General features: G+C 51.3%; 113 protein-coding genes, 2 tRNA genes and 1 pseudogene (2 of these 116 only partly in view). 68 read left to right on the top strand and 48 right to left on the bottom strand.

Annotated features, from left to right (window positions below):
- The 8 genes from IPG80_RS22255 to IPG80_RS22220 all read left to right on the top strand — a co-directional run.
- Positions 1–1,364 carry the 3' portion of a bifunctional sulfate adenylyltransferase/adenylylsulfate kinase gene (locus IPG80_RS22255; protein WP_345112121.1) on the top strand. It extends 364 nt beyond the left edge of the window, so the window shows 1,364 of its 1,728 coding nt (coding positions 365–1,728); its start codon lies beyond the left edge, outside the window; its stop codon occupies positions 1,362–1,364.
- Between the two features lie 50 nt (positions 1,365–1,414).
- Complete coding sequence (locus IPG80_RS22250) at positions 1,415–2,962, top strand: phospholipid carrier-dependent glycosyltransferase (protein ID WP_345112118.1); 1,548 nt, start codon at positions 1,415–1,417, stop codon at positions 2,960–2,962.
- A 37-nt stretch (positions 2,963–2,999) separates the two neighbouring features.
- Positions 3,000–3,827 (top strand): SDR family oxidoreductase, encoded by an 828-nt coding sequence (locus tag IPG80_RS22245; RefSeq protein ID WP_345112115.1) that lies wholly within the window; start codon positions 3,000–3,002, stop codon positions 3,825–3,827.
- Between the two features lie 70 nt (positions 3,828–3,897).
- Entirely contained in the window at positions 3,898–5,118 is a 1,221-nt protein-coding gene (locus IPG80_RS22240) for an acylneuraminate cytidylyltransferase (protein WP_345112112.1), read from the top strand.
- 60 nt (positions 5,119–5,178) lie between these two features.
- Positions 5,179–6,060 carry an N-acetylneuraminate synthase family protein gene (locus IPG80_RS22235; RefSeq protein WP_345112109.1) on the top strand — a complete coding sequence of 294 codons (882 nt, stop codon included), beginning with the start codon at positions 5,179–5,181 and terminating at the stop codon, positions 6,058–6,060.
- Between the two features lie 47 nt (positions 6,061–6,107).
- Positions 6,108–6,962, top strand: a complete 855-nt coding sequence (locus tag IPG80_RS22230; RefSeq protein WP_345112106.1) for a hypothetical protein — start codon at positions 6,108–6,110, stop codon at positions 6,960–6,962.
- A 144-nt stretch (positions 6,963–7,106) separates the two neighbouring features.
- Complete coding sequence (locus IPG80_RS22225; protein ID WP_345112103.1) at positions 7,107–8,720, top strand: hypothetical protein; 1,614 nt, start codon at positions 7,107–7,109, stop codon at positions 8,718–8,720.
- An 8-nt stretch (positions 8,721–8,728) separates the two neighbouring features.
- Positions 8,729–9,970: an amidohydrolase family protein gene (locus IPG80_RS22220; RefSeq protein ID WP_345112099.1), complete on the top strand. Its 1,242-nt coding sequence runs from the start codon at positions 8,729–8,731 to the stop codon at positions 9,968–9,970.
- Positions 9,971–10,012: 42 nt separating this feature from the next.
- On the opposite strand, the gene IPG80_RS22215 is transcribed toward IPG80_RS22220, so the two are convergent.
- Both IPG80_RS22215 and IPG80_RS22210 read right to left on the bottom strand, forming a co-directional pair.
- Positions 10,013–10,459 carry a YhcH/YjgK/YiaL family protein gene (locus tag IPG80_RS22215; protein WP_345112096.1) on the bottom strand — a complete coding sequence of 149 codons (447 nt, stop codon included), beginning with the start codon at positions 10,457–10,459 and terminating at the stop codon, positions 10,013–10,015.
- Positions 10,460–11,053, bottom strand: coding sequence for a lysophospholipid acyltransferase family protein (locus IPG80_RS22210; RefSeq protein ID WP_345112095.1), 594 nt, complete (start codon positions 11,051–11,053; stop codon positions 10,460–10,462).
- A 75-nt stretch (positions 11,054–11,128) separates the two neighbouring features.
- On the opposite strand from IPG80_RS22210, the gene IPG80_RS22205 reads away from it, so the two are divergent.
- The 16 genes from IPG80_RS22205 (at position 11,129) to IPG80_RS22130 (ending at position 28,088) form a co-directional block, all read left to right on the top strand.
- Positions 11,129–11,974: a sulfotransferase domain-containing protein gene (locus tag IPG80_RS22205; RefSeq protein WP_345112092.1), complete on the top strand. Its 846-nt coding sequence runs from the start codon at positions 11,129–11,131 to the stop codon at positions 11,972–11,974.
- Positions 11,975–12,014: 40 nt separating this feature from the next.
- Positions 12,015–12,476: a four helix bundle protein gene (locus IPG80_RS22200; RefSeq protein ID WP_345112089.1), complete on the top strand. Its 462-nt coding sequence runs from the start codon at positions 12,015–12,017 to the stop codon at positions 12,474–12,476.
- 23 nt (positions 12,477–12,499) lie between these two features.
- Complete coding sequence (locus IPG80_RS22195) at positions 12,500–13,438, top strand: glycosyltransferase family A protein (protein ID WP_345112086.1); 939 nt, start codon at positions 12,500–12,502, stop codon at positions 13,436–13,438.
- A gap of 264 nt (positions 13,439–13,702) precedes the next feature.
- Positions 13,703–15,373, top strand: a complete 1,671-nt coding sequence (locus tag IPG80_RS22190; RefSeq protein ID WP_345112083.1) for a hypothetical protein — start codon at positions 13,703–13,705, stop codon at positions 15,371–15,373.
- A 30-nt stretch (positions 15,374–15,403) separates the two neighbouring features.
- On the top strand, positions 15,404–16,231 hold the full coding sequence (locus IPG80_RS22185) for a GNAT family N-acetyltransferase (protein WP_345112080.1): 828 nt from the start codon (positions 15,404–15,406) through the stop codon (positions 16,229–16,231).
- Positions 16,232–16,313: 82 nt separating this feature from the next.
- Positions 16,314–16,976 carry an acylneuraminate cytidylyltransferase family protein gene (locus IPG80_RS22180; protein WP_345112078.1) on the top strand — a complete coding sequence of 221 codons (663 nt, stop codon included), beginning with the start codon at positions 16,314–16,316 and terminating at the stop codon, positions 16,974–16,976.
- A 43-nt stretch (positions 16,977–17,019) separates the two neighbouring features.
- Positions 17,020–19,068, top strand: a complete 2,049-nt coding sequence (locus tag IPG80_RS22175) for a hypothetical protein (protein WP_345112076.1) — start codon at positions 17,020–17,022, stop codon at positions 19,066–19,068.
- 18 nt (positions 19,069–19,086) lie between these two features.
- Positions 19,087–20,616, top strand: coding sequence for a hypothetical protein (locus tag IPG80_RS22170; protein ID WP_345112074.1), 1,530 nt, complete (start codon positions 19,087–19,089; stop codon positions 20,614–20,616).
- Positions 20,617–20,619: 3 nt separating this feature from the next.
- The gene (locus IPG80_RS22165; RefSeq protein WP_345112072.1) at positions 20,620–21,570 is read left to right on the top strand and encodes a phosphoglycerate dehydrogenase; all 951 of its coding nucleotides are present in this window, start codon (positions 20,620–20,622) and stop codon (positions 21,568–21,570) included.
- On the top strand, positions 21,567–23,132 hold the full coding sequence (locus IPG80_RS22160; RefSeq protein WP_345112069.1) for a glycosyltransferase family 39 protein: 1,566 nt from the start codon (positions 21,567–21,569) through the stop codon (positions 23,130–23,132). The genes IPG80_RS22165 and IPG80_RS22160 overlap by 4 nt, the downstream gene beginning before the upstream one ends.
- A gap of 161 nt (positions 23,133–23,293) precedes the next feature.
- A complete protein-coding gene (locus IPG80_RS22155) occupies positions 23,294–24,049 on the top strand; it encodes an SDR family oxidoreductase (RefSeq protein WP_345112065.1) in 756 nt (251 codons plus the stop codon).
- Positions 24,050–24,057: 8 nt separating this feature from the next.
- Positions 24,058–24,411 carry a hypothetical protein gene (locus IPG80_RS22150; RefSeq protein WP_345112062.1) on the top strand — a complete coding sequence of 118 codons (354 nt, stop codon included), beginning with the start codon at positions 24,058–24,060 and terminating at the stop codon, positions 24,409–24,411.
- A gap of 8 nt (positions 24,412–24,419) precedes the next feature.
- Positions 24,420–24,803, top strand: coding sequence for a hypothetical protein (locus IPG80_RS22145; RefSeq protein ID WP_345112059.1), 384 nt, complete (start codon positions 24,420–24,422; stop codon positions 24,801–24,803).
- Positions 24,800–25,612, top strand: coding sequence for a 6-hydroxymethylpterin diphosphokinase MptE-like protein (locus IPG80_RS22140; protein WP_345112056.1), 813 nt, complete (start codon positions 24,800–24,802; stop codon positions 25,610–25,612). The genes IPG80_RS22145 and IPG80_RS22140 overlap by 4 nt, the downstream gene beginning before the upstream one ends.
- A 9-nt stretch (positions 25,613–25,621) precedes the next feature.
- Complete coding sequence (locus IPG80_RS22135; RefSeq protein WP_345112053.1) at positions 25,622–27,142, top strand: glycosyltransferase family 39 protein; 1,521 nt, start codon at positions 25,622–25,624, stop codon at positions 27,140–27,142.
- A gap of 16 nt (positions 27,143–27,158) precedes the next feature.
- Positions 27,159–28,088 carry a glycosyltransferase family 2 protein gene (locus IPG80_RS22130; RefSeq protein ID WP_345112050.1) on the top strand — a complete coding sequence of 310 codons (930 nt, stop codon included), beginning with the start codon at positions 27,159–27,161 and terminating at the stop codon, positions 28,086–28,088.
- Here the strand turns inward: IPG80_RS22130 and IPG80_RS22125 are convergent.
- Positions 28,077–28,370, bottom strand: coding sequence for a hypothetical protein (locus IPG80_RS22125; RefSeq protein WP_345112047.1), 294 nt, complete (start codon positions 28,368–28,370; stop codon positions 28,077–28,079). The two genes, IPG80_RS22130 and IPG80_RS22125, sit on opposite strands and share 12 nt — an antisense overlap.
- 164 nt (positions 28,371–28,534) lie before the next feature.
- Here IPG80_RS22125 and IPG80_RS22120 point away from each other — a divergent pair, with 164 nt between their 5' ends.
- The 9 genes from IPG80_RS22120 (at position 28,535) to IPG80_RS22080 (ending at position 38,729) form a co-directional block, all read left to right on the top strand.
- Entirely contained in the window at positions 28,535–30,064 is a 1,530-nt protein-coding gene (locus IPG80_RS22120; RefSeq protein WP_345112045.1) for a glycosyltransferase family 39 protein, read from the top strand.
- A 12-nt stretch (positions 30,065–30,076) separates the two neighbouring features.
- Complete coding sequence (locus IPG80_RS22115; RefSeq protein WP_345112043.1) at positions 30,077–31,558, top strand: DUF6056 family protein; 1,482 nt, start codon at positions 30,077–30,079, stop codon at positions 31,556–31,558.
- Positions 31,551–32,474 (top strand): sulfotransferase, encoded by a 924-nt coding sequence (locus IPG80_RS22110; protein ID WP_345112041.1) that lies wholly within the window; start codon positions 31,551–31,553, stop codon positions 32,472–32,474. Before IPG80_RS22115 ends, IPG80_RS22110 begins: the two co-directional genes overlap by 8 nt.
- 24 nt (positions 32,475–32,498) lie before the next feature.
- Positions 32,499–33,275, top strand: a complete 777-nt coding sequence (locus tag IPG80_RS22105; RefSeq protein ID WP_345112038.1) for a glycosyltransferase family 2 protein — start codon at positions 32,499–32,501, stop codon at positions 33,273–33,275.
- A gap of 59 nt (positions 33,276–33,334) precedes the next feature.
- A complete protein-coding gene (locus IPG80_RS22100) occupies positions 33,335–33,928 on the top strand; it encodes a hypothetical protein (protein ID WP_345112035.1) in 594 nt (197 codons plus the stop codon).
- Positions 33,925–35,373 carry an O-antigen ligase family protein gene (locus IPG80_RS22095; protein WP_345112032.1) on the top strand — a complete coding sequence of 483 codons (1,449 nt, stop codon included), beginning with the start codon at positions 33,925–33,927 and terminating at the stop codon, positions 35,371–35,373. The genes IPG80_RS22100 and IPG80_RS22095 overlap by 4 nt, the downstream gene beginning before the upstream one ends.
- Positions 35,370–36,098, top strand: a complete 729-nt coding sequence (locus IPG80_RS22090) for a sulfotransferase domain-containing protein (RefSeq protein ID WP_345112028.1) — start codon at positions 35,370–35,372, stop codon at positions 36,096–36,098. The genes IPG80_RS22095 and IPG80_RS22090 overlap by 4 nt, the downstream gene beginning before the upstream one ends.
- Positions 36,099–36,186: 88 nt before the next feature.
- Positions 36,187–37,950 (top strand): histidine kinase, encoded by a 1,764-nt coding sequence (locus tag IPG80_RS22085; protein WP_345112023.1) that lies wholly within the window; start codon positions 36,187–36,189, stop codon positions 37,948–37,950.
- Positions 37,951–37,952: 2 nt separating this feature from the next.
- Positions 37,953–38,729, top strand: a complete 777-nt coding sequence (locus IPG80_RS22080; protein WP_345112020.1) for an alpha/beta hydrolase — start codon at positions 37,953–37,955, stop codon at positions 38,727–38,729.
- A gap of 79 nt (positions 38,730–38,808) precedes the next feature.
- Here IPG80_RS22080 and rdgB read toward each other — a convergent pair whose 3' ends face one another.
- The 14 genes from rdgB to trmD form a co-directional block, all read right to left on the bottom strand.
- Complete coding sequence (gene rdgB, locus IPG80_RS22075) at positions 38,809–39,408, bottom strand: RdgB/HAM1 family non-canonical purine NTP pyrophosphatase (protein WP_345112017.1); 600 nt, start codon at positions 39,406–39,408, stop codon at positions 38,809–38,811.
- 57 nt (positions 39,409–39,465) lie between these two features.
- A complete protein-coding gene (gene queG, locus IPG80_RS22070; RefSeq protein ID WP_345112014.1) occupies positions 39,466–40,500 on the bottom strand; it encodes a tRNA epoxyqueuosine(34) reductase QueG in 1,035 nt (344 codons plus the stop codon).
- Between the two features lies 1 nt (position 40,501).
- Positions 40,502–41,134 carry an NBR1-Ig-like domain-containing protein gene (locus tag IPG80_RS22065; protein ID WP_345112012.1) on the bottom strand — a complete coding sequence of 211 codons (633 nt, stop codon included), beginning with the start codon at positions 41,132–41,134 and terminating at the stop codon, positions 40,502–40,504.
- A 23-nt stretch (positions 41,135–41,157) separates the two neighbouring features.
- The gene (locus tag IPG80_RS22060; protein ID WP_345112009.1) at positions 41,158–41,901 is read right to left on the bottom strand and encodes an NBR1-Ig-like domain-containing protein; all 744 of its coding nucleotides are present in this window, start codon (positions 41,899–41,901) and stop codon (positions 41,158–41,160) included.
- 167 nt (positions 41,902–42,068) lie between these two features.
- Positions 42,069–43,319, bottom strand: coding sequence for an NBR1-Ig-like domain-containing protein (locus IPG80_RS22055; protein WP_345112006.1), 1,251 nt, complete (start codon positions 43,317–43,319; stop codon positions 42,069–42,071).
- A gap of 97 nt (positions 43,320–43,416) precedes the next feature.
- Positions 43,417–44,382, bottom strand: coding sequence for an NBR1-Ig-like domain-containing protein (locus tag IPG80_RS22050; protein ID WP_345112002.1), 966 nt, complete (start codon positions 44,380–44,382; stop codon positions 43,417–43,419).
- An 88-nt stretch (positions 44,383–44,470) separates the two neighbouring features.
- A complete protein-coding gene (locus IPG80_RS22045; protein WP_345111999.1) occupies positions 44,471–45,619 on the bottom strand; it encodes an NBR1-Ig-like domain-containing protein in 1,149 nt (382 codons plus the stop codon).
- A gap of 131 nt (positions 45,620–45,750) precedes the next feature.
- Positions 45,751–47,013: an ABC transporter permease gene (locus tag IPG80_RS22040; protein ID WP_345111996.1), complete on the bottom strand. Its 1,263-nt coding sequence runs from the start codon at positions 47,011–47,013 to the stop codon at positions 45,751–45,753.
- Positions 47,014–47,024: 11 nt separating this feature from the next.
- Positions 47,025–48,212, bottom strand: a complete 1,188-nt coding sequence (locus IPG80_RS22035) for an ABC transporter permease (RefSeq protein ID WP_345111993.1) — start codon at positions 48,210–48,212, stop codon at positions 47,025–47,027.
- 11 nt (positions 48,213–48,223) lie between these two features.
- Positions 48,224–49,756 carry an ABC transporter ATP-binding protein gene (locus IPG80_RS22030; RefSeq protein ID WP_345111990.1) on the bottom strand — a complete coding sequence of 511 codons (1,533 nt, stop codon included), beginning with the start codon at positions 49,754–49,756 and terminating at the stop codon, positions 48,224–48,226.
- A 175-nt stretch (positions 49,757–49,931) separates the two neighbouring features.
- Positions 49,932–51,077 carry a BMP family ABC transporter substrate-binding protein gene (locus tag IPG80_RS22025; protein ID WP_345111987.1) on the bottom strand — a complete coding sequence of 382 codons (1,146 nt, stop codon included), beginning with the start codon at positions 51,075–51,077 and terminating at the stop codon, positions 49,932–49,934.
- Positions 51,078–51,188: 111 nt separating this feature from the next.
- Positions 51,189–52,202 (bottom strand): BMP family ABC transporter substrate-binding protein, encoded by a 1,014-nt coding sequence (locus tag IPG80_RS22020; RefSeq protein WP_345111985.1) that lies wholly within the window; start codon positions 52,200–52,202, stop codon positions 51,189–51,191.
- A gap of 11 nt (positions 52,203–52,213) precedes the next feature.
- On the bottom strand, positions 52,214–53,494 hold the full coding sequence (locus IPG80_RS22015) for an MFS transporter (protein ID WP_345111983.1): 1,281 nt from the start codon (positions 53,492–53,494) through the stop codon (positions 52,214–52,216).
- 40 nt (positions 53,495–53,534) lie between these two features.
- Entirely contained in the window at positions 53,535–54,296 is a 762-nt protein-coding gene (gene trmD / locus IPG80_RS22010) for a tRNA (guanosine(37)-N1)-methyltransferase TrmD (protein ID WP_345111980.1), read from the bottom strand.
- A 178-nt stretch (positions 54,297–54,474) separates the two neighbouring features.
- Here trmD and IPG80_RS22005 point away from each other — a divergent pair, with 178 nt between their 5' ends.
- From IPG80_RS22005 to IPG80_RS21980, 6 genes are all read left to right on the top strand, one after another.
- Positions 54,475–55,734, top strand: coding sequence for a tetratricopeptide repeat protein (locus IPG80_RS22005; RefSeq protein WP_345111977.1), 1,260 nt, complete (start codon positions 54,475–54,477; stop codon positions 55,732–55,734).
- On the top strand, positions 55,731–57,164 hold the full coding sequence (locus tag IPG80_RS22000; RefSeq protein ID WP_345111973.1) for a tetratricopeptide repeat protein: 1,434 nt from the start codon (positions 55,731–55,733) through the stop codon (positions 57,162–57,164). Before IPG80_RS22005 ends, IPG80_RS22000 begins: the two co-directional genes overlap by 4 nt.
- A gap of 281 nt (positions 57,165–57,445) precedes the next feature.
- Complete coding sequence (groES, locus tag IPG80_RS21995) at positions 57,446–57,733, top strand: co-chaperone GroES (protein ID WP_345112261.1); 288 nt, start codon at positions 57,446–57,448, stop codon at positions 57,731–57,733.
- A gap of 31 nt (positions 57,734–57,764) precedes the next feature.
- Positions 57,765–59,423, top strand: coding sequence for a chaperonin GroEL (gene groL / locus IPG80_RS21990; RefSeq protein WP_345111970.1), 1,659 nt, complete (start codon positions 57,765–57,767; stop codon positions 59,421–59,423).
- A gap of 88 nt (positions 59,424–59,511) precedes the next feature.
- The gene (locus IPG80_RS21985; RefSeq protein ID WP_345111966.1) at positions 59,512–60,390 is read left to right on the top strand and encodes a peptidylprolyl isomerase; all 879 of its coding nucleotides are present in this window, start codon (positions 59,512–59,514) and stop codon (positions 60,388–60,390) included.
- A 109-nt stretch (positions 60,391–60,499) separates the two neighbouring features.
- Positions 60,500–61,234, top strand: coding sequence for a hypothetical protein (locus tag IPG80_RS21980; protein ID WP_345111963.1), 735 nt, complete (start codon positions 60,500–60,502; stop codon positions 61,232–61,234).
- A 177-nt stretch (positions 61,235–61,411) separates the two neighbouring features.
- Here IPG80_RS21980 and IPG80_RS21975 read toward each other — a convergent pair whose 3' ends face one another.
- Positions 61,412–62,332: a branched-chain amino acid transaminase gene (locus IPG80_RS21975; RefSeq protein WP_345111960.1), complete on the bottom strand. Its 921-nt coding sequence runs from the start codon at positions 62,330–62,332 to the stop codon at positions 61,412–61,414.
- 173 nt (positions 62,333–62,505) lie between these two features.
- Between IPG80_RS21975 and IPG80_RS21970 the strand changes: the two genes are divergently transcribed.
- From IPG80_RS21970 to IPG80_RS21955, 4 genes are all read left to right on the top strand, one after another.
- Positions 62,506–63,423 (top strand): quinate 5-dehydrogenase, encoded by a 918-nt coding sequence (locus IPG80_RS21970; RefSeq protein WP_345111957.1) that lies wholly within the window; start codon positions 62,506–62,508, stop codon positions 63,421–63,423.
- 136 nt (positions 63,424–63,559) lie between these two features.
- A complete protein-coding gene (locus IPG80_RS21965; RefSeq protein ID WP_345111954.1) occupies positions 63,560–64,105 on the top strand; it encodes a DUF2087 domain-containing protein in 546 nt (181 codons plus the stop codon).
- Positions 64,095–64,472: a GIY-YIG nuclease family protein gene (locus IPG80_RS21960; protein WP_345111951.1), complete on the top strand. Its 378-nt coding sequence runs from the start codon at positions 64,095–64,097 to the stop codon at positions 64,470–64,472. Before IPG80_RS21965 ends, IPG80_RS21960 begins: the two co-directional genes overlap by 11 nt.
- Before the next feature lies 1 nt (position 64,473).
- Positions 64,474–65,034 carry a metalloregulator ArsR/SmtB family transcription factor gene (locus IPG80_RS21955; RefSeq protein ID WP_345111948.1) on the top strand — a complete coding sequence of 187 codons (561 nt, stop codon included), beginning with the start codon at positions 64,474–64,476 and terminating at the stop codon, positions 65,032–65,034.
- A 14-nt stretch (positions 65,035–65,048) separates the two neighbouring features.
- Here IPG80_RS21955 and IPG80_RS21950 read toward each other — a convergent pair whose 3' ends face one another.
- The 8 genes from IPG80_RS21950 to trxA form a co-directional block, all read right to left on the bottom strand.
- Positions 65,049–66,275, bottom strand: a complete 1,227-nt coding sequence (locus IPG80_RS21950) for a DUF711 family protein (RefSeq protein ID WP_345111945.1) — start codon at positions 66,273–66,275, stop codon at positions 65,049–65,051.
- Positions 66,276–66,286: 11 nt separating this feature from the next.
- Positions 66,287–67,063 (bottom strand): RNA methyltransferase, encoded by a 777-nt coding sequence (locus IPG80_RS21945; RefSeq protein WP_345111942.1) that lies wholly within the window; start codon positions 67,061–67,063, stop codon positions 66,287–66,289.
- Positions 67,064–67,076: 13 nt separating this feature from the next.
- Complete coding sequence (locus IPG80_RS21940; protein WP_345111939.1) at positions 67,077–67,643, bottom strand: macro domain-containing protein; 567 nt, start codon at positions 67,641–67,643, stop codon at positions 67,077–67,079.
- Positions 67,644–67,705: 62 nt separating this feature from the next.
- A complete protein-coding gene (gene rplT, locus IPG80_RS21935) occupies positions 67,706–68,047 on the bottom strand; it encodes a 50S ribosomal protein L20 (protein ID WP_345111936.1) in 342 nt (113 codons plus the stop codon).
- 97 nt (positions 68,048–68,144) lie between these two features.
- Entirely contained in the window at positions 68,145–68,375 is a 231-nt protein-coding gene (locus tag IPG80_RS21930; RefSeq protein WP_345111933.1) for a bL35 family ribosomal protein, read from the bottom strand.
- Positions 68,376–68,457: 82 nt separating this feature from the next.
- The gene (gene infC / locus IPG80_RS21925) at positions 68,458–69,033 is read right to left on the bottom strand and encodes a translation initiation factor IF-3 (RefSeq protein ID WP_345112259.1); all 576 of its coding nucleotides are present in this window, start codon (positions 69,031–69,033) and stop codon (positions 68,458–68,460) included.
- Positions 69,034–69,140: 107 nt separating this feature from the next.
- Positions 69,141–71,570, bottom strand: a complete 2,430-nt coding sequence (locus IPG80_RS21920) for an alpha/beta fold hydrolase (RefSeq protein ID WP_345111930.1) — start codon at positions 71,568–71,570, stop codon at positions 69,141–69,143.
- Positions 71,571–71,631: 61 nt separating this feature from the next.
- Positions 71,632–71,997 (bottom strand): thioredoxin, encoded by a 366-nt coding sequence (trxA, locus tag IPG80_RS21915; protein ID WP_345112256.1) that lies wholly within the window; start codon positions 71,995–71,997, stop codon positions 71,632–71,634.
- 55 nt (positions 71,998–72,052) lie between these two features.
- Between trxA and IPG80_RS21910 the strand changes: the two genes are divergently transcribed.
- Positions 72,053–72,124, top strand: a tRNA-Lys gene (locus IPG80_RS21910).
- A 446-nt stretch (positions 72,125–72,570) separates the two neighbouring features.
- Here IPG80_RS21910 and IPG80_RS21905 read toward each other — a convergent pair.
- Both IPG80_RS21905 and IPG80_RS21900 read right to left on the bottom strand, forming a co-directional pair.
- Positions 72,571–73,134 (bottom strand): AAC(3) family N-acetyltransferase, encoded by a 564-nt coding sequence (locus tag IPG80_RS21905; protein WP_345111926.1) that lies wholly within the window; start codon positions 73,132–73,134, stop codon positions 72,571–72,573.
- 75 nt (positions 73,135–73,209) lie between these two features.
- Positions 73,210–73,983, bottom strand: a complete 774-nt coding sequence (locus tag IPG80_RS21900) for an enoyl-CoA hydratase-related protein (protein WP_345111923.1) — start codon at positions 73,981–73,983, stop codon at positions 73,210–73,212.
- 127 nt (positions 73,984–74,110) lie between these two features.
- Here IPG80_RS21900 and IPG80_RS21895 point away from each other — a divergent pair, with 127 nt between their 5' ends.
- The 8 genes from IPG80_RS21895 (at position 74,111) to IPG80_RS21860 (ending at position 81,194) form a co-directional block, all read left to right on the top strand.
- The gene (locus IPG80_RS21895; RefSeq protein WP_345111920.1) at positions 74,111–74,854 is read left to right on the top strand and encodes a DUF1295 domain-containing protein; all 744 of its coding nucleotides are present in this window, start codon (positions 74,111–74,113) and stop codon (positions 74,852–74,854) included.
- Positions 74,855–74,875: 21 nt separating this feature from the next.
- A complete protein-coding gene (locus IPG80_RS21890; protein ID WP_345111917.1) occupies positions 74,876–75,274 on the top strand; it encodes a hypothetical protein in 399 nt (132 codons plus the stop codon).
- Between the two features lie 48 nt (positions 75,275–75,322).
- Complete coding sequence (locus IPG80_RS21885) at positions 75,323–75,925, top strand: DUF998 domain-containing protein (protein WP_345111914.1); 603 nt, start codon at positions 75,323–75,325, stop codon at positions 75,923–75,925.
- Positions 75,926–76,017: 92 nt separating this feature from the next.
- Positions 76,018–76,578, top strand: coding sequence for a hypothetical protein (locus IPG80_RS21880; protein WP_345111912.1), 561 nt, complete (start codon positions 76,018–76,020; stop codon positions 76,576–76,578).
- Between the two features lie 265 nt (positions 76,579–76,843).
- Positions 76,844–78,040, top strand: a complete 1,197-nt coding sequence (locus tag IPG80_RS21875; RefSeq protein WP_345111910.1) for an aminomethyltransferase family protein — start codon at positions 76,844–76,846, stop codon at positions 78,038–78,040.
- Between the two features lie 78 nt (positions 78,041–78,118).
- Entirely contained in the window at positions 78,119–79,720 is a 1,602-nt protein-coding gene (locus IPG80_RS21870; protein WP_345111907.1) for an NAD(P)/FAD-dependent oxidoreductase, read from the top strand.
- On the top strand, positions 79,717–80,964 hold the full coding sequence (locus tag IPG80_RS21865) for an NAD(P)/FAD-dependent oxidoreductase (RefSeq protein ID WP_345111903.1): 1,248 nt from the start codon (positions 79,717–79,719) through the stop codon (positions 80,962–80,964). Before IPG80_RS21870 ends, IPG80_RS21865 begins: the two co-directional genes overlap by 4 nt.
- A gap of 8 nt (positions 80,965–80,972) precedes the next feature.
- Entirely contained in the window at positions 80,973–81,194 is a 222-nt protein-coding gene (locus IPG80_RS21860) for a hypothetical protein (RefSeq protein WP_345111900.1), read from the top strand.
- Between the two features lie 36 nt (positions 81,195–81,230).
- Here IPG80_RS21860 and IPG80_RS21855 read toward each other — a convergent pair whose 3' ends face one another.
- Both IPG80_RS21855 and IPG80_RS21850 read right to left on the bottom strand, forming a co-directional pair.
- A complete protein-coding gene (locus tag IPG80_RS21855; RefSeq protein WP_345111898.1) occupies positions 81,231–81,431 on the bottom strand; it encodes a hypothetical protein in 201 nt (66 codons plus the stop codon).
- Entirely contained in the window at positions 81,404–81,592 is a 189-nt protein-coding gene (locus tag IPG80_RS21850; protein WP_345111895.1) for a hypothetical protein, read from the bottom strand. The genes IPG80_RS21855 and IPG80_RS21850 overlap by 28 nt, the downstream gene beginning before the upstream one ends.
- Positions 81,593–81,654: 62 nt before the next feature.
- Here IPG80_RS21850 and IPG80_RS21845 point away from each other — a divergent pair, with 62 nt between their 5' ends.
- Positions 81,655–82,203, top strand: a complete 549-nt coding sequence (locus IPG80_RS21845; RefSeq protein WP_345111892.1) for a DUF6174 domain-containing protein — start codon at positions 81,655–81,657, stop codon at positions 82,201–82,203.
- Between the two features lie 27 nt (positions 82,204–82,230).
- Here IPG80_RS21845 and IPG80_RS21840 read toward each other — a convergent pair whose 3' ends face one another.
- Positions 82,231–82,830 (bottom strand): class I SAM-dependent methyltransferase, encoded by a 600-nt coding sequence (locus tag IPG80_RS21840; protein ID WP_345111890.1) that lies wholly within the window; start codon positions 82,828–82,830, stop codon positions 82,231–82,233.
- Between the two features lie 310 nt (positions 82,831–83,140).
- Here IPG80_RS21840 and IPG80_RS21835 point away from each other — a divergent pair.
- Positions 83,141–83,212: transfer RNA gene (locus tag IPG80_RS21835), tRNA-Arg, on the top strand.
- A 184-nt stretch (positions 83,213–83,396) separates the two neighbouring features.
- On the opposite strand, the gene IPG80_RS21830 is transcribed toward IPG80_RS21835, so the two are convergent.
- From IPG80_RS21830 to IPG80_RS21805, 6 genes are read right to left on the bottom strand one after another with little or no spacing between them, the layout of a single operon-like run.
- Positions 83,397–83,678 (bottom strand): hypothetical protein, encoded by a 282-nt coding sequence (locus IPG80_RS21830; protein WP_345111887.1) that lies wholly within the window; start codon positions 83,676–83,678, stop codon positions 83,397–83,399.
- Positions 83,679–83,702: 24 nt separating this feature from the next.
- On the bottom strand, positions 83,703–85,133 hold the full coding sequence (gene recN, locus IPG80_RS21825; protein ID WP_345111883.1) for a DNA repair protein RecN: 1,431 nt from the start codon (positions 85,131–85,133) through the stop codon (positions 83,703–83,705).
- A gap of 3 nt (positions 85,134–85,136) precedes the next feature.
- Entirely contained in the window at positions 85,137–85,658 is a 522-nt protein-coding gene (locus IPG80_RS21820; protein ID WP_345111880.1) for a hypothetical protein, read from the bottom strand.
- Entirely contained in the window at positions 85,655–86,518 is an 864-nt protein-coding gene (locus IPG80_RS21815; protein WP_345111877.1) for an NAD(+)/NADH kinase, read from the bottom strand. The genes IPG80_RS21820 and IPG80_RS21815 overlap by 4 nt, the downstream gene beginning before the upstream one ends.
- 38 nt (positions 86,519–86,556) lie before the next feature.
- Entirely contained in the window at positions 86,557–87,069 is a 513-nt protein-coding gene (gene cas4 / locus IPG80_RS21810) for a CRISPR-associated protein Cas4 (RefSeq protein WP_345111874.1), read from the bottom strand.
- The gene (locus IPG80_RS21805; RefSeq protein WP_345111871.1) at positions 87,066–87,302 is read right to left on the bottom strand and encodes a hypothetical protein; all 237 of its coding nucleotides are present in this window, start codon (positions 87,300–87,302) and stop codon (positions 87,066–87,068) included. Before IPG80_RS21805 ends, cas4 begins: the two co-directional genes overlap by 4 nt.
- 99 nt (positions 87,303–87,401) lie before the next feature.
- Between IPG80_RS21805 and IPG80_RS21800 the strand changes: the two genes are divergently transcribed.
- Entirely contained in the window at positions 87,402–87,953 is a 552-nt protein-coding gene (locus IPG80_RS21800; protein WP_345111868.1) for a phosphoribosyltransferase family protein, read from the top strand.
- A gap of 28 nt (positions 87,954–87,981) precedes the next feature.
- Here the strand turns inward: IPG80_RS21800 and IPG80_RS21795 are convergent, their stop codons facing one another.
- Both IPG80_RS21795 and IPG80_RS21790 read right to left on the bottom strand, forming a co-directional pair.
- The gene (locus IPG80_RS21795; protein ID WP_345111865.1) at positions 87,982–88,224 is read right to left on the bottom strand and encodes a GIY-YIG nuclease family protein; all 243 of its coding nucleotides are present in this window, start codon (positions 88,222–88,224) and stop codon (positions 87,982–87,984) included.
- 10 nt (positions 88,225–88,234) lie between these two features.
- Positions 88,235–89,221 carry a prephenate dehydrogenase gene (locus IPG80_RS21790; RefSeq protein WP_345111862.1) on the bottom strand — a complete coding sequence of 329 codons (987 nt, stop codon included), beginning with the start codon at positions 89,219–89,221 and terminating at the stop codon, positions 88,235–88,237.
- Positions 89,222–89,467: 246 nt separating this feature from the next.
- On the opposite strand from IPG80_RS21790, the gene IPG80_RS21785 reads away from it, so the two are divergent.
- From IPG80_RS21785 to IPG80_RS21765, 5 genes are read left to right on the top strand one after another with little or no spacing between them, the layout of a single operon-like run.
- Positions 89,468–89,989 (top strand): methylated-DNA--[protein]-cysteine S-methyltransferase, encoded by a 522-nt coding sequence (locus tag IPG80_RS21785; protein WP_345111859.1) that lies wholly within the window; start codon positions 89,468–89,470, stop codon positions 89,987–89,989.
- 12 nt (positions 89,990–90,001) lie between these two features.
- The gene (locus IPG80_RS21780; protein WP_345111856.1) at positions 90,002–90,523 is read left to right on the top strand and encodes a chromate transporter; all 522 of its coding nucleotides are present in this window, start codon (positions 90,002–90,004) and stop codon (positions 90,521–90,523) included.
- Positions 90,520–91,056, top strand: a complete 537-nt coding sequence (locus IPG80_RS21775; RefSeq protein ID WP_345111853.1) for a chromate transporter — start codon at positions 90,520–90,522, stop codon at positions 91,054–91,056. Before IPG80_RS21780 ends, IPG80_RS21775 begins: the two co-directional genes overlap by 4 nt.
- A complete protein-coding gene (locus IPG80_RS21770) occupies positions 91,056–91,919 on the top strand; it encodes a universal stress protein (protein WP_345111851.1) in 864 nt (287 codons plus the stop codon). The genes IPG80_RS21775 and IPG80_RS21770 overlap by 1 nt, the downstream gene beginning before the upstream one ends.
- A 43-nt stretch (positions 91,920–91,962) precedes the next feature.
- Entirely contained in the window at positions 91,963–92,514 is a 552-nt protein-coding gene (locus IPG80_RS21765; RefSeq protein WP_345111848.1) for an HD domain-containing protein, read from the top strand.
- Between the two features lie 75 nt (positions 92,515–92,589).
- Here the strand turns inward: IPG80_RS21765 and IPG80_RS21760 are convergent, their stop codons facing one another.
- Together IPG80_RS21760 and IPG80_RS21755 are read right to left on the bottom strand one after the other, a co-directional pair.
- Positions 92,590–94,389: a hypothetical protein gene (locus IPG80_RS21760; protein ID WP_345111846.1), complete on the bottom strand. Its 1,800-nt coding sequence runs from the start codon at positions 94,387–94,389 to the stop codon at positions 92,590–92,592.
- 24 nt (positions 94,390–94,413) lie between these two features.
- On the bottom strand, positions 94,414–95,364 hold the full coding sequence (locus IPG80_RS21755; RefSeq protein ID WP_345111843.1) for a right-handed parallel beta-helix repeat-containing protein: 951 nt from the start codon (positions 95,362–95,364) through the stop codon (positions 94,414–94,416).
- Between the two features lie 302 nt (positions 95,365–95,666).
- Between IPG80_RS21755 and IPG80_RS21750 the strand changes: the two genes are divergently transcribed.
- Positions 95,667–96,479 carry an exonuclease domain-containing protein gene (locus IPG80_RS21750; protein ID WP_345111840.1) on the top strand — a complete coding sequence of 271 codons (813 nt, stop codon included), beginning with the start codon at positions 95,667–95,669 and terminating at the stop codon, positions 96,477–96,479.
- Between the two features lie 34 nt (positions 96,480–96,513).
- Here the strand turns inward: IPG80_RS21750 and IPG80_RS21745 are convergent.
- The 7 genes and pseudogenes from IPG80_RS21745 to IPG80_RS21715 form a co-directional block, all read right to left on the bottom strand.
- A pseudogene (locus tag IPG80_RS21745) lies at positions 96,514–97,074 on the bottom strand (DsbA family oxidoreductase); the annotation flags it as partial.
- A 125-nt stretch (positions 97,075–97,199) separates the two neighbouring features.
- On the bottom strand, positions 97,200–98,795 hold the full coding sequence (locus IPG80_RS21740) for a DUF4173 domain-containing protein (RefSeq protein WP_345111838.1): 1,596 nt from the start codon (positions 98,793–98,795) through the stop codon (positions 97,200–97,202).
- Between the two features lie 430 nt (positions 98,796–99,225).
- Positions 99,226–99,570 (bottom strand): rhodanese-like domain-containing protein, encoded by a 345-nt coding sequence (locus tag IPG80_RS21735; RefSeq protein ID WP_345111835.1) that lies wholly within the window; start codon positions 99,568–99,570, stop codon positions 99,226–99,228.
- Between the two features lie 48 nt (positions 99,571–99,618).
- On the bottom strand, positions 99,619–101,751 hold the full coding sequence (gene glgP / locus IPG80_RS21730; protein WP_345111833.1) for an alpha-glucan family phosphorylase: 2,133 nt from the start codon (positions 101,749–101,751) through the stop codon (positions 99,619–99,621).
- 145 nt (positions 101,752–101,896) lie between these two features.
- A complete protein-coding gene (locus tag IPG80_RS21725) occupies positions 101,897–102,244 on the bottom strand; it encodes a hypothetical protein (protein ID WP_345111829.1) in 348 nt (115 codons plus the stop codon).
- A 21-nt stretch (positions 102,245–102,265) separates the two neighbouring features.
- Positions 102,266–103,192: a hypothetical protein gene (locus IPG80_RS21720; RefSeq protein WP_345111826.1), complete on the bottom strand. Its 927-nt coding sequence runs from the start codon at positions 103,190–103,192 to the stop codon at positions 102,266–102,268.
- A 73-nt stretch (positions 103,193–103,265) separates the two neighbouring features.
- The gene (locus IPG80_RS21715; RefSeq protein WP_345111823.1) at positions 103,266–104,042 is read right to left on the bottom strand and encodes a carbonic anhydrase family protein; all 777 of its coding nucleotides are present in this window, start codon (positions 104,040–104,042) and stop codon (positions 103,266–103,268) included.
- Positions 104,043–104,310: 268 nt separating this feature from the next.
- Here IPG80_RS21715 and IPG80_RS21710 point away from each other — a divergent pair, with 268 nt between their 5' ends.
- The 7 genes from IPG80_RS21710 to IPG80_RS21680 form a co-directional block, all read left to right on the top strand.
- The gene (locus IPG80_RS21710; RefSeq protein ID WP_345111821.1) at positions 104,311–106,260 is read left to right on the top strand and encodes an ABC transporter ATP-binding protein; all 1,950 of its coding nucleotides are present in this window, start codon (positions 104,311–104,313) and stop codon (positions 106,258–106,260) included.
- Between the two features lie 88 nt (positions 106,261–106,348).
- Positions 106,349–109,051 (top strand): phosphoenolpyruvate carboxylase, encoded by a 2,703-nt coding sequence (ppc, locus tag IPG80_RS21705; protein ID WP_345111818.1) that lies wholly within the window; start codon positions 106,349–106,351, stop codon positions 109,049–109,051.
- 230 nt (positions 109,052–109,281) lie between these two features.
- Complete coding sequence (locus IPG80_RS21700) at positions 109,282–111,768, top strand: ATP-dependent Clp protease ATP-binding subunit (RefSeq protein WP_345111815.1); 2,487 nt, start codon at positions 109,282–109,284, stop codon at positions 111,766–111,768.
- A 60-nt stretch (positions 111,769–111,828) separates the two neighbouring features.
- Complete coding sequence (locus IPG80_RS21695; protein WP_345111812.1) at positions 111,829–112,884, top strand: hypothetical protein; 1,056 nt, start codon at positions 111,829–111,831, stop codon at positions 112,882–112,884.
- Positions 112,885–113,019: 135 nt separating this feature from the next.
- Complete coding sequence (gene msrB / locus IPG80_RS21690; RefSeq protein ID WP_345111810.1) at positions 113,020–113,484, top strand: peptide-methionine (R)-S-oxide reductase MsrB; 465 nt, start codon at positions 113,020–113,022, stop codon at positions 113,482–113,484.
- Positions 113,485–113,499: 15 nt separating this feature from the next.
- On the top strand, positions 113,500–114,051 hold the full coding sequence (gene msrA / locus IPG80_RS21685) for a peptide-methionine (S)-S-oxide reductase MsrA (RefSeq protein WP_345112253.1): 552 nt from the start codon (positions 113,500–113,502) through the stop codon (positions 114,049–114,051).
- An 80-nt stretch (positions 114,052–114,131) separates the two neighbouring features.
- Positions 114,132–114,792 carry the 5' portion of a tRNA-dihydrouridine synthase family protein gene (locus IPG80_RS21680; protein ID WP_345111804.1) on the top strand. The gene runs 311 nt beyond the window's last position, so only the first 661 of its 972 coding nucleotides appear in the window; its start codon is at positions 114,132–114,134; the stop codon falls past the right edge of the window.

Raw genomic sequence — 114,792 nt, 5'->3', positions numbered from 1 at the left:
ACTGGGATGCGAACACCGAAGCTGCGCTGGCATACGGCTCGACCGATACCAAGCACCCGATGGTCTCTGAAATGGGACGCTGGGGCAAGGTTTGCATCAGTGGTCCGATGAAGGTAGTGAACCTTCCCAAGTATTATGATTTTGTGAACCTGCGCCATACCCCCGCTCAGGTGCGCGAAATGCTCGAAGCGATGGGGCACGACAATGTCGTCGCTTTCCAGACCCGCAATCCTTTGCACCGCATTCATGAAGAACTGACCAAGCGTGCCGCCGCTCAGGTGAATGGCTCGCTCATTGTTCACCCTGTGGTGGGTATGACCAAGCCCGGCGATGTGGATCACTACACCCGCGTCCGCACATACAAGGCATTGGTCGATAATCACTACGATCAGAAAAGCACCATGCTGAGCCTGCTTCCACTTGCCATGCGTATGGCTGGACCCAAGGAAGCTATCCTGCATGCCATCATCCGCCGCAACCATGGCGCGAATCATTTCATTGTCGGGCGCGATCACGCAGGTCCTGGCAATGACTCAAGCGGCAAGCCGTTCTACGGTCCGTATGACGCGCAGGAATTAATGACCCAGTACGAAGCCGAACTGGGCGTCAAAATGGTTCCGTTCGAAATGCTGGTCTACCTCCCCGACGAAGACCGCTACGTGGAAGAGAAGGATGTTCCCAAGGGCGCGAAAGTTGCCAACATCTCCGGCACACAAGTCCGCGATGATTATCTCGCCAAGGGCAAGTTGCTCCCCGAATGGTTCACCCGCCCCGAGACCGCAGAAATTCTGCGCGAGATGTACCCTCCGCGCCACGAGCAGGGCTTTGGCATTTGGTTCACTGGCTTGAGCGGTTCCGGCAAATCTGCCACCACCTCTGTGTTGACCACCTTGTTGCTCGAACGCGGACGTGAAACTGCCATCCTCGACGGTGATGTGGTCCGTACCCACCTTTCCAAGGGTCTTGGTTTCAGCAAGGAAGATCGCGACACCAACATCATCCGCATCGGCTTCGTCGCTGGCGAGATCGTACATGCCGGCGGCATTGTCATCTGCGCCGCCATCAGCCCGTACCGCGCCACCCGTGAAGAAGCCCGCAAGATGGTCGGTGAGAACTTCATCGAAGTCTTCATGGACACACCTGTTGAAGTCTGCGAACAGCGCGATGTGAAGGGTCTGTATGCCAAGGCTCGTCAAGCCATGGTCGACGGCAAGCCGATGGGCTTCACTGGTGTCGATGATCCGTATGAGCCGCCTGTCAAGCCAGAGATCACGCTCAAGGGCTATGAATCCACCCCTGAAGACAATGCTCGTATCATTGTCAAGTATCTGGAAGAACAGGGTTTCCTGCTTCCGGTGAAGTAATCTGATGCAAGTGACAGTCACCTTAAAGGTGACTGTCACTTGTTCTTTGTATGACCAAACCCCCTTACGTTTCATTCTTAATCCTCAGCCTGCTTTCCCTTTCAGGAACCTTTCTCATCCTCTATGCGACTCCGCAAGGGCTGGGGCTCCTGGATGATTCCATTGGCTATATTGCCGGGGCGAGAAGCATCCTTGCTGGACAAGGCTACCGTGAAGCGTGGCTGGCATCGAACCAGCCGGTTACACATTTCCCACCCGGTTTTTCTGCCATTCTCGCATTTGTCGGCTTAAGTGGGCTCGACCCTTTACGCGGCACGCGTTTTGTCAATGCGTTGGCGTTTGGCGTAAATATTTTTTTACTGGGGCTTGTTGGCTGGCGTATGACCAGTTCAAGAGTCGCCGGTCTTGTATTGGCTGCTCTATTTTTGGTAAATGGGGAACTTTTTCGCATTCACACCACGGCAATGAGCGAACCGCTGTATATCTTCTTTACACTGGCGGCGTTCCTGGCTTTCTCTCATTACTTTGCTCGTGAAGAATCTGCAATTAAATTTTTATTATTCGCGGGTGTATTAACGTCATTTGCTTATCTGACACGTTATGCAGGTCTTGCTCTCCTTGCAACTTTTCTTGTTTCACTCTTTATCCTTCAAGATACTTGGAAGAAACGCCTCTCCAGCGCGGGCATCTTCCTGGCAGGGTTTATTCCCTTTGCCCTTGCCTGGGCAATTCGTAATCGCTTGTTGACCGATAACGCCACCAATCGCAAACTGGTCTATCACCCGATCACCTCCGAAAATATTCAACTTGGAATTTCCAATTTCGCCTCCTTTATTTTGCCCATTGAAGAATGGCGAAAGACTCTGATCAAAATCCCGAACATGTTTGCTGTTATTCTTTTTGGTCTCCTTTTGGTTTTGTTGGTTTGGATTGTATTCAAAGGACTGAAGAAGTTCACGGATCCCTCGCTACAAGCTCCTGAAGTGCTTTCTTTTATCAGTACGTTATATATCTTCGGCTATCTTGCATCGATCCTTTCTTCGATGACGCTGTTTGATGCCAGTACCAAATTCCAGCTTCGTATCGTTGCGCCGGTTTACGTCAGCCTGCTTATTATGCTGGTCTATTCTGGTTATTGGCTTTGGCGAAAACAAAAAATGAGTGTAGTTCTCCTGACTCTGGCTGTCTTCGTTTTCTCCCTTTCCGGCTTCACCAATACCCTCACCCAACTTCGCAAAGGCGGACAGGGATATGCATCCTTCCAGTGGTTCGACTCGGAAGCGATGAAATTTCTTGCAGAACTGCCTGAAGGTACGCGTATCTATTCCAATGAGACTGCGCCGGTTTATCTTTATACGAAGCACCCCGGTTACGTATTGCCTGACCTTGTAGACCCCGTCACTGGTCTGCCGCGCGGGCGATTTGATGAAGGGGTCGCCGAGCTTCAAGCCGATGTGCTTTCCGGTGAAGCTGTGCTGGCGTTGTTCGATGTGGATTCGCAAGATGTGGAAGTACAATCGGTCTATGTCATTCTTGCTGATGGGTTATATCTCGCCGTTAACAAACAAGGCGATAAAATCTATACCGCTTTTCCATAACGCGAAATAAACTTCGCGCTACTCAAAAGGAACCTATATGACCATTTTCGATAAATTCAATTTGAAAGATCGCGTTGCAGTCGTCACCGGCGGCGGCGGACAGTTGGGTTATGAATTCTGCAAGACCCTTGCAGAAGCAGGCGCAGCCGTCGTTGCCGCAGACCTCAACATGGATTTTGCTGGCAAGACCGCGACTCGACTCACCGAAGCCGGATATACCGCGATGGCGTTTCCTCTCGACGTGACCCGCCTCGAATCGACCCGGGAGCTGGTCGCTGAAACCGTGAAGCAATACGGCCGCCTCGATATTCTTGTCAACTCCGCCGCGCTTGACCCCAAGTTTGACCCCACCGCCGCAGAAAAAGGAATCGCCCCCGGCGCCTTCGAAGATTATCCACTTGCTGATTGGCAAGCGGCTCTCAACGTCAACTTGACCGGCATGTTCCTCACCACCCAAGCTAGTGTCAAGCAGATGGTTGCTCAGGGCAAAAAAGGCAGCATTATCAATATCTGTTCAACCTATGGTTTGAATGGACCCGACCAACGCATTTACATCAAAGATGGCAAGCGTGTGGCCTATAAACCCGCCTATTACACCACCACCAAAGCGGGTGTGATGGGTTTTACCAAGTACCTTGCCGCCTACTATGCCGAGACGGAAATTCGAGTCAATGCCCTTACCCCGGGTGGTGTGTATAACAACCACGAAGAGTATTTCGTCAAGAATTATTCCGCCAAGACCATCCTCGGTCGCATGGCGAAAAAGGATGAAATGAACGGGGCTTTGCTTTTCCTGGCATCTGAAGCCTCTTCGTATATGACCGGCAACAACGTCATCGTGGACGGCGGTTGGACGGCCTGGTAAAGAACAATAATCCAGTCTTCGATATTCGGTTGACGAATGTCGAAGATCGAGTTGCGAATATCGAGAATTTATGACCAATATCCTCGCCATCATTCCCGCGCGCGGCGGCTCAAAAGGAATTCCGCGCAAGAATATCCGCAACTTTGCGGGATATCCCCTCATTGCGTGGAGCATCGCCGCAGCGAAGCGTTCCAGCCTGGTGACGCGTATCATCGTCTCAACCGACGACGAAGAGATCGCTGAAGTTGCGCGTGCCTGGGGTGCGGAGACACCATTCCTTCGTCCCGAGGAATTGGCACAGGACAAGACCACCGATCTGCCTGTCTTTGAACATGCGCTTAAGTGGCTGGAAGAGATCGAAGGGTACCACCCCAAAATCGTAGTGCAATTGCGCCCAACTTCGCCCATTCGCCCGCGGACGATGGTGGATGATGCGATCAACATCCTGTTGGATCATCCCGATGCGGATTGTGTGCGCGGTGTGGTGCCAGCAGCCCAGAACCCTTTTAAGATGTGGCGCTTCAACGGCGAGGAACGACCGCTGGGGCAGTTACTCGAAGTCCCCGGCATTGCAGAGCCTTACAATGCACCGCGTCAGATCCTGCCCCCGGTTTATTGGCAGACGGGGCATATCGATGCCATTCGTACGGCTACGATCGTCGAAAAGAAATCGCTGACGGGCAATGTCATCTATCCTTTGATGATTGACCCGAAATATACAGTGGATATTGATACACTTCAGGACTGGGCAAAGTACGAAGCTGTCATTTACAGCGGATTGGATGTTGTCTCGCCGGGAAAACAACGCCGTCCCATGCCTGAAGCGGTCAAGATGATCATCTGTGATTTTGATGGTGTTGTGACCGATAACCTTGTCCTTACCGACGAGAATGGAAAAGAGACCGTCGCTGCCTCGCGCAGTGACAGTATGCATATCAAAACCCTGCGCGAAAATGGGGTGGAAGTGATGATCCTCTCTTCGGAACCGAACCCGGTGGTGAAGGCGCGTGCGAAAAAGATGGGGGTGGAGGCAATTCATGGGGTGGGCTTGCAGGACAAAGGTCGTGTGATGCGCGAAGTCCTCGAGCAGAAAAAAGTTCGGGCGGAAGATGTCATCTATATTGGTAATGACCTGAATGACCTGCCTTGCTTTGAAGTGGCAGGTTGGTCTGTGGCTGTGGCAGATGCATATCCTGAAGTGATCCGCGCGGCTGATCATGTGTTGACGAAGGGCGGTGGGCGGGGGGCTATCCGTGAAATGTGTGAGATGGTATTGGCACGATTAAAGTAGAATTAAGCATTGCGACCCCATATTATGTGGCGCAGACTGCGTAAAAAATTAGGAGATCAAATGACTCGTGAAATAAAATTTGGAAACCGAATGATGGGTGATGGGCACCCCGCATATATTATTGCTGAGATCGGGCTCAACCATAACGGCGATCTTGATATCGCCAAGAAGATCATTGACGCTGCCGTGCATGCCGGGGCGGATGCAGTGAAATTCCAGAAGCGCACACCCGAAGTTTGTACCCCGCCTGAACAGCAGAAACAAATGCGTGAGACGCCCTGGGGCTACATTACCTATTTGGATTATCGTTATAAAGTGGAATTCAACGAAGAGCAATATCGCGAGATCGACCGCTATTGCAAAGAAAAAGGCATCGATTGGATGGTCTCCGTATGGGATGAACCCTCGGTGGATTTTATGGAGAAATTTGAAACTCCGGCTTATAAAGTTCCATCAGCATCATTAACAGACCATAACCTTCTCAAGTATGTGCGCCAAACCGGCAAACCGGTCATCATTTCCACGGGCATGTCCACCATGGAGCAAATCCATAAGGGTGTGAATGCTGTTGGTGAAGATAACCTTGTCATCATGCACTGCACCAGCACCTATCCTTGTGAGCCGGAAGAATTAAATCTCAGAATGATCGAAACCTTGCGCAAGGAATTTCCTAATAACCCGATCGGGTATTCTGGGCATGAAACCGGGCTTGTGCCTTCTGCGGTGGCAGTGGCGCTGGGCGCCTGCTCAGTGGAGCGCCACATCACTCTGGACCGCGCCATGTGGGGCAGTGACCATGCCGCCTCTGTGGAACCCGGTGGTTTTGAAAAGCTGGTCAAATACATTCGTGTGACCGAAGCCGGGCTCGGCGATGGCGTGAAGCGTGTGTATGAATCTGAAAAAGCTCCAATGAAGAAACTTCGCCGTGTAGGGAACGAATAAAGAATTTTGTAGGGGCGAGGGTACCTCGCCCCTACGCTTATTGAATTATGGGAATTAAACAAACACTCCGCCGCGCACTCCGTCCATATGGAAAGACCGCCCAAGCCATCTGGCGCTGGAAGCGGTTTTCTTTTAACGATGCTCCACCCATCTTTGCGAACTCAAAACCGAAGAGCGGTTCACATTTGCTGTTGCAGGTGATGAACGGCTTCACCCAGATCATGCCGTACAAATATGTGGATGCAGACCCGATCCGTACGATAAAAAAAGACGGCGGACGACGGACCGCAGACGATATTTTTACAGATTTAAGATCTGTGCCGAATGGAGTCATTAGCTGGGGTTATGTGGATGCCACGCCAGAAAACGCCTCTTTCCTGACCTCGGACGGGCGCATCAACTTTTTCATTTATCGTGACCCAAGAGATATGCTCGTCTCACAAGTCTTCTTTGCGACCGATATGCACGGAGAGCACGGCATGCACGATTACTACAACTCCCTGCCCGATTTTGAGGCGAGACTCAATGTTGCCGTTACCGGCATTGATCGTGACGGGCTGAAGATGGTCAGCGTCAAACAGCGCTACGAAGGCGTCTTCCAATGGTTGAAACAAAAGAATACGATGTGCATCCGCTTTGAAGATCTTATCAATAACCGCGATGCGACTCTTATGTCCATGCTGGATGAGGTGGAGAGTACAGGTTACAAGATCCCAACTCCGCGTGAAAAGGCATTGTCGACCTTGGTGGATGCCATTCAGCCGAAAAAGAGTCACACATTCCGCTCTGGCAAAACCGGCGGCTGGACACAGCATTTCAGCGAAGAAAACAAGAAATTATTCAAAGATGTGGCAGGAGATTTACTGGTGCAGTTGGGTTACGAGAAAGACAATAACTGGTAATTCAAAAAGACCGGAATATTCTGGTCAAAAAAAAAAAAAAAAAAAAAAAAAAAAAAAAAAAAAAAAAAAAAAAAAAAAAAAAAAAAAAAAAAAAAAAAAAAAAAATTTTTTTGTTCTTTTGCTCTCTGTTACAATTTACAAATCATGAAGGAATTCTTCACCCAACGCATTAAGCGCGGACTTGTCCGCAGACTTACTCTACTTAAAGTTGCTTCGGTTGCACGCGAGGTGGCTCGCAAAGAACCGAAAACTAACGGCGCACCCGTCGTCTTTTTTAAAGCCTCCACTGGCATTGATGACCTTTCCTGGAACAGCGGCTTTCATTTGTTGACTACATGGGCATTGCGCTTGCAAGGCATCCCTGTGGCGTATTTTGCTTGCAACTCAGGCTTGAGTAAATGTGTGCTGGGAACAAATCGCGATAATCCACAAAAGGAAATGCCTTGCAAATCCTGTGTTATGCAAAGCAAGGCGTTGTATGCGGGGGTGCAAGCAGGCAAGCAAGCCGGTACACAAGTAAATTGGTTTGACTTTCAAAGAGATTCTGAGATCGAGAATGCCATTCGAGATCTGGATATCAGTCACTTATCACGTTTCACTCATCAAGACCTTCCTCTTGGTGCGCTCTGCCTGCCCGGTCTGCGTTGGGTATTACGCATCCATCACTTGAACGATGACGAGAACACGCGCTATCTTTTGCGGGAATATATTTTGTCTGCCTGGAATGTGGCGCAGAAGTTCTCGGCTTTCCTCGATCAGACTCAGCCTCGGGCTGTAGTGGTTTTCAATGGGCAGTTCTTCCCCGAAGCGACAGCGCGGTATATCGCCCAAAAACGCGGACTGCGCGTCATCACCCATGAGGTGGGTTTGCAGCCTGCTACGGCGTACTTCACTGACGGCGAAGCAACGGCGTATCCTATTCATATCCCTGCTGATTTTGAATTGAGCGAGGCGCAAAATGCCAAACTCGATGCCTATCTTGCCAAACGCTTCCAAGGTGACTTTACGATGGCAGGCGTTAAATTTTGGGCGGAGATGAAAGGCTTGGACGAAGTCTTCTTGAAAAAGGCGGCTGGCTTTAAGCAGATCGTGCCTGTCTTTACCAACGTCATCTTTGATACCAGTCAACCGCACGCCAACACCGTATTTGAAGATATGTTCGACTGGCTTGATATGGCCCTGGAGATCGCCCGCGAGAACCGTGATACGTTGTTTGTCATCCGCGCACACCCCGACGAGACTCGGGTGAGAAAATCCAGCCGCGAAACGGTTGAGGGATGGGCAGCCAGCCGCGAGCTAGAGAAAGAGGCGAATATCGTCTTCGTGAGTCCGCGTGAGGCGTTGAGTTCCTATGAGTTGATTCAGAGATCCAAATTTGTGATGATCTACAATTCCACGATAGGTTTGGAAGCATCCATTATGGGGGCGGCCGTGTTATGTGCGGGCAAGGCGAGATTTACGCAGTACCCCACGGTTTTCTTTCCGCAAACGGTGGATGATGTTAGACGCAAGATGAAAGAGTTTTTGACGGCAGAACGTATTGACGTCCCCGCGGAGTTTAAACGCAATGCCCGTCAATTCTTGTATTTCCAATTATATAAAACATCGTTACCCTTTGGTGAGTTTTTAGAGCCTTCGGTGCGCGTGACGCAGACGAAGTTGAAATCGTTTGATTTGGACGAACTGGTGAAATCCGATTCTGTGAAAGTGATCCTGGAGGGGGTATTGAATGACGGGGATTTCTTGTTGAAAGAATAGAGGAAAACATGACCTATCAATTGATCCGCAATGGTACGTTGATCGACGGAACGGGCGCTACTCCGATGACGGATGCCGCCGTGCTTGTGAAGGATAACCGCATTCAGGCAGTGGGCAAGGCGAGCAGTATTCGCCTGCCAGATGCGCAGACGACGGAGATCGATGCCAAAGGCGGATTTATTTTGCCGGGGATGATCGATACACATGTGCATGTCATGTTGGAAGGTGTCAACATCGTGCGCGATATGATGACGCCCTTCTCGATGCGTTTCTATAATTCAGTGAAGTATTTGAAGAACACTATCGATGCTGGTATTACTAGTGTACGCGATGCGGGTGGCGCGGATGCTGGCACCAAGCAGGCGGTGGAGAGCGGCGTGATCCTCGGTCCGCGTTTGCAGATCAGCATTAGTGTGTTAACCACTACAGGCGGGCATGGCGATGGCTGGATGCTTTCTGGCATGGAATATGACCTGTTCATGGCTTACCCTGGTTTTCCCGAATGCCGCGTGGATGGCGTGGATGATTGCCGCCGCAAGGTGCGCGAAGTGCTGCGTGCCGGGGCAGATGTCATCAAGATCTGTTCGACTGGTGGTGTACTCAGCCCAACCGATCACCCGGAGTTCACACAATTCTCTCCTGAAGAGTTGGAAGTGATCGTGCGCGAAGCATCGTATCGGCGCGGCGTGAAGGTTATGTCGCATGCGCAGGGCGCAGAGGGCGTTAAGAATGCGATCCGTGCCGGGGTGCATTCCATTGAGCATGGAATTTTCCTGGATGATGAAGCCATTGACTTAATGCTCAAGCATGGCACCTATCTTGTGCCGACCTTGCTAGCTCCGCTGGCAGTCCTTGAAGCAGGTGAGAAGGGTGGTATGCCCGAGTATGGCATTCGTAAATCTCGTGAAGTGATCGAGATCCACAGCGATAGTATCGGACGCGCTCACAAGGCGGGTGTGCGCATTGCCATGGGCACCGATGCGGGTGTTATGCCGCATGGAACCAATCTGCGCGAACTGGGGCTAATGAACAAGATCGGTATGAACCCTATGGAAACCATCGTTTCTACAACGAAGACGGCGGCTGAATGTTTGGGCTGGAGTGATCAGGTTGGGACAATCGAGGCGGGTAAACTTGCCGATATTATTCTGCTGAAAACCGACCCATTGAAAGATATCCGTTCCTTGGAAAATGTGGATAATATTCCGCTGGTGATGAAAGACGGCAAGATTGTGAAAGATAAGCGCTAAGTATTTGACGCAAAAAAAGAGGAGCTCATAAGCTCCTCTTTTTTATTCCACTGCTATTTTTATAACGATCTTGCGGGCTGGCTTCGACTCGCCCAGCGCCATACTCGGCATGTGCGCATCTTCGGGGAAGAGCAGTACAAAATACCCGCTTCTCAATGCGATCTGCCCGCCTTCACCAAACAAAGGCAGGAAATCTTTTTCGGACAGGTATTCCCCTTGCTCCAGGTCATGGATATTGGCGTAGCCCATGCCTTCCGCACCTTGCACCACGTATTGCAGGTCAATGTAACGGCGATGTGCTTCCCACTTGCCTTCTGATTTTGGTTTGGTGGTGTATTCCTGAACCAACACATACATGCTGTTGTCAATTTCGTGCCTGCCAACAGGGAGTGTGTGGATATCGATCTGAGCGATATAGTCGAATGCCTGCTTGAATTTTGGGTGAAGCGGATAATAGAGAGCCGCATTTTCGATTCGGTCGATGATCATTTAGCTTTCCAAAGTAATGTATTTCTTGCGTGGGTTAACCCCAACCATGCCCTTGAACATCTCTTGAATGGACTTCATGTCCGCTTCCATGTCCTCGGTCAGGTGGAAGATATCTCCCACCCGCATGGCTTTGTTTTTGCCGTCCACTTTTGCAGTGACGATGGGCAGCTCTGCCCCTTTGGCGATGTGATAAAAGCCGCGCTTCCATTCTTTTACCCCGTGGCGGGTGCCTTCGGGGGCAATGGTCAGAATGAACTTGTCGCTTCGTTTGGAGGCGTCCACCATTTGTTCCACCAAGCCTGAAGATTTGGAACGATCTACAGGAATGCCGCCGCACCAGTAGAAGAACCATCCGAACGGGCTGCGGAACAACTCGGCTTTGCCCATATAGCGCACATCCGCTTTCAGGCGAAAGATCACTCCCAGAAACAGGAGAAAATCCCAATTTGAAGTATGAGGCGCGCCGATGATCAGATATTTAGGCAAGTTCGGCAACTTCCCTTCTACGCGCCAACCGGAAAGGCGCATCAAGGAATTGCTGATCAAACGCAGGATGGGGCTGATGATGGGGGTGTTGAAAATGGTTAGTTTCACTGGATTTTCCTCAACACATAAAACCCCAAAAAACCGTTTGAGTCGCGCATGGTGAAATTGTGGTTAAATATCTGCATGCTGAAATCGTTCCTTCGTTCTACAGTCTATCATACCGAAAAAGGGTTACAGCGCCTGCGTTTTGCCTCACAGTCGGTGAATATGCCTGTTTTGCTCGGTATTTCCTTCCCGAAAAGCGGCACACACCTGCTTGATCAGATTTTGCTTGGTTTCGCAAACGTTGCGCCGTATGCCAAACGTGTGCATTCGTTTTATGCCGAGTATGAGGGCGAAAGTGGAAAAAAACGTGAACCCGAAAAAGCTCTCGTATGGCTTGACTCGCTCCATCCACGTGATATTGCATCTGCGCATCTCTTCGCCCGACCTGAAGCCATTGCCCGCGTATGTACAGAAAAATTCGCGCCTTACTTCATCTTCCGCGACCCGCGTGACGTGGTCGTCTCGCATGTCTTCTATGTCACCGACATGGAAGCGCGTCATGTCCATCACGACTATTACCAATCCCTGCCCGATTTTGATTCTCGCCTTAAGGTCAGCATCCTTGGCAGACCTGATGCGAATGTCGAATTCTCAAATATCGCAGACCGTTTTGAACCCTACCTCGGCTGGCTCGATAAAAAAGAAGTGTTGACCATTCACTTCGAAGACCTGATCCACCACCGCGAGTCGACTCTCACCTCCATCATGGATCACCTCCTCAGCCGTGTCACGCTTCAAGCTCCCCGACAATTGATTCTCGACTCCCTCGAAACCTCCATTAACCCGAAAAAGTCCCCGACCTTCCGCTCCGGCAAGACCGGCGAATGGAAAAAACATTTCACCGAGGAACATAAAAAGATATTCAAAGAAGTAGCGGGTGATCTGTTAGTGAAGTTGGGGTATGAGAAAGATGGTAATTGGTAAGTATGGGAATCGGACTTCGGGAATCGGGTAGGAGGTTGTGATGAGTGTAAAGAGCCTTGAAACGCTTGAAGTATGGAAAAAAGCAAAAGAATTTTGCCTACGTAACTATCGTGAAGTTTTACCATTGCTCCCATCTGAAGAAAAATGGAATCTTAGTCAACAAATACGTCGATCTTCAAGCAGCATTCCTGCGAACATTGCAGAAGGCTATGGACGATTCTATTATCAGGAGATTATTCGGTTTTGTTATATTGCCCGTGGCTCACTGGAGGAGACCTTAAGTCATTTAGTCTTGTGTGCTGAGTTGAAATATCTTCCAAAACCCTTATTTGACTCATTGGAACAGGATGGGGAGAAGCTAACCCAGTTGATCAATGGATACATTGGCTACCTAAAACGCAGTAAACAAGGTCAAAATGAACCGGGTGCTAGCCATATAGCTCGTGAAGGGGAATCTCCATACATTACCGATCTTTCCGAAGACCACATTGGTATTGAATGACGATTCCCAATTCCCGAATCCCGATGCCCTGCTCTTTGGTCATCCGCGCTTATAACGAAGCCCAGCATCTTGGGCGTCTGCTTGAGGGCATCAAGCAACAAACCATAAAAGATGTAGAAATTATATTAGTTGATTCAGGCTCTACCGACTCAACCGTTTCCATCGCGGAAAATTACGGTGCGAAGATCGTCCACATTCCCTCAGCGGAGTTTACCTTTGGGCGTTCGCTCAACTTCGGGGTTAAGTCTGCGAGCCGCGAATTGATCGTCATCGCCAGTGCACATGTCTATCCCGTCTATCCTGATTGGCTGGAAACTTTACTTCGTCCATTTCAAGATGAGCAGGTTGCTCTGACTTACGGCAAGCAATGTGGGTACGAGGGTTCAAAATATTCCGAGCATCAGATCTTTCATCAATGGTATCCAGAGATAAGCAACCCCGACCAGGTCACTGCATTTTGTAACAATGCCAACTCCGCCATCCGCAAAAGCCTGTGGGACGTGCATCCCTACGACGAAACATTGACCGGGCTCGAAGACCTGGAATGGGGCAAATGGGTAAAGGGGCAGGGATATAAGATCACTTATGTCGCTGAAGCGGAGATCGTCCACATCCATAATGAAACACCTCATGGTGTTTACAATCGTTATCGTCGTGAAGCGATGGCGTTGCGAAGAATTTATCCTGAAACCAATTTCAACCTGTATGACTTTTTCCGTTTAACTTTCACCAATATTTTTAGTGACCTGTGGCATGCCGCCCGCGAAGGAGTATTGTTGAAAAGTTTTTCGTCCATCTTTTGGTTTCGTTTTGCTCAATTTCGCGGAACTTATATGGGGCATCGTGAGACGAGTTTGGTGACACCACAGCTAAGAGAAACCTTTTATTATGCGCGGGAAAGAAAGAAGATGGATGAAAGAAAACGGGATGTGGAACCGATCCAGTATGATGAGAAAAAATAAGGTGATTGTTTTCGATTCGGTATAATACCTAGGTCATGCCGCATTTTTCCAGAAAATCCAGCCGTTCGATCTTAACTTCACTTGGTTTCCTCGTTGTTGTTGGGGTCGCTCTGCTGATTTTATTTTTCCGACAGCCTTCCGAGGCTGGAAGCCAATTCTTATTTGGCTTATCTGCGGCTCGTTTGTTGAGCGGGGGCATATTCATCCTTTTGATCGCCGGTACCGCCTTTGCATTTTTCTATTTCCTATACCAATTCTGCCCCCATGTTGGAACGGGTACATGGATTTATCTCTTCTCCAAACAGGTTGTTTATTGTGCTGACCATCCTGTACGGATTTGTCCTGTTGACTGGCGCTGCCTGGTTGTTGACCTTGCTTCCAGTTGTAAAAGGAGCAGAGTGGATTCTGGGCGCACTTTCGCGCGTAAGCCATTTGGTCGCTTGGCTCTTTCTGGCGGGCATTCTACTGGGATCTTCACTCGCTTCTCTGTACAATGAATCTTACGGGCTTGATGATATTTTTACACCCTTCAAGCGCTCTCTTTGGTTTTGGATATTTCTTTGCATATATATGCTTTTGGTAACGTATTACCGTGTTGCGGCGTATGCGTCTTTTCTTAATGGGTTTGCAACCCCATTACTTGGGCTCGGATTGTTTTTCCTGATCTGGAGCTGGGTTGGCAGCACAGAAATGCAGATTCCAAACAAGGCGTCGGTGGAACGTTTCTTCCTCCTCGCCGGTATATTTTTGACGGTCTTCGTCCTGTACTGGCACCTTGCTGACTGGGTGGATTGGATCCATAAAAATCGCTTCGAATACTGGGACTCACTCGCTCATCAATTTGTGAATGGAAAGTTGTACCTGTTGGATGCATCCGCCGCGAATGTCACGATCCACGACCTGACCCTGCACAATGGGAAGTGGTACGTTCCCGTTCCGCCCCTGCCTGCCATTCTTCTTATGCCGATCATGTTGTTTGCCAACCCTGAGAAGATCTTCATGGGAGATGTATCCATGCTGATGGGCGCTTTGAATGCTGTCCTGGTCTATTTGATCCTGGAGCAGCTTATTATCCGGCGTTGGGTGGCATTCTCGCGGACTTCCCATTTTGTGCTTGTGGCTCTCTTTGCATTTGGCACGAATCATCTGTGGGTGAGCATTATGGGAGAGATCTGGTTTGTCAGTCAGGTTGTAACGGTGACCTTCCTTGCGCTGGCAGTTTGGGCTGCCCTCCGCGACGCATCCCCGTGGGTCATTGGAGCGTTTTTAGGAATAGCAATGCTGGCACGCCCAAACAGTTTGATGACCTGGCCGTTCGTCTTTGCCATTGCCATGCATATCCAAAAAGAGAATGGGACAGTGATCGACCTCAAGCATTTGCTGAAATGGTCTGTGCAATCTGCGGTTCCGGTTGGCTTGGCGATCATTGGGCTTTTGTCTTACAACTATCTGCGCTTTGAAGACTTTATGGATTTTGGGTATGTGACCATCAATGGTGCTCCTGGTATTGTGAATAATGCCCAACGTTATGGTATTTTTTCTTCGGTATATATTTTGCATAACCTGAATGTGATGTTCCTGTATCTGCCGCAAGTGCAACTGGGCAGCCCGTGGATCTTCGTCCCCTCGTTGGAAGGCATGAGCATTTTCCTTTCCACACCGGTGCTGGTTTATTTGTTACGCCGTTATGAGAACCGTTGGTGGATTTGGGGTGCATGGGCATCGATCTTCTTCGGCTTTGCATTACTGGTCATGTATCACAATACGGGCGCAGCTCAATTCGGTTATCGCTATATCTTGGATGTAATTCTTCCTATCATGGCTTTGATGTCCCTGACTCTTCAAAAAAGGCAGCCCTGGCATTACTATCTATTGTTGCTTTTGAGCATCCTCATCAATTTGTATGGGGCAGCCTGGTTCGTAAATGTTGGGTAAATTCAAGTCGAGTTTCGATATAATCAATTCATGTCTTCCCTTTCTCTAAAACCCGCCCACGAATACTCCACTTCCTTCCTTGCGGACCTGATGACCCGCAGTTTCGAAGCTTATTTTGTCCCCATCAATATTACCGACACAGTACTGCTGACCATGCTGCGCCGCGACGGTATAGACCTGACTGCCAGCCGGGTGTTGATGAAGGATGGTGAGCCAGTCGGTTTGGCGATGATCGCCCGCCGTGGTTGGACGAGCCGCCTCGCTGCGATGGGGATCACGGTCAATGCCCGTGGCAGCGGTGTGGGCACCTGGGCAATGGCGCAGCTTGTCGCAGAAGCCCGGGAACGTGGGGACAAGGAAATGCTGCTTGAGGTCATCGAGCAGAACACTGCCGGAGTCAAGTTGTACGAAAAGTCCGGTTTTAAGAAGATGCGCAGATTAGTGGGGTACAAACTCAATAATCCACAGGTGGATACCGCTGAAGAGATCGAAGAAATAGACATCCGTGAACTGGCACGCACCGTCACCTATCATGGTATGCAAGACCTCCCCTGGCAGCTTTCTGGCACGACCATTATGCAGCATACGCCGCCATCACGTGCTTTCCGCCTCAATGACGCTTACTGTCTCATCAGTAACCCCGATGTAATGGATGTGGCGATCCAATCGGTGCTGGTCAAGGCTCGGTCGCGTGGAGCAGGCTTGAGCGGCGTCCTGTTGCGCACCCTGTTCGCAAAATTTCCCGGCAAAGTCTGGCATGTCTCAGCCATTTATCCCGAAGAGATGGGTTTCATTTTTGAACATGTCGGCATGCAGCGCGAGTCGCTTTCGCAATGGCAGATGTCGCGAGCGTTGTAAAGCATTTTCAGTACATAGCCACTGAGGACACGAAAAAATCTCTGTTTGCTCGGTGGCCTCTGCGGTGAGATAAAATAAGCGCATGAAAATTGCCGCCCTTGTCCCCATGCGACATCATAGCCAGCGTGTGCCTGGCAAGAACTACCGCCCTCTTGCGGGCAAGCCTCTTTTTCAACATATTTTGGAAACCTTGCAAGCTGTGCCGGAGATCGATACCGTCATGGTGGATACCGACTCCGAGCCGGTGATGGATGGAGTGCGCCGCCTCTTCCCTGCTGTGAAGTTGATCCAACGCCCTGAGCATCTCCGTGCTGACGACATTCCCATGAACGATATTCTTCTGCATGATACCGCGCAGGTACAGGCAGATTTTTATTTGCAAACCCATAGCACCAATCCATTACTCAAAGCCGAAACCATCTCGCAAGGAATCAAGACCTTTCTTGGTGCCTACCCTAAATATGATTCCCTATTCTCTGTGACGCGTTTACAAACCCGCCTCTACTGGCAGGATGGGCACGCCATCAATCACAACCCGTTGGAATTGCTCCAAACGCAAGACCTCCCGCCAGTGTATGAAGAGAATTCCTGTGTTTATCTTTTTACCCGTGAAAACCTTGAACGCAAAAAACACCGCATTGGTGACAGCCCATTGATGTTCGAGATCGATGCGGATGAAGCCTGGGATATTGACGAAGAGCTGGATTTTGAGATCGCCGATTTCTTAATGAGGAAGAGAAGTTAAGCCGTCATTGCCTGTGCCGCCCTTGCACTGACGAGAAATTCTTATGCAAACCCTAAAAGATAAACTCACCCCCTTCTGGTTTGGTTCCCTGCTGATCGTGATCATCGCGGGGATCGCCTATCTGCCGCTCGTGAACCATCTCGGCTATCTCAACGACGACTGGTATCTAATGTACGATATGCAGGTCAAAGGACCCGGTTTTTTTAATGCGATCTTTGGCATAGACCGCCCCGGGCGGGCGTTGGCGATGATCCCGTTGTTCTCGTTGTTCGGGTTCAATCCACTTTGGTACCACCTGAGTGCCTTCCTTTTCCGCGCTTTTGGCGGCGTATTCGTTTTTTGGACAATGCGTATGCTATGGGGTGAGCGGCGTAATTTCTTTGCGTTGATCACCGGGCTCTTATTCACGGTATATCCCGGGTTCCTTTCGATGCCCAACGCCATTGATTATCAGTCGCATATCCTGGGCTTGTTCCTCGCTACTCTTTCTGTGGCATTGACCGTTAAAGCAGTGTTGACTGTCAGCCGTACTCAAAAGACGTTGCTGATCGCGGGGTCCATTCTTGCTGGCTGGGGCTACTTGAGTCAGATGGAATATTTCATCGGTATCGAGGCGCTCCGCTTTGGTGTGATCATGCTGCTGATGTGGCGCGCGTCAGGTGAGACCTTCAAAGAAAAAGCGCAGAAGATCGCTCGCACGAGTTTGCCATTTTTGCTCATCGCGGCGGGGTTCCTCGTCTGGCGTTTGTTCTTCTTTGAATCTGAGCGCAAGGCGACAGATGTGGGGGTGCAGGTTTCGCAGTTTTTCGCTTCGCCTGTTACTGGGTTATGGTGGCTGAATTATCTGATCCAGGATTTTTTTACGGTTACGCTTGCTGCATGGACTCTGCCCGTATATCAGTTGGCATTCACCATGCGATTAAAGGATATGGCGACGGCAATTGGCTGGTCGGCATTGGCTGTGGTGGTGCTGCTTTATGCTCTCCGCTGGGTGGAGGGTAAGGCGGCAGATGGTATTCCCGCCGGGGAAACTGAATCCAGTTCTGATACAGGTATGATGCGTGAGACTTTATTTATCAGCTTCCTTAGCATGGCTGGCGGGTTGATCCCTGTGATCCTCGTCAACCGTCATGTCACCCTGCCGGATTATTCGCGCTATACCTTGATCGCATCTATTGGTGCAGTGATGCTGCTGGCGCTGCTGGTCGAAGGTCTTGCACGGCGCAGTACCCAGACCACTGTGGTGGGGTTGCTGGTGGCAGTTGCGATCCTGACGCATTACGGTAATACCATTCGATCGGTATATGAAACCGAGGCAACGCGTAATTTTTGGTGGCAGGTGGCGTGGCGTGCGCCGCAGATAGAAGAAGGGGTGACGTTGATCGCTTTGTATCCGGGTAGCCCATTGAGTGAAGACTACTTCATTTGGAGCCCGGCGAACTTCATCTATTACCCTGAAAAGCAAAGTAACGATCCAGTGGTAGTGAAACTGCCTGCCGCCGTGTTGGATGGGAATACAGTCACGCAGATCACGACCAACGGCGGTGTGGAAACCCCGCTTCGGCGCGGCAACTATTTGGAACGAGACTTTGGCAATGTATTGGTGATGGTGCAGTCAAGTAGTGATAGTTGTGTGCGCTTCATCGATGGGAGATCGCCTGAGTTGAATTCGTACGATGATGGTCGTATCGTGATGGTTGCGCCGTATTCCAGATTGGATTCCGTCACAACCGATGGCGAAGCGCCTGTTGTGACGGAAGAGGTGTTTGGCACGGAGCCTGAACGTGGTTGGTGCTATTACTACCAGCAGGCAGACCTTGCCCGTCAACGTGGCGACTGGGAGTCCATCCCTGTTTTGTTGAACGAAGCTTTAGATAAAGGCTACTACCCAAACGATGGTTTGGAATGGATGCCGTTCATGCAAGCCTATGCCGTGCAAGGTGACGTGGAAGAGATCAAATCCATGCTGAAATTGGTGGCAGCGGATAAATACTTGCGGTTGCAGGTCTGTAATTCAATGAAGAGTTTGATGACGAGTGAAACTCTTGATGGGGATGTGACAGCATTGATCGAAAAGAATATTTGCAAATAAAGTATTAGAGGTATAGAGATGAAAGCTTTCTTTTCGCGATTGTTTAACGCGCCTTGGTATTCGATCGTTTTTGGTGCATACCCAATTTTGGCTTTGCTTTCTGTGAACAAAGGTCAGGTGGAGCCATCGGCTGTATTTCGACCTCTTTTGATTTCGTTATTGCTCAGCCTGGTTGTCTTTCTGGCAGCGCGGCTTGTGTTTCGTAAAACTCACAAAGCGGCTTTCTTTTCTGTTCTATTCCTTATTCTTTTCTTTACCTATGGGCATGTATATATGTATTTTGAAAAGAAATTCCCTGAAAACACGGCAGTTCACTGGTTGTGGTTGATATGGGTTGTTCTTTTGGTTCTTTCTATAGTGTGGGTTACACGCCCCAAGTTGACTTTTAAAGCAGCTGCTTCTTCCTTGAACGGCATGATCTTGGTTTTATTGGTCATGTCTGTAGCTCAATTGGATTTCAATACGGCTTCAGGAGATCCGCACCGCTTGGGAGCAAAAAATGCGCCAATACAAGAGGATCTGATCCTGCCGGAAAACCCGCCCGATGTATATTTTTTCCTGCTGGATTCATATACGCGTTCAGATCTGCTGGAGTCTGCATACGGATACGATAATAGTGACTTTGAAAATGCCTTGAAGGAACGCGGTTTTTATATTGCCAGTCAGAGCCAGTCGAACTATGTACGCACAGAGATTTCACTGGGGTCTTCACTAAATATGCAATACCTGCAAGGGTTAGACCCGGCATTTACACCGGAGTCGATCGGTCGTAAAGTGTTGTGGGATGCGCTAAAACACAATGCTGTACGTTACAACTTTGACACCCTCGGGTACGAGACGATCAACTTTGCATCCGGTTTTGCCTGGCTGGAGATCACCGACTCGGATAAATTTATAAGCCCACCGCCGATCTCTTCGGGAATGACCGAGTTTGAAGGCTTGTTCTTGCGCACAACCTGGGCGCGATATGCCGAAAAATGGGGCTGGATCGACTCAGATGTCATCATGGCGGCAGGGTATCGTGACCGTTTCAATACTGTTTTTGACAGCATGGACTCTATTTCAAAAATGCCCGAACCGAAATTTGTTTATGCTCATGTGATTTCGCCGCACCCACCCTTTGTGTTCGACCCTGAAGGGAACCCGACCAACCCGGCAGAATTTTGGAATGAGAAGCGTCAATATACCGGTAAGATGTATCAAAAAGGCTATTTGAATCAGTTGCCTTATCTCAACACTCGTATGCTTGAAGCCATCGATACCATCATGGCGAACTCTAAGACGCCGCCCATTATCATTATTCAGGGTGACCATGGTCCCTGGTTGCAGCCCAGGGGTAAAAACATGTGGAACTTTACAGCGGTATATATGCCCGGGCATGAAGATACCCTGTACCCAACCGTTACGCCGGTCAACTTGTTCCGTCTCGTCTTCAATAACTACTTTGGAGGCAAGTATGATATTCTCGAAGATGTAAGTTATTACTCGCCTGTTCCAAAACTCTATGAGTTCACTGAAATTCCCAATCCATTCGATGAAGGACATTGATCGATGAAATACACAGTTCTGCTCACGGCTCCTTACATGATCCCATTTATGGACCGTTTCAAACCTGTCTTTGACTCTTACAATATTGAGCTCATCATTCCCGAAGTGGAAGAACGCATGGAAGAGGAGGATATTCTCAAGTATGCCGGTCAGTTCGATGGCACGGTATGTGGTGATGACCGTTACACCGCGCGAGTGATCGAAGCATGTTTGCCGCGTTTGAAGGTCATCTCGAAATGGGGAACGGGAGTCGACTCGATCGACGCCGAGGCTTGTTTCCGCTTTGGGGTGAAGCTTGGGCGAACGCCGAATGCTTTTACCACTCCTGTGGCAGATACTGTGCTTGGCTATATGCTGGCGTTCGCACGGCGCGGCCCGTGGATGGATGCGGCGATGAAACGCGGTGAATGGAAGAAGATCCCGGGCAGGACGCTTAGTGAATGTACACTTGGCATCATTGGCGTGGGAAATATTGGTAAGGCGGTGACTCGCCGTGCAAAAGCCTTTGGCATGAAGGTCCTCGGTACAGATATTATTGATGTTGATCATGTCTTCGTTGGTGAGTCAGGGATCGAAATGACATCCCTCGAAACCTTGTTATCGAACTCGGATTTTGTGTCCGTCAACTGTGATCTGAATTCAACCTCTCATCACCTGATCAACGCCAGTACGTTATCTAAGATGAAGCCTACTGCGGTGCTGATCAATACGGCGCGCGGTCCCATTGTGGATGAAAAAGCCCTGGTTGCGGCACTCAGTTCCGGTCAGATCGGAGGCGCGGCGCTGGATGTTTTCGAGTTCGAGCCGCTGCCATTGGAAAGTCCGCTTTTAAAGATGGATAACGTCATGCTTGCGCCGCATAACTCCAATTCCAGCCCGACGGCGTGGGAACGCATTCATTGGAGTACGATCAAAAATCTGGTTGAGGGGTTGGGAATGCAAGAGAGGAAATGATGTCAAAGTTTCGGCTCGTACTACCTTATATTTTTTTATTCCTGTTGACGGCGCTTGCGCTTGACCTTGCCAATCCCTTTTTTGATAAGCCCGCCAGAGATGGCGGCTTTTTCCTATATGCGGGCAGTCAGATCGTAGACGGTAAGATTCCGTATAAAGACTTTTGGGATTCAAAAGGTCCCGGAATTTTTTATGTCAACGCATTGGGGTTGTTTCTGGGCGGCGGTTCGCGTTGGGGCGTTTGGCTTCTTGAGTTCGTTTGTATCTTTGGAATGCTCTCGCTTTTGTATTACACCCTTTCCAAACGCTGGGGTATGGGGGCGGCATTGTTCGGCACTGCTTTGGCAGGGTTTGGTCTGCGTGCCGTGCTGGGATACGGCAATTACACTGAGGAATTTGCGCTGCTATTCAACGCGGCAGGGCTTGCCATTTTTCTTTCAATGGTGGATGTGGAGCGGAATTATTGGAAGTACATCTGGGTCGGCGCGCTCTTTGGTTTGAGTTTCACGTTTCGCGCCAATAACATCGGCGGGTTCTTTGCGGTCCTTGGTGCGGTCTTTTTGTTCTATGTGTTCAAGCGGCATTATGTGGAAGCCTTACGCATCATCCTTGCCGCGTTGGCGGGCTTTGCCCTGCCGCTCATACTGTGGACGCTTTATTTCGCCATCCTTGGCAGTGCAGGTGAAATGATCTACGCTTCCATACTTTTTAACTTTTCATACTCTGCCGCAAAGGACCGCGAATGGCTAGATATGTTTGGCGGTTTTGGGCGCTACGGAATGGATTGGTATGGTTGGTTCGCTCTGGCTGCCTGGTTCATCCTGGTTTTACGTTTCCTGCTTAGCTTTGTGCAGCGAAAGGTTATGGTCTTTGAAGTATTCCTTCTGGTCTGGTTTCCGATCGAGATCGCGCTGAGCAACCTTTCGGGCAGGAATTTCACGCATTACTACATTAGTTGGGCTTTGGCGTTGGCGGTTTATTCTGCTTATGTGTTTGCAGAATTCTGGCAGGTGACCTTCAAGGTTTCTGCGATGGAAGGCTGGAGTGATGGATTGGGGGCAGTCATATCCGTCGCGTTGATCGTGATGCTCTTTGTGATCGCTCCCTCAGTGTGGGCACGGTACGTTCAAGCTCTAGGTACCGGCGGTGAATACATCGACCCGGTATCTGCTTATATCCGCGACAACAGCCAGCCTGAAGACCGCCTGTTGACATGGTACCCTGAAATGGGAGTCAACTTTATGGCTGGGCGGTCGTCGCCGGTAAAGTATGTGTATTACCCCCTCTTTCTGGAAGGTTCACTGACGAAAGAGATCGAAGACCATTATTTCGACGACCTGACCTCAACTCCCCCTGAACTGATCCTGGATTGCTCCCGTTCTGTGGATGCCATCCCCTCACTGGACCCTGCCACACGCGAAGAACAATATTCCATCGCAGGACTCAAGAAGAAGATGTACATCCAGCCGAAAATGGACGAAGTGTTCGAGTTTGTTGCTCAGAACTACCAACTTGAAAATACGATTGATGCCTGTCTGATCTTTCGACGTAGAGCAGATTGATTTTAAAGTACGCGGAATTTTGAAAATAAAAAGATCGGGTCAAAGACACAAGGCAGCCAAGAAGAAATGAGATTCTTTGCTCCTTGTGTCTGTGCGTTAGATTCTTCCGGGTGGACATGGAATTTCAAGCACAAAGCCGGATTTCGACGTAAAATTATCCCATGACTAGAACCGTTCTCATCACTGGCGCAGGCGGCGGAATTGGGCGTGCCTGCATTAACCACTTTTCAAACCATGGGTGGCGTGTAATTGGCGTGGATCGTTCTGATTTTGGAGATGATTTTCCAAAGAACGGTCGTTTCATCAAAGCAGATATTTCGCAACCAGACTCTGTTGAACAGATTTTTCAACAGGCAAAAGAATTTCATCCCGCCCTGGATGCATTGGTCAATAATGCTGCTGTACAAGTAGCCAAGCCATTGGTAGATACCACTGTGGAAGAATGGGATTCTGTGATGGCGTCGAATTTGCGCTCGGTGTTCTTGTTCGTTAAACTTGCACATCCTTTGCTCAAGGCGGGGAATGGCGGCGCCATTGTGAACGTCTCCTCCGTTCATGCTGTGCAGACTTCTGCGAACATTGCCGCCTATGCCGCCTCCAAGGGCGGATTGCTGGCGCTCACCCGTGCCATGGCGATCGAATTTGCGCCGGAGAATATCCGCGTCAATGCCATTCTGCCTGGAGCCGTGGATACACCCATGCTGCGGGCTGGTCTTGGGCGTGGACATGTCGGCTCTGGCGATGTGCAGGAACGCCTGGACAATCTCGCCCGCAAGACCGTTAATGGACGCGTGGGGACGCCTCAGGAGATCGCCAGCGCCATTTACTTCCTTGCAGATAACGAGCAATCCTCCTTCATGACTGGTCAAGCCATGATCGTGGATGGCGGCGCAACAGCGAGGCTCAGCACAGAATGAATATGAGAATGGCATCCATCGCACGCTATTTGATTTTGCTGACCTCGGCGGTTCTGACATTCTTCGGGCTGGGGACGATCCTGCGCATTGGCGGACGACCAGAAATGGTTGTCTGGTATGCCTTTTATGCCCTGATCATGTTCGTAGATGGTGCCATCCTTTTATTTGGCTTTTTTCAATTGAAAAAACAGAACAAAAAGATCTATTGGCTGACGTTCATTGTGCTCCTTTTCAATGTCATCATGCCTATCTTCGACCAGATCGGGATGATCGATATCCTCTTCATGCTTTTAAATCTGGCAAGTCTTCTTATTCTGTATTTTTCACGAAAAGCATTTCTCCCAGCACAAATTGAACAGTAAGGTAGCTAATGGATAAACTCAAAAAACGAACCCGCGAAACCTATCAGGCGCGCATACTTGTGGCGCGCATTATGTTCTATGTCAACTTTGCTTTATGGATCATTGTTGGTATTCTCTATGTTGCCAAGATGATTCAGGATCAAAATGGTCTCTCTGCCGCATTAGTGGGATTTTTCTTTTTGTTTTCAGCCATGACTCTCTTTATCGCTGCGCGCATGTTGGACCAACGTGAGAAATGGTCATACATTACCATCCTGGTTCTTACCATCTTAAATCTCCTGCTCACATTCACCGGCTATCCGGATTTTACTTACATTCTCGCCACCTTATTCGATATCATCATCCTTACCAACCTCATTCCGTTGAAACCCTTCTACGACATCGAAGCATGAAACAGACCATCAAACGCCTCATCCCATCCGCCATTTGGAATGCTGCCCGTTATACCAATGACGCCCTCCGCCGCCTGCCCGAATTGCCGGATGCCTACCTGCACCCCTGGCGGCGCGAGAGCCGCAAGCGTCTGGCTGCGTTCAAGAATATTCACAAAGGCAAACGCGCCTTTATCATTGGCAACGGTCCCTCACTCAAACAAACCGACCTCTCCAAATTAAAGAGCGAGATCACTTTTGGAATGAATCGCTTTTATGTGGCTTTCCCTGAGCTTGGTTTTCAAACTACTTACTTTGCTTCCATCAATAACCTTGTCATCGAACAGTTCGTCGAAGATATTTCTGCATTGAGCATGCCAAAATTCCTGTCGTGGCGGTCGCATTCTTTTTTTAACGACAAGACCTATAACGACACTACGAACTTCATCTACACCTCATACACAGGTCCAAAATTTTCGAGCGATGTCACCGGGCGTGTATGGGAAGGCGCCACGGTCACCACAGTTGCACTGCAGGTGGCGTTTCACATGGGCTTCGATCAGGTCATTCTCATCGGTGTAGATCATAACTTTGCCTCTAAAGGAGATGCGAACAAGACCATCACCTCCGAAGGCGATGACCCGAATCATTTTCTGCCTAATTATTTTGGCAAAGGTGTCAAATGGCAGCTGCCCGACCTGGATACTTCCGAAGTTGGGTACATTATGGCGCGTGAAGCCTATCGCCGGGCAGGGCGTGAGGTGATCGACGCCACTGTCGGCGGCAAACTGACGGTCTTCCCCAAAGTCGACTACAATTCTCTTTTCTGACCCGACTCAATGACTACTTCGCCTCTTTCCCCTGCCAGGATCTGGTCTGCCCTCTTCATCCTTCTTCTCGCCCTGGGCGGACTCTTGCGACTTCTGGATCTCACCGATCCTCCCCTTGATTTTCACACTTCTCGCCAGCTTCGCAACTCGCTTGTGGCACGCGAGATCTACTACAATGCGTTGCCCTCTGCTACCGATGAGCAGCGTCAGCTTGCGACTTCGTTCGCAAATGCTGTGGGTAAGTATGAGCCGCCAGTTATTGAAACCATAGTTGCTTACAGTTACTTCCTGACCGGCGGAGAGAACATCGCTGTTGCCCGCATATGGATGACCTTCTTCTGGCTTGCGGCGGGAGTTGCTCTTTTCGACCTGATGCGCCGTATCGCATCTCCCTGGGCGGCGTTGATCGCACTTGCTTATTATTTCGTACTGCCGTTCTCGGTGCAGGTCAGCCGCTCCTTTCAACCCGACCCATTGATGACCTCGGCATTTGTCATTGGTGTGTATTTCCTTTACCGCTGGAGTGAGGACAATTCCCCTCTTCTTTCAGGCGAGGGGTTGGGGGCGAGATCTACATGGAAGTGGGCTATTCTTGCCGCTGTATTTCTTGGTTTAGCCACCTTCGTAAAGATCGTGATCGCATTTATGGCAGGCGCTGCAGCTATTGCACTTGTGCTTTTCACTCTTGGCAGGGATTTCTGGAAGTCCAAACAGGTTTGGGCAATGGCTGCTATTATGGTTGTTCCGGCGCTGCTGTTCTATGTCTTCCTCAATCAGGGGCGTTCCACCGAATACTTCTTTGCCTGGACCTTGGCGCTGATGAAGCTCATCACCAGCACCGATTTTTATACCAAGTGGCTGGCTTTTCTCGGTACCCTTTTTGGCTTGACCATCGTATTTCTTGGCATTGCCGGTGCGCTCATTGCTCCATCACGGATGCGCTGGCTGCTTATTGGTTTGTGGATCGGCTACCTGCTATATGGGCTGACCCTGCCGTTCCAGATGTATACCCATAGCTATTACCATATTCAACTGATTCCGCTGATCGTGCTTGGGCTGGCTGTGGCGTTGAATCCGCTTACGGAGTATGTGGCAGGCATCGGCGGAGTCGGACGCGTGGGCTTCATCACCTTGGTAGTGGTTGTGATCGGATATCAAGCCTATGCGGCACGCTCTGTTCTGGTCGCTGAAGATTTTCAGCATGAGCCTGCATTTTGGAGTGAGGTTGGTGATGCCTTCCCGACCGACGCGCACGTGATCGCATTGACCCAGGATTATGGTTACCGTCTCATGATGTATGGTTGGCGCAAGGTGGACCTGTGGCCTCTTGCTACTGAATTGAGCGCCACCCGCAACCCCGATAAGGACAACGCCGCCCAATTCGACGAATTGACCGCAGGCATGGATTACTTCCTTGTTACCGCGTTTGGGCAATTGGACAAACAACCCGGCTTGAAAAAGATATTGGATACATATCCCATTGCCATTCAAGGGGATGGATATGTTCTTTACGACCTGCGGGCAAAATAGAACGTGTCTAAATAAAATGAGTTTGGTTTCCGTTATCACCCCTTCATACAATCAGGCTAAATATCTTGAGCAGACCATGCTCTCGGTGTTGGAGCAGGACTATCCATACATTGAATATCTCGTGATGGATGGCGCCTCCAACGATGGAAGCGTGGAGATCATAAAGAAGCATGCCGGGAAGTTAACGCACTGGGAGTCGGTCAAGGATAATGGACAGGCAGATGCGATCAACAAGGGGTTTGCCCGTGCAACAGGAGACATTATTGCCTGGCTGAACTCCGATGATTATTACCTGCCGGGAACCGTGCGCGCGGCGGTGAAGGTCTTTGAAGAACATCCCGAGGTGGTTCTTGTCTATGCGGATATGCTTGCTGTGGACGAGAACGGCGCGACCTTCAACACCCTGACGTATAAACAGCTTACTTTCGAAGACTTGCTTTGCTTTCAGATCATCGGTCAGCCCGCTGTTTTTATGCGCCGTTCTGCCTTACAAAGAACGCAAGGGCTTAATCCTACGTTTCACTTTTTACTGGACCATTTGCTTTGGATCCAGATCGCCAAGCACGGAAAGATCTTGCATGTGAATCAGACCTGGTCTGCTGCGCGTTACCATGCCGAGGCGAAGAACATTGCCAAAGCGTCCGAGTTTGGACGCGAAGCCTTTCGTATTTTGGAGACCATCGCACAGGACAAAGATCTCGCCAGAACACTTCTGACGATAGACCGCCGTGCGCACGCCTCTGCCTTTCGTGTGGATGCACGTTACCTGCTTGATGGCGGACTTCCTGCACAAGCCTTGAGGGCATGGTTTCGCGCGCTCGTGATTTACCCGCCGGTGGCATTGAAACGGATGAATATTTTTGTTTCGGCGATCTTGAATTTACTGGGGCTGGGGAAATTGCGTGAAGCAGCCTTGGCGCGCCGGAAAAAGAACCTAGCGGGTTAGATCTGCTTTTGGGGGATCGAACCGTTTTAATACCCACTCTTTATCGATAACTTGCAGAATGTGTTGAAGCGTTTTGGAATACTTTCTCTTTCCTTTGAGTTCCAATTGCTCCGAGAAAAAGGAATCAATCTCGATCTTGTCTTCTTCGAGATGGAGCCAGATCCAATCGTCGACCTGCCTGCCGAATTGGATCGACGGGTAAAACTTCATTAACCTGTCTAGGATGTCTTCGAATTTATCGCGTTTCAACTCGGCGAAGATTACGTATTCATCCTGGGTCATGGTCATCACTCCTTGAAGGCATCAGCCCGTTTCAGATGATTTTGTCAGCTTGTGTGAAAATTCTTGTGATACAACAGCACATATAAGCTTGATTTAGAATAGCATAAAAGATGCTTCGGCTCAACTCCCTTCAAATAAATCTACGTTACAATTACTTTTTCCACATGAGCGAACAACCCTCTTTTTTCTCCACCAAAGCCGTCCGAACTATTGCCCTGCTCGTTATTTTCACCCTGGGCATTGCGATTCGTCTCTATGACTTCACCGACCTGCCGCTTGATTTCCATTCCACCCGCCAGATGCTTTCAATGCTCAAAGCGCGCGGCATGTATTATGAAACCCGCACAGACGTCTCTTCTGAACAGCGCTCCTTTGCCATTCAACAATGGAAATTCCGCGCTTCGGTAGAGCCGGAATTTTTTGAGAAAATCGTCGCGTGGACATATCGTTTCACCGGCGAGCAGGTCTGGGTGGCGCGCCTGTATTCCTCCATGTTTTGGATCATTGGCGGCATTTTTCTCTATCTTCTGGCACGGCGCCTCACATCAGTTGACGGCGCTCTTGCTGCAACGGCGGTATATCTTTTCCTGCCGTATGCCGTCATTGCCAGCCGCAGTTTTCAACCCGACCCATTGATGACAATGTTCATTGTCATGTTCTTATGGGCGGTTTGGGAATGGTCTTCCCTTACTCCGTCCTTCGGATATCCCTCTTCCACCGAGCGAGGGGCAGGGATGTGGTCAGCCCTTCTGGCTGGTCTCTTTGGCGGGCTTGCCATTTTCATAAAATTCCCGGCGGCATTCTTCGTTGTTGGTGGAGGTTTGGGCGCGGTACTCAGCTACAGGTCCATGAAAGAGGCGCTCAAGGAGCCGCATATCTACCTCATGGCATTGATTGGCGTCCTGCCGGGCGCGGGGTATCTCATCTATGGCATCTTTGTAGCTGGCTATCTCGGTCAGCAATTCAGCGGGCGTTTCATCCCGACCCTTTTCCTCAGTCCATCTTATTACATTGGCTGGTTGAACATGTTGAATCTGGTCGCTGGCGGAATGGTGCTGATGCTTGCGTTGCTGGGTCTCTTTTTCTTTGATGATAAAAAACGCCGCTTCCTGTTCGGACTTTGGGTTGGGTACGCCCTCTTTGGGCTTTTCTTTAACTTCCACATCTCTACTCACGATTACTATTCCCTGCCGCTTATCCCCATCCTCGCGCTTTCCATTGCCCCACTAGCAGATTCTCTTCTTTCCAAACTTGCACAGTTGACCTCAACCAATCTGCTGCGCTTCTTTGCATTTTGTCTCCTGCTTTTGGGAGCTTGTGCGTCTCTTTGGAATACCCGCAACCAAATGAACGCCGTAGACTATCGCCCGCAAGCCGCAATGTGGGCGGAGATCCATACCCTGACCGATGGCTATAACATTGCGGGGCTTACGCAGGATTATGGCGCACGCATGGCGTATTGGGGCTGGCAGAACATCGGCTCCTGGCCCTCCTATGGTGACTTGTTATACAGTTCAGAACGCGGTGGCAATCAGAAATTCGAAGAACAGTTCAATGCGATCATCTCGAAGAAAGAATTGTTCATTGTGACAGACTTCAAAGATTTTGAACTCCAACCCTTCCTGCGTGAAAAACTAAAAACCTACCCTATCTTCGCCGAAGGGGATGGTTACGTGATCTACCAACTTCGATAATGGAACTGATACATGCTCTTGCGTAACGAAAAATATGAACCGGTCGTTCGTACCATCGTGTTAATATCCACCCTAACCATGTTGGCGGCAGTAAGTATGTATGCCTATCTGGGTTCCTTTTCCCGCTACATTGCTGACGATTACTGCGAAGCCGTACGAGTGACCACAGTCTCACCTTTCCAGGCAGTACTGGACCGTTACTCCGACGGTGCTTTTCGATCTGCAAACCGCTATTCCAACATTTTGTTCGTTGGGTTCAGTGAATATTTGGGGACCAATAGTATTCCGCTCACCATTGTTTTGATGACCGTTTTATGGCTGTTTGGGTTGAGTTGGCTGGTTCATGAAATTCGAAAGTTTGCCAAAGTGGAGTGGTCCTCACTCGTGGATATTTTCCTTGGCAGTACCATCACTTTCATGAGCTTTTTACAGGCACCCAATCTGTTCCAAACCGTATACTGGCGCTCTTCCATGATGACGCATTTTGCGCCGTTGGTGTTCGGTGCCTTGTTCTTTGCATTTCTAGTGCGGCAAGCTCGCCGCCCTGTGGATGAGTCCATCCCGCTTGTTGTGTATGGATCTATTTTTGTGACAGCCTTTGTGCTGGCTGGTTTTTCCGAACCGCCCGCAGCCACATTAGTCACGGTCTTTGCCTTGCTTCCCTTTTCGGTATGGAAATGGAATCGATCTCCCGTTCGTGCTCGTCTCCTTGCTCTAACTGGCTGTACCTTTGCAGGCGTTTTCACAGGGTTTCTAACCTTGCTTTTCTCACCGGCTGTCACAGATGTCGCCCGCGAAAAAACGCCTGATGTCGCCTTAATCTTAATTAACTCCTTCAAGTACGCATTCCTTTTCATGCGAGACTCTTTTTTCAGCCTGCCCCTGCCGCTTTTGATCTCTTTCCTGGTGCCGCTCTCTCTGGTATGGGTAATGAAACAGTCTGGTGGAGTGATGTTTTTCCCTGAAGAACGCCGCCGCCCGTTGTGGATGTTTCTCCTGCCTTTGCTCATCTGGCTTTTGATCGCTGCTGGTTTCTCTCCCAGTGTTTTTGGGCAGGGCTTCCCTGTGGAACGTATGCGTTTCCTTGCCCGTACCCTGATGATCGTGATGCTCGTCCTCGAAGGCATCTGGCTGGGACTCTGCCTGCCGGAATTCAAATTCAACCGTACAATTGGGGTGTGGGCTGCGCTGCTCTTGTTTGTAGTTGTCTCTGTCGCCTATCCTTTGCGGACGGCAGGTAGCCTTATACAGAAAAGCCTCCCGGAATATCGCGAGCGCGCTGAACTATGGGATATTCGCAATGCCTTTATCCATCGTCATATTGAGCAAGGTGAGATGGAGCTATTCATTCCCGGCTTTGGCGGCGTATATGGTGTGAAAGAGTTGGACGCCAACCCTGCACATTGGATCAATGCCTGTGCCGCGAATTTTTATCATGTTACGTCTATCCAATCTTTCTCAACGAAGAACCTCATGGAGGCACTAAGTGAGTGACTTAAATCCCATCCTCGTCACTGGCTCGCACCGCAGCGGTACCACCTGGGTTGGCAAAATGCTGGCTGCCGACGCAGACACCGCCTATATCAGTGAGCCGCTCAATGTCCTGCATCGCCCAGGCTTGTTCCGTGTGCCTGTTGCGAATTGGTACACCTATATCACAGACGAGAACGGAGCCGAATATCTACTCGCGTTCAACGAACTATTAAATTTTCAATATCACACCTGGCTCGAGATCGCCTCGCTTCGTTCCGTAAAAGATTTCCTGCGCATGGGACGAGACTTCCACGCTTTCTTTAATGGCAGCATGCACGGACAGCGCGCGCTCATCAAAGACCCGTTCGCGGTCTTTTCCACGCCCTGGTTCGCCAAACAATTAAATTGTCATGTGGTCATCACCGCCCGTCACCCTGGCGGTTTTGTCAGCAGCCTCAAACGCCTTGGCTGGAATTTCGATTTCAATAATTTCCTTAGCCAGCCGCTTTTTATGCGTGACCATTTGGAAGGTGACCGCGCCCAGATGGAGTCCATGCCAAAGGATGATATCGTTGGGCAAGCCGCCTTGTTGTGGAAGATCATCTATCGCTTCGTGCATGGGACCCGCAGCCAGTTCCCCCAATTTCAAATTGTGCGTCACGAAGACCTTTCCCGTGACCCCATTGGCGGCTACCAATCCTTATATCGATCATTGGGTTTGAATTTTACCGAACGTGTCAAAGACACCATTCAAAATTCCAGCAGCAGCGAGAATCCTGTCAGGCTGGCAAAGAACAAAACTCACTCTGTCAAACTTGACAGCCGTGCCAGCCTCGATAACTGGAAGAAGATACTTTCCCCCGAAGAGATAACCCGTGTGCGCAAGATCACCGAAGGTGTTTCTGAGACCTTCTATTCAGACGAGGAATGGAAATAGTAATTGCTTGACAGAGCTACCTGAATGAAACCAGCCTCTCTCCCTCTTGTTACCATCGTAACTCCATCCTTCAATCAAGCGGACTATCTTGAAGCGACGATTAAATCCGTCTTGGAACAGTCTTATCCGCACATCGAATACATCATCATGGACGGCGGCTCGACCGATGGCAGCGTGGATGTGATACAGAAATATGCCGGTAAATTGAGGTATTGGGAATCAGCCAAAGATAAAGGACAGACTGACGCGATCAACAAAGGGTTTAATCGTGCCAAAGGCGATATCCTCGCCTGGCTTAACTCAGATGATACCTATGCCAACCCCAATGCCATTGCCGATGCGGTGAATTTTCTTTTTGCGAATCCCGAGGTCGCCATGGTCTATGCCGATTGTGATTTCATCAATGAGCAGGGACAGGTCATCGGTAAGTTTGCTTCACGTCAGACCGACTATGCCAAACTGCGCACCGGCTACGTTCACATCCCGCAACAGACCATGTTCTTCCGCGCCAGATATTGGAAGGAATTGGGACCACTCGACCCTTCGTTCTATTTTGCGATGGACTACGACCTCTGGGTTCGCATCGCCAAGCATGCACCAATCCAATACCTACCTGGCAAGACCTGGGCAAATTTCCGCATTCATACTTCCAGCAAAACCAATGTCAACGATGAGCGCGGCTGGAAGGAAATGCTGCGCGTTCACTACCGCGACGGCGGCTCCTTCTTTTCCCCGATTGTGGCAAAATACTACCTGCGCAAAATCATCGGTCCGCTTTGGAAATGGCGGATAAAGAAATAGGTAGTAATTGGCAAGTAAGCAGATTGGTAAATTTTGTAAATCGCAATCGTAGATCAAAAATGAATCTTTTTTCTTCTCCCTCCCTCGACGATCTCATTCGCCTGCTCAAAGCCTGGCGCTTTTGGGTGCTGGGCGCCATGATAGGCTCAGCCATTGGTGCAGCATTCTATTTCATTGCCCCGCCGCCATATCGTGCCAAAGCCACGGTCAACGTGGACTTTAATTTTGAAGAAGCCTTCCCGACCAACACCGACCGTCAGGATTTTTACTATCTCGAACGTGAAGCCCGCAAACTGGTGGAACTGGCTTGGTCGGATGATGTGCTAAATGAATTAAATACCCCGGTCGAGGAACTGCGTGATGGGAAGTTGAGTCTCTCCCAGCCCGCCGAAGCAGGTTGGCATTTTTATGCAGACGATCAAAACCCGCAAAAAGCGGAAGAACTTGCTTCAGCATGGGCGAACGCCTTTGTTGAAAAGACTCAGTCTGAAATTCAATCAGGCAATCTGAACGAATTTATCAAACTCGAAGTGACCCAAACTGCCGATCTGCCCAAAGAGCGCAGCATTCCACTTGCTAATTATCTGCTAACAGGCGTCAGCGGGTTTTTACTGCTTTCAGTCTTCTTTGTGCTTTTCTTCAAACCGAAATGAAATCCTCTGAGTCTTCTGTATTCTCTGGGGTGAATTTACCCCGCCTGCTATGGGCGCTTGCCATGCTTACCTTGCCTGTCACCAGCTTCCGTTGGTTTCCTGGTTTGGGTGAAGGCGCACTTGTTCGTCCGTTGGCGTTGTATCCTCTGGCAGTGCTGTTCCCCTTGCTTTTTGTTCAAGCCTTGCGTAAAAAGATTCATCTTGCATGGGCGGGAGCATTTATTGCGTTGGGGGCATTCATTCTGTTTGTGGTTTTCTCTGCCAGCGTTGGTTCGCTTATCAATCCCATCTCCCTGCGTGGACAAACCTACGACGGGCGCACCATCCGCGCCTTGATCACGCTTCTTATTGGAATTGCCTTCTTCATTAGCGCTGTGTGGATGAACAAAAATGAAGAAGATTTTCGTTTTACCGTTAAATGGATTTTCGCAGGATTATGCCTTGATATTGCATGGAGCGGTCTACAGGCTGTCACGTTCTATACCGGCTTGCTCGAAAAAGAAATGGTCACCCATTGGCAGCTCGCCTTTTCCATGCGCGAACTTGTCCGCACGAATCGCATCTCTGGGCTTGCCTATGAACCGGCGTGGCTTGCCGGTCAAATTGCGACGACGTTCTTTCCCTTTCTATTTGCTGCTGTTTTGACGAAGTACCGCGTCACACGCCTTTCGTGGCTGGAGCCTGCGCTTCTGACATTAACAACATTGGTGCTTTTGGCTACCTACTCCCGCGGCGGCTTGCTTATCGTCCTTGGTACATCGGGCTTGATGATGTTGATCTTCGGTCGCGAAATCCTCCGCTCCATGTGGACTTGGTTCATCAGCGGCTTCCGCGGGCGCATCTCTGACCTTGCATTGCGTATTGGCATGGTTGCGGTGTTGGTTGGTATTGTGGCTGGTGCGGTCTTGTTCCTCGGGCAGAAGAATTACTTCCGCCGCTTGTGGGAGATCAACGCCGAGAGTTTGAGCGAATACATTGTGGATATCAACGCTGGGGCGCGCGGAGCGTACTCGGTTGGGGCGTTGGGAGCGTTTTCAGAATACCCGCTAACAGGCGTCGGTTTGGGAGGAAGCGGGTTTTACATCTATAAAAATCTGCCCGATTGGGCGCTGACCACCGTCCCAGAAATCGCGAAGCAGTTGAATCCATCGAATAAACTGTACCCGAACCCCAAGAATTTATATGTGCGTTTGCTTGCAGAAACGGGGTTGTTTGGCTTCGTTCTCTTTTTTGCATTTCTCTTCAATGTGCTTGGAGATATGCTCTCTCTGCTCAAACGGAGCGAACCTTGGGCACGCTTTGCGACGGTGGCTGGTGTATTTGCGTGGGTGGCTATCGCCCTGTATAATTTCACCCAGGATTCGCTTACCACCCCGAACATCTGGATCGTGCCGGGGATTTTGGTGGGGCTTGCTACATATCAATTGAACAAGGAAGTTTCATGATCGTTCTCTCTGTAGGAATGCCGCGCGCCGGGTCGGGCTGGCACTATAACCTCATTCACGACCTGATGAAAACCACGGGCTGTGCCGATGCGCAGGACATCCGTAAAAAATATGGGCTGCAAAAAATTCTCACCGAGGTGAATTGCAACATTGGTGTGCTTTCTCCGCGCCGTTTGGCAATGGTGACCGTGCCAGCCGTAATGGGTAATACCTTTGTGATCAAGGCGCATGCAGGTCCTTCACCCGCTTCGCAGTTGTTAGCTTCGACCGGCATGCTGCGCATTACCTATATCTACCGCGATCCGCGCGATGCCATGCTTTCTGCATTTGACTACGGTCAACGTGCATTGACCAAGGGACGTCCAAACGCTTTTTCACATCTTTCCGATTTTGAGAAAAGTGTGGATTTTATGATGGAATATGTCCATATTTGGGAGCGTTGGATGGGCGAGAAGAATGTACTGATCGCTCGTTACGAAGACCTTTTGACCAATTATGACGTTGAATCTGCCAAACTGGTGGAATACCTCAAGTTGGATGCCTCCAAAGCGGAAGTTCGTGCGGTGGTGGACCAATATCGTCCTGGGGCAAATGACGGGCAACAAGGGCTGCATTTCTTCAAGGGCAAGATCGGGCGCTTCCGTGATGCCTATACAAGTGAGCAGCAAGCTGTTTTAATTGAAAAACTCACCCCTTATTTAAAGAAGATGGGCTACGAAAAATAGCTCAGACCCGTGCTATAAGCAGGTGTAATCTGACTGTAACGTCAGGAACGTTGTTTAACGCCGGGTTTTTCGTTATGATTGGCTGGCTATGATGAAACGATTTGACACCCCCTACATGGCTGACTGGTTCGCCATATCATTACGCTGGGTTATGCTGGTTGGGCTGATTGTTTCACTTGGGCTTGGGCAGCAACTGGATCTAAGCTCCGCCTGGACCCTTGGGCTGCTGATCCTTTGGAACCTGACAATGACGGCATTGGCGGGTTTGAATATGCGTACCACCTATCACCGCCGCCTGAACATTGCAGTGGACTTGATCCTGACGGGGGCATTCTTTTGGGTACAAGGCGGTATTCGCGGACCCGCCTTTTGGGCGGGGCTTCTCCCTATTTTGACCGGTTCCATTTACTTTGAGATCGTTGGCGCGGTTATTGCAGCGCTGCTCTTTTCTGCACTCGTTGTTTATACCGGTTTCCGGCTGGATGGCAACCTTCAGTTATCCGCTGTGATCGCCGGGATCATGAGCGCGTTAGGGATTCTGTTTGGCATTCTTGGGCGACGCTTGATGACCCACATGCGTCAGAACCGCGCCTTATGGGTGGATGTGGAAGAAAAGAAACGTGCCATTCAGAACGAGCGCATGCGTGCCATTTATGAATTAACCTCAACCCTATCCTCCACCCTCAGCTATAAACGTGTGCTCGACTCCGCCCTTGATATGAGCGCGGCAGCGTTGAACCCGAATGTGGAAACAGAAAAGACAACCAGTGATCCGCTTGTGGGTGCAGTGATGCTGTTCAATGCGGGGAAGCTGCGCATTGGCTCTGCGCGCCGCTTTACCAATGCCGATATGCGCATTACCTTCGATGGCTCGGAAGGTGTACTAAAAAAGGCGCTGGACGAAGGCGAGCCGGTCAAATTTAAAGATATTGGTTACGATGCCGAACTGGGACGGGTGGTGGCGCTGCGCTCCTGTACCAGCGGATATGTCTTCCCTTTGCGCAGCGGATTCAACGTGTATGGTGTGCTCATTTTTGCACATCCAGAAGCAGAATATTTCACTACAGAGCGCACCAACCTGCTCGATATCATTGGGCGTCAGGCGGTCATTGCCATTCAAAATGCGCGTTTATATCAGGACTTGGTGGAAGAGAAAGAACGCCTTGCTGATGTGTATGAAGAAGCGCGTAAAAAATTGGCACGTGACCTGCACGACGGACCTACCCAGTCGGTGGCGGCGATGGCAATGCGCTTGAATATTTCAAGGCGTATGCTGGCAAAGAATCCGAGTGCTGCCGATGCTGAATTGGTAAAGCTGGAAGAACTGGCGCATCGCACCACCACAGAGATCCGTCACATGCTATTTACCCTGCGCCCGCTTATTCTTGAGTCGCAGGGGCTGGCGGCTGCCATTCAGTCGATGGCGGATAAAATGATGGAGACCTTCTCGCAACGCGTGGTAGTTGAGATCGACGAGCGCGCTTCTGAGCAGTTAGAGATGGGTAAGCAAGGTGTGATCTTTTACATCATCGAAGAAGCTGTTAATAATGCCCGCAAACATGCGGCTGCCGAAGCGATCACTGTACGGCTGCGGCAGGTGGAGCCGGGCATCGTGCTTTTGGAGATTGCTGATAATGGTGCCGGGTTTGATGTAAAAGCCATTACACAAAATTACGATAAACGCTCCAGCAGCAGCCTTGGAATGGTCAACCTGCGCGAGCGAGCCGAGTTGGTGAACGGGTTGCTCAATATCGACTCGAAGGTAGGCAAAGGCACGAATGTGCAGGTCTACATCCCGCTCACAGAAGATGCCGCCGATCGATTGCATAACGCCCGCCGAATGAAGGCATAGTCATGCCGCTTGCTCAGGGCATTCATTACACACTTCACTCGCAGAAAGATGCTTTAAGCCGCCGCCCGCCGTTGATATTAATTCACGGCGCGGGCGGCAGTTTTTTATCCTGGCATCCGTATCAAAGGCGGCTGGAAGGTGAGACCGTCTACACGCTCGATCTACCCGGTCATGCTTCCTCAGAAGGCGAGAGCAGGCAATTTGTTGGAGAATATGCCGCAGATGTTGCCGGGTTTATGGATGACCTTGCCATTGAGTCTGCTGTGATCGTTGGGCATTCCATGGGCAGCGGCATTGCGTTGACCCTGGCATTGGAGTACCCGCACAAGGTGCGGGCGTTGGCATTGCTGGGAGGGGGCGCAAAATTACGCGTGGCTCCCTTCATATTGACACTGGCAGGCAGTCCGGCAACATTTCCCGAGGCTGTAGAGCGGATCAACCGCGCCTGTTTCGGTTCACATACCTCCGATGAATTGCTAGGTCTCTCTAAAAAGAATATGTTGAATACAAGACCATCTGTCTTGCATAACGACCTGCTTGCCTGTGACCGTTTTGATGTGATAACGCGGCTCGCGAATATTCATGTGCCTGCCCTCATTCTTTGCGGTACCGAAGATGAAATGACCCCGCCGAGATCTTCACAGTATTTGAAGGATAATCTCCCTAATGCGCAGCTGCATTTTCTGGAAGCGACCGGACACATGCTCATGCTCGAACAACCTGAAACCGTTGTGAAATTACTGAAACAATTTTTGGATGAGATTCCGCCGCTTTCCTAGCTGGTCGTTGATTTTATCTAATAAACTTTTCCTGCATTGAAAAAGAGACAGTTATCTAAGACAACTGTCTCTTTCATTTTTACACTGAAAATAATTGCTTTAAGGTCGGCATTGCGGCTATAACCGCCAATGCCCGGTGACTGAGCCGATTCTTTTCGTCCATACTCAACTCAGACATGGTTCTGCCGAGGTCTGTCAGCAAAAAGATCGGGTCGTACCCGAAGCCGCCTGTGCCGCGTTCTTCGGGAATGATCTCACCATAACAATTGCCTTCGGCAAATTCCATGCTGCCATCTGGTACGGCGACTGCGATCGTGGCGTGGAAGTGTGCCTTCCATGGGCGCGGCCTGTCTTTGAGGTTTTCCAACAGAAAGGCGCGTCGATCTGCATCTTTAGCGCCGGGCTTGGGGGAATATCTGGCAGAGTACAAGCCTGGCGCGCCGCCAAGCGCCTCCACTTCGAGACCTGAATCATCTGCAAGGGAGATCAATCCGCTGGCTTGCGCGAAGGCACGGGCTTTCTTCCCGGCGTTTTCCTGATAGGTGCTTCCATCTTCTTCAACTTCGAGCTGTAAGTTGATCCCTGCCGGGGTGATGAATTCTATGCCGATTCCTGTCAGTAGTTCTTGAAGTTCCAGTACCTTGCCCTGATTGTTGGTTGCGATGAGAAGTTTTTTCATATGAGGCTTTTTAGGTCACGCGATTGCGTGACATCTCCGATCTTTGGTATCGTCAGGCTACGAACCTGATTTGTATTTGATTTTATTGACAGCCCATTCGGCATGATTTTTTATCAACGTTTCTTCGTCTTGTGCGGACTTTTCAAGAATAGGGATGTCTTTCGCGCTTGCCCGATTACCGGCCGCAACGGCAAGATTGCGCAAATATCCGCGGCGCTTGGCGCGTTGAATGGGCGAACGTTTGAAGCGTTGGTTGAATGCCGAGGGTGTCAGAGTCAGGTCATCGGTCAGGATGGGAAGCGGAATGGATGGCGTAAGGGCGGGGTCCGTTGGCAGCGAGAATCGATTCCACGGGCAGGCCTGCTGACAGATGTCGCATCCAAAGATCCAGGTCTGGAGTTGTGGACGCAGGTCTGCGGGGATCTCGCCTTTGTTTTCGATCGTGAGGTAGGAGATACAGCGGCGCGCATCTATGGTTCGATCTGGGAGGATGCATTGAGTTGGGCAGGCGTCGAGGCAGCGTGTGCAGGTTCCACAATGGTCAGTGGTGAAAGGTTCATCCGGTTCAAGCTCAATGCCGAGTAGGATCTCTGCCAACAGGAAGGTTGACCCTGCTTGCGGGTTGATGAGCATGGAATTTTTCCCGACCCAGCCCAACCCGGCGCGTTGAGCCAGTTCGCGCTCGAGAATGGGACCCGTATCGGTGTAGCAGCGGTTTGGGACCGATTGCCCGACCTGTTCTTCGATGAATTGGACGATCTCGTTCAAGCGCGGCGGAATGACATCATGATAGTCATTACCCAATGCATAACCTGCGATCTTGAATTCATCATTCTTCATTTCGCTTTTTATGTTCGTATACGGCAACGCCAGAACGAGAATGGATTTGCATTCGGGGAGGATCAGCTTTGGGTCGGCACGGCGGGAGCGGTTGCGATCTGAAGCGAGGTAGTCCATGGCGGCGTGATGATGCGCGTCTAACCATGTTTGGAACATATCGAAGTGTGCAGGTGCTTCAGAAGAAGTAACGCCAGCCAGGACGAATCCCAGCTGGCGCGCTTTTTCTTTTATTGCTTGAGTGAGCCCGGTCAACTTATTGAACGACAATGACCACGGTGAGGATGAAGTCTTTTGAGCCAAAGGGAATGCCCTTGGAATTCACCATTTGCCAATAGCCCTTATATTCGCCCGGTGTGGTGGGGGCTTTGAACTGGACGGAGACGTCTATTTCCTGCCCGGGAGCAACGAGACCGGTGAGCGGAATGGGCTGGGCACTCATCCGTTCGTTGGGGGGAGAGCCGTAGGAGTAAATGGCTTTGTAGTCGGTATCCCATGTGCAGATACCAGTATTCTTGATCTTCCAGGTTTTTACAAAGTCCTGACCCGGGGTCATGGGAGTGCCATCGGGGATGGTCACGTCGAGCGTGGCAATGTCAAAGGAGTAGTCATCGCACAGGGCGTCGGGAGTGAGCGCTGCGATGGTCGGGTCAATGGTCGCAAGGGAAATCGTGGTTTCCGTGGGTAGCGGCTCAACGGTGGGTGTTTCGGTGGGCAGCGGTTGCGGGGTTGGGGTGAAGAATGCCGCCGTCAACGTGAATTCCGCTATGACTGTGCTTGCCGCCGAGGTGCGAATGGCATTAACATCCGGTGTGGGTACGATGGGGGTTGCGGGTGCGCATGCGGAGAGTATTGTGACCAGCAGAAGGATGGGGAATATTTTTTTCATAATTTCCTGCTTTTATATTTTTTTTATTCTCTTACTGAGATGATCCTGACCCACACTAGTGAGCCAAAATATTGTCCGGCGTCATCTTTGAGTTTAAAGTACCAGGTGTAATCGCCAGGGTCTTTGGGCGCCCTCATTGGAACGGAAAAGGTTCCGGTTGCGCCTGGCTTTACGAATGGACCTGTCTTGGGGATGATATAGTCTTTCTTGGGAAGTACATATATGGGACCTGTGGAGAATTCGGCAACGAAGGCAAAGGTATAGCCTTCGTCCCAGGCGCAGGTTCCAGTATTGATGAAATCCCAGCTTTTGGTGAAGTCTGTATTGAAAAGAATGGTCTTTCCATCATAAGGCTGTGATTCGCTGACGAGGTAGCCGTTACTACAGCCGTTCTGCGTGGTAACTGTGCTATACGAGCCAACCGTGGCAGTGAACGAAAGCCCACCAGCTTGCGGAGTTAACCCTGGTTGCTGGGTATTAAAGGTAAAGGGCGTGTTCGTGGGAATGCCGAACGCATCACTTGTGGGGATCGCGGGCAGTGTATTGGTGGGTGCGATCGTATTGGTGGGAATTGGGGTAGGGGGAATCGCAGCAGCCGTTTGTGTGGAATTTTGGGCGGCTTGGGTCAGCACACTCCCAAATGCCTGAGTCTGAATCGCACCAACATCCTGAGTGGGCGGCGGCGGAGTTAATCCTATGTTACAGGCACTCAAGAGCATTGCTGCAAGGATGAGTCCCGCCAACCGGCGAAACGTACGAAAATTCATGGTGAAACCTCCGAAAATGGTTAACTTTATTATAACGCACCCAGGAAGGGGTTTTATAAGCAGACTGCGCAGGTGTCTGGCTTATAAACAAAAAAAGGAATCACCACAGAGAACACGGAGGATGATTTTTTACATTCTTTCCGTGTTCTCTGTGGTGAAAAAATCTCTTACGGAGTGGGGGTATTGGTCGGTGTGGATGTAGAGGTAGCGGTGGGTGTAAATGTTGGCGTAAGCGTTTGTGTTGAAGTTAGAGTTATGGTGGGTGTGAAGGTTGCAGTGAAGGTCGGGGTGTTCGTGGCAGTGGGAGCCACGCCTTGGCGCACAATATGAGGATTTAACCAAATGGCAAGATCCTGGTTGTTTCCGCCATTCGCGCTGACCACCAGAATGAATTTGACCGTTTGCCCCGTCAGAGCGCCAAGGTCAAGGTCAACCGGATAATATTTCCCTTCGTATACTTCTGCCCAACTGGCAAAAGTATTTACCACGCCGTTGTTCAAGTAGTCGAGGCGGAAGATCACATTGCATTTCACTGCATCACGCTGACAATTGATGATGGTACGGAAGCGGTCGCCGCCTTGCACTGTGAATGCTGGGAACTGCCCGCTGATGATGCCGTTGTTCTTATCGGGCGGCACCGCCAGCAAACCAAATTCATCTTCAATAGAACCATCTTCCATTCTAGGGTTGTTTAAACGCAGGATATATCCGTTCGCATCGCCTTCTGTTCCGGGGCAAGGCAGGGTGGCACTGCCGTTTGACCAATCTGCCTTGCAGTAATTGTCTGCGAAGTTGTAGGCAACGAACGAGGGACCTGTTACGCGGATATCCACCCAGAAAGCGGTATCTGCCTGATCGCCGATACCAAACAGTGTTCCCGAAGCGTTGCGGATCTTCCAATAGCCGCGGTATTTTCCGTCGTTGCCAGGTGAGATCATCGTGACGGGGATCTCAATGTATTGCCCCGGCGCCACACTACCCGGCATGGGGACGGAGACAGGCGCGCTCATGCCGTCGCCGCTGGAGAAGACGACGGCATATGAAGTAGACCAGGTGCAAGTGCCCACATTGCGGATGCGCCATACTTTGACGAAAGTAGTGTTACGTGGGACGATGCTGCCATCGGGGTAGGTCACATCAGCGAGGAACAGTGCCGCATCACACTTGGACGTGGAACTGGGCGGCTGCACCACAGGCTGATTCGTCGCTGTAGGCGAGCCTGCCAGAGTCACGGTCGGTTGGGGCAAGCCTGGGGTGACGGTACCCGCTGCCGCCTGAGTCTGAGCCGAAGCGGTGTAGAGTCCGTTCAGGGTGGCAAAGGGATCAGGCGTCGCCGAGCTTGAAGGCAGGTTACAGGCGAGTTGAACAGTCAATAGAATGATAACCAGAATGAGTAGGGGTGAGTATCTACGAGACATGCTTCCTCCGTTTCTTTTCAATCATTAAAGACGCTCGACCTGTCCGCGAGGTTCCCAATAAAAAGAAGCCGGTGTAACCCGGCTTCTTTTTATATGGTTAGGGGCAGTAGAATTCGAAGGGGATCAAGGGGTATTCTCTATAGAAAGGTTCAAGGATAACAACCTGCATCCAACGGTTGCTGTTTTGTGATGCGGCGCGTCCTAATTTCCAGACATGGTCGGTATCTACTAACTTCCCAGCTTCCTTCATTGTGACTGTTCTCTTATAATCGTTGTTACCATCTTGTTGGCGGACTTGGTATGTGAATTTCAGCGGACCGTTGGTGGTGATGGTAATAATGGAAGTGTAAACCATGTTCGCAGGTTGACAACCATAATCGGGTTCGCGGTCGATCTCCATGGTTACATCCACAATGTCATAGGCGATGGCGGTGGTGGTGGTGAGATTGGCAACTTCGATATCGGTGTAGAAGGCTGCCTGATAGACACCAACGCCAAAGTTGATGCCATCTGGAGTTTGTAATTTCCATTCGGAGTGAAATTTCCCTGCGGTGGCGGGGGCTGTTAAGACCAGTGAAATAGGCACAGTTTGTCCGGGTCCTGTAACTTGGGGGAGTTGATAGACATAGCCACCGCCAAGAATATCACCTGACCAGAAAACGATCTTGTAGGTGGTATCCCAAACGCAGGTGCTGGTATTGGTGATATACCAGGTCTTGGTGAATTGAACACCAGGTTTGAATATCTTGCCATCCACCACGGTTTCGTCTTGCAGGCTGGCTTTGGCGCATTCGACCTTGCCTGTGGTCACGCCTGTAGTGGGAGAGACCAGCGGGATCGGAGAGCCAAGAGTGGGCATGGCGAATGGTGTCTTGGTCGGAACGAGGGTTTCAGCTGGGGTTTCGGTGACAGGGGCTTCGCTCGGCGCCTGGGCTGCCACTGTTTCTGCCACGGAGGTTTGAATGATCGCCTGATTTTCCTCTTCGCTGCCGCCGCAGGCGGTAATGAGCGCTGCAACGATAAAGGTCAGGGTGAGCAGGGTTTGTAGTTTAGTTTTGAGCATTTTTTTCCTTTCGTATTTCGTAGAAAATTATACTGTTAAATGACAACGCCCGCATTTGCGGGCGTTGTTGGATTAATGCTTTATTATTTTATTGATACGTCACAATTAGCTTCACAGTCCCAAAACGGACGGCATCTGCAACACCGTTGCCATTCGGATTAGGTGATTTAAACTGCAGACGCAGTTGCAATCTCGATGTGCCCACTGCGCTTTGAACCAAAGTTTTCATATCAGCACTTTCAAATTGGGAACTGAGTTCACCGGCACCGCACCAGCGGATGTATGCACCGGTTGGGTCGCCTGAAGCAACATAGTCACCTGCATCCATAGCACCAAAGTTTTGAGCATAAGCTCGCAAACACCCGTCTGCAAGGCTGAATGGGGTACCAAGCATGTCATAGCTGCTGAAATCTACAACTACTTTTGTAATCGTGGCACCTGATGGGATCAGGGACATGTCGAAACTTACGAAAGCCTGTAAGCCTTCATTTGAACTGCTATCACCTACATTTGGATTTCCGTTGGTGGTTCCAGTGGATGTTACGTGTCCATCTTCGCCACTCAGAGTCGTTAGAATGACCTGAGCAATGGCGGGTGGAAGTGCGGGGAGTGTGTTTGTGGCTGTGGCAGTAGCAGGCGCCTGGACTTTGATGTCTACATAGAAGGCTCTACCCTGATAGCCATTCAGAACGGGTACCAACACATTGTTATTTGAGACAATGCGCCAATAACCACGGTAATTTCCGGCTGTATTGGGGGCGGTGAGGTTTACCTCCAGGTCAATTTCCTGCCCTGGGTTAACAGCACCGATCGGCTGAGATGCAGGTCCGCTCATGACATCGCCGCTATCAAAGACGAGGGTGTAGCCATTCCAGGCACAAGTGCCGGTGTTTTTGATCCGCCACTTTTTGGTGAAAGCCTGCCCCTGTGACATGACTGTCCCATCGGGGATGGTCACATCTGTGACGAATTGCGCTTGCGGACATACAGGCGTGGCGGTAAATGCTGGTGTATTCGTGCTGGTGAGTGAAGGGGTTGATGTGCTGGTTGCAGGCAACCCGCTCCCCACAGGAGTAAAGGTGGGGGTGGCGCTGATATTTATCAAGGCAGCCACTGTTTGCGCAGCAAAGGTTGCATTGGCTTCTGCACCTTGCGGGTCGTTAGAGGGCAGGTTGCAGGCACTCAAGAATAGGATGCAAACGATGAATAAGTGGAATTGGCGTGTTAATTTTCTCATGATTCTCCTCTTTAATTAAAAATATTTTACCGCAAGAAAGGGGACGGGTTATCCATCTTAATTCCCAAACAAAAACAGGAGTTGGGAAACTCCTGTTTTTGTAGTATCAATCGAAATGGAGAAAGAAGCGCTTATTTCTCGTAAGGCTGCCCATCCGCTGCGGGCGGGATGGCACGCCCGACCACACCAGTCAGGATGATCATGGTCACGATATACGGAGCCATGAGTAAAAACTCCGAGGGGATCGGGACGCGCAGGATCTGCAATTTCACCTGCAGAGAATCTGCGAAGCCGAAGATGAGCGAAGAGGTGTATGCGCCGATCGGATTCCAATTCCCGAAGATCATGGCGGCAAGCCCAATGAAGCCTTTCCCGGCTGTCATGGCTTCGTCAAAGCGCCCAACGGAGCCAATGGTGAAATAGGCGCCGCCCAGCCCGGCGATCATACCGCCTGCAATCACATTGACATAGCGAGTCAGATACACGTTAATGCCCAGTGTGTCTGCTGCCTTGGGGTGCTCGCCAACCGCACGGGTGCGCAAGCCCCAGGGGGTGTAATACATAACAATGTGCATGACGACGACCAAAATGATCGCCAGGTAAACGATCAGGTTGTTTTCGAAAAAGACCGGTCCCAACACGGGGATCTTTGCAAACAGTGGAATGGAGATGATGGGGAATGTGCCAGAGTTATTCAGTAGGTCACCTGCGCTTTGCATGAAGCGTGAACTGATGAATGCCGTGGCTCCTGCGCCGAAAATGTTGATGGCGACACTGCTTACAGTTTGGTCTACTTTAAAGCGGATGACAAGGTAGGCATGCAAGGCAGCGACCAGTCCTCCCACTAAAATAGCGGCGAATAACCCCACGTATAAGTTATGACTTACAGTGGCGGTGATGACTGCGATCTGTGCCGCGATCAGCATGATGCCTTCGATACCGATGTTGATGACTGCTGAACGTTCGCTGATCACACCGCACAACGCTGCCAGAGCAATAGGGGTGGCGCGAACCAGTGAACTGCTCAACATGCCCGTTAAGTTAAAGGATTTATCCTGTGCTGCCCACATGAGGAAGGCGAATACAAATGTGAAAGCCAGAATGCCAATTAATGTTCCAGTGGAACGTACACCGCGTGCCAATTGATACGCCCCGGCAAAAACTGAAATTGCTGACATCAGGTAAATCATGGGTTGTGCGGGAACGACAAAATCCGGCACAGTTATCGCTTGTGAATTGGAAAGGTTTAATCCAAACGTAGTTTGAACGCCGCTCTGGGTATTCAAACCGAATAGTAGATAAATGATCAGACCTGCCACGAGCAGCGTACTCCCGTAGGAAATGCGTTTGCGTTTGTCTGCCACCAGATTGGGTTCAATATTTGTGTTTGCCATACCAGCCTCGTTTATTTGCCCCAGCCGCGGGTCAATACCGTGCCTTCAACTTTAAGAGAGCGGATTCGGTACAACCAGCGGATAATATCTGGCGCGGCGATAAAGACGATCACCATGCCTTGAATGATCGAGATAATATCGATGGGAATTCCAGCCATGGATTGCATATCCGTTGCGCCGCTGCGGAGGAAACCGAACAGGAGCGCCGCCAATACAACCCCAGCTGGGTGACTTCTGCCAAGCAGAGCAAGCGCGATCGCATCGAACCCGTACCCGGCAGAAAAACCCTGCCCCACCCAGTGGTCAACGCCGAGAACTTGCGAAGCTCCTGCCAGACCGGCAAGTCCGCCTGCAAGGAACATGACTAGTACGAAATTGCGGATGATGTTCATGCCTGCATACTTGGCAGCATCCGGGTTGGCACCCACCGAACGGATCTCAAACCCGATCGTGGTCTTGAATAGGAGCCAATAGACCAGATACGCCACCAGTAAAGCTATGAAGAAGCCGAGGTTGAAGCGCAAGGGCGAAGCAAAGAAACGCGGCAATTCTGCGCTGGCTTCAATATTTGGCGTTACCGGGCGAAACCCTGAAGATTGCATTGGACCGCTGAGCAGCCAGTCGCTCAAACGGAAGGCGATCCAGTTCATCATGATGGTGTTGACCACTTCATGCGCGCCGAAGCGGGCTTTTAGATAGCCGGGGATCATGCCCCAGATCGCGCCGCCTAACGCACCGCCTAAAATGGCAAGCGGCAAATGGATGATCATCGGCAGTCCCTTAAGGCTGTAGCCAACAAAGGCTGAAGCCAGTGCGCCGATGAAGAACTGCCCCTCTGCTCCGATGTTAAAGAGACCGCAACGGAAGCCCAACGCCACCGACAGACCGGCGAAAATATACGGAGTGGCAGTGACAAGACTTTCAGTGAAGGGATAAATGGCTTTCAGTAAAGCCTCGGTATCACCAGTGGCAAAGTAGGATTGAAAGCCTGCAATATAATCAGCGGGTGTGCCGAAGGAACCGGCAAAGAGTGCACCGTATGCAACGAAGGGATTTTCACCACTGGCAACGATCACGATCGCGCCAACGATCAATCCTGTTAGAACGGCGAGCACAGGGATCAACAATTCCTGTGCGAGCGCGTTGCGTTTGTTTTCTTTTTTCCCGGCGTCTGGGGCGGGAGCGGCTGTAGTACTCACAGATACAACTCCTAATTCTTATTCGAGGTTTCGGAGGGGTGAACGCCCGCCATCAGCAAGCCAAGTTGTTCTTTGCTTGCCTTGTTCGCATCAACGATTGCCATGATCTGTCCCTTGTACATCACTGCAATGCGATCGGAGAGAGCGAGAATCTCATCCAACTCGGAGGAGACCAACAGGACCCCGGCACCCTCGTCGCGTTTTTTGATGATCTGGGAGTGGATGTACTCGATCGAACCTACATCCAGACCACGGGTCGGTTGCGAGGCGATCAGCAATTCGATCGGGCGCGAGAACTCGCGAGCCACGATCACTTTTTGCTGGTTGCCGCCTGAAAGCGTTCCCGCATTGACGTAAATGTTCGGCGTGCGCACATCGTATTGCTTCACCAATTCTTCGGCGTTGCTAAAGATGGACTTTTTCTGAAGGGAGACTCCCTTGGCAAAAGGTGGCTTGTAATAGGTGCACAACATCATATTGTCGTGAATGGGGAAAGAAAGGATTAAACCATGGCGCTGGCGGTCTTCAGGGATATGCGCCACACCGCGCTCTAGAATATTGCGCGGCGTTGTGTTATGGATGGGCTCATCCAGCAGACGGATGGTACCCGTATCGAGCGGCAAAAGTCCGGTAAGGGCATATACCAACTCGGTTTGACCATTTCCCTGCACCCCGGCAATGCCGAGAACTTCACCTTTGCGTACATCGAACGAAACTCCCTGAACCGTCATGTGCTGGCGTTCGTCGCGGACATGGAGATCTTCCACAACGATCACGGGGGCACCCGGCTCGGAGAGCTTTTTCTCCACGACCAGGTTCACGTCACGTCCCACCATCATGGTGGCGAGGATCTCGGAGGTGGCTTCTTTCGGGTCGATTGAGCCAACAACGGTTCCAAGCCGCAGGACAGTGATGTCATCGGCGACGGCTAAAACTTCTTTTAACTTGTGTGTAATAAAAATGATGGATTTGCCCGCTTTGATGAGCGTATCAATGATCTTGAACAAGCCTTCCACTTCCTGCGGGGTGAGCACAGCCGTCGGCTCGTCAAGAATGAGGATATCGGCATGGCGGTAGAGAACCTTGATGATCTCCACGCGCTGTTGAATACCCACCGGAAGATCTTTGATGTAAGAATGCGGATCTACTTCCAGACCGTACTCATCCGAGATCTCGCGGATCCGGTTCGCCACTTTTTCCTTATCTAGGAAGATGCCGTTCTTGGTGGGTTCGATGCCGAGCATCACATTCTCAGTGACAGTCATCACCGGAACCAACATGAAGTGTTGATGCACCATGCCGATACCTTGTGCGATCGCATCGTTCGGTCCTTGAATTTCCACCTCTTTGCCGCGGACAATGATCTTGCCTTCATCTGGTTTATATAACCCATACAGGATGTTCATCAACGTGCTTTTGCCTGCGCCGTTTTCCCCCAGCAGGGCTAATATCTTTCCCTCTCGCAGCGTAATATCGATCTTATTGTTTGCAAGAACGCCGGGGAAACGTTTGGTAATACCGCGCAATTCCAGAACATTTGTCATACATGCCCTCCATGATGCCTGAATTCAATAAATCCAAAAGATCTTTTTTGCACTGCCCCATTATAAAGGACGTGCATGCGAATTGGGGACTACGACGAAAACACCTTCGGGATTTAGGGAAGGAAAAAGCCGGAGGAGAAACCTCCCCCGGCTTTTTTTAATGCAGGATGGTAATTTACTTTGTGGCGATGGAGCCGTCGATGATGCCCTGCTTGACGGCATCAAGTTGAGCCTTGAGTTCGTCAGAAGCGCCAGCAACGTCAGAAATGCCAACGCCGCCGTTTTCAACGGTGCCGACATACATGCCGCCAGCAAAGGTGCCGTCGACTTCAGCCTGAATGGCATCGAACACAGCAACATTCATGTTCTTGAGAATGCTGGTGAGGATGATGTCGGTGTATTCGGGGGAGGAAACGGTCCAGTCAGTGTCCACGCCGATGATCTTGCAGGCGCCGGATTCCTGGCAGTAGGCAGCGGAGCCGAGACCGACAGGTCCAGCTACCGGCAGGATGATGTCGGCGCCTTCCTGAACGAAGGATTCAGCGAAGGAGCGTCCGTCATCGAGGGAGTCGAAGTTACCGGTGAAGGAACCATCATTGGCTTCGGTGCTCCAGCCGAGGACTTCCACAGCGGTGCCATTCTGTTCGTTGTAGTACTGAACACCCTTTTCGTAACCGATCATGAAGGAAACAACGGGCGGAATGTTGATACCACCGAAGGTTGCAACCTTGCCGGTCTGGGTGGAACCAGCCGCAGCATAACCAGCGAGGAAGCCAGCCTGGTCAATGGCGAAGGTCAAACCGAGAACATTGGGAAGTTCGCTTGCGGAACCGCAGCTCTTGCCTTCTTCAGCGGGGTCGCCGAAGCAGTCAGGGTAGGAGTAGTCCACGATCGCGAAGTGAGTATCAGGATTCGCCTTGGCAGCGGTGGCAGTATCAACGCCGAGCAAGAAACCGACGGTGATGATCAGGTTGGTGTCTTCATCCACAAACTGCTGAACGTTCTTGGCGTAGTCAGCCTGCTGGGTGGATTCGAGATATTTGCCTTCCACACCGAGTTCGGCAACAGCCTTTTCAACACCGGCGTAAGCAGTGGCGTTGAAGGACTTGTCATCGATACCGCCGAGGTCGGTCACCTGACCAACTTTAACGACAGCGGCAGCTTCGGTAGCGGGGGCTTCAGTGGCGGCAGCTTCGGTAGCAGGGGCTTCAGTCATGGCCTCTTCGGTCATGGCTTCTTCAGTTGCGGCAGGGGCGCCACAGGCAGCGAGAATCATCGAGGCGATGATCAAAGCTACCATAACAAAGTAAAGCTTCTTCATGTTATTTCTTCTCCTCTAGAAGATAGTAATTAGAAAGGTTAGCATTTTTGCGAACCTTACGACGCTTGTAAGTATAAATCTACTCCAATCTTTGTGCAAGAGAGCGCAATGTTAACGCGGATCTGTAACGGTTGGTTCAAGCTCGCCCTTCGCCAAGGCTGCCAGTAAAACCTCCATTTGAAGGCTAAATTCAGGCGAAAACGTTGGATTTAGCGCCGTAAACTGAATTTTTCCGATTCGAAAATTTTGGATGTTCCCCTGCTGTACCTCACGCATCACTTCCTGAACCTCGAACTGGGTCTGCCCATAAAAAGAAGTGACCACGCCCGAGCCGGATTCTCCCAATGCCGCTGCCTGGTTGCGCTCTGCCCCAATGGCGTACACGCCAAATTCTGAAGCCGCTTTTAATGCTCCTTGCCCGGTTACCCCACCTGCCGCAAAGAGCACATCGGCGCCGCGGCGGATCAAATCTGTGGCAGTTTCGTAGCCCCATGCCTCATCTATAAATAATTTCTCACGGTCTCCATTTTCTCGGTAGACGACCAGAGAGATGATCTCGCTGGTCGCGAACTTTACTCCTGCGCGAAAGCCTTCGCAGTAGCGCCACATCGCGTCGATACCGGAGGTTTCGCAAACGGCCGCCACAATTCCAGTCTGTGTCAATTGTGCAGCGCTGACCCCGGCGGCAAAGCCCATTTGGTCTTCAGGGAAGGTGACAGAGATGAGGTTGGGGTATGAACCCGCAAAGGTTTGGTTGAAGCCCACGAAGGTGGCAGCAGGCTCAAGGTCCACACTTTGAAGCGTGGCGTCTTCCAAAGCTATGCCGGAGGTGAAGATCACGTCAAAGCCACGGTCTGTAAAATAGGTGATGTTCTTTGCGTAATCGCGCGCATCCACAGAGGCAATGAATTCCACCCGATCTGCCAACCCGTTCATGGAGGCTTCTTGCAGCCCTGCCCAGGCATCTTGATTGATGCCATGATCTGCAATGCCAAGGGTGTCTGTGACCAATGCTGCGCAGAAGACATCTTCACGAAAACAATCTGGCGATGACAGGCAGGCTGCAAGCGCCCAACATGTCATCGCCAGAACGATGTATTTCGAAATGAGTAACTTGTTACCCACCACTTGCACCTTTAACTAACGGTTGCTTCGCCTTTCTTTACACCCATCATCAAACCAAGCGCGATCAACATAAAGAATGGCGCGATCAGCATGATGATGTTGTAGTTGCCGCCTGTTAACTGCACTGCCCAGCCGTTCACGTTCGGACCAACGATGGCAGAGAAGGTCGAGAACATGTAATACAACCCAGTGAAGGTGCCGATGCGCGCGGCACTGGTCAGATCTACGATCATGGGCAGGGAGTTGATGTTGATGAACGCCCAGCCGATGCCGCCGAGGATGAGCAGAACGCCGGCGAGAGTGAGCATGCGTGCGCCGCCTTCCACCAGCGGAATGCCGACCAGCGGGAGCGGGGCGATGCCCGTCAACAGGGCTTCAGCAGGTGTGATGAATAACAAAATGAGCATAATGGTCAGGATGATCAACCCTGTAGCAATGGTGGTGCGGCGACCGAGCTTGCCCGCTACAAAACCGGAGGGAATGGCAGAGAGTACGAAGAACAATGGCAGGACGGAGAGCAAGGTCGCGCCATCGCCCTCATTCAACCCAAGATGATTCTTGGCATATAAAGTGAAGAAGGTTTCCACTGCAGAGAAACCGATGAACCAGAAGAAAATGGCGAGCAAAATGCGCATGCCGCTTTTATCGGGGTTGCTGAATACTTCCTTGAGGCTGGCAAGCATGCCGGGTTGCTCTTCGGCTGTTTCATATTCCTTCGGCTCTTCAATAAAGAGGTACACGATGAGCACGGCAACCAAGACCAGACCTGAGCCAAGCCAGAATGGGAAGTTAGGGCTCATCTTATAGAGCATGCCGCCGGTTTGCAGGGCGACGATGGTGCCAATGCCGCCCATGAAGTTGATGATGCCATTCGCCTGGGAGCGGAACTCTGAAGGGGTGATGTCGGGCATGAGCGCCACGACCGGAGTGCGCCATAACGCCGCGCTGAGCAAAAGCGTGCTGGTACAAGCCACGAAAAGCGGCAGGACTGCCGCGATCGGGATCAAGCCAAACGCCAAAGCCGTGATCGGTGCGCCAATTAGTATGAAGGGGATGCGGCGTCCCATTGGGGAGCGCAGTTTATCTGACCATGCACCCACCGGCGGCTGGATGAACAATGCTGCGATATTATCGAGAGTCATGAAAAAACCGATCAGCACCGGGGAGAGCTCGAATTTATCAGCGAGGAAGATGGGGACGAATGCGTTGTATACACCCCAGATCACACTGACACCGAAAAATCCAAATCCGAGCAGGAAGGTCTTGCCGTAGTTTAAGCGAGCTGATGACATAATTTCCTCCGAGTATGGGTCCGATTTTATGGATCGCAGTTCATTCGATATTTGACTTTAGACTTTTGATGAATTTTTTGTCTGCTTCACTCAAGTCCGCCTTCTCAAGCATGTCGGGACGTTTCTTGAATGTACGTTCGAGAGCTTGTTCTCTGCGCCATTTGTCGATCTTGGCATGGTCGCCGGAGAGCAGCACATCGGGCACTTTGCTGCCGCGAAATTCAGGTGGACGGGTGTAATGGGGATATTCCAGCAAGCCCATGGCGTGAGAGTCATCCTCTGCGCCGGTGGGGTCGCCGAGTACATCGGGCAGGAGCCGCGAGATCGCATCAATGAGGATCAAGGCAGGAATCTCTCCGCCGGTGAGCACGTAATCGCCGATGGAGATCTCGTCTGTGACCAAATTTTGGCGGATGCGTTCATCGATGCCTTCGTAACGTCCACATAGGAGGACTATCTTTGAGTGTTGCGATAATTCTTTAGCGATGCTTTGGTTAAAGACACGTCCCTGCGGGGTGAGTAAAATGATCGGAAGGGGTGACTCAAGCTCAGGTGTGGAAGGAGGTGACGCGATTCCTAAAACGGTTTCAATGGCTTCGAAGACCGGTTCCGGTTTCATGACCATTCCGCCGCCGCCGCCGTAGGGTGTGTCGTCAGTTGTATGGTGGCGGTCGTGAGTGTAATTGCGGATGTTATGAACGTTGACGTGGATCAGTCCCCGTTCGCGTGCGCGTTTGAGAATGCTGGTTTCAAGATAAGAGGGGAAGACTTCGGGCAGGAGGGTGAATACCTCAAATTGCATGAGGCGATTTTAGCATACATATGCCTGCGGTCACAAATCATGCACTTCTGATGGAAAAAGGGGGAATTTATGCCTTTGTGGGTATAAGAAGCAAATTAGAACTTAGCCGCCTTGCTTGACTGTGATTTCCCGCGGATGGTAATATAAATTTATGTACCTACGTGGAAGTAAATGGAGTATGAACAAAAAGCGGACCCGCCCGAACTGGTTCCGCATTATTTTACTGAGTCTGTTGGTATTGGCTGGGGCGTATGTTAATCGCTTTGTGGTCGCGGATATCGATCCGTTGGGTGTGCCGTCGCCCACCCCCACCATCTCACCGGAGACATTGATCGCTGAAGCCGAGGGGCTTTTTAAGCAGGGAAAACTGTTGCCCGCCATCGATGCTTATCAGCAGGCAGTGGTTTCGCAGCCGGAAAATCCTGCCACTCATATTATGCTGGCACGCACCCTGGCATTTGCCGGTAAATATAAAGAAGCTCAGATCTCCGCCGAAGATGCCTTGCTGCTCAACCCGAGCAATTCCATGGCGCATGCCGTGCGCGGGTGGGCATTGAACTTTCAAGGTGAATATCTCGAAGCTGAATCCAGCATCAAACGCGCGCTGGAACTGGATCCGAATAACGCGCTGGCACATGCTTATTATGTGGAGATCCTGATCGATTCTTATTACAGTGGCTTGGGTTCCTTCGATGGGATCGAGAAAGCCATTGAAGAATCCAAAGTGGCTCAAGCACTCGCACCTGACCTGATCGAAACGCATCGTGCGCGCGGATATATTTTGGAAGCGACCGGTAACTACGAAGAAGCCATCCGTGAATATGAAGCCGCCATTGCCATTAATGCCAATATCGCCGATCTCTATCTCGCAATGGGACGGAACTACCGCATCCTTGGTATCTATGACAAAGCCGTGGATTCTTTCACCCGTGCCGACGCGCTCAACCCCGAAGACCCCAACCCAGACCTGTTGCTTTCACGTACTTATGCCACCATCGGTGAATACGGCAAAGCCATGCAGTTCGCTGAATCTGCTGTTACAAACAACCCCGCCGATACCAACCTGCGCGGCAACCTCGGCGTAATGTATTACCGCAACGCCTATTGGACCGAAGCCATTCAGGAACTTTCTTATGTAGTCAAAGGCGGGCTTTCGCAGGACGGCATTGAAATGGAAGTCATCAACCTCGTGCCAGATGCGCCGCGCATTGCTGAATATTATTTTACCTATGGCTTGGCGCTCTCGCGCACCGATCAATGCGGTGAAGCGCTGCAGATCGCTCAGTTGATCGTTTCCCGTATTCCAGCGGATGAGTTGGCAGTGGAAAATGCCAACGAGATCACCAGTCGCTGCCAGCAAACCCTGGATGCGCCTCTTTCCACCGCGACAGAGGAACCTGTTGCGACAGCGGAAGCGGAAGCCACCCCCACCCCATGAACATCTATAACAAACGCAGCCTTTTTCGGCGACGTGACGAGACGGGCGTCTATCGCATGTTTTTCTTCGTCGTTTTGATCCTGGCAGGCATTTGGTTGATCCGTTCTGTACAACAAGGGGAGGTTAAGCCTTTGTTCTTGCCGACTGCCACCCCCACACGCTTCGCTGCTTCGTACACTCTTGAGGGTGACGCGTATTTCACTGCTGGTCAGCTGACAGCTGCCATTGATGCTTATCGGGAAGCCACCAATGTAGATCCTAACAACGCAGATGTTTGGGCGCAGTTATCACGTGTTCAGACCTATTCCACCGCGTTGATCGTGCAGCGTGAAGACTTGCTTGCCCGTTTGGATGAAGCCATTGTGTCGGCGGAGAAAGCCATTGAAGTGGACCCGGATAGCAGCAATGCCCACGCGGTGCTGGCATTCGCTTTGAATTGGAAGGCGTCGTACACGTCTGAAGACCGTGAGCGGCAAGCGTTGCTGCAAAAGTCGGAGCAGGAAGCTGTGCGAGCCATTCAGTTGGATAATACGAATGTGCTGGCGCAAGCTTTCTATGCTGAGGTGTTGGTCGATCAGCAAAAATGGACGCAGGCGCAACAGGTTATTGACCAGGCTTTGGAAGCCGACCCAAGCCTGATGGACGTCCACCGTGTGAATGCCTATGTACTTGAGTCGTTGGGTGAATATGCCCTTGCCATTGAATCCTATGATCGCGCGCTTGCCATTACCCCGAACTTAACCTTTCTCTATCTGCGGGCAGGCGCTGGCTATCGCCGTCTTGCGTTTGAAAGCCCGAATGAAGAAGTGCAAAAGCAGTTATTCGAAAAGTCGCTTGAATATTTTGCGCAGACCGCCCGTATCAACGCACAATTGGGTGTGAAAGACCCGGCGCCGTATATTTCCATTGCCAAGACCTATTCGCAGATGGGTGAGTTCTTCATCGCCATCCGCAACATTCAAAAAGCGATCGAGTTTGAGCCGTTCAACCCGGTCTTGTATGGAGAGTTGGGCGTGCTGTATCACAAGAACCGCAACTATGAGACCGGTATTCTGGCTCTGGGGTGTGCCATCAACGGCTGCACCGGACCGGAATCTTGTGATGGGCGCGGCGGATGCGGACCGAATGACACCGAGGCGGAAGTCCAGCCGCTGACTTTGGATGGAAGTACGGTCTATTATTATGATGTGTTCGCCTCTGAGTTGGCGGCGTTGAGTACGTCCAAGAACAATAAATGCCCGCAAGCGTTGGAAGTGGCGACGATCATTGAAGCCTCTGAATATATTGCCGATGCGAACATCGCCGCGGACATGGCAGTGGTTCGCACCATTTGTTCCTTTACCCCAGAGACGACAGAAACCGGCTCCACCCCTGAGCCGACAATTGAACCAGCGATGCTGGAGGATGTGACTCCCACGCCGACGCCGTAAGTCCCTAATCCCGAGGGGTGGCATAGCTTTTGAAGCCATGTCACCCCTTCGATGTTGGGTCGGTTGAGGCGGGGCACAAAGCTTGGGTGGGGAGGCAGATATAGGCTTGGAAAGAGGCGGGTGAAGCGTCAGAGATTTGTAAGAATTTTTATATTCCCCCTTGACGATGATATTTTAAGTGTGTAAGATATCAATTAGCACTCAGACGTATTGAGTGCTAATTCTGTGATTATTCAAAAATCAAAACCCCTTACAGGAGGCATCAAATGGCAAAGAGCAATATTTCGTTCAAACCCCTCGGCAGCCGCGTGCTGATCGAGCCCGTTGAACAGGAGGAAATTACCGCGAGCGGTATCATCCTCCCCGAAACCGCGAAGGAAAAACCCCAGCAAGGCAAGGTCTTGGCAGCGGGTCCTGGCGATCGCAATGAAAAAGGCGAACGCGTTGCAATGGACGTGAAAGTTGGCGACCTGATTCTGTTCGCCAAGTACTCTGGCACCGAAGTTAAGATGGATGGCAAGAAACTGCTCATCCTGCGCGAGAGCGATATTCTCGGCATCGTCGGCTAATCCCATAAATATTTAAAAAAGGAAGTGAACTATGGCAGCTAAACAACTGGTATTTTCCGAAGAAGCCCGCCGCAAGCTTAAGAACGGCATGAATGTCGTCGCAAATGCGGTATCCGCCACCCTCGGCCCCAAGGGACGCAACGTAGCCATCGATCGCAAGTTCGGCTCCCCCAGCATCACCCATGACGGCGTTTCCGTCGCCAAGGAAATCGAACTCGAAGATCCGTTCGAGAACATGGGCGCGCAGCTCCTCAAGGAAGCCGCTCAGAAGACCAACGACATCGCCGGTGACGGCACCACCACCTCCACCGTCCTCGCTCACGCCATTGTGAACGAAGGCTTGAAGGCGCTCGAAGCCGGTTACAACCCGATGCTCCTCAAGAAGGGCATCGAACTCGCCACCGAAACCATCGTGGCTGAACTCAAGAAGAACTCCGTCAAGATCGACACCAAGGAAGAAATCGCTTCCGTCGCCACCAACTCTGCGGCTGACGAAGAAGTGGGTCAATTGATCGCAGACGTGATGGACAAAGTCGGCAAAGACGGCGTCATCACCGTTGAAGAATCCAAGACGATGCAGTTCGAAACCGAATTCGTCGAAGGTATGCAGTTCGACCGCGGTTATCTCTCCCCTTACTTCATCACCAGCGCTGAAAACATGGAAGCTCAGATCAGCGACGCTTATGTTCTGATCTACGACAAGAAGATCTCTGCTGCTCAGGATATCGTTCCTTTGCTCGAGAAACTTGTTCAGCTTGGCAAACGCGAACTCGTCATCGTCGCTGAAGATGTCGATGGTGAAGCTCTCGCCACCCTGATCCTCAACAAGATCCGCGGCATGCTCAATGTGCTCGCCATCAAAGCCCCTGGCTTTGGCGATCGCCGCAAGGCTATGCTTCAGGATATCGCTGTCCTCACCGGCGGCGAAGTCATCTCCGAAGAACTCGGACGCAAGCTCGAATCCGTTACTGTTCAGGAACTCGGCCGCGCTGAGAAGATCGTCTCTGATAAGGAAAACACCACCGTCATCGGCGGCAAGGGCAAGAAAGCCAACATCGAAGCCCGCATCAAGGAAATCCGCATCGAGATCGACAAGAGCACCAGCGACTACGATCGCGAAAAGCTCCAGGAACGTCTCGCCAAGTTGAGCGGCGGCGTTGCCATCATCCGTGTGGGTGCTGCGACCGAAACCGAAATGAAGGAAAAGAAGCACCGCGTTGAAGACGCCCTCTCCGCTGCCCGCGCAGCCGTTGAAGAAGGCATCGTCCCCGGCGGCGAAATCTCCCTCATCAACGCTTCGATCAAGCTCGACAAGCTCGCCAAGGCGCAGGCTGAAGAAGCTGAAGAAGTGAAGGTCGGCATCAACATCGTCAAGAAGGCGCTCGAAGCCCCGATCCGCAAGCTCGCTTCCAACGCTGGTCAGGATGGCTCCGTCATCATCGACACCGTCCGCCGCACCGCGATCGAGAAGAAGAACCCGAACATCGGTTACAACGTCCTCACCGACGAATACACCGACATGATCAAGGCTGGCGTCATTGACCCGGTCAAGGTTGTGCGTGGCGCGCTCGAGAACGCCGCTTCCATCGCAGCAATGATCCTCACCACCGACGTGCTCATCACCGACATGCCTGTGAAGGAAAACGCTCCTGCCATGCCTCCTGGCGGCATGGGCGGCATGGATTACTAAGATCCACCAACATAATTGTAGGGACGCAGCGCCGCTGCGTCCCTACTTTTTTTAATGGATGTCAGCCTGAACGGGTATAATTTTACGAATGCAATTCAGACAAATCGTTTTGACCTTGTCCCTCACTAGGGGGATATCTGCCTGCGGTTCCTTCGGGACCCCGAACACGCCCACCCCTGCTGTGCCGAGTGCCACACCGGCGCCTCCCACCCCTACTCCTCCGCCTTCCGCGGCTGTTGTTAATGGCGAGTTCATTACCATTGCCGAATATGAATCGGAACTGGCGCGTTTTAAAGCGGCCCAAACCGCACTGGGACTCTCCTTCACTGATGAAGATGCCAGTAAGACCGTCCTTGAAGATATGGTTGCGCAAGTGTTGTTGAGTCAAGCTGCAAGGGAGGGAAATTTCGCAGTGAGCGATGCAGACCTCCAGTCGCGGATCGACGCGCTGGCGGGTGAGCTTGGGAGCGCCGATGCGCTCACGCAGTGGCAGTCTGCCCACGGGTATGATGAGGCTTCCTTCCGCCTCGCTTTGAAGCGTTCGCTGGAAGCGGCATGGATGCGTGACAAAATCGTTGCGTCTGTACCGGCTTCGGCGGAGCAGATCCATCTGCGCCAGATTTTGACCTATAATGAGGCGGATGCGCAAGCAGCGTTGGCAGAATTAAGTGCCGGTGCGGATTTCGATGAACTGGCGGCACAATATGACCCGGTCACCAGCGGTGAATTGGGCTGGGTGCCGCAAGGATATTTGCTGGACCCCGAAGCCGATGCGGCTGTTTTTGCCCTGCAAACGGGCGATGTAAGTGGCATCATCCCCACGGAAGCCGGTTTTCATATTTTCAAAGCCATTGAACGCGCCGAACATCCCCTTTCGCCGGATGCCTTGCTGGCGTTGCAATCTACTGCTTTGAATGCGTGGCTGGCAGATCAACGTGAAAAGAGCGAGATCGTTTTTGCGCCCTAGCCTGCAAGAGAACGTTTTATTGTTTTAGCAAAGTTCGCTGTTTACCCGGATTCCCTTGTGGTGAATGTGGGTTTTCAAAAAAGGATTACGATTTTTTTGGAGTGACTTCATGAGCAAATACGATTACTTCGATGATTCTCCCCCGCCGCAGCAAAAGCCGCCTGTGCGGCTTGACCTGTGGGATATGTTGAGCATCCTCGTTCTGTTGGTGACCTTGTGTATGGGCGCGTATTTTGCGGCTGTCTTTGCCTCGCCAGAAGCTTCTTATAACTTCTTGAACCCGGCTCGCAATGCACCGCCTACGCCAACGATCACCCAAATCCAACCGCCTGCCACATGGACGTCTACTCCGCCTGGACCGACTGAGACAGCAACACTGACGCTGGTGCCCACTTTTACGCTGGAGCCTTCACCTACGCTCGTTTCGCTGATCACTCCTTCCATCACTCCCTCTCCGACTGCGACGCCCAAAGCACCCTTCTCTGCCACCGTCACATACATCGACAGCACCATTATTCATCCTGAAGCGTCTTGTAACTGGCAGGGTATTGCCGGGACGATCCTTGATGCCAATAACGCCGATATGCTTGGCATTGCAGTGCGTGTTGTTGGTTTTTATAACAATAAAACCAAGAACGAGCTGACCGTAAGCGGTATTGCTCCCGCATATGGAAAATCGGGCTTTGAGTTTTTTCTTGGTACTGTGCCGATCTCGTCTGACGGACTGTTGACCATTCAGATCCTCGACCAGGCAGGTTTGCCGCTCTCGGGGAATATTCAGATCAATACCTATGCCGATTGTACGAAGAACTTGGTGCTGGTGAAGTTCAAGAAGAATCCGTAGTTTCGTTTTGAAATATTAAGAATAAAAAGCCCGCCAGGTCTGGTTTTGTTTAGACTTGGCGGGCTTTTGAATTTCTTATTTATGAAATGACACGTGTCCGTATAAAGCTGGGGCGAATAAAAAACGCCGGGCGATTTTACGCCCGGTGTTTTACTTGCTGCATGCTTTCCTGAATTGCTACTTCACTTCCACATTCCAACTTGCATATTTTTGCGTTCGTGCCCGCACCACATCTTCATAAAACGTTCGCAGCTTTGTAGTGATCGGACCCATCGACCCGCTGCCCACCGGACGGAAGTCGATCTTCGTCACCGCCACGATCTGCGCCGCACTGCCAGTTAAGAAAACCTCATCAGCGATCAAGATCTCCGTGCGGTCGATTGAGCGTTCTACGACTTCCAATCCAAATTCCTTTTGCGCCACTTCCATCACAGAACGGCGGGTAATACCTTCCAAAATATTGTCGGTGATCGGCGGCGTATAGAGCACCCCGTTTCGCACCATGAACACATTCATGGCAGACCCTTCCGAAATATGACCGTCCGCGTTCAGCACCAGCGCCTCATCGAACCCGGCGCGGTTCGCGTCTGTCTTTGCCAGCGCCGAGTTGACATACGACCCCGCCACCTTGCTGCGCGCCGGGATCATATTATCGTCCACCCGCCGCCATGAAGAAATGGTCACATGCGAGTTCATGTCATTCTGAACATAAGCTTCATACGGAGCGGTAAAGATCGAAAGCTCATCGCGCAGGTTGTGCAGGCGTACCCCAATACCCATATCCGCCTTGTAGATCGTCGGGCGCATATACACATCCTGCTGATAATTATCGTGCTTCAAAAGGTCAATGGCGAGTCGGATCAACCCCTCTTCATCGTATGGAATTTCCATTGCCAGCATCCGCCCGGATTCAAGCAAACGCCGAAAATGATCGTACGGACGGAAAAGAAAAAGCGCATGTTTTTCTTCGTTCCAATAGGCGCGCATTCCGCTAAAAACAGCCGTTCCATATAAAAAACCATGCGTGGCGACACTAACCTTTGCCTCGCTTAAAGGGACGATCTTTCCCTCAAAAAATGCATGCTTTGTGAGATCCACTTGCACCTCCTCTGTGCTGTATTGATGGATTAAATTATACCTGCACCTATATAACCCCAAGGAGACGCTATCGCTTCTTTCTGCGCCGATGCCTGTTTTGCCATGCCCAAGCAGTTGCCAGCCCAAAGCGGATGGTCGTACAATCAGGCATCTCATCCATTTGGAGGCGGCAAGTGAAAAGGATCGTATCCATCAGCGTAGGCTCATCCGCGCGTGACCACACCACACGTCACACCTTTCTAGGGCAGGAGTGTGAGATCTCGCGGCGCGGCACCAATGGCGATTTTCAAAAAGCCATCGAACTCTACAAAGAACTGGACGGCAAGGTCGATGCCTTTGGTGCAGGCGGTGTGGAATTCTTTTTGCAAGTCGAAGACAAACGCTATTATTTTCGCGATGTCAAACGCATTCGCGATTCGATCAAGATCAGCAAAGTGGGAGACGGCAACGGCGTAAAAGGACTGTTGGAAAAACGCGCCTTTGACTATCTTGAAAAATACCTCAACGAGAAAGAAGGACGTTCACTCAAAGGTTTGCCTGCCCTCAAGACCACTGTTGTGGAGCGCTACAGCATGGGCAAAGCCATGGTCGATGCCGGGTTGGATGTGACCTTCGGTGACTTCATGTTCGCGTTGGGGTTGCCCATTGCCATGCGCTCGCTCAGCGCCGCCCGAGTGGTGGCTTCGGTCCTGCTTCCTGTGGTCACGCAGGTTCCGTTTTCCTGGTTGTACCCTCTTGGTTCCGAGCAGGATAAACCCCCGCAAAACAAATGGCGCAAATATTACCAGCGTTCGCAGGTCATTGCCGGAGACTTTCTTCAGATCCGCCAATACATGCCAGACGACCTGACCGGCAAGATCATTGTCACCAACACCACCACCGAAAAGAACGTCGAAGAACTGCGCAAGCGCAACCTGCACATCCTCGTCACCGTCACACCCCGGCTGGAAGGGCGCTCCTTTGGCACCAACGTCATGGAAGCCACCCTGCTCGCCTTGATGGATAAGCCTCAATCTGAAGTCACCCAGGCAGATTTTGTTGACCTGATCAACCGCATCCCGCTCGAGCCCAATATCGAAGTCCTGAATTAAAGACCACACCGTAGAACGGTCCTGCAAACGGGCTGCAACATCCTTTAGTGTTGCAGCCCGTTTGCCTTGACAAACCCTGGATTCCCCTCTAAAATCTAATTCGATACTCATCGAATTAGATACACGGAAGTGAAAAATGAATGAAATGCTCGATTACGTCAAAGCCCTGTCTGACCCGGTCCGTTTGCAGATCGTGGGGCTGCTCTCGCAGGGAAATGCCACGCGTGAGGAAGTTGCCGCACGCCTAAACCTCTCACCCAAGGACTCTTTAACGCACCTTGGCTTTCTCGAATTTGTCGGCGTTGTGAGCCAAACCGACGGCGTATTTACGCTCAACAACGACAAACTCGCCACACTCGGAAAAGAAAACCTGGTCGGCGACAACAAGAAATTCGTCCCGCCAGCAAACCTGGATGAAGCCTCCAGGAAGATTTTGCGAGACTATCTCAACGCAGACGGCACCATCCGACAAGTGCCGGAGCAAAAGAAGATAAAACCCATTTTGGATTATCTGCTTCAAAACTTTGAGTTTGACCGGACCTATACCGAACGGGAAGTCAATATCATTATCAAGCGCTTCAACGAAGATTCGGCTGGTCTGCGCCGCGATTTGGTGGATGCAGGCATGCTTGCCCGTGAAAGTGACGGCTCGAAGTATTGGAGAGTACAGAATGGAAAATAAGACCAAAACAAGAAAAGAACTCAACCGTGAATATACAGAGCGTGTAAAGCCAGCCGGGATCTACCAGGTGAAGAACACGGCAAACGGGAAGATTTTGCTTGGCAGTAGTTTAAATCTTGAAGGTCCGTTGAACCGCCATAAGTTCATGCTCAAGATCGGCAGTCACACCAATAAGACTCTCCAGAACGACTGGAATGAATTGGGTCCCGATGTGTTTGTCTTTGAAATTCTTGAAGAGGTCAAAACGAAAGATGACCCGAATTTCAACCTTCAAGACGAGTTGACTTTGTTGGAAATGATCTGGCTGGAAAAACTGCAACCGGTTGAGAACGGCTATAACCTAACCGCCAGAATCCGTGAGGCTTAATATGAGCGAAGAACTCGTCGCTTTTTTTAAAGTCCTCGCGGATGCGAACCGCCTCAAGATCATCGGGCTGCTGGCGCACCAACCCTATAGCGTGGAAGAACTTGCGGCACTGCTGGGGTTGAAGGCATCCACGGTGTCACACCATCTCTCGAAGCTTGCCAAGGTGGGCTTAGTCAGCGCGAAGGCAGAGAGTTATTACAACGTATATCAACTCGACCAAAAGGCGCTGGAGGAGAGATCGCGCAGCCTGTTCTCACAGGAGAAAATGACCGCTTCCGTTGCCGATGTGGACGTGGACGCGTACGACAATAAAGTCATCAAAGATTACCTTCGTAAAGATGGCAGCTTGAAAACCATTCCCGCTCAAAAGAAAAAGCTGGAAGCCGTTTTGAGGCACATCGTCAAAGCCTTCAAAGTGGGGAAGCGTTATAGCGAGAAACAAGTCAATGAGATCTTGAGTGCGTATCATGAAGATACCGCCTCGTTGCGACGCGAATTGGTAGGAGCGAAACTCATGCAGCGCGAAGGCGGCGGCGGTGAATATTGGCGGAACGAATTATAAAAAAACTTCCCAGGTTATTGCCTGGGAAGTTTTGCGTTCAAGGTGAAACTTGCATTATCGTTCAACGCTCCATGTAACGGACTGGACTCGAGTGCCATAACCCGTCCGTTCGCGAAGAAGGCAAAGTCAAAGGTTGTGGCATCGCCAGCCTTTTTACCGGGGATGGGCATCAACCGGGCTGTGAGCGGTTTGTTCAGTCGCAACGCCAATGCGCAAATATCCAATAATAATGGCGTGAGTTCTTCCGGGGTCACATCTCCGGCAAGTGGAACCGTATCCAGCCCTGTGCCGCAGACGGCAGAGTAGAGCAAGGCATCCTTCACCGTTAGCACACCTTCGGCGGCACGCTTCGCAAGGATCGAGTCTTCGAGAACCGGCTGCATAAACCCGTTAAAGCCGATGTGTGGAAAGTCTGCGCGCTCAATGGCATCCGTGAGGATGGCAGCCGCGGCAAGCGAACCATGCAAGCCGATCTTTGGCACACCCATATTTTCCACCGCTTTGCCGAGCGAATGCGCATCATCGGGGAAGGGCGCGAGGGAAAAGTCAATGCCTTTGAATGATAGTGATTGGTAATTAGTCATTAGAGATTGGGCGACCATGGTGATGGCTTGCCCATGTTTCGTCATCTCGCTAACCAACCACTGTCGTCCGTCGTTAATCGTCTGTCGTCCGTCAAACGCATCGACTGCCATGTCCGCGCATTCGACCGCAATGCCAAAGGCGGGCACATCTGCGTTGTGATATGCACCGGGGAAGAAAGGCGCGTTCGCTCCCACGTTTGCCAGCGCAGTAAAGTTGAGGTTTGCGAATCCGTTCGGGTCAAGCGGCGCGCATTTGACGATGATCTCCGCACAGGCTTTGACTTGTGCCATGTGGATCGTCTGCGCATCTGCCATCACCCCGCTGAAGAAGATGTTCTCACTTGCTGCGATCGCATCTGGTATGACCCGGTAGCTGCGTGGCATTTCCGGCAGGGCCGGACCCAATGCGGCATACACTACGCCTGCCTGCTTCATAGTCATGGAGAATTGACCGGCGTACCTGGGCAGTTCATCCATGTGTTTTTCGCCCAACATATTGGGGAAGGGAACCGTCGCCACGCGCACGGTCTGTACTTCATACCCCGCCGCTTCATATGCCGCTTTGGCTTTAGATAAAAAATCTCCCGCTTCACGCAGGATATTTTCTTCAAGTGGATATTTGGGATTGCAAAAATAAGTTATGGATCGTATTTTCATCTCTTCCTTCACTATTCAATATTCACGGATCTCTGTCTCATTACCTCAAACATCAACACCGATCCCGCCACCCCCGCATTCAGAGACTCGGTCTCACCAGACATTGGGATGCTGATCTTCCCATTCGCCAGCTTCCTCGCGGACTCGCTGGCACCCTCGGCTTCGTTACCCACGATCAAAATCCCTGGTTGACGTAAATCCGTTTCCCAGCACGATCGACCATCCATATCAGCAACATAGACATTCAAGCCCGAGGCGAATTTTTCAATTTCATTCCAATTCATAGAATGGATGGGGACTCTGAAATGCGCGCCCATGCCCGAACGTAAAACTTTTGGCGCAAAGGCATCGGTCGTCTCAGGTGGAATGAGAACCGCCTGCACTCCCGAAGCCGAAGCAGAACGGAGTAGCGTACCAAGATTCCCCGGGTCGCGGATCTGATCTGGGATGAGAATGAAGTTTGGGTGATTGGTAATTGGTAATTGAGTTAATTCAAGAACTGTAAGAATGCCCTGCGGCGCTTCGGTCTCGCTGATGGATTTCATCACACTCGCAGAGACTTCTTCCACGTCCACGCCGTGCAGCTTAAGACCTTCCACCTGTGATCTTCCCCGCTCGCTCAAGGTCTCGTCATATAACGCAAATCGACATGTCCAATTCGCCTTCACCGCTTCTTCCACCAGCCGCACTCCCTCTGCAACAAATGCACCTGCCTCGCGGCGTTCTTTGGAACGTCCGAGTAAAGCGCGAACAAGTTTTATTTTTGAATTCTGGTTAGATGTGATCATAGGGAATTACGATTTATTCAAACAAGGTTTTCCAGATTTTCAGGAATACGTCGATGGAGTCCTGGTCAAATAACACAATTCGGACTTGCTTCACACTGGAGTTTGTATTCTTCTCGAAGTAGGCAGTTGTAGCTTTGAAAATAATTCCTGCCGCCCTATCTTTTGGAAAACCAAAGATACCAGTTGAGATCGCAGGCATGGAGATGGATGCACATTTCAATTCATCTGCCACTTGCAGTGAGCCGGTGACAGCATCTGATAAATTTTTGTCATCGTCAAATGTTTCGCCCCACACCGGGCCCACAGCGTGGATCACAAATTTTGCAGGCAGGCGCCCGCCTGAGGTCCAGGCAGGCTGCGCATGGGAAACTTGCCCATGTTTGCGGATCCACTCGTCGCTTTCTTCTTGAATTGCAGCTCCACCCTTTTGTGAAATTGCCCATGCCACTCCGCCGCCATGGGCGAGATACTTGTTCGCAGCATTAACAATGGCATCCACTTCTTCAATAGTGATATCGCCTTGCACGACCTGCAACGACTGACCCGATGAAAATATTTTTTCAACAAGAATGGAATTCATCAATCAATTTTACCCCCGTTAAATAATGTAGGGGCTGGGTTACCCAGCCCCTACATAAATATTTATTTCGTTTGTGCCACGACTGCGGCGAAGGCTTGCGGGTTCTTCACTGCAATGTCGGCAAGCATCTTGCGGTTGATCTCGATGTTCGCCTTCTTCAAGGCAGCCACCAGACGGCTGTACGTTGTGCCGTTCAGGCGGGACGCGGCGTTGATACGGGCGATCCACAACTTGCGCAGATCGCGTTTGCGCACACGGCGGTCACGAGTGGCGTACCAGAGGCTCTTGAGCATGGCCTCGTTGGCTCGCTTGAACAGGGTGCTCTTCGAGCCGCGCTGTCCTTTCGTGATCTTCAAAACTTTTTTGTGACGTAAGTGCCCTTGCGGGCCACCTTTAACGCGCATTGTTCTTATACCTCCTGCAAACTCGCGGGCGTCGGTGAGTTACACCAGTTGCGCACACCCGAAAGCCGCACATAAAAAAATTACGACAGCCGGACGATTAGTCCATGTTGGGCGCGAGGCGCTTGATGCGCTTCACGAACTTGCGGCCCTGCACAACGATCATTTCACTCAAGAGTCCCTTGGTGCGATCCGAAGTGCGGCGGCGAAGGTGGCTTTTGCCGCCCTTGGTGCGCACCAGAACACCGGAGCCCGTCATGCGAAATCGCTTGGATGTCGCCTTGTGGGTCTTGAGTTTGAATTTCTTGCCAGGTTTTGCTTTGCGTGGCATCGCTTAGTTCTCCTTTCGGGCAAAATAAACCGCGGACTTTTACGCCCGCGGACGATCAACATCTTTGGGTCTTGCTCTACGCTCAGGCTTCCGCTTCGGGCTTCGCTTCAGCCTGCTCGGGTTTCTCTTTCTTCTTTGGCGCCGCAGCCTTGTTCGGAGCCATCACCACGAGCATGGTGCGTCCTTCCATTTGCGGCGGGACTTCGATGACGGCAACGTCAGCGAGGTCGGCGGCGATCTCTTTCAGGTCTTCGAGCGCGATCTCGGGGTAATCCATTTCGCGCCCGCGGAACTTGACCGTCACACGCACCTTATGCCCCTGCAAAAGCCAGCGGCGGGCATCGTCCACTTTGAAGCCACGGTGGGCTTCGTTCGTCTTCGGTCGCAAGCGAATCTCCTTAACCTCGATCTTGGTTTGGGATTTCTTCGCTTCGCGTTCCTTCTTCGCCTTTTCGTAGATGAACTTACCAAAGTCCATCACACGGCAGACGGGCGGATTCGCACCGGGTGAGACCTCTACAAGGTCTAACTCCGCATCGCGTGCAATCTTCAAGGCTTCCTTGATGGCAACAACACCTACGTTGCCTCCATCCGGACCGATCAGGCGCACTTCCGCAACGCGGATGCCCTCATTTACTCGAAACTCGTTGGCGCTTATATGCTTCTCCTCTTGCTTATAGACAAAACAAATCCAGCTCTTGGCTGGTTTTTAGCGGGCAAATGATACCATGAAGGAGGTCGAGTCGTCAACGAGAACAGCCTTTTTTACCTTGCCGAGTCGATCATTGGCAGCAAAAGGCTGCGATACAGGGCATCATGTTCGTCTGGGTGGCTGAAGAGTACGATCACCAGTGATTCGCCGCCATCATCTGCCACAGCGATATCTACAGGTCGCCCGTTGGAGGTGGTGTAGTACATCATCCATAAATAGCCGTTTGCCTGACGGGTTCCTGCCGCATTCGGAGGACCATCCAATCCGCGGTAACCATGAATGCCAGACGAAAAATAATCCACAAGTTCCTGAGGCGAGACATCTGAACGGAATGCCGTTACCTGGGTGATGTCAAAGGCAGAGCTTTCACGTAGGAAGAATCCATCATCGGTTAGCGACCAATCACGCGGGACATCCAGTGTGACCCCTGAAAGGCTTTGGCGCTCCAAATTCAGCGGCGGCTGACCGGTGAATGGCACAAGAAATTTCACTGGCTGGATGCCATTCAAGCATTCACGGCTTGGTTCAATGCCAGGGTTGGCAATGAAAGCCAGCATTGTTTGGCGGGCACATAGATCATCTGCTGTTGGTACATGCCCCATGGTTGGGAACTCGAAGTAGTAACTGTGGGTCAGGGTCTCGGCAACCTGCTTGCCGAGGAAGGGCGGCGTTGCCGGGTCGAACGAGCCTTCGATCACCAGGCTGGGAATGTCGCTCACGACCGCATCATTTTCACCAAGGTTCGGACCCGTGCTTCCCCAGTTTTTACAGGCTGGGAACATATCTGCAAAATCGCCATAGAAGGGACGGAACACTTTTTCTTTTATACCGGTCTGTTCTGAAACGGATTTCAATTCTTCAGGAGTGGAATCCAATACGTGTTCGCGGCACATCATGGAAATATACAAGCCGGGGCTGATGCCGTCGAATTCGTAGGGCAGGGAATATTGCGCGGCGATCAATGTGGAGTAATCTCCGTTTTCAACACGGTAGATGGTTTGCGGGGCGGTGAGGATGAAATCAGGCGAGCGCAATAACCCGGTGATGACCGAAAGCAGGTACGCCCCATCCACAGTTTCGGTGACGGTTCCCATGGGGTAGGCGGATGTGGTTAAGGTGATGGGTCTTGCATCCAGTTTTTGAAGGAGTGATCGAAAGACAGCTTCCAGGTCTGGATAGGCGCTGCCGCAGGCAGGGTCTGAGGCGCAGGCGATGAAGAGCTGCGATAACGCGGCATTGACGGATTTTGGATATTCTTCGATCATGTTCGCTTCGACAGGGACGACCGAATCAAGAACTGCCGAACGGATGATCTCGGGGTGGTTACGCATGGTGACGAGCGCCAGCCGGGTTCCATAGGAAGCACCGTATAAGTTGACTTGTTGATAACCAAGTAGTTTGACGATATCGCGCAGGTCGGCGGCGCTTTCAACGGTTGAGTATGCACTTAGGTCACTGCCTTGGGCTTGTAACAATCCGCTGCACGAGAGGAAGGCGTTTTGGTAGACCAGTTCTCTTGATTCGACAGCCAGAGTTCCGTAAATGTCCTGACGATGGACTTTGTCGAGTTCGTCGCAGTTCATCACCGGCTCAGAAAGCCCCGTGCCGCGCTGATCGAAGGTGACGTAATCGCGTGTGGAAATGAACGGTTCAACGAGAATTGAATAGGCATTCGCGCTCAATTGCACCGCCTGTCCGCCGGGTCCGCCTTGCAGGAAGAGAACCGGATCTGGTGCAGGATTGGAACTGGTGCTGTGATAGACGGCGACCGCCAATCGGAGCGTCCGACCGGAAGCGATGCTTCGATTCTCAGGGACAATGGCATACCCGCAGGTGACTTGTACACCAAAGGGTATCTCGAATTGGCAGGGCGCTTCTTCAAATGCAGGTGTGTAGGCGACGGTTGGTAGTGCGGTTGGCAGCGGAGTTGCTGGCGGCAGGGTATTGGCTATATCTGGCTGGGTGTTTGGGGTGACGTTCGATGTGGCTGAGTTGGGATTGGTTGCGGGCAGCACAGCCGATGTGCCAGGACGGTTTGTAAGCATACGGAAGCCAAGCACCCCGACGCAAACGAGGATGCACAATCCGCTTAGGGCGGCGATGAGGATGATATTGTTATTGGTTTTCTTTTTGGAGGCTGTTTTTTTCGCAGAGGTTTTTGTCTGTGGGGCTTTTTCTTCTGAAATGAAGGCGGGGGTATTTTGCGACGGTTGTGAAAAGGGTTGGGTGGGTGAAACAGGTTGCGGCGTGGAAAGAAACGCGATCTGTTTTTTTGCGTCAGCATTGTTGGGGTTGATGTCCAGTACGCGTTGAAAGCAGTATTCGCGTTTGTCGGCAGTGTCCATGCACATGCCGAGTAAAAACCAACCGCGTTCGGAGCGCGGGTGTTCCTGTACAAGCCGGGTCAGAATGGCGATAGCGTGTTTTCTGTTACCCGATCTGAACGCAGATAAACCCTCTTGGAATAGTTCCTGTTCTGGCACGTGGTTTCCCTCCCGCTATTAAAAAAGAAAATGGAGCCGATGTTCCGGCTCCATTATACTCTTACACGTGCGGGGTGACTTTTGCTTCGATCTTGTCTTTGGGCAGATACCCGGTGATGCGTTCCTTGACCTCGCCGCTCTTGAAGAGCATAAGGGTCGGGATGCCCATAACACCGTATTGCATCATGATGTTTGGGTTCAAGTCTGCGTCAAGTTTGACGACCTTGACCTTGCCATCCCATTGTCCCGCCAGTTGTTCCACGATGGGTGCGATCATTTTGCATGGCTGACACCAATCTGCTGTGAAATCCACCAGTACCGGGGTTTGTGCGCTGATGACTTCTTCTTGGAAGTCTTGTTCGGTTACGTATTTTACTGAGCTCATGTTTGCCTCCGTATACTTGGATGTGGTCTCATCTGTTTTAATTACTCGCGTTGACGCCTGTATCCTGCCGTGATAGAATGCAATCCGCTTTGAAGATGGGCGCGTAGCTCAATGGTAGAGCAGCGGCCTTTTAAGCCGTTTGTTGAGAGTTCGAGCCTCTCCGCGCTCACAAAAATCCTCCCTTGTGGAGGGTTTTTATTTTGTTGAGAGCCCCATCGAGGGATTGAATCCGAGCTTCTCCACGTTCACAAAAATCCTCCCTTGTGGAGGGTTTTTATTTTGTTGAAGCCCATCAGGGATTAATCCGGCTGCCTGGGGTAACCCGGTCCTTATGTCAAAACCCCCCGAGGGTTCTGCTTGCATCCAATCCGCCGTATGGGCGTGGCAGGTACATGGTTGGTTTTAAACGCAGCTGACCTAAAGTCTACCACCCCCGGACCGTCTTAGACAGCCAATCTTCCGGGTAAACTGCCCGACAGCTGCAACAGGTCGGGATGACGGGAATGGAAAACTTCTTGGTATTTTGACCCCATCTACTTCGGTTTGGCGGGTGAAAGGTTTGATGCCGTCTGCCAGAGAGTTGAACCCCTCCGGGTCGCCGGGGAAGTTGAGGCATTAACCCGAGTCGCCAGGGAAATTCGGGCATTCGATTACGCCACTTTCTGTCAGCGCCCAACGGACGAATTGCATGCGCCCGGCAAGTTTCTCGCCGTAGTGGATGCTGACGTTCACGCGTTGATCCATACCGATGAGCAAGACGACACCCTCTTCTTCTGCCATGGCGGCAATGGGGGCATAGGGTTCGTGGATGGTTTGGGTGTGAATGGCATCATCTGCGCCGATGCCTGTAAAAGATAGTACGGGGTGTAATGAGCGTTTTGCCTTGGCGTGACTGCGGACGAGTTCGGGAAATTTTCCGAAGGCTTCATCGGCTGGCATGGAAGGGGTGAAAGATTCAGCCAGGTTTTTTACATCCGTTTTGTTGTGTACGGGGTGATAGTCGATGGGCAGGAGTGCTTTTGGGGTAAAGGTTGGGGTCATGAAACCGCCAGTGGTTTCGAGCAAGGCGGCAAGCAGTGCGTCGGCATTGACGATGGGAGATGCGTGAACAAGGACCAGGCGTTTTTTCAGGCTCAGGTCGGAGAGCGCAGGTTTGAGGTCAGAAAAAGAGGCGGGCATGGGTAGTCGAATAGTCGAATAGTCAAAAAGTCGCTCGGTCGGACTATCCGCCTAAGCGCCTAAAAAACTACACGGCTACTTCCCTTTCCAATTGGGTTTGCGTTTTTCGATGAAGGCTTGCATGCCTTCTTTTTGATCTTCCGTTGCGAATAGCGGATAGAAGTTACGCTTCTCTACGGCTAGACCTTCTGTGAGCGTAGTTTCAAACGCGGCATTAACGGCGTCCTTCGCCATGCGGACGGCGATAGGCGCGCGCGAAGCAATTTCTTCGGCAAAAGCAACAGCGGCATCGAGGTACCCTTCCACCGGTACGATGCGATTGACCAAGCCAAACTGTTGTGCTTCCTGCGCGGTGAGCGTACGGTTGTTGATGACCATTTCCATGGCGAGATGTTTGCCAACGAGACGAGCCAGTCGCTGGGTGCCGCCCGCGCCGGGGATAATGCCAATGGTGATCTCCGGCTGACCAAACTTGGCAGATTCGCTTGCCACAACCATATCGCAGGAAAGCACGAACTCACTTCCGCCGCCCAGCGCCCAACCTGAGACTGCTGCAATGACGGGTTTACGAATACCACGAATGCGATCCCACACTTTCACGTGCTCATTGGCAAGCATTTGCACGTACGTTTGATCTGCCATTTCCTTGATATCGGCTCCGGCGGCGAAGGCTTTTTCATTACCGGTGACGATGATCGCACCGACGTTCTCATCTTTGTCAAAAACTTCCAATGCATCAAAGACTTCACCAAGCATGGCAAGGTTGAATGCATTCATGGCTTGCGGTCGGTTTAACTGTACAATGCCCACGCGTTTGCGGGTTTCGGTTAGGATGGTAGTGTAGGTCATGGGGGATTCTCCAGGGTGCTCTTCTGTAGAACGCAGTCTACTGATCTGTTCTACGTTAAAGGCGATTATAAAGGATGAAGCGAAGACCGTGCTGTATAATGTCGCGAATTAAAAAGGAGTTTTTAGGATGATTCTGCCGGAATGGACAACAATCAATATTGTTCTTTACACTATGCTGGCAATTCTTGTATTAGGCGTGGCACCCGCAGAATTAAGCGGATGGTCCATGATGTATTACAGTAAATTTCGCAAAGATTCGGGCATTTCTGGCAGGGCAGGCATGGTATTTTTATATTTCATGCCCATCGTCGTGTTGACCATCCTTGCATGGGGCTATCTGCCCAATGCTGCATTTGTGCAATGGGCAGTGTATCTTGCAGTGGCGCTTCATTTTTTGAAACGCGTATTGGAGTCTTTATTCCTGCATCGTTATTCAGGACCCATTGACCCGTTCACCACCTTGATGATCGCCGCCTTCTACTCTTTTTGTGCCGGAATGATCGGTTGGTTGAATCACAACCCTTGGACTGCCGTCGATGTATGGTTCGGGCTCGGAATATTTATTTTTGTTGTAGGGATGTCTGGCAATTTTTATCATCACAAGTTATTGGCGGACCTGCGTAAGAACTCGCTTGATTACTTCATCCCAAAAGGCGGATTGTTCGACTATGTGGTCTGTCCGCATTATCTGTTCGAGATCCTGACCTGGCTCGGCATTGCCCTGCTTTCACGGCATCTGGCGGCATGGATGACCCTGCTCTTCATTATTTTTTACCTTTCGGCGCGTGCCCTGCGTGCGCTTCGGTGGTATCACAGCAAATTCACTGGTTTCCCGAAAGACCGTAAGGCGATCCTGCCTTTTGTCTTATAACTTATTGATTGGAGAAATAAAATGCAAACTCTTCTCGTAATTCACTCCCACACCCGCTGGCTCATTTTGCTTGTGGCACTGGTTGCCATCGTCAAATTCACACTTGGCTGGCTGCGCGGCGGCGCCTTCAAAGGCATGGACCGTGGACTCGCCTCCGGCTTCAGCGGTCTTATGGACCTGCAAGCCACCCTTGGCTTGATCTTCTTGATCTGGACCGGCTTATCTGGTGTTGGCTTCCCCATGCTGCGCATCGAACATGCCACCACCATGATCGTTGCGGCTGTCCTTGCACATTTGCCTGCACGTTGGAAGAACGCCTCAGACACGGTTCGCTTCCGCAATACCTTGTTCTGTATTGTCGGTTCGTTGGTTTTGGTCTTCATGGGTGTTGTCCGCTTGCGCGGCGGTTGGACTTGGTGATCTAAAAATGGAAACAGCCTCGCATGTGCGAGGCTGTTTTGTTTAAACATGAAAAAACTAATTCTTATTGGTCCCATTCTTTTTGCTGTTGTGCTTGTTACGTTGACATTCGTCGAATACGATTTTCTTTTGAGTCTGGGTTGGCACCCCATTAATGACCCCACTTTCGACTGGCCCAGCGGGCTGGCACTCGGTCGCTTTGGGTGGATCATGACCGCCACCTTCATCATCAGCGGACTCATCATGACTCTTTTTGCCCGTCGCCTCTTTCTGGACTTGAAGCCAAGCACTGCTTCCAAGCTTGGCACCACGCTGATGGCGTTCGCAGGTTTATTTCTCGCCACCTTAGCCCTCACCACCGACCCAACGATTCGTGATACTCCCGCCACCTGGCATGGACAGTTGCATGACCTCTCGTTTGTGTTGCTCGGTCTCACACTTTTCCCTGCCATGGTCGTTCTCGGTTTTGCCTTCCGCGCCGACGAGCGCTGGAAGAGTCTTGCCGTTTACACATGGGGGACGCTTGCCTTGGCGGGACCGGCATTCTTCATCAAAGGGGCAGCGTTCTATGTTTTTCTATTTTCCATTTTGTTGTGGAACGAACTCGCTGCTTTACGCCTGACTCGCACTACTCTAGGCGAGTCTCTTTGATATCGTTTGGAATTGTTTCCGTCGATTCCTTCAAAGGGCGGTAAAATTTTAATCATTAAGAAAAAGTCCCGCTTCTCTGACAGGAAACCAATATGCGTATCGCAAAAAAACTAAAACAAGACCAGGAGATCGTTCTACGGTTTTTGGATGTTTTCGGCAGAGGCTCCGCCGAACTCGGTTCGAGCAACAAACATGTCCAACCCGGTTTTTTTGTATTTGGCAGCACTTTCATCCATGATTACGTTGAAGCTGTTTTCTTTCGCAAGGAAGGATTACTCATTGCTGCGCTCGAAGACTCCGGTTTTCCTTCCAATATGGGAGCCGTTGGCGGCATGAAGAGTGAACAGACAAAATGCAGGGAAGCGGCAGACCTATTATTCAAAGCCGCCAAAGCCTGGCAGGGTGGAGATTCCAGTGCCCGTACCGAAGTGAGCTGGGCTGCCAGTGAGTTCAACTCCACCCTGCGTCAGCACCTGGACCGTCTCAAGAATCTGATCTTGCCACTTCTTGAACAGAATATTTCTCCTGAAGACGAGCATAAGATCCTTGAAGGATTGAACAACATTACTTTTGAGAATGATATGCAGGACGAAGAGGGTAAATACATCAAAATTCTTGAAAACCTTGAAGAAGAACTTAGTGACTGGAAATAAAAAAATATATCGAATGAATTTGAAAAGATAACGAAAGCCCGCCTGCTCTTTTTTTTGACACGAAAACTCACCCCTGAGATATTGAATGGGGTGAGTTTTTATTATCCCGGAGTTGATTTACATTTTGTCCCCAATCGCGGGTTGAGAATATGAGCCAATAATGTGATGATGCAATCTGACCTGTTTTGTCTTCATTAGGTGAATCTCTGGATTGCCACAGGATTATATATAATGTACAATCCGCGCCAATCAAGGAAACCTCCCCATGCTTCAACTAAAAACCACTCCATTCCATGAACGAACGTCCGCGTTGTGCCAGCCTCGGAATTGGCGCAAGTGGGCGGGATATTTCGCCGCAGGCTCGTACGAGCACACGCTCGACCGCGAGTATTGGGCGATCCGCAATGCGGCAGCGTTGATCGATGTCTCGCCGCTGATCAAGTATGTGATTAAAGGCAAAGACGCGGCGGCTTTGCTGCATCGCGTCACCACCCGCAACATCCACAAGATGAGCGTGGGACAAGTCTTCTACACCGGCTGGTGCGACGAAGAAGGCAAGATGATCGACGATGGCACCGTCACGCGCTTCGACGAAACAACCTTTCGCCTGACCTCTGCGGAACCAAATCTGCGCTGGCTGATGATGAATGCGGTCGGCATGGAAGTGGAAATTACCGAAGTCACGGACGATGTGGCGGCGCTCAGTTTTCAGGGACCGAACACACGCAAGGTCTTGAACATCGTCGCCGAAAAACCCGTGGACGAGTTGAAGTATTTCCGCATGATGAAGAACAAGATCAACGGAATTGAAGTCACCATTTCACGCACAGGTTACACAGGTGACCTCGGCTACGAAATCTGGATGGACGCAAAAGACGCACTTCCTATTTGGGATAAGTTGATGGAAGTCGGCGGTGATTACGGCATTGCACCCGTCGGCATTTTGGCAATGGACATGGCGCGCGTGGAAGCAGGTCTCTTCATGCTTGATGTGGACTACACCTCCGCAAGCCACGCATGGATCGAACCGCAGAAATCCTCTCCCTACGAATTGGGACTCGACTGGACAGTCGCTCTTGATAAACCCGGCTACTTCGTCGGTCGCCGCGCGTTGGAACGTGAAAAGCGCGAAGGCTCCACATGGAAGATGGTCGGTTTGGAAGTGGATTGGGTTGGAATGGAAAAGTTATTCGCAGGCGCTGGCTTGCCGCCGCAAATCCCTGGCATGGCTGTGCGTGGAAGTCTGCCTGTGATGGTGGGCAATGTGCAGGTTGGATACGCATCCACTTCTACATGGTCACCGCTGCTGAAAAAATACATCGCCCTCGCACATTTGCAGAAACCATACTTTGAAGTCGGCACCGATGTACGCATGGAAATCACCGTCGAACATCACCGTCAACACGCGCCTGCGAAGGTGGTCAAGCTGCCGTTCTACGAGCCTGAGTGGAAGAAGAAATAGGACGATAGACCACAGACGACGGACGATGGTTTTCCATGGTCAATCGTCTACCGTCCATCGTCATTATAGGAATTATCTATGACAACAAATCAATACGACGCAATCATCATCGGCGGTGGTCACAACGGACTTGTGGCTGGCGCATACCTCGCGCGCGCAGGCAAGAAAGTGGTCGTGCTTGAGCGCAGACATATCGCAGGCGGCGCGGCAGTGACCGAGGAAATTTTCCCTGGCTATAAGTTCACCGAGTTTTCATATGTGGTGAGTTTGTTACGCCCCGAAATCATCCGTGACTTGGAATTGCCCAAGCATGGACTCAAAATCCTTCCGCTTCCTTCCACCGTCACTCCCATGGAAAACGGAGATTATCTCGGCGCATGGGATGACCACGACCTGACCCGCCGCGAGATCTATCGTCACTCCCCAAAAGACGCAGAAGCCTATGACGAGTACGCACGTGTCATGGCACGCGCGGCAAAAGCCATCAAGCCGATTATCAATCTCATTCCGCCCGACCCATCCTCACTCAGCGTGAAGGACTTAATGGGCTTGCTCAAAGTCGGTCAATTCGCAGCAAATCTTTCTGAAAAAGAATTGTATGCAATTGCCAAACTCGCCACCCAATCCTCCGCGGATTTGCTCGAAGAGTGGTTCGAGTTTGACGCGCTCAAAGGCACCAAAGCCGCCAGCGGAATCATCGGCACCTACCTTGGTCCGCGCTCCCCTGGGACGGCGTACGTTTTGCTTCATCACTACATGGGCGAAATTGACGGCGCCTTCCGCGCGTGGGGTTTTGCCAAGAACGGCTCTGGCGGAGTCAGCGGCTCCATCCTTAGCGCAGCGAAAGCGCTCGGGGTGGAGGTCAGACTCAACGCAAGCGTGAAGCAGGTCATCGTTAAGAATGGACGCGCTGTTGGCGTCGCTCTCGAGAACGGCGATGAACTCACATCCAAAGTTGTCATGTCCGCCGCTGACCCGAAGCGCACCTTCCTGCAATTCGTCGAGCAAAAACATTTCCCCGATGAATTCGTCACCGCGCTGCAAAACTTCCGCACACGCGGCTCGTCGGGCAAGGTCAACATCGCGTTGAGCGAACTGCCCAACTTCACCGCGCTGCCCTTCAAAGGCAAAGGTCACGACTCGGCGCTGCATCGCGGCGCGGTGTCCATCAGCCCGAGCATTGATTACATCGAGCGCGCCTACGACGACGCGAAGTACGGGCAGATTTCCAAGCGCCCGTATCTCGATATGATTTTCCCATCCATGATTGACCCAGACATGGCGCCTCCCGGACAGCACGTGATGTCTTGCTTCGTGCAATACGCGCCGTACGACCTCGAAGGCGGCTGGAACGACACGAGGCGGGACGAACTCGGCGAAGCGGTCATCTCGACCATCGAGCAATACGCGCCGAACATCCGCAAAGCCATTGTCGGCATGCAGGTCATCTCGCCGAAAGACATCGAAGCCATCGCGGGCATCACGGGCGGCAACATCTTCCACGGCGAACTGCTGCTGCACCAAATCTTCTTCCTGCGTCCCACCCCGCAATGGGCAGACTTCCGCACCCCGCTCAAAGGCTACTACTTCGGCGCAAGCGGCGCGCACCCTGGCGGCGGCGTGATGGGCGCACCCGGCATGTTGGCTGCAAAAGAAATTCTCAAGGACGGTATGCTATGAGCCACTACGACACCATCATCATCGGCGCAGGTCATAACGGACTCGTTGCTGCTGCCTATCTCGCCAAGCAAGGCAAAAAAGTTTTGGTGCTTGAACGCCGCGCCATCGTCGGCGGTTCGGTTGTTACAGAATCTTTCGGCGATGATTTCAAAGCGGATTCAATTTATGCAGGCGGGACTCTGCGCCCCGACATTATCAAAGACCTGAAACTCGCCTCACACGGGCTGACAGTTGATACCGTCCGAAAGCCATTCATCTCCCTCCAGGCAGACGGCAACCACCTCACCCTCGACGCCGAGTCCATCAAACGCATCTCCGAAAAAGACGCGGCGCGCTTCCCCGAATTTGTCCGCTTCATGGATAAAGCCGCAAGCATTCTCGACACCGCCTACGCCACCATCATGCCGCGCCTGCCGCTGAACTTCAACATCCGCGAAGGCTACGGCTTGCTCGAATTGGGACTCGAACTGAAACTCGCAGGTCGCAAGGACATGCTCAACTTCATCCGCGCCCTGCCGATGACCGCGCAGGAATTGCTCGATGAATATTTTGAATCTGACGTGGTCAAAGCCGCGATTGCCTCCGTCGGCATCCACGGCTTCACCCTCGGACCGATGGGCGCAGGCACAGGCTACACCCTCATCCACAACTGGATGAATCGCGGCGGCTTGGCAAACGTCAATGTTGGCAAAGCTGGAGAAATTACACAAGCACTTGCGAATGCGGTGAAATCCTTCGGTGGTGAAATTAGAACCGAGGCAGAAGTAAAAAGTATCAAAGTAGAAAGCCAGATTGCGAAGGGTGTCATCCTCGCAAACGGCGAAGAGATTCTTGCAAATCAAATCCTCTCCTCCGCAGACCCGAAGCACACCCTGCTCAAACTCGTCGGCGCACAGGATTTACCGCCCGAATTCGTCTGGCACACCCAGTCCATCAAAATGCGCGGCTCGGTGGCAAAAATCCACTTGCAGACCAACGGCAGTCACGGCATCCCCGAAGGGACACTGGTTGTTGCTCCTTCAATCAAGTATTTAGAAAAAGCCTACGACGCCGCGAAGTACGGCGAAATTTCCGAGAAGCCGTATCTGGAAGTGACGACTTCTGGCAACGTGGTCAGCATCCATTTCCAATCCGCGCCGTATGCTTTGAGAAATAGTGACTGGAAAGTGGAAAGTGGAAAGTTGAAACATTGGCGATTGACTCACTTGCGGAATATTTCCCCAACCTCAAATCGTCAATCGTAAATCGCAAATTGATTTCGCCTCTTGACCTCGAACAAACCTACGGTCTCACCGAAGGCGACCTCAACCACGGTCAACTCATGCTCGATCAATTCCTCTTCATGCGACCCATCCCAGGCTGGTCGAATCACAAAACGCCCATTGACAACCTCTATCTCTGCGGAAGTGGAGTCCACGGCGGAGGCGGCGTCAGCGGCGCTGCAGGACGGAATGCGGCGAAGTCTTTGAAATAAAAAATCTGGTCACGCTAAAAGCGTGACCAGATTTTTTTACTTGAACAACCAGACGATCTCCATCTTCGGCTCTACGTTCCTGCCTAGTCTGCTGTGCCAGATCTCGCGCGGTGGTTCTGCCATTTCATGACCGTTCTTTTGGATCCAATCCGCAGCGGCATCGTACGCGCCGAGAATGACGGGGAAGTCGGTCTCTGGTCCGACCGTCATCACACAGGCGGCTTGCCCGCCTGCCAACTGCTTGACCTGATCCTCGCCATAATAACGATAGCCAGATTGCGGTCGACCCAGCGTGGTTGTAATAGGTTCAATTGGTCATAGAGCTGCAAGGCTTTGAGTGAAAGGCGGGTGAGGCTGGCGAAAGCGCCAATGGAGAGCAGTTCTTCAGCTTGGGTCATGTCGGCAGTATACAGTCTTCCCAAAGGGTAGAGTCAAGGGATGATTATGTTATAGTTTTTACATGATTTGGAAAACAAGAACTATTGTTGGGGTTGTTTTCATTGGATTGATTTTGATGCAATTTTTGTATGACCCACTGGCATTTTTGGAACAAAATATAAACATTGGAAATATCCAAACTATACTTATAAAGGCACAAGCCCAATGGGATTCTGCCATGATCCAAAATTATGCATTCGAGATCCATGGCGCCTCTCAGAGTATTTGCAAGGTCAATGCGTCGATTGAAGTTCAGGATGATGCAGTAAGAAAGGTGCAACCTTTGCATGTAAATTCTGCGCTTCCGCCCGACGCATGGGCAGACCCGGATTGGGGAAATGAAGTTTTTCTCTGCGATTACAACCACTTCACGGTTCCACAAATGTTTGCAATGCTGGGGAAGACGTTAGAGAATTCTCCCTTCGCCATCCTTGATGCCGAATTTGACCCGCAGTATGGGTTTATTACGCAATTTGCAGATGGGATATCAGCCAGCCATGGATGGCTTAACCTGCAACGCCAAAGCATTTATAACGAATTTCAAGTTAGCAATTTTAAAATAGAGCAGTAGGTCACGCATATAGCGTGACCTACTTTTTTACTTCAAACTTGCACTACCGTAAATTGCGCGCGGATCGCGCCCAAAGGCAAGGCGTTTTGCCCATGTACTCGGAAAGTGGTGCAATGCATGAGAGTCCATCTTTGCAGGAGCATCGAGGCGCCAGCCTGCCACTGCAAGATTTTGAAAGATGCGCTCTGAACCGTCTTCCAGTGACCAGCCTTGTTCGGATAACGCGCCTCCGTTCAAGCGGATCTCGAGCCTGGCACCCGAACCTAAAATGGATTCAAGTCCGCATAAGAGTCTTGGGTCACCTTCGAGCAGGCTGTTCAGCAAACTTCCCCACGGAAAGTTAATGGTGACATGTGAAATCTGTCCATGCAGTTCGTGCGGCAGGGATTGGGCGTTGGCAATCACGTAAAGCAGATTTGGTAGATTGGTGCGTGAATATTCTCTCAGATTCTCGCGGCACGAGTCCATGCCGATGATGAAGTGGCTGGGAAATGTTTGGGCGTGGCAAAAGGCAAATTTGCCATCACCCGTTCCCAGGTCCAGCGCGATGCGTTTGTAATTTGCGAGTCGTGCATGCAGTTCAGTCGAATCCATAGTCAGGGATGTTTTGCCCCGAATTGTTTCCATGTGAAACCTCCAATTTGTCGAGTTGAGATGGGTGGGCGACAAATTGGAGTGGGGCGGCGCACGAGCACGCTTAAATGCAAATAGACGGCTGCACAGTCGTCAGGCACCGTCGAGGTCGTCGGGTGTAGGTTTTTTACGGGTTAGGGGAAATGCAAGGTCAGCCTGTGAGGCTGAGAGGGGGTAGGCTTAGCAGGGGGGACGAGTGGTGTTCATGATTTCGATGATAGCACGACCGTCTGGCGGTGTGTATTAATTTTCTCTATGAGGACGGTATGAACGGTTTTGAACTTTTGGGTATAATCCAAATATCGCTCTGATAGTTCAACGGATAGAACAAGGCACTCCTAAGGCTTAGATGTAGGTTCGATTCCTACTCAGGGCACAACGAATCTGAATAAAATAAATTAATAATTTCTAACCAATTTAATTATTGACATTTCAAAAATCTAGGTGTATTATTGACATCGTTGATTGCCAGGGTGCCCCCCTCACCCTGGCAATCAACATTTTAATTTCCAAACATGCTAATAAAAAGAGGTCATTTCACAGGAAATGACCTCTTTTTATTACTTTTTAGTTTCTTTGACCATTTGTCGGGCGGTTTGCAACAGTTCGTGAGCCGAACGGAGCGTGCCTTCACCCACTTCGCCGAGCATTTGCGAAAGCTCCAGCAGGCGGCTCTCGCCTTCGAGCGGCTCGACACGGGTGAGGGTGCGTCCTTTGTCCACAAGTTTTTGCACCTGATAATGCTGGTCGCCAAAGACGGCGAGTTGCGGGAGGTGTGTTACGCAGAAAACTTGATGGCTGCGCGAGAGATTCCATAGTTTATGCCCCACTACCATGCCCACGCGCCCGCCAATGCCTTGGTCGATCTAATCGAATATGAGTGAGGGAACTTCATCGGCGCGTGCCATGACATTTTTCAACCCAAGCATGAGACGCGAGGTTTCACCACCGGAAGCGACCTTTGCCAGCGGTTTGAGACCTTCACCGGGGTTGGGGGCAACAAGAAATTCCACGCGGTCGAGACCATTTTGGTCGAAGGCGAGGCGGGTTCCATCTGCGGATGGGACGCCGTTGGGGTCGGGCTTGGTTTGGAAGTCCACGCCAAATTGAGCCGATGCCATGCGCAGATCATCGAGTTCAAGCTCAATGCCTTTCCCCATGGTTTCGGCAGCGGACTTGCGTTTTTCAGAGAGGGTGCCGCCCTGTTTCGAGAGTTTCTCGAGCAGTTTGGCTTCCTGCATTTCAAGTTCGGCGATGCGATCCGCCGCACCTGTGATGGTATCCAACTGTTTTTTCGCATCGGCTCCGTATGAGATGACTGCGGGAATGCTGCCGCCATATTTTCGGACGAGCGAATGAATCAGGTCGAGCCGTTCTTCAACGTCGTCGAGCCGTTTGGGGTTGAATTCGATCTCTTCCAAGTACCCGCGCAGTTCGTGGATGATATCTGAAAGGGTATCGAGCATGAGCTCGGCTTGATTTGAAAGTTCTGATTGTCCTTCATCGATCTTTGCCAATGCAGCAAGTGCTTGGGCTGCCTGTCCGATCAAGTCGGTTGCTGCGGGAGTTTCAGGCGAGCCTTCTTCGAGGATCGCGAGCGCTTCCTGTGCGTTCTGTGCAAGTGACTCAGCGTTGGCGAGCCGGTCGCGTTCTTTGCGCAATTCTTCGTCTTCGCCCACTTTTAATTTCGCCGATTCGATCTCTTCCACCTGGTAGGTGAGCATTTCAATACGGCGGTCAGCGTCTGCCTGGGCTTTGCGGATGTCGTTCAATTCATGGCGCAGGGTCAACAGCGAATGATAGGTCTGACGGTAATCGTTCAATGGTTTGGCAACATCGGCGTATCGGTCGAGCAGACCGAGATGTGCGCGCGGGTCAAGCAGGGAAAGATGTTCCGCCTGCCCGTGAATATCGATCAACAATGCGCCAAGTTCCTTGAGCAGCCCCACGTTCACTGTGCGTCCATTAATACGTGCCACGCTGCGCCCTTCGCGGCGGACTTCACGCATCAGCACCACGTAATCGGGATCGTCCATCAGATCTTCGCGTTTGAGGACTTCATGCACCGCCTCACGTTCCGGACCTTTGAGATGGAAGACACCCTCAACAAAGGCGGCGTCTGAATCTGCGCGCACGAAGGTTGGGTCGGCTTTGCCGCCGATGAGCATGACTACGGCGTCGAGGATGATCGATTTGCCTGCGCCGGTTTCACCGGTAAGGATGATCAGCCCGGCACCGAAGCGCAGGTCGAGTTTGTCGATGATGGCGAAATTCTGGATGTGGAGTTCGGTAAGCATGGGTTATCTGGAAAGTTGGATGCCGGAGAGCCGGGCGTACACTAAGGGGACGGATACGAATAGGTAAAGCGCTTGAAAGATAATGCCAAAGATATTTCCGCCGAGAAGCTGCAAGAGCAGCATGGGCAGTGCGCCAGCAATGACACCTGCGCCCACGGTAATAAATAGCGCACGCGAGCGGCGTCGGTGGGTGATAGCTCGAACGGCTTCGGCAATACCGGTTCCGGCGGCGGAAGAACCGAGAAAGATCAATATCCAGCCAAAGAAACCGAAGCCGCCGATCAGGGTCACCAAAAAGGACGCCACCCCTGAAATTACTCCTGCGACGATGGCGCCGGAGATAAAGTCGTACCATAGGGCGGTATCGAAGGAGCGTTGTCTTTCGCGCATGCATTCTTTGCAAATGTAACCGGTGGGGGTGCTGACCGCGCAGGAGGTGCAGATGTAGCGGTCGCAGCGCTTGCAGCGCAGGCTGGTCTCCCGGTTCGGGTGAACATAGCAAGTGGTGGATGTGGAAGAGATCATCGCGGAAATCCTGAAGAATTTTCGTTTATGTGCATGGTGATATTTCGGTAGAAATACCCCGGGTTTCCAAATCGTACGAATTGCGCCGTCACATCGGCTGCAGTCACGTTGACGTGGTCGTCTTCCATCAACGGGGTGGGCGGCTGCCCATCGACGCTAAGGATGGCATTCTCACTTTTGATCTTGATGCCGACCGTGACACCTTCTGAAAGCACAACGGCGCGGTCTACAGAAAGATGGGGTGCGATGGGTACCAGTAGAATGTTGCGAAGTTCCGGCGGCAGGATGGGTCCGCCTGCGGCAAGGGCATATGCGGTGGAGCCGGTTGCGGTTGCGGCGATGAGCCCATCGGCGACGTAGCTGGTCAACTCGCGGGAGTCCACATAGGCGGTGAGCCGCACGGGGCGCAGGTTTTGTCCGCGCCCGACGACGACTTCATTGAGGGCGATCGAGGTGCCGATCTTTTCGCCAGCGCGGAAGTGTTCTGCGTGCAACATCATGCGGTTTTCGATCCAGGCTTCTCCTTTGAACAACCTGTCAAAATATTCGTGCCATTCCTTACGGTCGATCTGAATGAGGAACCCCAACCTGCCCAGGTTCACACCCAATATGGGAACTTTCGATGGCGCGCATAAGTGACCTGCTCGTAGTACACTGCCGTCCCCGCCCACGGCAATGAGCATATCAAACTCACCCTGCTTTACGCGTCTGCGCAGGTCTTCGTCATAAAGAGATCCGACCGGTGCATCCATGCCTCTTTCTTTGAGAAAGACGGACATGGCTTCCGCTTCTGTGAACGCCTCGGGCATTTTTGGATATGCCGTGACAACGATACGTTTTGGGATGAAGGGCAAAGACATACGGGAAATTATACCTTTTTGTCTTGTTCGCTATCATGTTATGCGAGGCTTTGTTCGCATATTTCCCTGAAGCCGCAGCGTTTGCAGCGGGAGACCTGTTCGTGCGACCGGTCAATATTCCCGCGGACATCGTCTTCGCGCATGTCGGCGATAAGTTCGATCAGTGCCTTCTCCAATTCATGGGTGTAGTCTATGGCGAAATCACGGTTCTCATAGTGGATGATGCCATATGGCGGGCGTTTGCCTAACGATTTTTCTACAAGCAGGCAATAGGATGCCAGTTGAAAAATATGTGAGTCGTAGGGGGCTTCAGGTGCGCGCCCTGATTTAACTTCCACTGGGATGATCTGACCGTTCTTTTCGATCAGATAGTCGGGTTTGCCGGTGAGCCCGAGGGCGGGGTAGTACAGCGGCTTTTCCACTTTACCCCAGGCGCGTGTGTCGGTATAGATGATGCGTCCGCCGGGGAGCCCCGCGGCTTTTTGCTGGCGGTTCGATTGCCAGAAAAATACCAGCGCAAGCAGGAAAAGGATCAGAACAATGGAGGTCATAGCACTTGATAGGCGAGGTATGCTACCAGCGTGAGGATGGCTGCCAGAAGCAGGATCCAGCCCAATGTGCGGGTGAGCGCGGAGACAAGGACCTGCCTTCCATGTCGGCGGTGGAGTTCCGTCCCGGCAACAAGTTCTGCCTGATTCTCGGAGGGTGTTCCGATCTTGCGATACCACCAGGCACGGCGGCAGTATAAGTATGAACCGATTTCAGAGGAGCGGATCGCGCGCATGAGCACAGTATAGCACAAATTTTCTAATCTACATCCTCGCAGGAACATAACCGAATCATGATAAACTTTCGGTGCAAAATTTCCAGTGGAGGCATTTCCATGACCGATCGTGACACTTACTCAATTGAAATCGCCGGCATTAAACGCGAACTTCGTTTGTTCGAGATCAAGCCTGGCTTACGCATTGCCATTTTGAATATTTTGGGAGATACCGAGTTGGTGCAAGCCTGTGCGCGCGGACTTGCCGAGAAGGTAAAGAGTGTGGACTACGACATCATCATGACCGCAGAGGCGAAGTCCATCCCCATCGCACATGCACTTTCGGTGGAAACAAAGAAACCGTATGTCGTTTTGCGCAAAACTTACAAGCCTTACATGGGTGACGCCCTGCAAGCGGAGACTCTTTCCATTACAACGGGTCAGCCGCAGGTCTTGATCCTTGATGAAAAAGACCGTGAGTTGATCCAAGGCAAAAAGGTTCTGGTGGTGGATGATGTCATCAGCACTGGTTCCACCCTGCAGGGCATGCGCATGATCCTCGATAAAGCCAACGCCAGCATTGCAGGTGAGGCGGCGATCCTCACTGAAGGAGACCGCGCTCAGTGGATGCATATTTATTCCCTTGGGCATTTGCCGCTGTTTACCGATTAAATGAGTAGGGGCGACTCGCGAGTCGCCCCTACATCATGAACAATTCCATTTTCTTTTTTCGTGAGAGAGCCTTGATGGCTCTCTCACGTTTTAATGCGCTGATCTTATCGGGCTGTTCTTCCAAATAAACCAACTTTACAGGACGGCGCGTCTTGGTGTAGCGCGCGCCAACACCTTTGTTATGCTGTTTGAGCCGCCGTTCGGGGTCGGTGGTCCAGCCGGTGTAGTAGGTGCCGTCTGAACATTCGAGAATATAGCAGAAATTGGTCATGCCTTCCTGCTTATTCTTTGCGCTTTCCCATCTTGCCGAATTTCGAGCCGAACAATGATTCCATCATTGTTTGTTTTTCCACGATTGCGCCGGGCATTTTGGTCCATTCGGCTCTCTCACGTTCTAAAAGCCAGTTCAAGCGGTTTTGCTGGGCAGTTTCCAGTCGTTTGAGCAGTGAGGCTTCCTCTGCCTTTTCCAGGTCTTCACGCAGATCGAGCAGAGCATTCATCAGCGCATTCAATGTGCGGATGACGTTCTCACGGTTATGCATGGCTAACTCTGCAAGTGCCTGCGCCGATTTTCCCTCTGAAAAAGCAGCTGTGGCATTGAAATAATCCTGACTTGCAGATTTGCGCATTTCCATCCAACCAGGTTGACTGGTGCTTGCATTCAATAGAGCAGTTGAAGTCAGCCAGGGTAAAAGATGGGTGGTTGCCATTAGACCATCTGATTCAACGAAATCGGTTAATAGGGTGGTTGCACCAAGAAACCCGATCAGGTCAGAGACCAATTTCACAGCTTGTTCGGGGGTGCCTGAAGGCGCTGAGAGCAGGAAAACGCTTTTTTCGAAAAGATCCGCTTTGGCTGAGTCCAGACCGGTTTCTCTTAAGTCCAAATATTTGGGTCCAACTGCTGGTGCGATTCCTACATAGTGGACTGTCTCGGGCAAAATTTCCTTTGCCCATTTGGCAACTTTTACCTTTACAAGAGAGGTGTCTACAATCACTGCATCATTGCGGAGGTCTTTGGCAATATGCACAAGTGTTTCGCGGATCTCATGTACGGGCAGGGCAAGAATCACCAGGTCGGCATTTTCCACTGAGTTTGGCAGGTTATGGTCTGTTTCATGGACGGCCCCAAGCTTCTTTGAGCGCCGTTCAATGCCAAAATCCTTGTCATGCCCGGTTATTACCAGCAGATCTTTGTGCGGTGCGAGCGCCAGCCCAATGGAAGCGCCAATCTGCCCTAAACCGATAATTGTGATCTTTACAGCCATGGTAACCTCAAAGTGTGGAGTGACAGGATTATACCTTGCAGAAATTCCCCGTTAAAATACGAGAACCGCGGACGCCGACCGCGGTTCTCTTTGAAAGGAGGAGAAGAGAAATCACCTTACAGACGTAAATTTATCATGGTTATCCGAATGGCACTTGACGCAAACCCTACGATTGCCCTACGATTGTCCGACAACTAACAAGACTGCAAACGGCACAAGGAACTTGTACTTGAGGAAAAAAACGAGATGACATCTTCTCCCAAACTCTATCTTGGTGACTTACACGATACTCCCCTCGGAGATTTTCGCTTCGCCGTTTCCGACTTGGGCTTGGTTGCTGTTGAATGGGCAGGTAACCAGCCCAAGCTGGATGCTTACTTACAAAAAATCAAACATCCTTTTGAAGTGAATCAAAAGAAGGCAGATCCTTACGCACGAGAATTACACGAATATCTGAACGGCAAGCGCACGGATTTCACAATTTCCATCGATTGGAGTGATTTCACTTCCTTCCAGTGTAAGGCTTTGCAAGCCGTTTGTAGAATTCCCTATGGCGAAACCCGAACCTATATTGACATTGCCAGAGAAATAAATCATCCAAACGCCTATCGCGCTGTGGGCGCTGCCAATGCCATGAATCCCATGCCGATCGTGGTGCCTTGTCACCGTTTGCTCGGTAAAGATGGCAAGTTGCATGGGTATGGCGGTATGGGCGGATTAAAAACCAAGCGATGGCTCCTGAAAATGGAAGGCTCGATCGCGGCGTGATAAACTCGGGTTGTGGACATACTCTCTCAACTTTTTTGGACATTCCTAAAAGTCAATTTGCTTAGCACTTCTGGCCCTGCTTCGGTGGGGTTGCTGTATCATGAAGCGGTGGGGCGTTTTGTGACGGAGGCTCAGTTCGTACAGGCGGTGGGTTTTTCATCTGTTTTACCGGGAAGTGATGCGCTTCAGCTGGCAATGTATATCGGTTATGCTGCGGGTGGGGTCACTGGCGGGCTGGTGGCGTTGACCGCCTCTATTTTGCCGCCGACGATCATCATTCTCGGTGTGACGATGGTCTTGCACCGGTTGCGGCGCGAGGCTTGGGTCAACAGTTTTGTGGAAGGACTGACCCCCGCCATCGCGGTGTTGATGGTTTTTACCGCCTGGAAAATATTTGAAAAAGGCGGCGGTATGAGCTGGTTTGGTTGGGGACTGGCGCTCTCAAGCTTTGCTGCCATGTGGTTTAAGATCCCTGAACGGTTCGTTATTATTATTGCAGGGATCATTGGAGTGATCTTTCTTTCTGCCTCATGAACACATCGAATCCTTCAAAGTATTCTCAGTTGTTTTGGATGTTCCTGAAAGTGAACCTGCTTTCGCCTTCAGGACCCGCTTCGGTGGGTTTGTTATACAAGGAAGCCGTTGGCACGTTGATGACGGAAGAACGCTTTGTAGAAGCTGTGGGTTTTTCGAACTTTCTGCCGGGGAGTGAAGCATTGAAACTGGCAATGTTCGTAGGGTATGCCGCCGCTGGCGTGCCAGGCGTTTTTACAGCATTGCTGGGTGCAGTGCTGCCGCCGACGGTTATGATGTTTGTGGTGGCTTTTCTGCTTCAACAAGTGCAGCATGAAGATTGGCTGACGGGTTTTGTAAAGGGGATGAGCCCGGCTGTGGCGGCATTGATCGTGGTGGTGGCGTGGGAGTTATTCCGTGTAGGGCAGACCAAGACCATTGGTAAACGCACATTGATCATTGCCGGGTTGAGTGCGGTTGCGTTATGGTTTGAGGTTCCGTCGCCCCTGGTCTTGCTCGGGGCGGGAATCCTCGGTGTTATTCTTTTTCGTTGATGGGAATTATGATGTCGTCGGATATTTTGATCGTTACGAATGGAACCAAGGAAAGTTTCCCTGCCATTGAGCAGGGAGCCTGGCTGGCTGCCGACCTGAATTTGCCGATCATGCTGTTGGGGATCACCGAGAGGCTGGACCCTGCCGCCATTGATTCAACGCATCCATTGGAGGATGTGTTCGAGCGGGCTGTCAGCGTGTTTAAGGCGCGAGAAGTAGCGTACAGGCTTGAAGTCCGTAATGGAAGCGCGGAAAAGGTTCTGCCATATGAGGCGAAGCAAAATGAGTCGATTGTGGTGCTGGGTCCGCTTGGGCGTCCTCAGTTGCAGCGAATGATGGCGGGGCGTTCGATCCGTCATTTTATCGAAGAGATCGAGCAGCCATTATTGTATGTGCCTGAAACCAGAGTGCCTGTCAAAAAGATATTGATCGCTGTGGGCGGGCTTGGCTACGATGTGAATGCAGAACATATTGCGATGCAGGTGGCGGTGAAAAGCGGCGCCGAGATCGTATTGCTGCATATCGTGCCGCCGATCGATTTGAACTATCCCACGGCACAAGCGGTCAGTAAGAACTGGCAGCACCTGACGGAGACCGACACGCCAGTGGGAAGGAGTTTGCGCAAATCTCTGGAGAATGCGCAGACGGCAGGGTTGAGTGCTTCTGTAAAAGTGAGGCATGGCAATGTGATCGAGGAGATCGTTGCAGAATCACAGGAAGGAAATTATGAACTGCTATGCATGGGCTCCTCGTATAGTGTTCATTCATTACGACAGATGTATTCGGCAAATGTAACAGCGGAGATCATGGAACGAGTCCGTTGCCCGGTGATGACTGCAAGGTTTCGGGATGCATCGGTCTGACAATTTGGAAGTTTGATAGAGTATGACCTAAGGAAAACAAAATATGGATGAAGCAACCGGGATGATCCTCAAGGCTCTGCGTTTTTCAGCGGAGAAACACAATGAACAGCGAAGAAAGGATTCCAGATCTTCGCCATATATCAACCATCCGATCCAGGTGGCGGAAACGTTATGGACGTTGGGCAGTGTGCGTGATGAAGCAGTGCTGGTCGCTGCGATTTTACATGACACCATCGAAGATACCGATGCCACACCTGATGAGATCCGCCGGGAATTTGGTGCTGAGACTCAGTCACTGGTGCTTGAGGTGACCGATGATAAAAGTCTGCCGAAAGAGGTCCGCAAACAATTGCAGATCGAGACTGCGGGGCAAAAGACGTCCAAGGCGAAACTGATCAAACTGGCAGATAAGATATGTAACATTTATGACTTGATCTACTCTCCGCCTGCGAGTTGGTCTTTGAAGCGCCGTCAGGAATATCTGGACTGGAGCGAGAAGGTGGTTCAGGGACTCCGTGGGACGAATAAAGCCCTGGAAGCCCGGTATGACGCGCTGTTGAAAGAAGGCAAGGAAGTTTTCAAGATAGGCTTGTAACTCTTCTTTTTGAAAAATATAAATAAAAGAGCTGCTCCTCGGTAGGAGCAGCTCTTTTTGATCGAACAGAATTGATTAGGGTGTGACCTCTGTTGGTGGCACTTCAGTGGGCACTTCAATGGGCGCTTCAGGCGTTGCAGAAGGTTCTATGGGGACAACCTCACTTGGCTGGGTCGTCGGTATGGGTGTGTCTGTATATACCGGCATGGGTGTGAAGGTTGATGTGAATGTCGGGATGATTGGCGTGAATGTAAAAGTGAATGTCGGCATGACCGGTGTGAACGTAAATGTGGGAGATGCGGTCGGTGTGGCAGAGGGCAGCGCTGTGAACGTTGCAGTGGGAGTATTGGACGGGCTGGCATTCATTGTGAATTCAAAGTGAAGCAGAGGCGCCTGAGCAGGGTTGGTTTCGAAAGCGATCGCTACACGGCTGCCGCTGCCAGTGAACATGAAAACCATGGAGTTCCCGCTAGCCCAGCCAGCCTGATTGACGATCTCTTGCAGGACGGGTGCGAGGTTCGGAGTTTGCTGATAGGCACCAAGGGTGAGCCAGGAAGCTGGCGCCCAACTGACCGCATTGGCGGTTCTTGCACGGGAAGAGACGTTGCGATCCGCGCCGGTGAAGGCAGCCGCGTTGGGGCTGGACTCACCTTGGATGGAGAGGCTGGTGCCTGCAGAGGTGGTTTCATCCACTGCAAATTTGATGTAAGCGTTTGTGATTATTGCACCATTGGGGATGTTCACGCCATTGAAGCGGATGCCAACGATCTGATTGTCGCTGTCGTGGATCAATTCCAGGTCGGTGCTGTCCAGATACATCCAGCCGGCGGCGCTTTCTTCCACATCATCATTGCCGGACGATACACGAACTTCGTTGGCGCTTTGCCCGGGGGAAGATAGGAGGACGATAGGTGCAGGTGTGTTCGTGGAGGCGGCTTTTGTGGGTGTTTTAGTTTTTGTGGGCGTTTTGGTTTTTGTGGGTGTCTTTGTTTTTGTGGGCGTTTTGGTAGGTGTGCCCTTAGTGGCAGTCACTGTTGGAGCAACTTGGGTGAGAGTGGCTGTTGCTGTTGCAGATGGCGCAGCGACAGTGTAAGTCATTGAAGGAATAACAGTGTTTGTAAAAGTTGCCGACGGAGCCGCAGCAGTGTACGTCGTTGTTGGAGCGATCGGCGTGGACGTGAATGTAAATATGGGGGATGCAGTCGGTGTGGCAGAGGGCAGCGCTGTGAAAGTCGCCGTGGGGGTATTGGAGGGACTGGCATTCATTGTGAATTCAAAGTGAAGCAGAGGCGCCTGGGCAGGGTTGGTTTCGAAAGCGATCGCCACGCGGCTGCCGCTGCCAGTGAACATGAAGACCATGGAGTTCCCGCTAGTCCAGCCAGCCTGATTGACGATCTCTTGCAGGACGGGTGCGAGGTTCGGAGTTTGCTGATAGGCACCGAGGGTGAGCCAGGAAGCTGGCGCCCAGCTGACCACATTGGCGGTTCTTGCACGGGAAGAGACGTTGCGATCCGCGCTGGTGAAGGCAGCCGCGTTGGGACTCACCTCACCTTGGATGGAGAGACTGGTGGCGGCAGAAGCAGTTTCATCCACTGCGAAATTTATGTAAGCATTGGTAATGGTCGCCCCGCTGGGGATGTTCACGCCATTGAAGCGGATGCCAACGATCTGATTGTCGCTGTCGTGGATCAATTCCAGGTCGGTGCTGTCCAGATACATCCAGCCGGCGGCGCTTTCTTCCACATCATCATTGCCGGAAGATACACGAACTTCGTTGGCGCTTTGCCCGGGGGATATACTCGTTGGGGTGGCAGAAGCGGCTGGTCCAATTGGGGTGGGAGAAGCGGCTGCTCCAATGATGGTGTTCCCCACCATGGTCACGCCTGTGCTTGAGTTGATCTATGGTGTATTGAAATAATTGTTGTACTCAATCAATACATTCGAATTTGATGCGCCATCCAATACAATGCTTTTTACGATTCCGGTAGGGATGGTATTTCTGCTAATAGTAATATTTCTTAACACTCCGATACTGCCGAAAGCGATGATACCTTTTTCGCAGCCTTGAATGGTGTTGCTTGAAATGTTGATGTCGTGAAGCTGTGTGCCCCAGCCGGAGTAGTACTCTTCTCCCAGCGCGATTCCCATGGGACGGCTTGTTCCACGATTGAAGAGCGAGTTGCCGGTACAGGTGCCATAATTTCCACTGACAATAACATTGGAGGAATTATCAACGTAATATAGAACCGAATAAGCGTCGATGACGGTGTTGCCTTCCACTAATGCGCCCAAAGTCATTGTGATGGCGATCCCCTCGCCGTAACAATTTTCTACACGATTATTCCTTACTGTAAGGTTTACGGAGCCTCTTTCGCCCTTGATACAACTTGCCCATCCGCCATTCATTTGCCGTGATGCGTTTTCCAAGACGCTGTTTTTCACGGTTGAATTCTGAATAATGGCGTTTGCTTTGAAACTGATAATGCCATGTGATGTGCAGTTAAGGGCGGTCACACCGTCCACTGTCACATTATCAGCATTGATCTTGACACAAATTGACTCGCTTTGCCCGGCACCATCATACGTCCCGCCCCGCACGGTAATGCTTTTGGTAATGTTGATGGGCGCGAATGTTCCGGATGCTTGTATGGTGTCTCCGGCAACCGCCAGACTTTGCGCGCGGTTAAACGTCTTGCAGGGCGCGGAAAATGTACAGGTGTTCACATCATTACCTGTCGGGCTGATGTATAAAACTTTTGTGGTTTGTTGAGCTGCGGCGTTGTTGTAATTCAAAATAGTCAGAGCCAAAACAGCAGCCGCACTTATTAAGATATGCACTATCTTTTTCATGTTGTTCTCCTTGTTTAGTGCTGGATGTCGGATCTACATCAACGTATTGCCGATACCCATTTCGCAGGATAACAAAACCTATTTTTAATAAGCGGGCTATGAGTTAGTACCCAGGTACTAATATGTGTTCCAATTTTGCAAACTTAACATCTCAGTTAGGAATACCCTCCAAATCTCTTCAATTCCACCCGCAAAGCTCACTGATACACGAAATTTTGAAAGCACCTTGCAAGGTGCCGTAAGGTTGGTTTTTGCCTGAAAATTTACGGTAAGATTGGAAAACTAGAATAGGTGGCGTTACTATGCTTGAACTATCCAATACACGCTTTGCTTTTTTGGACATCGAAACCACCGGGCTTTCTCCCTGGTTTGGAGACCGTATCTGCCAGATCGCCGTGATCGTGACCGAAGGGAAGCGCATCAAACGGACCCTCGACTTGCTTCTCGACCCTGGGCGGGAACTTTCGCCGTCAGCGGTTCACGTCAACGGTTTGGATGCTGCCGCACTCAAAGGAAAACCACGCTTTGCCGAAGTCATTGACCAGGTAGGTGAGGCATTAAGCGATGCCATCGTTGTCTGTCACAATGCCAAATTCGACATTCAATTCCTTGATAACGAATCGCGAAAACTTGGACGTACCATTGAGCTTCCCAACCTCATTGACACCCTGCTGCTGGCGCGCGATCATTATGACCTGCCCTCCTACAGCCTGGAACAGCTTTCGGAGCAGTTTCAGATCACCACCTACATTCAGGGGTCGCGCGCATTTGCAGATGCGGTCATGGTGAAAAATTTGTTTTTTACGCTGGTGGAATCATTAAAGACGGTAAATAAACCGTTGGATGATCTGATCGGGATTTACAACTCGCCCGCCTGGCCTCAGGAGGGCATCTATCTACCTACAGAACTGAGTGAAGCAATTCACAGCGGCAAACGTCTGTTCATCCAATATATGGATAAGGATGGTGAGATCTCCGAACGTTGGGTCTCCCCGCGTGAAGTGATCGGCTTGTCAGATTATCTCTACCTGCAAGCCTATTGCCATTCCCGTGAAGCCGAGCGTACCTTTCGACTCGACCGAATATTGAGTGTTGAAGTGGAAGTTGAAAAATAAAAAGAACGGCGGCTCGCAAGCCGCCGTTCTTTTTCTACCCTTTTAGTTCTTTTTCGATCTGTGCCAATGCATTTTTGAATGCTTCGTATGGTTGTGCACCGACAATGGCGTATTTGTTATTGATAACGTAAGTAGGCACGCCGGTTACGCCGATCTGCTGCGCCCATTGCACTTGCCCAGCCACTTCCTTTGTGTATTTGCCGCCATCCACCGTGGTTTGCATATCGTTCGCGTCCAGCCCGGCTTCTTCGGCAGCGGCACGTAAGACATCCCATTTGCTTATGTCTTGTCCGTCGCTGTACACTTTGCGGAAGACGATGTGATGGAACTCGTTGGCTTTTCCGTGTTCACGCGCATACTCCGTTGCTTCATGAGCGATCCGTGTGTTGTAAATGCGCTCTGTGGACCTGAAATTCATCCCATGCATCTCAGCCATCATCTGCAGGCGTTCTTCCGAACCGTTGGCACGTGCCTTCAAAATGTATTCAGGCAGTTCCATACCTTCTGGTGGGGTATCAGGACGCAGATAATACGGGCGCCATTCCACCTCCACGTTATATTCTTTTTTGAGCCTCTCGACCACACCCTGGCCGACATAGCACCACGGTCATATGTAATCAGAGAAGATGGTTAATTTGAAGTCTTCCATTGGGTGTCCTTTTTTATGATTGATGTTCAACGATTGAAAGACATCCAATGCGGGCGTGTTCTTACTTGAAATTAATCATAGTAATACTCGGAACAGGGGAATTCTTCTCCGTCAGGTGAGACGGCTTTGGTGGGATATTCTGACTCGTCCATGGTAAAGGTATCCAATTCAGATTGAACAGATGCGAGCGCCTTGTCTGCATTGACACGGGCGAAATGGAAGGACTGCCAGCTGTATTCACGGTCATTGCGCTGGATGTCTCGATCGTAGCGGATGCAAGTCAGAGCGGCGGTGACTTTCTCATGGACGGTATCAGGCAAGGTTGAAGATCGAAGCGCCTTTACGAGCGGGGGCACAGCATCATCAGAAAGCTCAATGAAGTATTGAGAGTCCAGGGCTTCAGTATTTCCACCAAGCAGTTCACGCTGGATGTTCTGGTTGACGATGAATGCATCCACATTGAGGATGGGTAACGAGATGGCAAAGCCAAATGAAGCAATGAGCATGGCAAAGGCGAACATGCGCTCTTTATGCAGAACCTCGAGCACAATGGTGGTGATGAGCAGTAAGCCGATCCAGATCAGGAATACATGGGTGTAGGTGCGCAGGCGCGAGAAGCCGTATGCCACTTCGTAGAGATTAAGGCGTTGATATGCTGAGACGAGCATGACAAGTAGTAGCCCGACAAGGGCAATGCCCAGACCCGAATAGGTTTTACGCTGCGTTTCGGTTTCGCGTTTGGTAATGCCGCTCAGGGTCAATAACATCATCAAGGCGAAGAATGCCACAGCGACCAATTCGCCAAAGCCTTTACGGGCATAGTCGGCGTAGGTGTAGCCTTCCACGTTGATGTTGGTAGTGCCGCCAAAGAAATATTGGAACTGGATGACGACGAAGGCAGCGAAAAGTGCCACAACACTGCCCAGCACAATGGATGATTCGATGAAGCCGAGAAAAGCCGGAACAAGCGGTTTTTCCTCTCCGACCAGTTTTTCATCTTGTGATGCGTTGGCGGCATGCAGGAAGATGCCTGACAGCCCATAGCCAATGAAGAGAATGTAGATCATGCGGAAGATATATTCGGGCAGGTTCTCGAGTTTAAAAGCGTCTACAAGATCTTCCAGTCGTTGGTTGAAGACTACATCGGCAGAGGCGAGCAGGGAGGCGAAGATCATTACGATGGGAATGGCAATGACCAGTCCACGCAGGATGGGCATAAAGTTATATTTTGAGGGCTGCACACCCGCTTCGGTTTGGGTTTTGCGCGCCTCGGCAGCAAAGGTGATGGGACGAATAAGCAGGCTGCCCACCAGTGAAAAGGATTTGCTGACATAGTCTGCAAGGGTATAGCGCATCCAACGCCCGCCCAGATAGGTGACGGTGAAAATTGTCAGTGTGAACATGGTGAAGGTATAGGCGAGGAAGGTGGTCATTGGCTCAGAGCGAATGAATGTGATGGCGGCGAAAAAGCCAAAGAGCGGAAGCAGCAACAAGGTCGCAGGATGCGGGCGATGTCCATTGCTGAGGAGCAGGTAAAAACCGGCAATGAGGCACGCCGTCCAAAAAATGGCGAAGTTGACGCCGGGGGCATTCTCCCAAAATAGGAAGTCGAACAGCCAGCCGAGCACGAGCACGATGATCCAGAGTTTGTTGGGGTTGGTTTTCATGGGTACTCCTGAATTTATTTTATCCACGAAGGGCATGAAGCGCCACGAAGATTTTTAGAGGATAGTCCCGCAGGGCTTGCGGAGTCTCTCAAAAGGTATCAGAAATCAAATTCTTCGATGATGGTTCCTGGCGTCACCTCGTGTAGATTACAATTCTGTGAGAATCGCAAATCGGGCTATTGACATCCAATTTGAATTGGGGCATACTTTCACTACCGCACGGGGGCACACAAATTGAATTCGCCATCCTTATGAAAGGAGGAGGTGATGTCTAACATGGATAGTAGCATTAAACCCAGCGCTGTGGCATCCCTCCTCAAGTAAGTCAAAGGAAGCCACAGCGCCCCACGATTGCCGCCCGCAAGGGTGGCAGTCTGGTTTAATGGACAAAAATAAAAAAGCAGGTCTCGCTTCAAGCGAGACCTGCTTTTTAGTAGGAGCCTACAGAGCTATCCACCTGCCGGGCATATGCATCAATACCGCCGCGCACATTGAAGATATTTTTATATCCTTGCTGTGCCAGCCACATGGTCACCTGCACGCTGCGGCTGCCGTGGTGACACATGATGTAGACGGGGATATCCTGCGCTCGAACCGACTCGGACAATGCAGCCGGTCCTTCACTTGCCAAACGGCTCAATGGCGTAACCTCAAGCCTGCTGTCTTCGACCTTGGCTTGAGTCAACTCTGGGAGCTCGCGCACATCGAGCAAAATGAACTTTTCGTCAGATTTCAGTTTTTCGCCCAGTTGGACGACTGTAATTTCAGGGAACATTTTCAATCCTTGACGTAGAGGCGACTCGCGAGTCGCCCCTACATTATTTTATTTCTTCAATGCCGGGATGTAGAACTTCTGCACGTATTCCTTTACCATACGGCGGGTGGAGAATTGTGGGATGACGGTCTTCATCGATTCTTTCATGAATGCAACCCAGGCAGTGGACATTTCCTTGGGGTCGCGATCATAGAATTTCGGGATGATCTGATGCTCGAGCGTGTTGTAAAGATTTTCAGCATCGAAGGCATCCTGCGCTTCGTTGGATTCGTATTTGCGGTCATCACCGATCGACCAGCCGTTCTTCTGATTGTAGGCTTCACACCACCAACCATCCAGTACGGAGAAGTTCGGCACACCGTTGATGGCGGCTTTCATGCCGGATGTTCCGCTGGCTTCGTAAGGACGGCGCGGGGTGTTCAGCCACACATCCACACCTTGAACGAGGTAACGTGCGAGGTTCATGTCGTAATCTTCAACGAAAATGATGCGACCGCCGGTCTCGGCTTTCTTTACGGTGCGATAAACCTGTTGGATCAACTTCTTGCCGGGGTCATCGGCAGGATGTGCCTTGCCCGCGAAAATGATCTGAACTGGATGATTCGGTCGGTTGATCAGTTCGAGCAGGCGTTCCACGTCTGAGAGAATGAGGCTGGCACGTTTGTAGGTGGCGAAGCGGCGCGCGAAACCAATGGTGAGGGCGTAGGGATTGATGAGCACGCCTGAAGCGACGACTTGCACCGGATGGAAACCGCCGCGAGTCCAGCGGTCACGTACGCGTTCGGTGAGATAGAACGCCATCTTGCGTTTGAGATGCAGGTGAACTCCCCAAAGTTCCTTGTCGGGAATGCCGTCGATCTTTTGCATCAGTTCGTGATCGTCGAGATTGTCGTACCAAGCAGCACCGAGATGTTTTTCGAGCAGGTTGTTCATGCGGCGCGCCATCCAGTTGCGGGTGTGGACGCCGTTGGTGACGTGTTGAATGGGAACATCTTTTACAGCACGGTCTTCCCACAGGAACTTCCACATATCGCGGGAGACCTCGCCGTGAAGTTCCGAAACGCCATTCGAACCGCCAGAGAGTTTTAGGGCAAGCACCGGCATGGAATACATGTCACCATGCGGGGTGTTGTGCTTGGCGACATCTATGAATTGTTCGCGGGTGAGTCCCAGTTCGCCCCAATAGGTGGAAAGGTATTTGTCGATCAAGTACAGCGGGAATTCGTCGTTACCAGCCGGGACGGGGGTGTGAGTGGTGAAGACGTTCTGTCCACGGTTCTTGTCGGCGGCGGCGGTAAAGGCGGTGCCTGAAGCCACTTGTTCACGGATCCGCTCCAGGGTTAAGAAAGAAGCGTGACCTTCATTCATATGCCAGACGGCGGGGTCGTATCCCAACGCCCGCAGCGCGCGCACACCGCCAATTCCCAAAAGGACTTCTTGCATGACACGGCGGTCAAGGTCTGACCAGTAGAGGCGGGCGGTGAGCAGGCGGTCGTAGTCGTTGTTGCTTTCGACGTTGGAGTCGAGCAGGTAAAGCGGCACACGCCCAACGCGCACTTCCCAGATCTGTGCGGTCAGTTTTCGGTCGGGGAAATCGAATGAGACGGTGACAGGCTTGCCGTCTTTTTGAACAAGGGTGACGGGCAGGTGCTCGAAGGTAAGCGGATTGTTGACGGCTTCCTGCCAGCCATCTTCGGTGATGCGCTGTGAGAAGTAACCTTGTGCATACATGAAGCCGACGGCGATGAAGGGCAAGCCGAGGTCGGAAGATTCTTTGAGGTGATCACCGGAGAGCACACCCAAACCGCCTGAGTAGATGGGCAGGGTTTCGTGCAAACCGTATTCCATGGAGAAGTAGGCGATGGGCTTTTTCAGGCTTTTGTGCGTTTTCTGTGACCAGGACTCTTTGGTGAAGTACGCGTCGAAGCCCTTAAATATCTCATCGTAATGCTCGAGGTATTCTTTGTCGTTCGCGGCTTGATTCAAGCGTGCCTGTCCGACCTCGTTCAGCAAGCGGATCGGGTTGTGATTCAGTCGTTCCCATAGGTCGTAATCGAGACGACCAAATAAGCGGAACGCTTCAGGATGCCAGGACCACCACAAATTGGTGGCAAGTTCACCCAGGCGGCTGATACGCTTGGGTAAATCGAATTTTTGAGAGGGAGTAGTTAAGAATTCCATAGTGGGCGGATGATACCTCATAGTATTTTTGCGTTTGATTATTGTAAGGTGAATTAGTTGTTTGGTCAAACTAAGTATTGAATGGGTGTTAAAAAAAGTGACAGTCACCTGCAAGATGACTGTCACTTCGCAACCCAAGTGAGGTTTATCGCGCGTTCCAGATCGCATCTGCTACAAGGACGCTAATGAACATGGCGATGGCAGAAAGCCCGCTGCCAACCATAAAACCTGCCAGCACGGAAACGATCACAGCCACGATGCTGTTCCAGTTGAATTTCCCGATCAGCCAGCGCGGCAGTTTCCATGACAATACGGCGGAAAGGATGATCCCGATGATGTTGCAAACCAGGGATGTTATCAAGGCCGGCTCCCCCGAACGGGAATCAAATCCGTTTAGCGCAACCAGTAAAAAGAACCCACTGGCTATTCCGAAAAGGATAAGCAGAATGATGGTCAGGATGGTTGAAATAATGGAAGGGGTTTTCGTGGGCATGTTTTTTTCCTCGTATAAGATTTATGGATTGCAGTTTACCGGAAAACGTTCTTCTGTGGGTGTCGTGATCGTAACTGACCCCACATTTACGATCTCATGCGGGTAAAGCAGACGAAAAGATACAGTGTACTCAGATTCTTTTTCAAGATAAATGCTGGTCTGGTATTTCATGAGCAGTTCGTAAACCGCCGCGGCTTGCTGACCTTCAAGGAAGGTATGGGGAATGTTCGCCATTTCCATTAATGAAGGAGTTTCCAGCGTCCATGCCCGTGCTTTTACTTTGCTGTCTGTTGCGAGATCCCTGCCCGGTGTGACGAACAGGATCAAGCGGTCGGGCTGGTAGGGTTTGAGCCTTCCGGGATTGTAGGTCTCTACGAATTCCATGACCTTGCGCATGGGGCGTGCCAGGAATTTTCGATAAGGTTCAAAGAAACTGATACTTTTGGGGTTTGTTAAATTTACGGTCAGCGTGGCGAAGCGTCCATCTTCAATGGGTTGATACTTTGAATTGAAATCGTACAACGGATTTGTCTCTTCCGTAGAGCGTGAGTCTTGCAGTGTGTAAAACCCGAGTGTATCGAGCCTTGCAATGAACGAACAAACCTCTTTTGTATTCAATACCTGTGTGCGGACTTTGGGATCCCCCGTTCGCGCCGCGATCATAACTCCATCCGTATAGATGACGAGCAGCGGCTCTTCCTTCAACCCGAATTGACTTGCCACCTCCGCCGGACTCTCAACCGTGTACTTGATCCAAACATGCTTCCATGGGTACGTTGCAAAGACAGGTGTAGGAGTCGGCGGCAGGGTGGGCGTTTTCGTAGGGCGTGGAGTTTGAGTGGCAGTTGGCGGCGGGGTAGGTGTGGATGTTTCCAGAATGGGAAAAGAACTGCAGCCAACCAGTATCCACATCAAAATGAGCAAGGTCACACGAAATCGTCGAGGCATGAAAATTACGTTGAATTATATCCCGCCATAAAAGTGACAGCCACCGTTAAGGTGGCTGTCACTTTAGTTTTTGTTACGGCGTACTATCTTCAGTCAGTGGACGATCATTCAATGGTTGGACGGGGCGGTTATTGCCTTCTTCAAAAAGCGAAGTCAGCGCCTCGATCTGTTCGGTCGAAATTTCTACAGGCGTGGTCATCAATAGCCAGTTGACCCCTTCGGAGCAGGGCGGTGTGGTCAGTGACCCACTGTAACGAAAACTAGTCTGCTCGGCGGGTAACAAGTCTGCGGCGTTGATGGTGACGCCTGCATCTGTTGCTTCACTTTCCTTTGCCGGGAGGTTTTCGGTAAACGGCAGATACGCGTCATTCTGTGCGCCTTCATCAAGAAGGATGCCAACCACAGCCAGATTGCCATCTGCGCTCTTGTGGACGATATGCAGTTCGGCGGCGAAAAGTTTTCCATCTACAGCATGTTCGCTGGGAGCATGATAATGGAATTGAGCTACATCATAGCGAATGCTGTCTAATTCGATGTAACTTCCGGCATCGTAATTGACCTGAACAGTATGTCCGTTGTTCAAGATATTAACTTCGCTCGGCTGATAATGGAAAACGATATTTGCCAGATCCTGCTCAGCAGGTGATGCCACATCAATAGGGGACTGATTCTTCCCAGCACCGCAAACCATGTATGCCGGGTCAAGGTCGCCCCAGTGTTCGGGACCTTCCTCGCCTTCATACGTCCAGTGTGGTGAGGTGTCGGCATGCGAAGACTCTTCATTTGCAGGAGCGCAAGCAACAAGTGTGGCGGCTAAAAGAATTACGACTCTAAATTTTTGTAATTTCATCTTTACTCTCTCCTTTTTTGATTTCAGTATTGTATTCTTTCACAGGGAATTTCTCTTTGCGCCTACCTTACAATGCGTCAGACTTTCATTAACCTCCCCCTTTGTCCAGTTGCCTGATTGGTCGCTTGGTCTTATAGTGAGATTATTCCGTAGGGGCGACCCGCCTGGGCGTGACAAGTCATTTTTTCATGCAAGGATATATGGTTTGTCATCCCTTTGCCAAAACATTGGCGGGTCGCCCCTACACTAATTATCGGAGACTACTTTTATGCAAGGATACGGCTGGTTCATGGCAATGCGTCAGGGCGACGAAAAGCCTAAAGTGACCCGCGAACTTTTGTTGCGCGTTCTCAAGTACGCCAAACCATACTGGTGGCATATTGCTGGCATGCTCGTGACCATTTTGCTCAGTACGGGCTTATCCCTGCTGACCCCGCTCATTTTTCGCAACATGATCGATGTGGTGCTGCCAGCCAAAGATACCCAGCGCCTCATCTGGCTGGGGCTGGGATTGCTCTTCATCCCCGCACTTAACGGCGGCATCAGTGTCCTTCAACGAAGGCTCAACTCCACGGTGGGTGAAGGGGTGATCTACGACTTGCGCTCCGGGTTGTTCTCACGCTTGCAGCGCATGTCGTTGAGATTCTTCACCAATACCAAAACCGGTGAACTCATGTCGCGCCTCAACAGCGACGTGGTCGGGGCGCAGAACGCCATCAGCAACACCATCGTCAATATCGTCACCAACCTGGTTGAAGCCATTGCCTTGTTTGCCGTCATGTTCTCGCTTGAGTGGCGGTTAACCCTGGTTAGTGTGCTCATCCTGCCGCTTTTCATCATCACCGCCCAGCGGCTTGGCAAGGTCTTGCGCGATATTGCCCGTCAGGGTATGGACATGAACGCACAGATGAATGCACACATGAATGAGACTCTCAACATCGGCGGCGCATTGCTCGTTAAGCTTTTTGGGCGCACACGCGAAGAAGAGAAACGCTTCCGCGAGCGTGCGGCAGGTGTCCGTGATATCGGCATTCGGCGGGCAGTCATTGGCTCATCGTTCTTCGTCATCTTCGGGCTGGTCACAGCTGTGGGGACGGCGCTAGTGTATGGGCTGGGCGGTTATTTCGTCATCACCGATGTCTTTACTGTAGGCACTATCGTTGCATTCGGTTCGTACCTCGGTCAACTCTACGGCACACTGCAAGGTCTTGCGGGCGCGCCAGTGGAATTTTCCACCAGCATGGTTTCCTTTGAACGTGTCTTCGAGATCGTGGACTTGCCGCAGGACATTGTTGAAAAAGAACAGGCTGTTGAGCTGAACGATGTAAAAGGCGAACTGGAATTCAACAACGTCACCTTTAATTACAAAGTGGACGAGTCCATTTTGTTGAAAGATGTCAAACGCTACGGCAGTATGGATAACGTCAAAACCGTTCTCAGTGGAGGAAATGGTGACGCCTCAATGATCAAGCGTCGGGTAGAAAGAGCCGCCTCCGACTCCGCCGAAGCGGACTCGACCTCTCAAGCCAGAGACATCGCCCTTGAGGGAATCTCCTTTACTGCCCGTCCCGGAAATTTAGTTGCCCTTGTCGGTCCTTCCGGCGCCGGTAAAACGACAGTGACCTATCTCATCCCGCGACTGTACGACCCGACGGATGGTTTTATCCGCATTGATGGGCACGACCTCAGGGATGTCACGCTTGAGTCGCTTTCTGCTTCCATCGGCATGGTCACTCAGGAAACTTATCTCTTCCACGATACCATCCGCACCAATCTGACCTATGCCAAGCCTGATGCCACTCAAGAAGAGATCGAGTCTGCTGCCAAAGCTGCCAACATCCACAACTTCATTATGGACTTATCCGACGGCTACGACACCATAGTCGGTGAACGCGGATACAGACTCAGCGGCGGCGAAAAACAACGCATCGCTCTGGCGCGCGTCATTCTCAAAGATCCGCGCATACTCGTTCTCGACGAAGCCACCAGCTCACTGGACAGTGAATCTGAAGCGTTGATCCAGGATGCGTTGAAACGCGTCATGGCAGGGCGCACAAGCATCGTCATTGCCCACCGCCTTTCCACCATTCTTGCGGCGGATATGATCCTGGTGATGGATAAAGGAAAGATCGTTGAGCGCGGTACGCACGATGAATTATTAACCACTGGCGGAATGTACAGCCAGTTGTATGAAACCCAATTTCGAGGTGAGAAGTAGAACCTTTCGCCAGGCGTGGGTTGTTTTAAGCCAAGTACCCATTTGAAGTATTGTTCCAATCGCGGACAATGTTTTACAATCCTTCATCATGGAAATTTCAAATAACATTCACCTGTTGGGCGATCTACTGGGTAAGGTCATTTCGGAACTTGAGTCGCCGGAACTTTTTGAGACCGAAGAGCGCATTCGTAAATCAGCCAAGGCGCGCCGAAGTGGAAGTAAAGAGGCGGCTGAACGGCTCCAGCAATATGTTTCCACTTTGGGAAACGAAGATGCGCGTGTGGTTGCCGCTGCCTTCGCTGCCTATTTCGACCTTGTCAACCTGGCTGAAGAGAATCACCGTGTGCAGTTGCTGCGCCAGAGTGAACATGCTGCCTTTCCAGACCCGGTAGATGAGTCCATAGGTGAGGCGCTTGCCATTCTTAAAGAACGCGGCGTCACTTCTAGTGAAGTCACCGCCTTGATGGACAACTTGTTCATCGAACTGGTTTTAACTGCGCACCCCACCGAAGCCCGCAGGCGTACCATCCTCTCAAAGACGGAACACATCGCAACCCTTCTCCGCCTGCTCGATGGAACCGGTCTTTATCCATTTGAAGAGAAAAATGCGGTCAATACCCTGCAGGCTACGATCTCATCCCTCTGGCTGACAGACCGTGCCCGTGCCGAAAAACTGACCGTCCCTGATGAAGTACGTACGGGGATGTATTTTGTTGATTCGTTCTTTTGGAATACCCTGCCTGTCTTATATCGCGATCTGGAACGCGCGCTCGCAATCCATTATCCCGATGTGAAAGCGCCGCGCCGTTGGCTCAAACTCGCTTCATGGATCGGCGGTGATAGGGATGGAAATCCCTTCGTCAAATCGGATATCACAGCTGAGACCCTGCGCCTGCATCGTGGTCTTGCCGTGGAAAACCTGCGCCGCGATTTTCAAGATCTGGGTCGGCAATTAAGCGTCAGTTCCAACCGCATTGCCCCGCCGCCCGAACTGCTGGCATGGATCGAAAAACGCCGCCCCTTCCCCAAACACGTTGATTACATCGAAAAGCGATATTCTGCAGAACCGTATCGTCTTGTACTGGCTTTGTTGGCATACGATCTTGGCGAAGCCTCCAAAGATGAAATGACATTGCATTTGCTTGGTACCCATGAACATCGCGCCTTGCTGAATGTTGATCACTTGATCGAGCCTTTAAATTTGATCGCCGCTGCGCTGCCGCAAAGCCTGGTGAAAGACCAATTGCAGACCGTCATCTATAAAGTGGAAATATTTGGCTTGCATGCCGCACGGCTGGATATCCGTGAAGACTCGAGCCGTTTTAATGCCGCCCTGAGCGAAGTCTTGCGGGCGCTGAACATTGAATCCAACTTTGAGTCGATGCCAGATGATGCCCGCACCGAATTACTAGGACGCCTCCTGCATGACCCGATCCCGGACCTCGCCCCAAGCCTTGGTGCCACCGCTGCCTCTGCCGAGACTTGGTCGCTTTTCAAGTTGATCGGACGTACGAATGAGATCTATGGGAGTGATTTGTTGGGTCCCATTGTTATTTCGATGACCCATGCCGCCGCCGATGTACTGACCGTGCTTCTGCTTGCCAAGTGGGGCGGATGCAAGACCTTGCCATCCATTACCCCACTTTTTGAAGTCATCCAGGATCTGAAAGACGCGCCAGCCATTCTGGAGCAGCTCTTCACTTCGGAATATTACCGGGACCATTTGAGTTCTCGGAATAACGAACAAATGGTGATGATCGGCTATTCCGACAGTAACAAAGACGGCGGCTACGTGATGGCGAACTGGTCTTTGTATCAGGCTCAGGAAGAGATCACTCGAGTTGCTGCGAAATACAACATCAAGTTGACCATCTTTCACGGGCGCGGCGGTACCATTGCCCGCGGCGGCGGGCCCGCTAATAACGCCATCCGTGCCCAGCCAGCGGGCAGTATTAACGGGAAATTTCGAGTCACTGAACAGGGCGAGATCATAGCTTCACGTTATGCCAACCCAGGGTTGGCGCATCGCCACCTTGAGCAGATCGCTAGTGCGGTCATCCTTGCTTCTGCGCCGCACAAATCAGCCCCCGTCCCACAACAGTGGCGGGACAGCATGGAAACGATATCCCATGCGGGGTTTCGTGCTTATCGCACACTTGTGTATGAAACACCAGGCTTCATTGAATTTTGGGAATCTGCCACACCATTGGATGAAATTAAAAGGCTGCAAATTGGATCGCGCCCAGCTTCGCGTGCCAAAGCGGGAGCTGTGAATCAGATCCGCGCCATCCCGTGGGTTTTCTCATGGATGCAGAGCCGCTTCAACCTGCCAAGTTGGTACAGCCTTGGCGCGGGGCTCGCCGCTGTGGATGACCTGCCGCTTCTTCAGGAGATGTACGACAGCTGGCTCTTCTTCCGCACCTTGTTGAATAACTCTGAGATCTCCCTGCTCAAAGCGGATATGGATATCTCTGCCTTGTACGTCAGCCTTGTGCCCGATAAAAAACTTGCAGATGGCATCTTTAATTCCATTCGGGCAGAATATGAACGTACACGCGAATCTGTTTTGAGCATCAGCCGGCACACATCCCTGCTGCAGCTGGAACCAACCACTCAACAAGCCGTTCAACTCCGCAACCCGTATGTGGATCCGTTGAATTACATCCAGGTCGAAACTCTGCGCCGCTTACGTTCCCTGCCTGACCCTGAATGTGAAGAGTCCAAGCCATTGCGTGAGATCATGGCGCTGACGATCAATGGGATTGCTGCCGGTCTGAGGAATACAGGCTAAAGAAAAGGACGCTCCATGCAGAGCGTCCTTTTCTTTATTTATCCAAACGGTTTGGAGCAGGTGATCGCATGCCAAATACCTATACATTCGTATAGTTGTCCTCAGAAAGGCTGCTTTTTTCGTAATAAATCCCGCTTTACACACTTCCAGTAAGAAAACTCTAACCTTTTTCCTACGCGGGGATTAGGGCTTTTTGGTAGAATTCTCACACGTAACTTAGGAGAAAAATTATGGCTGGCATGGAACGTTTTACACAGCGAGCAAGGCGTGTACTCAGCCTCGCCCATCAAGAGGCCGAGCGCGCCCGTCAAAACAGTATTGGTACCGAGCACCTTCTCCTCGGATTAATGGACGAAGAAGGCGGGGTGGCTGGGCGTGTGCTGCGTGAATTGGGCATGTCATCCGAACGGGTGCGTGAGGTCATTCAGCGCATCTCGAACAGCTCACCGGAATTTGACCCGAACCGCATCGAACTGGCTCCCGAAACCCAGCAAGTCCTCGAATTTGCTGTGGAAGAGGCGCGCCGTCTTGGTCACCACTACATCGGCACCGAGCACATTTTGCTTGGGTTGGTGCGCGTGGATTCGACCGCCCTCGAAGCCCTGCGTCGACTCGGCGTGACTCCCGACCAGATCCGCCGTCAGACCCGTCGTGTATTGAATGAATCTGCTTCATCATCTCCCGCCGCGCCTGCCGGACCTCAGCCGGGCAAAAGTGCCGCTGGAGCCAACAATCCCAAGACCCCTCTCGTCGATCAACTTGCCACCGACCTGACCTCCAAAGCCGAGGAAAAGAAACTCGACCCGGTCATCGGTCGCCAGATGGAAATTGAACGCGTCATTCAAATCTTGGCGCGCCGTACGAAGAACAACCCCGCCCTGATCGGTGAACCCGGCGTGGGCAAGACCGCCATTGTGGAAGGACTCGCCCAACGCATCATTGACGGCGATGTGCCTGCTCCGCTCATGAACAAGCGCCTGCTCCAATTGGATGTAGGCTCACTCGTGGCGGGCACCATGTATCGTGGTCAATTCGAAGAACGCCTCAAACGCATCATCGATGAGTTGAAGCAATCGGGTGCGATCCTGTTCATCGATGAAGTCCACATGCTGGTCGGGGCAGGAGCCGCAGGCTCTTCCGTCGATGCGGCAAACATCCTCAAGCCGGCTTTATCCCGCGGCGAGTTACAAGTCATCGGCGCGACCACGTTGGACGAGTATCGCAAGCACATCGAATCAGATGCCGCGCTTGAGCGCCGCTTCCAACCGGTGCAGGTGGATGAACCTTCTGAAGAAGAGACCATCGAAATCCTCAAAGGCATTCGCAATGCCTATGAAGAACACCATCACCTTGTGATCTCCGATGATGCGCTCAAAGCCGCTGCGCATCTTTCTACTCGCTATGTGACCGAGCGCTTCCTGCCCGACAAAGCCATCGACCTGATCGATGAATCCTCTTCGCGCGTGCGCATGTACAAAAGCCCTGCCGCGAAACAAGCCAAAGACCTGTTTAGCCAGTTACGCCAGGCTCGTCAGAACCGTTCGCTTGCCAATGAAGAAGGCAATACCGAAGATGTGCGCGAATGGGAAGAACGCGAGACTGATCTCTCGGCGCAGATCGAACGCCTGCGCACCGGTTGGGACCGTGCCAATAGCCCAGTTGTGACTGCGGAAGATATCGCCGAGGTCGTCTCCATGTGGACGGGCGTTCCGTTGATGCAGCTCACTGAAGCTGAATCACAACGTCTGCTCAAAATGGAAGATGAACTCCGCAAAGCCATCATTGGGCAGGAAGATGCCATCATCGCGATCTCGCGTGCTGTGCGCCGCGCCCGCGCTGGTTTGAAGAATCCCAAACGCCCGATCGGTTCCTTTATGTTCCTCGGACCCACCGGCGTTGGTAAAACTGAATTAACCAAAGCCCTCGCCAAGTTCATGTTCGGCAGCGAAGATGCGGCTGTTCAACTCGATATGTCTGAGTTCATGGAACGCCACACCGCTTCCCGTTTGGTCGGTGCCCCTCCCGGATACGTCGGCTACGAAGATGCCGGTCAACTGACCGAAGCGCTGCGCCGCCGCCCGTACTCCATCGTCGTTTTCGATGAGATCGAAAAGGCACATCCTGAAGTCCACAACATGTTGCTGCAGATCATGGAAGAAGGTCAGCTCAGCGATGCGAAGGGACACAAGGTTGACTTCCGCAACGCCATCATCGTCATGACCTCCAACATCGGGGCGGACGTGATCAAGCGTCAGTCGAATCTCGGCTTTGCGCTCAAACGCGATGAAGTCACCGAAGAGAAACTCTCCTACGAAGACATGCGCAAGAAGTTGAGCGAATCGCTCAAGCGCGCCTTCCGCCCTGAGTTCATCAACCGCGTGGATGCAGTGGTCATCTTCCGCGCACTCAACAAAGAGGATATTGGCAAGATCGTCCGCCTTGAGTTGGATAAAGTCTCCGAACGCCTCAAAGACCACGACCTGAACCTGGTTGCTCAAAACGATGCTTTAGACTTGCTCGCAGACCAAGGCTACGACTCCGAGTTTGGCGCACGTCCTTTACGCCGCGTCATTCAGCAAAGAGTTGAAGATCCGCTATCCGACAAACTGCTCTCCGGCGAATTCGTCGACGGTGACAACGTCACCGTGAAAGTGGACGAAGACGGCGAGATCGCGCTCGAGAAGAACACCGAGCCGGTTGCTGAGCCGAGTCTGTAAATAAAACTGTAGGGGCGACTCGCGAGTAGGGGCGACTCGCGAGTCGCCCCTACGTTCAATATGAATAAACAAGAACTTTTCAAACAAGCCGATTACACCTTCCAGCGCGGAAACCGCGAGTTGGCGAAGAAGTATCTGACCGATCTTCTCACCGCCTTTCCCGATGACGAAGCCGCCTGGTTACTCCTTGCGCGCGTGGTGGAGGAAAAAGAACGCAAGGTTGAATGTTACGAGCGTGCGCTTAAACTCAACCCCAAGAATGAAGAAGCCAAACTGGCGCTTGTACGTGTGCGGGCTTCCATAAACCCCACCCTGCCGCTTCCAAAACAGATCAAAAAAATGCAGCCACCCAAGCCAAACCCATATCGCAATGTGATACGCGGTGCACTGGTAGCAGTGGTTGCCATTTTGATGTTCGGTACGACCACCTTTGTGATCGCGCGCAATAATCCGAATTCCCAGATCGCCAGAGTACTTGCGATCACCACACCCACCGCAGCAGGTGTTTCTTCGCTGACAGTTGATGTAGCGCCGCAGACCCGTGCCGAAGTGAGTGAGTTGTACCCACAGTATGCACCTCTGGTGGACGCTCTTCTGGGTTTCGCCGTGGAAAACACCAAGACCGGCATGGAAGGCGCCCCTGAACGACCCGGCGATAAGATCATCACCTCTGATCTGGCTGGGCTGGAAGCCAAGTCTATTCTTGAAGAGAGCCTGCCGCAGCCGGGCACAATGACCACGGTTACCATTACAGAGCAACAGCTTACTTCATGGATCGCCATGGAAATGAAGAATAGCCCCGACCTGCCCTTGAACGAAATTCAGGTCTACCTGCGCGATGGGAAGGTGCAGATCTGGGGCATGGTTAATGGAAGTGAGAGCGTCACTTCTGCATTGGTCGTTGGGGAATTGTCCATCGACGTTAACAAGCATCCTTACTTCAAGATCGAGTCAATGCAGATCGGCCAACAGGTGGTGCCGGGGATGTTCGTTACTCAAATGGAAGCCTGGCTGAACCAATCCCTGAGCGATGCGATCAGCGAACAGGCGCCGGGACTTTCATTGGTAAGCCTAAAGGTCACCAGCGGTTTGGTGACCGTATCTGGGACGAGATAAAAGTTTGAAGTGTAAAATCAGTCAAAAGTCCGCTGCGAGGCGGGCTTTTGATTTAACTATCATGCTTTCTTAAGGTAATTTTTAGCATACGTGTTGTCAAATAAATGTTGAAGCCAACCAGTGAAGGAGTCTGAAATGAAAACGTATCGCAAACTGTCCGAAGAAGAATTGCGCCAACAACTTACCCCGGCACAATATGAAATTACACAACATGCCGGGACCGAGCCGCCATTCAAAAATGAATTTTGGGATCATAAACAAGACGGCATTTATGTGGACATTGTTTCTGGAGAGCCGCTGTTTAGCTCGCTTGAAAAATTCGACTCTGGCTGCGGCTGGCCCAGCTTTACACAGCCACTTACCTCGGAAAATGTCACTGAGCATACCGACACGAAATTCTTTATGGTGAGAACAGAAGTGCGCTCCAAACATGGCGATTCACATTTGGGGCATGTCTTTGACGATGGACCTGCGCCGACCGGATTGCGCTATTGTATAAATTCTGCCTCACTGCGTTTTATTCCAGTGGAGGAATTGGAAAAAGAAGGCTATGGTGAGTATCTCGCCTTATTCAAAAGCAATATTCAGAAGAACAAGTAAAGAGGAGAATTTATGATGAGCACAAATGTTGAGACTATCACGCTGGCGGGGGGCTGTTTCTGGTGCTTGGAAGCCGTTTATGATGAAGTCAAAGGCGTGCTGTCTGTGGATTCGGGCTATGCCAATGGGCACGTTACCAACCCCAGTTATCGTGCGGTTTGCAATGGTGATACGGGGCATGCCGAAGTAGTGCAGATCAAGTTCGACCCGTCTGTCATTACACTTCGCGATCTGTTGAATATTTTCTTTGTTATCCACGACCCGACCACATTGAATCGTCAGGGCGCGGATGTGGGTACGCAGTATCGCTCGGGCATTTACTATCACACGCCCGAGCAAAAGGAAGTTGCTGAGCAGACCATCCACGAGTTGGAAGCGCAAAAGGTTTGGGGCAGCCGCATCGTCACTGAAGTGGAGCCGCTCAAAGATTTCTATATCGCTGAGGAATACCATCAGGAATATTTCGTGCGCAATCAATCCCAGCCTTATTGTCAGGCGGTGGTCGCGCCGAAGGTTGGCAAGTTCCGTAAGCACTTTTTGGAGTTGTGGAAGAAGCAAGCTGCATAAGTAAAATAGGTGACAGTCACTTCCAAAGTGACTGTCACCTAAATAAACGGGGAAAATAGTTTGTTATACTTTCCATACCTATGAACGAAAGCAAGACACCTAACTTCTTCATCCGTGATCTGCCCATCTATGGCGACGCCATCCTCGCGCCCATGGACGGGTATTCTGACTGGCCCTTCCGCTCGCTATGCCGCGAACTTGGCTCTGCTATGAGCTACACCGAATTTATCAAGGTGGAGAAGATCCTCAGTAAGTCCAAGCAGCCTGCCAAACGGATGTACTTCAACGAGCCGGAACGTCCCATCACCTTTCAAATTTATGGCGAAGACCCCGAACTTATCTTGCAAGCCGCATTGAAGATTCAAGAGAACAATCCTGATGTGATCGACCTCAATATGGGTTGCCCTGCCAAAACCATCGCGGACCGTGGTGCGGGGGTAGGCATGATGCCGTCACCGCTGCGTATTGCGCGGACGTTCCGTAAACTGGTAAAGCATTTACGCGTGCCGGTTACGGGCAAGATTCGCCTCGGTTGGGATAAAAAGAAAAACTATAAACTCATTGCCCGCATCATCGAAGAAGAGGGTGGTTCACTTGTCGCTGTGCATGGACGCACGAAAGAACAACGCTATGCAGGCAATGCCGATTGGGATGCTATCGCGGAAGTGAAATCGCTGGTGAAGATTCCCGTCATTGGCAGCGGTGATGTGAAAACCGTCGCCGATATTGATCGTATGAAAG

The organism is Candidatus Villigracilis vicinus (genome assembly GCF_016702885.1).
GTDB classification, from domain to species: domain Bacteria; phylum Chloroflexota; class Anaerolineae; order Anaerolineales; family Villigracilaceae; genus Villigracilis; species Villigracilis vicinus.
The sequence above is the reverse complement of the archived record's forward strand: the minus strand, read 5'-3'. Positions and strand labels throughout refer to the sequence as shown.

What these genes read in the sequence shown, in the direction of transcription:
- IPG80_RS21795 (WP_345111865.1), bottom strand. Translation starts at nt 88,224, where the DNA reads ATGACCAATTTCTGCTATATTCTCGAATGTTCAGACGGCACCTACTAC.
- cas4 (WP_345111874.1), bottom strand. Translation starts at nt 87,069, where the DNA reads ATGACCTCCATTGTTCTGATCCTTTTCCTGCTTGCGCTGGTATTTTTC.
- IPG80_RS21820 (WP_345111880.1), bottom strand. Translation starts at nt 85,658, where the DNA reads ATGATCTCTTCCACATCCACCACTTGCTATGTTCACCCGAACCGGGAG.
- IPG80_RS21720 (WP_345111826.1), bottom strand. Translation starts at nt 103,192, where the DNA reads ATGCCTCGACGATTTCGTGTGACCTTGCTCATTTTGATGTGGATACTG.
- IPG80_RS21740 (WP_345111838.1), bottom strand. Translation starts at nt 98,795, where the DNA reads ATGAAAACCAACCCCAACAAACTCTGGATCATCGTGCTCGTGCTCGGC.
- IPG80_RS21895 (WP_345111920.1), top strand. Translation starts at nt 74,111, where the DNA reads ATGATTCTGCCGGAATGGACAACAATCAATATTGTTCTTTACACTATG.
- IPG80_RS22170 (WP_345112074.1), top strand. Translation starts at nt 19,087, where the DNA reads ATGAAAGCTTTCTTTTCGCGATTGTTTAACGCGCCTTGGTATTCGATC.
- IPG80_RS22055 (WP_345112006.1), bottom strand. Translation starts at nt 43,319, where the DNA reads ATGTCTCGTAGATACTCACCCCTACTCATTCTGGTTATCATTCTATTG.
- IPG80_RS22015 (WP_345111983.1), bottom strand. Translation starts at nt 53,494, where the DNA reads ATGTCATCAGCTCGCTTAAACTACGGCAAGACCTTCCTGCTCGGATTT.
- IPG80_RS21850 (WP_345111895.1), bottom strand. Translation starts at nt 81,592, where the DNA reads ATGACCCAAGCTGAAGAACTGCTCTCCATTGGCGCTTTCGCCAGCCTC.
- IPG80_RS21800 (WP_345111868.1), top strand. Translation starts at nt 87,402, where the DNA reads ATGACCGATCGTGACACTTACTCAATTGAAATCGCCGGCATTAAACGC.
- IPG80_RS22175 (WP_345112076.1), top strand. Translation starts at nt 17,020, where the DNA reads ATGCAAACCCTAAAAGATAAACTCACCCCCTTCTGGTTTGGTTCCCTG.
- IPG80_RS22180 (WP_345112078.1), top strand. Translation starts at nt 16,314, where the DNA reads ATGAAAATTGCCGCCCTTGTCCCCATGCGACATCATAGCCAGCGTGTG.
- IPG80_RS22225 (WP_345112103.1), top strand. Translation starts at nt 7,107, where the DNA reads ATGAAGGAATTCTTCACCCAACGCATTAAGCGCGGACTTGTCCGCAGA.
- groL (WP_345111970.1), top strand. Translation starts at nt 57,765, where the DNA reads ATGGCAGCTAAACAACTGGTATTTTCCGAAGAAGCCCGCCGCAAGCTT.
- IPG80_RS22155 (WP_345112065.1), top strand. Translation starts at nt 23,294, where the DNA reads ATGACTAGAACCGTTCTCATCACTGGCGCAGGCGGCGGAATTGGGCGT.
- IPG80_RS21955 (WP_345111948.1), top strand. Translation starts at nt 64,474, where the DNA reads ATGAGCGAAGAACTCGTCGCTTTTTTTAAAGTCCTCGCGGATGCGAAC.
- IPG80_RS21950 (WP_345111945.1), bottom strand. Translation starts at nt 66,275, where the DNA reads ATGAAAATACGATCCATAACTTATTTTTGCAATCCCAAATATCCACTT.
- glgP (WP_345111833.1), bottom strand. Translation starts at nt 101,751, where the DNA reads ATGGAATTCTTAACTACTCCCTCTCAAAAATTCGATTTACCCAAGCGT.
- IPG80_RS21750 (WP_345111840.1), top strand. Translation starts at nt 95,667, where the DNA reads ATGCTTGAACTATCCAATACACGCTTTGCTTTTTTGGACATCGAAACC.
- recN (WP_345111883.1), bottom strand. Translation starts at nt 85,133, where the DNA reads ATGCTTACCGAACTCCACATCCAGAATTTCGCCATCATCGACAAACTC.
- IPG80_RS22245 (WP_345112115.1), top strand. Translation starts at nt 3,000, where the DNA reads ATGACCATTTTCGATAAATTCAATTTGAAAGATCGCGTTGCAGTCGTC.
- IPG80_RS22230 (WP_345112106.1), top strand. Translation starts at nt 6,108, where the DNA reads ATGGGAATTAAACAAACACTCCGCCGCGCACTCCGTCCATATGGAAAG.
- IPG80_RS22040 (WP_345111996.1), bottom strand. Translation starts at nt 47,013, where the DNA reads ATGGCAAACACAAATATTGAACCCAATCTGGTGGCAGACAAACGCAAA.
- IPG80_RS22150 (WP_345112062.1), top strand. Translation starts at nt 24,058, where the DNA reads ATGGCATCCATCGCACGCTATTTGATTTTGCTGACCTCGGCGGTTCTG.
- IPG80_RS21770 (WP_345111851.1), top strand. Translation starts at nt 91,056, where the DNA reads ATGGGAATTATGATGTCGTCGGATATTTTGATCGTTACGAATGGAACC.
- IPG80_RS22165 (WP_345112072.1), top strand. Translation starts at nt 20,620, where the DNA reads ATGAAATACACAGTTCTGCTCACGGCTCCTTACATGATCCCATTTATG.
- trmD (WP_345111980.1), bottom strand. Translation starts at nt 54,296, where the DNA reads ATGCAATTTGAGGTATTCACCCTCCTGCCCGAAGTCTTCCCCTCTTAT.
- IPG80_RS21885 (WP_345111914.1), top strand. Translation starts at nt 75,323, where the DNA reads ATGAAAAAACTAATTCTTATTGGTCCCATTCTTTTTGCTGTTGTGCTT.
- IPG80_RS22080 (WP_345112020.1), top strand. Translation starts at nt 37,953, where the DNA reads ATGCCGCTTGCTCAGGGCATTCATTACACACTTCACTCGCAGAAAGAT.
- IPG80_RS22130 (WP_345112050.1), top strand. Translation starts at nt 27,159, where the DNA reads ATGAGTTTGGTTTCCGTTATCACCCCTTCATACAATCAGGCTAAATAT.
- IPG80_RS22160 (WP_345112069.1), top strand. Translation starts at nt 21,567, where the DNA reads ATGATGTCAAAGTTTCGGCTCGTACTACCTTATATTTTTTTATTCCTG.
- IPG80_RS22250 (WP_345112118.1), top strand. Translation starts at nt 1,415, where the DNA reads ATGACCAAACCCCCTTACGTTTCATTCTTAATCCTCAGCCTGCTTTCC.
- IPG80_RS21940 (WP_345111939.1), bottom strand. Translation starts at nt 67,643, where the DNA reads ATGAATTCCATTCTTGTTGAAAAAATATTTTCATCGGGTCAGTCGTTG.
- IPG80_RS22090 (WP_345112028.1), top strand. Translation starts at nt 35,370, where the DNA reads ATGATCGTTCTCTCTGTAGGAATGCCGCGCGCCGGGTCGGGCTGGCAC.
- IPG80_RS21710 (WP_345111821.1), top strand. Translation starts at nt 104,311, where the DNA reads ATGCAAGGATACGGCTGGTTCATGGCAATGCGTCAGGGCGACGAAAAG.
- IPG80_RS22120 (WP_345112045.1), top strand. Translation starts at nt 28,535, where the DNA reads ATGAGCGAACAACCCTCTTTTTTCTCCACCAAAGCCGTCCGAACTATT.
- IPG80_RS21845 (WP_345111892.1), top strand. Translation starts at nt 81,655, where the DNA reads ATGATTTGGAAAACAAGAACTATTGTTGGGGTTGTTTTCATTGGATTG.
- IPG80_RS21755 (WP_345111843.1), bottom strand. Translation starts at nt 95,364, where the DNA reads ATGAAAAAGATAGTGCATATCTTAATAAGTGCGGCTGCTGTTTTGGCT.
- IPG80_RS21700 (WP_345111815.1), top strand. Translation starts at nt 109,282, where the DNA reads ATGGCTGGCATGGAACGTTTTACACAGCGAGCAAGGCGTGTACTCAGC.
- IPG80_RS22115 (WP_345112043.1), top strand. Translation starts at nt 30,077, where the DNA reads ATGCTCTTGCGTAACGAAAAATATGAACCGGTCGTTCGTACCATCGTG.
- IPG80_RS21945 (WP_345111942.1), bottom strand. Translation starts at nt 67,063, where the DNA reads ATGATCACATCTAACCAGAATTCAAAAATAAAACTTGTTCGCGCTTTA.
- IPG80_RS22100 (WP_345112035.1), top strand. Translation starts at nt 33,335, where the DNA reads ATGAATCTTTTTTCTTCTCCCTCCCTCGACGATCTCATTCGCCTGCTC.
- IPG80_RS22050 (WP_345112002.1), bottom strand. Translation starts at nt 44,382, where the DNA reads ATGCTCAAAACTAAACTACAAACCCTGCTCACCCTGACCTTTATCGTT.
- IPG80_RS21840 (WP_345111890.1), bottom strand. Translation starts at nt 82,830, where the DNA reads ATGGAAACAATTCGGGGCAAAACATCCCTGACTATGGATTCGACTGAA.
- IPG80_RS21815 (WP_345111877.1), bottom strand. Translation starts at nt 86,518, where the DNA reads ATGTCTTTGCCCTTCATCCCAAAACGTATCGTTGTCACGGCATATCCA.
- IPG80_RS21965 (WP_345111954.1), top strand. Translation starts at nt 63,560, where the DNA reads ATGAATGAAATGCTCGATTACGTCAAAGCCCTGTCTGACCCGGTCCGT.
- IPG80_RS21775 (WP_345111853.1), top strand. Translation starts at nt 90,520, where the DNA reads ATGAACACATCGAATCCTTCAAAGTATTCTCAGTTGTTTTGGATGTTC.
- IPG80_RS21985 (WP_345111966.1), top strand. Translation starts at nt 59,512, where the DNA reads ATGCAATTCAGACAAATCGTTTTGACCTTGTCCCTCACTAGGGGGATA.
- rdgB (WP_345112017.1), bottom strand. Translation starts at nt 39,408, where the DNA reads ATGAAAAAACTTCTCATCGCAACCAACAATCAGGGCAAGGTACTGGAA.
- IPG80_RS22000 (WP_345111973.1), top strand. Translation starts at nt 55,731, where the DNA reads ATGAACATCTATAACAAACGCAGCCTTTTTCGGCGACGTGACGAGACG.
- IPG80_RS22235 (WP_345112109.1), top strand. Translation starts at nt 5,179, where the DNA reads ATGACTCGTGAAATAAAATTTGGAAACCGAATGATGGGTGATGGGCAC.
- IPG80_RS21865 (WP_345111903.1), top strand. Translation starts at nt 79,717, where the DNA reads ATGAGCCACTACGACACCATCATCATCGGCGCAGGTCATAACGGACTC.
- IPG80_RS21715 (WP_345111823.1), bottom strand. Translation starts at nt 104,042, where the DNA reads ATGAAATTACAAAAATTTAGAGTCGTAATTCTTTTAGCCGCCACACTT.
- IPG80_RS22215 (WP_345112096.1), bottom strand. Translation starts at nt 10,459, where the DNA reads ATGATCATCGACCGAATCGAAAATGCGGCTCTCTATTATCCGCTTCAC.
- IPG80_RS22025 (WP_345111987.1), bottom strand. Translation starts at nt 51,077, where the DNA reads ATGAAGAAGCTTTACTTTGTTATGGTAGCTTTGATCATCGCCTCGATG.
- IPG80_RS22140 (WP_345112056.1), top strand. Translation starts at nt 24,800, where the DNA reads ATGAAACAGACCATCAAACGCCTCATCCCATCCGCCATTTGGAATGCT.
- IPG80_RS21760 (WP_345111846.1), bottom strand. Translation starts at nt 94,389, where the DNA reads ATGGTGGGGAACACCATCATTGGAGCAGCCGCTTCTCCCACCCCAATT.
- msrB (WP_345111810.1), top strand. Translation starts at nt 113,020, where the DNA reads ATGAAAACGTATCGCAAACTGTCCGAAGAAGAATTGCGCCAACAACTT.
- IPG80_RS22085 (WP_345112023.1), top strand. Translation starts at nt 36,187, where the DNA reads ATGATGAAACGATTTGACACCCCCTACATGGCTGACTGGTTCGCCATA.
- IPG80_RS21735 (WP_345111835.1), bottom strand. Translation starts at nt 99,570, where the DNA reads ATGTTCCCTGAAATTACAGTCGTCCAACTGGGCGAAAAACTGAAATCT.
- IPG80_RS22240 (WP_345112112.1), top strand. Translation starts at nt 3,898, where the DNA reads ATGACCAATATCCTCGCCATCATTCCCGCGCGCGGCGGCTCAAAAGGA.
- IPG80_RS22125 (WP_345112047.1), bottom strand. Translation starts at nt 28,370, where the DNA reads ATGACCCAGGATGAATACGTAATCTTCGCCGAGTTGAAACGCGATAAA.
- IPG80_RS22065 (WP_345112012.1), bottom strand. Translation starts at nt 41,134, where the DNA reads ATGAAAAAAATATTCCCCATCCTTCTGCTGGTCACAATACTCTCCGCA.
- IPG80_RS21930 (WP_345111933.1), bottom strand. Translation starts at nt 68,375, where the DNA reads ATGCCACGCAAAGCAAAACCTGGCAAGAAATTCAAACTCAAGACCCAC.
- IPG80_RS21870 (WP_345111907.1), top strand. Translation starts at nt 78,119, where the DNA reads ATGACAACAAATCAATACGACGCAATCATCATCGGCGGTGGTCACAAC.
- IPG80_RS22220 (WP_345112099.1), top strand. Translation starts at nt 8,729, where the DNA reads ATGACCTATCAATTGATCCGCAATGGTACGTTGATCGACGGAACGGGC.
- IPG80_RS21785 (WP_345111859.1), top strand. Translation starts at nt 89,468, where the DNA reads ATGACATCTTCTCCCAAACTCTATCTTGGTGACTTACACGATACTCCC.
- IPG80_RS22105 (WP_345112038.1), top strand. Translation starts at nt 32,499, where the DNA reads ATGAAACCAGCCTCTCTCCCTCTTGTTACCATCGTAACTCCATCCTTC.
- IPG80_RS21805 (WP_345111871.1), bottom strand. Translation starts at nt 87,302, where the DNA reads ATGCGCGCGATCCGCTCCTCTGAAATCGGTTCATACTTATACTGCCGC.
- IPG80_RS21960 (WP_345111951.1), top strand. Translation starts at nt 64,095, where the DNA reads ATGGAAAATAAGACCAAAACAAGAAAAGAACTCAACCGTGAATATACA.
- IPG80_RS22200 (WP_345112089.1), top strand. Translation starts at nt 12,015, where the DNA reads ATGAGTGTAAAGAGCCTTGAAACGCTTGAAGTATGGAAAAAAGCAAAA.
- IPG80_RS22045 (WP_345111999.1), bottom strand. Translation starts at nt 45,619, where the DNA reads ATGAGAAAATTAACACGCCAATTCCACTTATTCATCGTTTGCATCCTA.
- IPG80_RS22095 (WP_345112032.1), top strand. Translation starts at nt 33,925, where the DNA reads ATGAAATCCTCTGAGTCTTCTGTATTCTCTGGGGTGAATTTACCCCGC.
- ppc (WP_345111818.1), top strand. Translation starts at nt 106,349, where the DNA reads ATGGAAATTTCAAATAACATTCACCTGTTGGGCGATCTACTGGGTAAG.
- IPG80_RS22205 (WP_345112092.1), top strand. Translation starts at nt 11,129, where the DNA reads ATGCTGAAATCGTTCCTTCGTTCTACAGTCTATCATACCGAAAAAGGG.
- IPG80_RS21890 (WP_345111917.1), top strand. Translation starts at nt 74,876, where the DNA reads ATGCAAACTCTTCTCGTAATTCACTCCCACACCCGCTGGCTCATTTTG.
- IPG80_RS22060 (WP_345112009.1), bottom strand. Translation starts at nt 41,901, where the DNA reads ATGAATTTTCGTACGTTTCGCCGGTTGGCGGGACTCATCCTTGCAGCA.
- IPG80_RS21725 (WP_345111829.1), bottom strand. Translation starts at nt 102,244, where the DNA reads ATGCCCACGAAAACCCCTTCCATTATTTCAACCATCCTGACCATCATT.
- rplT (WP_345111936.1), bottom strand. Translation starts at nt 68,047, where the DNA reads ATGCGCGTTAAAGGTGGCCCGCAAGGGCACTTACGTCACAAAAAAGTT.
- IPG80_RS22145 (WP_345112059.1), top strand. Translation starts at nt 24,420, where the DNA reads ATGGATAAACTCAAAAAACGAACCCGCGAAACCTATCAGGCGCGCATA.
- IPG80_RS22030 (WP_345111990.1), bottom strand. Translation starts at nt 49,756, where the DNA reads ATGACAAATGTTCTGGAATTGCGCGGTATTACCAAACGTTTCCCCGGC.
- msrA (WP_345112253.1), top strand. Translation starts at nt 113,500, where the DNA reads ATGAGCACAAATGTTGAGACTATCACGCTGGCGGGGGGCTGTTTCTGG.
- IPG80_RS22190 (WP_345112083.1), top strand. Translation starts at nt 13,703, where the DNA reads ATGTTGGAACGGGTACATGGATTTATCTCTTCTCCAAACAGGTTGTTT.
- IPG80_RS21695 (WP_345111812.1), top strand. Translation starts at nt 111,829, where the DNA reads ATGAATAAACAAGAACTTTTCAAACAAGCCGATTACACCTTCCAGCGC.
- IPG80_RS22185 (WP_345112080.1), top strand. Translation starts at nt 15,404, where the DNA reads ATGTCTTCCCTTTCTCTAAAACCCGCCCACGAATACTCCACTTCCTTC.
- IPG80_RS21790 (WP_345111862.1), bottom strand. Translation starts at nt 89,221, where the DNA reads ATGGCTGTAAAGATCACAATTATCGGTTTAGGGCAGATTGGCGCTTCC.
- IPG80_RS22195 (WP_345112086.1), top strand. Translation starts at nt 12,500, where the DNA reads ATGCCCTGCTCTTTGGTCATCCGCGCTTATAACGAAGCCCAGCATCTT.
- IPG80_RS21905 (WP_345111926.1), bottom strand. Translation starts at nt 73,134, where the DNA reads ATGCCCGCCTCTTTTTCTGACCTCAAACCTGCGCTCTCCGACCTGAGC.
- IPG80_RS21875 (WP_345111910.1), top strand. Translation starts at nt 76,844, where the DNA reads ATGCTTCAACTAAAAACCACTCCATTCCATGAACGAACGTCCGCGTTG.
- IPG80_RS21980 (WP_345111963.1), top strand. Translation starts at nt 60,500, where the DNA reads ATGAGCAAATACGATTACTTCGATGATTCTCCCCCGCCGCAGCAAAAG.
- IPG80_RS21880 (WP_345111912.1), top strand. Translation starts at nt 76,018, where the DNA reads ATGCGTATCGCAAAAAAACTAAAACAAGACCAGGAGATCGTTCTACGG.
- IPG80_RS22005 (WP_345111977.1), top strand. Translation starts at nt 54,475, where the DNA reads ATGAACAAAAAGCGGACCCGCCCGAACTGGTTCCGCATTATTTTACTG.
- IPG80_RS21900 (WP_345111923.1), bottom strand. Translation starts at nt 73,983, where the DNA reads ATGACCTACACTACCATCCTAACCGAAACCCGCAAACGCGTGGGCATT.
- IPG80_RS21765 (WP_345111848.1), top strand. Translation starts at nt 91,963, where the DNA reads ATGGATGAAGCAACCGGGATGATCCTCAAGGCTCTGCGTTTTTCAGCG.
- IPG80_RS22135 (WP_345112053.1), top strand. Translation starts at nt 25,622, where the DNA reads ATGACTACTTCGCCTCTTTCCCCTGCCAGGATCTGGTCTGCCCTCTTC.